The organism is Haloarcula sp. H-hyl6, assembly GCF_056934455.1.
The window spans coordinates 1,861,386-1,976,728 of the sequence record NZ_JBRIIK010000001.1; the positions used below are offsets into that span (position 1 = coordinate 1,861,386).

The window sequence follows — 115,343 nt, forward strand, 5'->3', positions numbered from 1 at the left end:
ACAATTGCCGCAGTCTGTGAGCGGCCAGGAGAGCGAAGTCGTCGGGAGGGGGTCGCTCGACGGTCCGGATTCGGCGCTGTAAATGACGGCCCACTCGTACTTCGGCTCGAAGCGGTTCGCTTGCGGACACACGGCGCGTTCGGCTTCGTTATCGTAAACTCTCGCGCGCAGGGTCTCACGTCACCTCGCCGACGGCTACGTCTTGCCCTGTATCGCCGTTCCCGAGGTGGAGACGCGACTGGAGGTGGGGGCGACGGTGCAGGCCGACCTCGTCCCGAACCCCTGGAAGTAGCTCACTCGTCGCGGTCCGGCGTCGTCGTCCCGACGTCGCTGTACCGCATCGACTCGGTGACGTGGAGCGTCGTCCCGTTCCGGACGACGGTGTACTGCGTCCCGTAGCCGTAGACGAGGCCGCTGGGGCCGACGAGGGAGGTGAAGCGCACGTCGCCGACTCGCTCGACGGGGACCACCGGGAACTGCGAGCGGTCGGCCGCTCCGTCGGTGACGACGCGGTACACCGGCGCGCGGTAGGTCTGCACGACCTCCTCGCTGGTCCGCGTGACGGCGGTGACGTTCACGCCGGAAAACAGCGCGGCGACCCGACCGTTGTACGTCGGGTCGAAGAACAGCGCCGCCCGCGGTGGGAGCGGCGGTGCGCCGATGCCGCGGCCGTCGGCGACGACTTCCCGACGGGTCGTCCCGTTCACCGTCGTCCACTGGACCGCTCGCCCGTCCGCCCAGCGCGTGCGAACCTCCGTCGGCGGGACGCTCGCACCGGTGAGCGTGCGCGTGGCGACGTACTCGCGGTAGTTCCGACCGAACTCGCCGGTTGTGACCTGCCGTAGGCGGACGGTGCCGTTCGCCGTTTCGACGGTGCGGGTGTGCCGGAGGGTGTAGGAGACGTTCGCGAGCGTCGTCACGTGGGCCTGTGCGAGCGCCCGCGTGTCGGTAACGCCCGCCTCGGTGAGGCCGGGGGCGACGGGTGCGGGCGGTTCCGCGGGGACCGGTGCGGGCGTCACCGCTCCGCCGACTGACTGGTCCCCCGAACCGACGAGGCCGGCACACCCTGTGGTGAGGAGACACAGCGCCAGTACCGCCACGGCGGCCCCCCGGTGCATGCGACGACGCACGCACTGTGGACGGATAACGACTCGGGCTAACCGAAGTTCCTTCGTAGGAAGACACTCGGACAGTATAAGTGCCGCGACGTGCCACGTTTTCGCATGCAGACCCTGCTGCTCGGTCCCGACGACGTGGCGGAGCACGCCGACCTGCCCGCGGTCATCGACGCCGTCTCGGCGGCGTTCGCGGCCGACGCCCGCGGCGACACCATCATGCCCGCGAAGTCCTACATCGACCTCCCGGAGTACAACGGCGACTTCCGCTCGATGCCGGCGTACGTCCACGCCGGCGAGTGGGACGCGGCCGCCGTCAAGTGGGTCAACGTCCACCCGGACAACCCCGCCGACCACGGCCTCCCGACGGTTCTGGGGACGCTCATCTACTCGGACCCCGAGACGGCCTTCCCGCTGGCGGTGATGGACGGCACCGTGCTGACGCGCCTGCGGACCGGCGCGGCGGCGGCCGTCGCCACCGACCACCTCGCCGTTCCCGACGCCGACTCGCTCGGTCTGGTCGGGGCCGGCGTCCAGTCGTACACCCAGTTGGAGGCCATCGCCACCGTCCGGGACGTCGAGACGGTGGTCATCGCCGACCGGGACCCGGAGAAACAGCAGGCGTTCGTCGACCACTTCGCCGACCGCTTCGCGGTCCGAGCGGGGTCTATCGAGGAGGCCGCCGGTTGCGACGTGCTCTCGACGATAACGCCGGTCGAGTCACCAATCGTCGACCGGTCGTGGCTGGGCGAGCGCACGCACGTCAACGCCATCGGGGCCGACGCCGCCGGCAAGCACGAACACGCCGACCAGACCCTGCTCGACGCGAAACTCGTCATCGACGACTTCGAGCAGTGTACCCACTCCGGAGAGATCAACGTCCCGTGGAGCGAGGGTGTCCTCTCGGACGAGGACGTCTACGGCGAACTCGGTCCCATCGTCGCCGGCGAGGTTCCCGGCCGCGAACCCGGGGACGGCCTCACCGTCTTCGACTCGACCGGACTCGCTATTCAGGACGTGGCGGCCGCTCACGTCGCCTATCGGGGCGCACACGCCGCGGGCGACGGCCTGGCGTTCGGACTGGTCGGCACCGAGACGACCTAACTGGGCGTCAGCGCCTCGGTCACCTTCGAGATGAGCCAGACGATGAGGATGAAGGGCAACAGCGGCATCAACAGGACCAACAGGCCGAGGAACATCCCCCACCCGATTGCGTCCATGCTCTCGTCGCGGTGGGTGCCGGTGAGGGGCGTGACGGTCCGAAGCGGTTCGGGCAGGATGGAGTCCGTGGACTCGTCGGCGTCGGCTGCCATACTTTAGGGTACGTCGGGCGCGAACATAAGGCTACGCCCGGGGGACAGGTAGGCGTCCCGATGGCTCCAGCGCCGTCTCGAGGGTCCCGTGAAGGGAAAGGTATAGCACCGTCCGTGTCCGAAATCACGGTATCATGACCACGACTGGCGAGGAACGCGAGCGTGGGTTCGACCACACCGCTATCGAACCCCGCTGGCAGGCGGCGTGGGACGACGCCGACGTGTTCCGCATCGACGACGACGCCGAGGACCCCGAGTACGTGCTGGCGATGTTTCCCTACACCTCGGGTAGTCTCCACATGGGACACGTCCGGAACTACACCATCACCGACGCCTTCGCCCGCTTCGAGCGGATGCGCGGCGAGGACGTCCTGCACCCGATGGGGTGGGACTCCTTCGGCCTGCCCGCCGAGAACGCCGCCGAGGAACGGGACACCAACCCCCGCGACTGGACGATGAAGTGCATCGACTCGATGAAAGAGCAGTTGACCGAGATGGGCTTCGGCTACGACTGGGAGCGGGAGGTCACCACCTGCGAACCGGAGTACTACCGGTGGAACCAGTGGCTGTTCAAGCGGTTCCGCGAGGCAGGCCTCGTCGAGCGACAGGGTGCGGAACTGAACTGGTGTCCGTCCTGTGAGACGGTGCTGGCCGACGAACAGGTCGAGGGCGAGGACGAACTCTGCTGGCGCTGTGACACCCCCATCGAGCACCGCGAGATGGACCAGTGGTTCTTCACCATCACCGACTACGCCGAGGAACTGCTGGAGGCGCTCGACGACCTCGACGGGTGGCCCAACAACGTCCGGGAGATGCAGCGCAACTGGATAGGCAAACAGGAGGGTGCGAGCGTCGCCTTCGAGATTCCCGGCTACGGCGAGGTGGACATCTTCACGACCCGACTGGACACCATCCACGGGGCGACCTACTTCTCGCTGGCCCCCGGCCACCCTGTCGCACAGGAAATCGCCGAGGACGACGAGGACGTGGCGGAGTACATCGAGATGGCCGAACAGGCCGACGAGGACGACCTCGACGTGACCTCCGGCGTGTTCACCGGCGAGTACGCCGTCAACCCCGCCACCGGCGAGGAGATTCCGGTCTACGTCGCCGACTACGTCCTGACCGACGTGGGGACCGGTGCCCTCTACGCGGTGCCGGCCCACGACGACCGGGACCACGAGTTCGCCGAGGCCCACGACGTCCCCATCAAACAGGTCGTCGAACCCGGTCCCGAGGCCGAGGTGGACGCCGACGACATCGACGTTCAGGAGGAGGCCTACACCGAGGACGGTCTGCTGGTCAACAGCGGCAAGTACGACGGCCTCCACAGCGAGGACGCCCGCGACGAGTTCGTCGACGTGTTCGACGGCGAGCATCGGACCGAGTACAACCTCCGGGACTGGGGCATCTCCCGCCAGCGCTACTGGGGCACGCCCATCCCGATGATTCACTGCGACGACTGTGGCTACGTCGAAGTCCCCGACGGGGACCTGCCGGTGGAACTGCCGGAGTTCGTCCACACCACCGGCAATCCGCTGGACGCCGCCGAAGAGTGGAAGCACGTCGAGTGCCCCTCCTGTGGCGGCGAGGCGACCCGCGAGACGGACACGATGGACACGTTCGTCGACTCCTCGTGGTACTTCCTGCGCTACACCTCGCCGGACCTCGCGGACGCCCCCTTCGACACCGAGCGTGCGTCCGACTGGATGCCGGTCGACCAGTACGTCGGCGGCATCGAACACGCCGTGATGCACCTGCTGTACGCCCGGTTCTTCACGAAGGTCGTGAACGACCTCGACATGCTCGACGGCGTCCGCGAGCCGTTCTCGAACCTGACGAATCAGGGGATGGTGCTGGGCGAGGACGGCCACAAGATGTCCAAGAGCCGCGGCAACGGCGTCTCGCCACAGCGCATCATCGAGGAGTACGGGGCCGACACCGCCCGCCTGTTCATCATGGAGGCCGCCCAACCGGAGAAGGAACTGGCCTGGAGTGCCGAGGAGGTCCAGTCGGCCCACTCCTTCCTCCAGAACGTCTACACGCTGGCCGAGGAGTACGCGGACGGTGCGGTCGAAACCGGTGAGGGGAGCGAGGCGCAGAGCGCCTCGAACGCGAGCGGTGGAACCGCGAGCACGGACATCGCCGACTACGTCGCTCGGGAAATCGACGCCACGGCGGCCCGCGCCACCGAGGAGTACGAGCAGTTCCGCTTCAACCACGCCCTGCAGGCGGTGCGCGAGATGGTATCGCTCCTCCGTCGCTACGAGGACGCGACCACGCCGGACGCCGACGTCCTCGAACGGGGCATCACCACCGCCGCGAAACTGCTCGCGCCCGTCGCGCCCCACGTCGGCGAGGAGATTTGGGAGCGCCTCGACCGGGACGGCCTGATGGCCGAGGCCGACTGGCCCAGCGCCGAGGCGCCCGAGGACTACGCCGTCGCCCGCCGTCTGGTCGAGAACACCCGCGAGGACGTCCGGGACATCGTCGACACCGTCGGCATCGAGGACCCCCAGACCATCACGCTCGCCGTCGCGCCCGAGTGGAAGCACCGGGTCGTGGACGTCGCCCGGGAGGCCGACCGGGTCGTCCCCGCGGTGATGCAGAACGAGGAGTTACAGCAGTACGGCGAGGCCGCCGCCGACTTCGCGAAGGACCTCGCGGGCCGCGCCCAGTACGACGAGACGCTCTCGCCCGCGGACGAACTGGCGGCCCTCGAACGGGCGGCGTGGCTCATCGAACGCGAGTTCGACGCCGAGGTGGTCGTCCGCTCGGCCGAGGACGCCGACGACAGTCTGGCGAGGAAGGCCGAACCCGGTCGCCCCGCCATCGACATCGAGGCGTAATCCGGGCGCTCGCGGCGTTACTGTTCTGCGGTATCGAGGAGGCCCGCCTCGCCGAGGTCGCGCAACACGTCGGTCGCGTGGCCGTCCGGGCGGACGCCCTCGTAGACGCCGACGACCCGATTCTGCGCGACGACGAACGTCGTCCGGCGGGTTCGACCGTCGACGAGGTCGACGTCGAACGCCGCCGCTATCTTCCCTCGCGGGTCGGCCAAGAGGTCGAACCCGAGGTCGTGGGCCTCGGCGAACTCGCAGTGACTGTCCACGTCGTCGGTGGAGACGCCGTAGACGTCGACGCCCGCGCCGGCGTACTGTTCGTGGCGGTCGTCGAACTGTTTGGCTTCGGTGGTACACCCCGGCGTGTCGTCTTTCGGGTAGAAGTAGACGACCGTCGGCGCCGCGAAGTCCGGGCGCACACGGTCGCCGTGTTGGTTCTCGGCCACGACGTCCGGCACGGCGGTTCCCGGTTCGAGGACCATCTCAGTTCACCGGGATGTCCGTGCCCTCGTCGTCCTCGTCGACGGCGACCTTCGGGAGTGTGACCGTGAGGACGCCGTCGTCGTAGGTGGCGCTGGTCCCGTCTTCGTCGACGGCCTCCGGGAGTCGAATCGTCCGACTGGCGGACTGGCGGCGGCGCTCCCGCTGGACGTAGTGGCCCTCGGTGGTCTCTGTGGACTCGCTGTGGTCGGCGCTGATAGTGAGTTTCCGCTCCTCGACCAACTGGACGTCTATCTCCTCGCTGTCGAATCCGGGGAGGTCGGCGCGGACGACGAACGAGTCGCCGGCGTCGACGACGTCCGTCGGGACGGTGTCGAGGTCCACCCCGAACTGCTCGCTCAGCGTGTCGAACGCGCGCTCTAACTCCGCGAGTGGGTCACGGTCGCTCATGGGTGGGGGTACGACCCTGACGGACTTAACTCTAAAACGGAATGTCCGTGCAGGTGGGACGATGCGAGCGGTGGCCGGTGGGTGCCACCCCATCGCCGTCGCCTGCCGTTCCGTCTCGCTCGCGCTCGAACCGCCGCGTCAGTACGGGCGAGGGTTCATGTGGTCGGGCAGGACCACCCGCCGAGCGAGGACGCCGGCGACGCCGCCGAGCAGTCCCGTGAACGCGTACATCGGGACGAAGACGACGACCCCGACGACGCCGTAGAACGACGCCCAGTAGAGGAACAGGTGTCCCGATGCGGCCTGCCAGAGCAGCAGAAACGTGGCGACTGACAGCACCGCGAGCGTCACGACGGCGAAGGCCCCGGCTCTCAGGCCGGCGACCATGCCGTCGTACACGTTCGTCCCGAGGGCGAATCCGGCGACGAATCCGCCGACGACCCCGCCGACGTGGAAGGAGGGACGCCCCACGTGTTCGTACCCGCCGAGATAGAACGCCACGAGGACGTAGACGACGGTGGCGGCCGCTCCGAGCGCCGGGACCCACCACGGGCGCCCGACGTACTGGTCGACTGTGTGACGGAGGCGCATAGGTGGGCCGTACGTCGGAGAAGCATATACTTTTTGACCGGATGCGCCGCGAGCGGGGAGGGTCGCGGGACGCGCGGCCCAAAGCGCGCCGAGAAAGCGAACCGCCGTCAGTTCAGGACGGTCACGCTGTCGTAGGAGCCGAGGTGGCGGACCCACCCGTTCTCGGCCAGAGCTTCGATGTCTTCGAGAGCGTCCTGCGTGCGCTCCTCGTAGAGGCCGGCGGCCGCGTCGATGTGGAAGACGTAGTCGCCCAGGCGCTCGCCGCTGGGGCGGGACTCGATGCGGGTGAGGTTGATGTCGCGGTCGGCGAAGGCCTCCAGCAGCTCCAGCAGCAGACCGGGGTAGTCGGCGTTCGGGTAGACGATGAACGACGTCTTGCTTCCCGCTTCGCTCCGCTCGCTCTCGGGCGCGACGGCGACGAACCGGGTGGCGTTCGAGGACTGGTCCTGGATGTCCTCGGCCAGCAACTCCAGTTCGGTGCCGTTGGTGGCGTTCTCCGGGTGGCCGATGGCGGCGACGCTCGGGTCCTCGCGGGCGCGTTCGACGCCGCGAGCGGTCGAGGCGACGGCCTCCACCTCGACGTCGGGGTAGTGTTCGTCGAGCCAGCCCCGGCACTGGGCCAGCGCCTGTGCGTGGCTGGCGACGAGGTCGAACTCCTCGCCCTGCGCCAGCAGGGCGTGACGGATGGGCGTGATTATCTCCTTGACGACGGCCACGTCGTACTCCGAGAAGGCGTCCAGCGACTCCGTCACCGACCCCTCGATGCTGTTCTCGACGGGGACGACGCCCCGGTCGGCCGCGCCCTCGGCGACGGCCTCGACGATGGCGGTCATCGACTCGGCGAACTCGATGTCGCCGTCCTCGACCGCTTTCGCGGCCCGGTGGGAGTAGGTCCCGGCGGGCCCCAGCGTGATGGTCGTCATACCGTCGGGTAGTTCGCTCGTCATGAAAAGGACCCCGGTCGTCGCTCGTCGGGACGAGCGCCGTCGCGGTGGCGGTAGAGTTCGGCCAGCGTCCGGAGCAGACCGGCCAGCAGGACGAGCATACCGAGGCCGACCAGCAGCAGGAATAGCCCGACGGCACCCGGCCCAGCCATGGGTCCGGGGGGGATACTGGCGAGGACGACGGCCACCGCGGCGACTGCGAGGACGGCCGTGCCGAGTTCGACGGCGCGGACGAACGCGTAGGCCGGTTGTGCGGTGAGCGCCTCGACCACGTGACCGTCGGTCCGCGCGACCCGATAGGCCGCGTACAGCGCTTCGCCGGTGACGGTCAGGGCGAGCGCGAGCGCCAGCATCGGGACGAGAAAGAGGGTCGTGATACGCTCGCTGGGGACAATACGGAGGTAAACCCCGACCGAGTACAGAAGCGTCAGAACGATAGCCGAGAGCTTGGCGGCTTGGAGGGGCTTCGCGCGGTGGAACTGGCGGAGCATGGGCTCACGCTAGCCTCCACAGCATCCGAGCAAACCTCTTGTGGTGGTCCAGCGTGGCTCAGGAGAGCCGTGCCAGTTCGTCCTCGGAGAGGTCGATGGCGCTGGCGGCGACGTTCTGCTCCAGGTGGTCGACGCTGGAGGTACCCGGAATCGGGAGGGTCACGTCCGAGTGCTGGAGCAACCACGCGAGCGCAATCTGGTGGGCGGTGGCGTCGTGGCGCTCGGCTACCTCGTCGATGCCGTCGACGTCGTCCAGTTCGCCCGCGGCCAGCGGGAACCAGGGGATGAAGCCGATGCCGTAGTCCTCGCAGGCTTCGAGGACGTTCTCGTCGTCGCGGTTGGCGACGTTGTACTGGTTCTGGACCGTCGCTATCTCGACGACGTCGCGGGCGGCGTCCAGTTGCTCGACGCTGACGTTCGAGAGGCCGACGTGGCGGAGGAGTCCCTCGTCTTTCATCTCGGCGAGCGCGTGGACCGCGTCCTCGAAGGGCGTGTCGGGGTCAGGACGGTGGTACTGGTAGAGGTCGATGGGGTCCATCCGCAGTCGGTCACGCGAGCACAGCAGGGCGTTCCGGAGGTAGTCCGGGTCGCCGTGTGGTAGCCAGTCCGCGTCGGTGTTCCGGAGGAGGCCGCCCTTCGTCCCGATAATCAGGTCCTCGCGCTCGGTGTCGAGCGTCTCGCCGACGAGGCGCTCGGAGACGCCGGGGCCGTACGAGTCGGCGGTGTCGATGAAGTCGACGCCGAGTTCGACCGCGCGTTTCAGGACGGCGCGGGCGTTCTCCACGTCGTCGGGTTCTCCGATGATGCCCTCGCCGGTGATGCGCATCGCGCCGAAGCCGAGTCGATGTACTGTGAGGTCGCCGCCGACGTCGAACGTGTCGCTCTGGTTCTCGACCATCGACCGGTCGTTGGCGGGCCACCCTGAAAGGGGGTCGGGTGGTCTCAGTCGCCGCGCTGTCGGAGTCGCTCCAGCGCGATGCGGACGGCGAAGTAGCTCCCGGCGTAGAAGACGAGGACGCTGGCGGCGAACCCGGCGAGCGAGACGGTGCCGACCGAGAGGCCGAACCCGGAGGCCGCGAAGGGGTTGGCCCCCGCCGTCGCGACGTACGACTCGACGGCGCTCTCGCCGCCCAACCCCACCGCGAACAGGGAGACGGTGAGGAGGATAGCGAGGCCGCCGGTACCCAGACCCACGTACCGAGCGAAGTCCTCCACGTCGAGGGCGGCGTGGGCTTGGGCCTCCGAGAGGGGTGCCCGACGAACGCGGTAGGCCGCCGCGCCGACGAGCAAGACGGCGCCCAGCACCTCCAGCGCACCGCCGAACACGCCGAGCAGTAGCACCTTCGGCGAGGCGACTTCGGGGTCGGCCGCCGGGAGGAAGGGGCCGACGCTGTCGGGGAAGAGGCCGTACATCGGGAGCAGTATCGCGAGCAGTCCCAGAAAGGCGCTCTGGAGCGCGAGCGTCCGCGGGACGGTCTGTCGGAAGTAGGAGTGGCGCTCGTACCGGACGCGCTCGTACGTACTGCCGGAGAGAATCGCGTCGGCGATGTGGTCGTCGGACTCGGTGTCGGTAGCCATTGTATCTTGCCGGTTCTGCGTCTGTCGGTGATTTCAGAAGCGGCAACATAACCCTTTTGGGACGGCGGCTACCGGTCGCTCGACAGGCCGGTGAGCGCCGTTAGCGGGTGTGAATCGCTTCGCCGCGGGCGGCTTTCGCGGCCTCGTGGACGGCCTCGGAGAGCGTCGGGTGGGTGTGGACGGTGCGGGCGACGTCTTCGAGGCGAGCGCCCATCTCGATGCCCAGGCCGACCTCGGCTATCAGTTCGGAGGCCTCCGGACCGACGATTTGCGCGCCCAACAGGAACTCGGTGTCGGCGTCGGCGACGATGCGGACGAACCCCTCCTTCTCGTCCAGCGAGAGCGCCCGTCCGTTCGCGCGTAGCGGCATCTCGCCGACGACGGGGTCGAACCCGGCGTCGTCGGCCTCGGCCTCGGTCATGCCGACGGTGCCGATTTCGGGGTCGGTGAAGACGGCGGCGGGAATCGCCTGCTGGTCCAGCGCGGCGGGTTCGCCGGCGGCGACTTCGGCGGCCACCTCGCCCTCGGCCATCCCCTTGTGAGCGAGCATCGGTTCGCCGGCCACGTCGCCGACGGCGAAGATGTGCTCGACGTCCGTGCGCGCTTGGTCGTCGGTCGCGAGGAAGCCGTCCTCGTTCGGCGCGAGGTCGATTGCGTCCAGCCCCAGCGTGTCGGTGACGGGTTCCCGGCCGACGGCGACCAGACACTGCTGGGTGTTGTACTCCTCGACGTCGTCGTCGGCATCCGTCGTCCGCACCCGGATGCCGTCGTCGGTCGCCTCCCAGTCGCGGGCGGCCTCGCCGAAGGCGAAGTCGATGCCCAGCGACTCGGCCCGGTCCCGGACGATGTCGGCCACGTCGGACTCGTAGCCGGGGAGGACGTCGTCCAGCATCTCGACCACGGTGACGTCCGCGCCCAGTTTGGCGAACACCGTCGAGAGTTCCATCCCGATGTAGCCCGCGCCGACCACGAGCAAGTCGTCGGGCACCGACTCCAGTGCGAGCGCGTCACGCGAGGAGAGGATGTACTCGCTGTCGAACTCGAAGCCCGGTACCTGGATGGGTCGGCTTCCGGTGGCGACGACGGCGTGTTCGAAGGCGATGGACTCCGACCCCTGTCCCTCGCCGCCGTGGGCGACCCGGACCGTCTCCTCGTCGGCGAACTCGGCGATGCCCGAGACGAGGTTGACGCCCGCGCTCTTACAGAGCGACTCGACGCCCTTCGTCAGGCGGGTGACGACGCCGTCTTTCCACTCGGTCATCCCCGCCATGTCGACGGCGGGGTCGGCGAAGACGCCCATGTCCTCGGCGTGCTTGGCGTCGTGGGCCACGTCCGCCGCCGAGATGAGCGCCTTCGAGGGGATACAGCCGTGGTTCAGACAGGTCCCGCCGTAGGCGTCCTTCTCGACCAGCGTCGTGTCCAGTCCCAGTTGTGCGCCGCGGATGGCGGCGACGTAGCCGCCCGGCCCGCCGCCGATGACCAGCAGTTCCGTGCCCGTGGTGACGTCTCCTACGACCATAGCGGCCAGTCGACCGGCCGGGTGAAAAACTACGTGCCCTCGGCGGCCGCGGGTCCCACGGCGAGCGGCCGTTGTGACCCGTGCTACTCAGGGCCAAGCTATGTTACGACGGCCGTCCAACAGTTCAGTATGGCAGACCAAATCAGCGAGACGGAGGAACTGCCCGCGACGCCCGGTCGGTTCGCCAACGAACACCCCGACGTCTGGGCGGCCTACAGCGACCTCGGCGAGGCCTGCTCGGAGGCGGGGCCGCTCGACGACGAGACGAAGCGCCTCGTGAAACTCGCGCTGGCGGTGGGCGCACAGTCCGAGGGCGCGGTCCACTCGCACGTCCGGCGCGGACTGGACGAGGGCCTGACCGCCGAGCAGCTCCAGCACGTCGCAACGCTCTCGGTCCCGACCATCGGCTTCCCGAAGGCGATGGCGGCCAGAAGCTGGATAGACGACCTGACGGAGTGACTACTCCAGTAGCAGGCGCGTCGGGTCCGCGAGGTACTCCTTCAGGGTGTTGACGAACCGGGCGGCGTCGGCGCCGTCGATGACCCGGTGGTCGATGGCCAGCGAGAGCGTGAGCGTGGGCTTTGCCACCACCTCGCCGTCCTCTGCCACCGGCCGCTCTTTCAGCGCTCCGACGCCCAGAATCGCCGTCTCGGGGACATTGATGACCGGGTCGGCGTACTCGCCGCCGATAGCCCCGAAGTTCGTCACCGTGAACGTCCCGCCCTGCATCTCCTCGCGGTCGATGTCGCGGCTCCGCGCCCGGTCGACGAGGTCGTTGACCTCGGTGGCCAGTTCCAGCAGGCCCTTCCGGTCCACGTCGTCGACCACCGGAACCACGAGGCCGTGGTCGGTGGCGGCCGCCACGCCGACGTTCCGGTCGCTCTTGTAGACGATTTCCTCGTTCTCGGCGTCCAGCTGGCTGGCGAGGATGGGGTGTTCGTCCAGCGCGGCGGCGACACACTTCAGCAGGAACGGCGTGTAGGTGAGGCGGACGCCCCGGTCCTCGGCGAGCGGTTGCAGGCGCTCGCGGGCCTCCACGAGGCCGGGGACGGCCACTTTGTCGTGGTGGGTCGCGTGGGGCACCTCTCGGCGGGAGCGAGTCATCTGCTCGCCGATGGCCCGCCGGACGCCGCGGTACGGTTCCCGGCGGTCACCTTCGGCCGTTTCCACCGGCGTCGGCTCTTCGCCCGCTTCGTCGGCGAGCGACTGCATCTCGGAGACGACTTCCTCGGTCACCTCGCGCACGTCCTCGTCGGTGACCTCGGCCGGTTCCGCCTCGGCGAACGCCCGGACGGCCGCCGCGTCGACGTACGGTTCGCCGTCGCGGGTCTCGTCGGTCGGGACGGCGTCGACGTCCACGTCGAGTTCGCGCGCCAGTCGGCGGGTCGCCGGCGTCGCCAGCGTCCGCTCGCGGCGCTCGGTCATCGGCTCTGCCGCCGACACCTTTCGAACCGCCGACTTGACCGCCGTCGAATCGTCGTCGGCGCTCTCGCCGTCGTCGCTGACCCGCGAGACGACCGACGTCGGGCCGTCGTCGTCCGTGTCGTCGGCCTTCGAGACGACGCTGGTGGGCCCCTCCGACTCGCTCTCTGCGGCGCTCGCCGCGGCCTCGACGTCGGCCTCGGTGACCCGCCCGCCGGGGCCGGACCCCTCGACGGCGGCGACGTCGACGCCCTCCTCGCGGGCGAGTCGGCGGACGCTCGGGGCGGCGAACACCCGTCCGTCAGCGGTCGTCGCCTCGCCGTCGCCGGTGGTGGCGGGCGTCTCCTCGCCTTTCGCGGCCGCCTCGTCGGCCGCGCTCTCTTCGGCCGCCCCGCTCTCGGCCTCGCCGTCCTCCTCGATGGTGACGAGGACCTCGCCGGTCTGGACCACGTCGCCCACCTCGGCGTGCAGTTCGCGGACGACGCCGTCGACGGGCGAGGGGACGTCCACGGCGGCCTTGTCCGTCTCCACCTCGGCCAGCACTTGGTCCTCGGTGACGGCGTCGCCGACGGCGACGTGCCACTCCAGTATCTCGCCCTCGGCGACGCCCTCGCCGAGGTCCGGGAGTTCGAACTCGAACATGCGCTAAAACTCCGCGGCCTCTCTGATACCGTCTTTGATGCGGGCGGGTTCGGGGAGGTAGTAGTCCTCCAGCGCGTACAGCGGGAACGGCACGTCGAACCCCGTGATTCGCGTGACGGGAGCCTCCTGATACAGGAGAAGTTCCTCCTGGATAGTGGCGATAATCTCGCCGGCGAGGCCGCCGGTCTTGGGCGCCTCGTGGACGACGGCGGCCCGTCCGGTCTTCTGGAAGGAGTCGAGTATCGCGTCGGTGTCCATCGGTTTCAGCGTCCGCAGGTCGACCACCTCCACGTCGATGCCCTCCTCGGCGAGGTCCTCGGCCGCCTCCATCGTCGGTCGCACCATGGCGCCCCACGTGAACACGGAGACGTCCTCGCCCTCCCGGCGGACGGTCGCCTCGCCCAACTCGACGGTGTAGGACTCGTCGGGTACCTCCTCGCGGAACGAGCGGTAGATGAGCTTCGGTTCGAGGAAGACGACGGGGTCGGGGTCCCGAATCGAGGCGGCGAGCAGGCCCTTCGTGTCCCGCGGCGTCGAGGGGACGACCACCTTCAGGCCGGGTTCGTGGGTGTAGAACGCCTCCTTGGACTCGGAGTGGTGTTCCGGGGCGCGGATGCCGCCGCCGTAGGGGGCCCGAATCGTCATCGGGCAGGTGTACCGACCCCTGCTTCGGGTGCGCAGGCGTGCGGCGTGACTCACTATCTGGTCGAAGGCGGGGTACATGAACCCCGAGAACTGCATCTCGGGGACCGGCCGCATCCCGTAGGCCGCCATCCCGACGGCGGTGCCGACGATGCCCGACTCCGCGAGTGGCGTGTCGACGACCCGGTCCTCGCCGAACTCCTCGTAGAGGCCCTGCGTCGCCCGGAAGACGCCGCCGTTCTTGCCGACGTCCTCGCCCATGACGACGACGTCCTCGTCCCGTTCCATCTCGCCGTACAGTCCGTCTCGGACCGCCTGTACCAGCGTCAGACTCTGTGCGCTCATTCAAGTAGCACCTCGTCGCCGTGTCGCTCCCGCAACGTCCGCAGGTAGTCGAGTTGCTGTTCGAGTCGCTTCGGCATCTCCGCGTACACGTTCGCGAACATCTCCTCGGGGTCGGGTCGCTCCGTCGACTCGGCGGCGTCGATGGCGTCGGCCACCTCCTCCTTGATGGACTCGTCGATGGCCGCGACCCGTTCGTCGTCAAGCAGTCCCCGGTCGCGGAGGAACGTCTCCATGCGGGGAATGGGGTCTTTCTGCTTCCAGCGTTCGACCTCCTCGTCGTCGCGGTACACCGAGGGGTCGTCGGCGGTGGTGTGGGCGCCGAAGCGGTACTGGACGGACTCTATCATCGTCGGCCGTCGCTCGTCCTCGCCGGGGTTCCGGGCCTTGGCGGCGGCCTCGGCGGTGACCTGATAGACGGCGAGGGGGTCCATCCCGTCGACCTGCACGCCGTCGAACCCGTAGGCGTTCGCCTTCTGGGCCAGCGTCTCGCTGGCCGTCTGGCGCTCTCGGGGCACCGAGATGGCCCACTGGTTGTTGTTGCAGAAGAACACCGCGGGCACGTCGAACACGCCGGCGAAGTTCAGCCCTTCGTGGAAGTCGCCCTCGCTGGTGGCGCCGTCCCCGAAGTACGTGAGGAACACCTTCTGTTCGCCCTTGAGTTTCGAGGCCCACGCCGCCCCCGTCCCGTGGGGTATCTGGGTGGCGATTGGGACTGCCAGCGAGAACACCTGCACGTCCTCGGGCGGTTCGTTCCCGCGTTCGTTGCCCATCCAGTACAGCAAGTCCTCGGCGAGGTCCCAGCCCCGGACGTACAGGGCGAGGTGTTCGCGGTAACTGGGGAACGTCCAGTCGCCGTCGGACAGCGCCATGGCGCTCCCGACCTGTGAGGCCTCCTGTCCGGCCATCGGCGGATACGTCCCCATCCGACCCTGCCGCTGGAGACTCACCGCTCGCTGGTCGAAGTGCCGCCCCAGTTTCACGTTGCGGTACATCTCGACGAGTTCGTCGTCGGACAGGTCGGGTACCGTCGCACCGTCGACCACCTGCCCGTCCTCGTCGAGTACCTGTACTCTGTCCGTGGGGTCGCGCTGGAGGACGCTCAGAGAGACCACCTGCCGTGGCGTGACATGTGGTAATCCTTGTCTGGCAACTGGTTTAGCGTTTGTGTGGCGTTATACTGACGACACAGAGATAACTCGAGTGTATCTCACACGAAGGTACGAAGCGGTCGGCCGCACACCGGTCCCGCCGACGGTCAGGCGCTCCGCGCTCGCTCGCGGGCGTCGGCCACGTCCTCGCCGCGCCGGACCGCCTCGACGAACAGTTCGCCGGCCCGATAGGACGACCGGACCATCGGCCCCGAGGCGCAGTAGAGGAAGCCAAGTTCCTCCTCGGCGACCCGCCGCCACGTCTCGAAGGCGTCGGGGTGGACGTACTCCGAGACCTCCAGATGGGACCGGGAGGGCTGGAGGTACTGACCCAGCGTCACCACGTCGACGCCGACCTGCCGCAAATCCGAGAGCGTCTGGTACACCTCGTGGGCGTACTCGCCGACGCCGAGCATGAGGCTGGTCTTGGTGTAGACGTCGCCCTCGCGGTCGGCCTGCCGCAGGACCGACAGCGACTGCTCGTAGCCCGCCCGCCGGTCGCGGACCGGCCACTGGAGGCGGTCGACCGTCTCGACGTTGTGGGCCAGCACGTCCGGTTCGGCGTCGACAATCTGTCGGACGAGTCGCTCCTCGCCGCGGAAGTCCGGAATCAGGCACTCGACGAGGACGTCCGAGTCGCGCCGCTTTATCTCCCGAATCGTCTCGGCGAAGTGGCCCGCGCCTTGGTCGGGCAGGTCGTCGCGGTCGACGGAGGTGAGGACGACGTAGTCGAGTCCGATGTCGGCGACGGCGTCGGCCACCTGTTCGGGTTCGTCGGGGTCCAACGGGTCCATGCCGCCGGTCTCGACGTCACAGAAGTTACAGCCCCGCGAACAGCGGTCGCCCATGAGCATGAACGTCGCCGTCCCCGGGCCGTCCCGACCGCTCCAGCACTCCCCGAGGTTCGGGCAGTTGGCCTCCTCACAGACCGTGTTGAGGTTCCGGTCGCGCAGGCTCTGTTTGATGTCGGTGAACCGCTCGCCCGACGGTGGCCGCATCTTCAGCCAGTCGGGCTTGCGCGCACGACTCATTGTCCGACTGTTGGGGACTCCGCTCAAAAGAGGTTGCGCTCTGCGGGGGCGTCGTCACTCCAGACTCGTCAGTTCTTCGCCGCCACACTCCGGGCACTGGAACCAGTACGACCCGGGGTCGGCGTCCGACTGGAACTCGTTGCCACACTCTTCGCACTCGTAAGACGGTTTCTCGTCGGCGATTCCCACCTTCTGCTTGACGGTTTGGAGCACGGACATAGTATCCGGTCGACGTATAGCCGAGCGAGGCTGTTATAACCCCATCCGGCGCTTCAGCCCGCGAAAGTCGCGATTTCGGCCGGCCGACGCTCGAAGGTGCTCCGGGGGGAAATCCCGGCTCTGACCCGACCGAGCGCCGCAGTCGCCGGCGGCGGCGGCCGTTTCAGACCACGAAGCCCCGCGAGAGGCCTCACCGACGGCGGCGGCACCCGTCCGACGAATCCCGACGGAGCGCCTGCGCTCACTCGCTCTGGTCGGCGTCGTCCGGGTCGTGTGGCACGTCCTCTAGCTGGTCCACCGTCTCTCGCCGGAGTTGGAGGTCGACCTCGAAGCCGCCGCCGTCCAGTTCGAAGCAGACCCGCTCCAGCGTGGTCTCGTACACCTTGTAGTGGTTCCCGTCGACGTCGACGCGGCTGTCTTCCCGGAGCAGGTCGTACTCCTGACAGACGTTCACCCGACGGTACACCGTCGGTTCGGAGGCGTCCAGCCCCTCGGCGAGGTCCGGCACCGACACGGGGTCGACGTTGGCCACCGCCAGAATCCGCCGCACTTCGTCGCTCCCGAGGACGTCGAAAATCGTCTCGGGGTCCCAGTCCTTGCTCACAGCCACTGTCCACGGAGCCAGATATATAAAGCCGGTGTCGCCGACCGACATCTCGAGGCCCGACGGTCGCGTCGCCGGTAGCGCCACCCTCGCTCGTCGGCGGAGTCGCTTCGGACGCCGCGGCCGCCGCCATGGAAACGCCTTTGCCGTCGCGGACCCGCCTCTGTGACGTGTCACGCCGAGCAGAGAGTGAGCCGACGGTGGCGGTCGAGGAGGTGCTGCCCGACTTCGCGGACGCGTTCCCCTTCGAGCGGTTCAACGAGATGCAGTCGGCGGCCCTGCCCGCCCTGCTGAACCGCGAGGACAACGTCGTCGTCAGCGCGCCGACCGCCAGCGGGAAGACGGCGCTCGCGGAACTGGCCATCTGCAAGACGCTGGCCGAGGGCGGGACCGCCCTCTTTCTGGCCCCGCTCCGCGCGCTCACCAACGAGAAAGAGAGCGAGTGGGAGCGCTTCGAGGAGATGGGCTACTCGGTGTACGTCGTCACCGGCGAACGGGACCTCTCCCCCCGCCGGGCCGAACGCGCCGACATCCTCGTGATGACGCCGGAGAAGGCCGATTCGGCGACTCGAAAGCACGACACGGCCCGTTACTCGTTCATCACGGACGTGGACTGTTGCGTCATCGACGAGGTCCACCTGCTCGACTCGGAGCGACGCGGGGCGGTGCTGGAAGTCACCGTCTCCCGACTCCGGCGGCTCTGTGAACCGCGCGTGGTCGCGCTGTCGGCGACGATGCCCAACATCGACGACGTGGCCGACTGGCTGGACGCTCCCGAGGAGACGACCTTCGCCTTCGGCGACGACTACCGGCCGGTGCCGCTGAACGCCGACGTGAAGACCTACTCCCACGGCGAGAACGCCTTCGCCGACAAGTACCGGCGGCTCTACCGCGCGCTCGATTTGGCCGAACCGTACATCCGCGACGAGGGGCAGTGCCTCGTCTTCGTCTCCTCGCGGCAGGACACCGTGCAGGCCGCGAAGAAGGCCCGCGACGAACTCACCGAGCGAGACATCCCAATGGGCGCGCGCGGGGACTACGACTTCCACACCGACGCCGCCGACCTCCAGAACGACACGCTCCGACAGTCGGTGCTGGACGGCGTCGGCTTCCACCACGCCGGCCTCGCCCGCGAGGACAAGAACCGCGTCGAGCAGTGGTTCAAGGAGGGGAAGATACAGCTCCTGTTCTCGACGTCGACGCTCGCGTGGGGCGTGAACCTCCCCGCCCGGTGTGTCGTCATCCGCGACACCAAACTCCACGACCCGCTGGAGGGCGAGGTGGATATGAGTCCGCTCGACGTCCTCCAGATGCTCGGCCGGGCGGGCCGGCCGGGCTACGACGACATGGGGTACGCGTGGGTGGTCTGTGACCGCTCGGACGCCGACAAGTACCGCCGCCTCCTGCGGGACGGCAAGGAGATAGAGTCCCGTCTGGCCGCGGAACTGGACGCCCACCTCAACGCCGAAATCGCGCTGGGTACCATCCGGGACGTCGACGACGTGATGGACTGGTTAGGGACCACATTCTATTACGCCCGCGCGCAGTCGGCCCCCGACGCCTACGACGCGGGCAGCGACCTCCGGGAACGGGTGAGCACCACGCTCTCGGAACTGGTCGCCGACGGCTTCGTCGAACAGGACGGCCTCCGGGTCGAGTCGACGCGACTCGGCCAACTGGCCTCGAAGTTCTACCTCCGACTGGACACTGCCCGTCGGTTCGCCGACCTCGCGGAGCGCTGTGCGGCCGCGGCCGAGGACGGCGACGCCGACGCCATCGACGTCGAGGACCTCTTGACGACCGTCGCGGGCGCGACCGAGTTCGACAGCGTCAGCGCCCGGTCGGACGAACAGGACGCGGTCCACGCCGTCGTCGGCGACGGCGCGCCCGACCACCTCGACGCCGGCCAGCGAAAGGTGCTTGCCATCCTCCGCTCCGGGATGACGGGGACGACGCCCACCGAACTCAAGAGCGACGCGTGGGTCATCCGCCAGAACGCGCTCCGTCTGCTGGCGGCCCTGCGGGAGTTCCTCGACAACCTCGCGCCCGCCCGGTTCGCCAACCTCGCCTGCCGGGTCGAGGCCCGCGTCGAACACGGCATCAGCGCCGATGCGGTGGGGCTGACCGCCGTCGACGGCGTCGGGTCGGGACGGGCGAAGAAACTCGCCGCGGCGGGGTTCTCGACGCCCGCGGACCTCGTCCGCGAGGGCGCCTCGGGCCTCGTCTCTGCCGGCCTCTCCGAGGGCGTCGCCGAACAGGTCGCCTCGAACGCGCGCGACCTCCCGGTGGTCGTCGTCGACTGGGGCGAGTTCCCCGAAACCGTCGCGCCCGGCGACCACGAGATGTGCGAGGTGACCGTCGCCAACAACGCCGGCGGTGCCCGCGCAGGCCTTCGCGTGACGGTCAACGGCCGCGAGATGACGGCGAAACCGGCCTACCTCGGGCAGACGACGCTTCCGGTGGCCGTCTTCGGGGCCGACGCGGACGAACTGGAGTTCACCGTCGAGGTAGCGTTCCCCGACCGGCCGCTCCCCCTGATTACCTCGTCTCGAACGGTGGACATCCGGTGAGTATCCGGTGTGCTCTCGGGGCGAACGAGACGAGCTGAGAAGCGTTTGTAAAATTTATAACGCTCTCTGGAAGCGTCTCGAAGGTTCGGTAAAAGGACGCTGAAACGTGGTGAAATCGGGCAAGCCGCGTGTAATCTCCCGAATTCACCGGAAGCGTCTGCTGTTTATATTGGGGTATGGGTCGTGTATCGATGTGAGGAGGAATCAAATGTCCAGTGCATCGCCCTTCCAGTCCCCCACCGACGCCCTCTCCGGCAGGAGCCTCGACTTCCAATCGCTCGCTGTCCGCCCAATTCAGTTCATCGGGTTCTGGACCGCAGTTCTGGCACCGCTCGCGTATCCGCCGCTCCTGCTGAGCGGACTCGACGGACAGACCCTCCTCGTCCTCCTCACGGCCGTCTTCGTCGCGAACGCCGTCGGCCTCGTGCTGGGCCGCGGCTACCGCGCCGACGCCTGACTCGACCCCACACGTTCCACCGCATCCCCTGCGGCCTCCGCGTTCTCCCCCTTTCGCCGCGTCACTCCGAGAGCAGCAGCGCCCGCAGGTCGGCGGCGTCGTCGGCCAGATGGTGGACCATCGAGAGGTCCGTCTCGTCGCCGTCGCCGCGGAACCCGACCGTCGTCATGCCGGCAGCCACCGCTGCCCGCGCGCCCGCGGTGGAGTCCTCGACGGCCCAACAGGCGTCTGGCGGCACGTCCAGTTCGGCCGCACCGCGCTCGTAGATGTCCGGGGCGGGCTTGCCCGGGCCGTCGAGGTCCTGTGCACTGACCGCCGCGTCGAAGTGCGGGAGCAGACCGAACCGCTCGTCGATGGCCTCTATCCAGTCCCACGGCGCGGAGGTGGTGAGCGCGAGGGAGACGCCCGCGGACCGGAGGTCGTCGAGCAACTGGTGGGCGCCGTCGAGGAACGTCGCGCGCTCGCGGTATATCCGCTCGCCGGCCTCCTCGAAGAGGCGTTCGTACTCCTCGCGGGAGACGGCGACGTCGTATTCGGCGGCGATTTCGGGGTAGACCTCGCTGTAGTCGCGGCCGGTGATGGCCGACAGCGGGATGTCGTCGTCGGGTGCGACGGTCGGGAGGATGTGGTCGCGCTGGATGCTCACCCAGTGGTCCTCGGACTGGACGAGGACGCCGTCCATGTCGAAACAGATGGCGGTCGGTGCGGCACTCATTGTCCTCCCTCAATCGCCCGAGGGTTTTGCGTGTTGTGGGCGAGAGTTCAAGTACGGGAACGGAACCACCCCGGTCTATGCACGACGGAACGCGCGTGATGGCCGGCGAGTGTACGACTGTCTTCCAGGGGTCCCGCGAGCGCGAACAGCGCGGGGACGTGCTGGTGGTGGTCAAACCGGACAACACGGTACTGGTCCACGACGCGGAGGGGTACCAACCCGTCGCGTGGCTCACTCGCGCGGAGAGCGTCGCCGTCGAGGACGGCGTCGTCACCGCCAGAGACGGAGAGGAACTGCTCCGCGTCGTCGCCCACGAGGAACACGGGAGCGCGCGCTTCCCGGCCTCGAACGCGGGCGTGCCGGTAGCGGACTGTCCGGACTGCACCGGGACGCTCGTTCGGACCCGGGGCGACGTCGCCTGTACCGACTGTGAGGCGGCCTACGGCCTCCCCTCGGACGCCACCGTCACCGGCGGCCGCTGTGGGGACTGTGGGCTCCCGACGATGCGCGTCGAGCGCGGCGAGGCCTTCGAACTCTGTCTGGACCGCGGGTGTGAGTCGCTGGACGACCGGGTGAGCGCCGCCTTCGACCGCGCGTGGTCCTGTCCCGACTGCGACGGCGACCTGCGAATCCTCCGCCGGGGAGGGTTGCTCGCCGGATGCGCGAACTATCCCGACTGCGACACCGGATTCTCGTTCCCGTCGGGCCTCGTCGTCGACGACTGCGCCTGCGGCCTGCCGGTGTTCGAGACGGCCGGCGGCCGGCGGTGTCTGGACGGCACCTGCGCCGCCGACCCGTAGGGGCTTTGTCCACGGGGACGCCACTCCGACCATGGACTTGACGCTCGACGGCGACGTCGTCCGGGCGGGGACCCGCGCCCGGGAGCGGTTCTACGACTCCCGCGGGTACGGCCGCGTTCGGAACGGCGACCTTGACCTCGCGCCGGTGGAGGCGGCCCACCTGCTGTATCGGGGCGACATCGAGGGCGTCGACGGGATGGGCTTCCGCGAACTGCTCGGCACCTCGGCCGTCTCCATGGTCGAGTTCCTCGTCTACAAGGACCTGCGGGACCGAGGGTTCTACCTCACGCCCGCACGCGAGGGGTGGGTCGACGACCCCCACGGCGCTGACTTCGTGGTGTACCCCCGCGGGAAGGGGCCGTGGGACGACGCTGTCGCCTATCGCGTTCGCGTCGTCGGCGAACGCGACGACGTGCCGGCGAGGTCACTGGGGGAGTGCGTGTTGGCCGTCGTCGACGAGGAGAGCGAGATAACGTATCTCGAGACGAGCGAACGCGATGTCGACGGGACCAGCGATGCGGCCGTTCCGGCGGTCGAGGGGGAGTTGTTGGCCGAACGCGTGCTGTGCTGGGGCCCGCCGAGTGGGGTGTACGAACGCGCCTTCTACGGCCAGCGCCTCGACGAGGACGCCGTGCAGTTGTCGCTGGTCGAGGCGGCCTACCTCGCTCGCGAGGGCGACCTACACGTCGGAGCGGGGCCAGACGCCGTCGTCGAACGCGGCCGCGAGGTCGAGGGCGAACGCTTCGACCGCCGACTGACCGTCTACGCCGCCCTGCGGGACGCGGGCGTCGTCCCGAAGACCGGGTTCAAGTTCGGCGCTGACTTCCGGACCTACGCCGACGTCGAGAGCGTCGACGACCTCGGGCACTCCGAACTGCTGGTGCGGGCGTTGCCGGCCGACCACGCCTTCGAACCGCGGGACCTCGCGCTGGACGTGCGATTGGCCCACGGCGTGCGCAAGACGATGGTGTTCGCGCTGGTCGGCGAGGCGGGCGTCGAGTGGGTCGAAGTACAGCGGTTGACGCCCTGAGCGGCGGGCGACCGCCCGACGGACGGCGACCCGAAGCGAACCCTTTTTGCGCCGACCGGAGCCAACGATGACGTACGCAGTCATCCGACCATGACCGACAGCGACTCCCACCACGACGACGCACCGCCCGACGAGGACCGCCGCCAGTCGGGAGACTCGTGGCGGGAGTCGACCGAAACCCGCGCTGACGGCGGTGAGCCGAGCGACGCGAGGCGAGCCTCGTCAGAACTTCGCTCCGACGGCGGGACGGACGCCGCCGGGGCCGACGAGGTCAAACTCGACCCGTGGGGCTCCTCGACCATCGCCGACTACCGCAAACTGTTCGAGCAGTTCGGCATCGAGGAGTTCGACGACGTGCTTCCCGAGGTGCCGAACCCCCACTACCTGATGCGCCGGGGCGTCATCTTCGGCCACCGTGACTACGGCCCGGTCGCCGAAGCCATGCGCGAGGGCGAGGAGTTCGCCGCTCTCTCGGGGTTCATGCCGACCGGCGACCCCCACATCGGCCACAAGATGGTGTTCGACGAGATAATCTGGCACCAACAGCAGGGTGCCGACGCCTACGGCCTCATCGCCGACCTCGAAGCCCACGCCGCCCGCGGTCTGACGTGGGAGGAGATAGACGAACACGCCCGGAGCTACGTCCTCTCCTTGCTCGCGCTCGGTTTCGACCCCGAGGAGGGCGAACTGTACCGCCAGTCCGAGAACCGACAACTGCAGGACCTCGCCTTCGAACTCGGCGCGGAGGCCAACGCCTCGGAGTTGCAGGCCATCTACGACTTCGACGGCGAGACGAACATCTCCTACATGCAGTCGGTCGTCACGCAGATGGCCGACATCCTCTACCCGCAACTCGACGGGCCGAAACCGACGGTCATCCCCGTCGGCCCTGACCAGGACCCGCACATGCGACTGGCCCGGGATTTGGCGGCGCGGATGCGCTACTTCGGGGTGACCGAGGCGTTCGCCAGTTTCGAGGCCCGGGCCGAGGAACGGCCCCTGCTTCGGCAGGCCTACGACGCCCGCGAGGCGTACGCCGAGGACGCCGAGATGCCCCGGTGTGGCGAGGCGGCCGAGTGGCTTCGGGACCACCAGCCAGCGCCGGCCGACGCCCGCGAGTCGGCCGTCGAGAAGCTCGAAAACGCCGGGAAGGAACCGCTCCGCCCGCGGACGCGAATCTTCGACCGGCGGGCGACCGAGGAGGCGTTCGAGGCGCTCATCGAAGCCGTCGACGGCGAGAAGCGGGTGTACGACGAGCACGTCGACGCCTTCGACCTCTCGCAATCCGAGGCCGAGGAACTCGCCCGGCAGGTGGAACTGGACAACGGCGGCTACGGCTTCCTCCCGCCCTCCTCTATCTACCACCGGTTCATGACCGGCCTCACCGGCGGGAAGATGTCCTCGTCGGTGCCGGCCTCGCACATCTCCCTGCTCGACGACCCCGAGGACGGCTACGACAAGGTGAAGTCGGCGACGACCGGCGGCCGGGCGACGGCCGAGGAACAGCGAGAGAAGGGCGGGAAGGCCGACGAGTGTCCCGTCTACGAACTGTACGCCTACCTCCTCTCGGGCGACGACGACGAGTTCGCGACCGAGGTGTACGAGGAGTGCGTCGGCGGCGAGCGACTCTGTGGTGGCTGTAAGGAACAGGCCGCCGAACTGATGGCGGAGTTCCTCGAGGAGCACCAAGAGAAGCGCGCCGAGTGGGCGGAGAAACTCGACGAGTTGGACATCGAACTCGACTCGGACCGAAAACGCTCGTGAACGGTCGGTAGGTCGACACAAACCGGGCGAGCGACGGAGTAGCCCGCTCGGCGGCGGCTTTCGGTCGGCTTACAAGCGCGGTAAGACTCGATTCCGCGACCGTGCGAGCGTGAACGATACTCCGCCGTTTTACTGTCGACGTTCTAACTATTGGGTGCCATGCAGCGACGGGACTACCTCCAGTACACCGGTGCAACGCTCGGCGGAACCGCCCTCGCCGGCGGCGGGGCGTCCGAGGTGACGGCCATCCCGATTCCCCTCGACGACCTCCCGGACGGGCCGACGGCCCTCGCGTGGGGGGACGTTGACGACGACGGGCGTGACGAGGTCGCCGTCGCCCTCCGGACAGACGACGGGCCGCGGTTCTGGGTCCTCGACGACGAGGACGCGGAGTTCGAGGTGTTGTTCACTGGCGGCGACGAGTGGGGCGACAGCGCCTTCGCGACGGCGCTCGTGTTCGGAGATTTCGACGACGACGGGGCCGACGAACTCGCCGTGGGCCGACGGGCGAGCGGCAACGCCCGCTTCTTCGTCTACGACGACGCCGACGAGGACTTCGACCGCCTCCTCGCGGCGGGGCAGGAGTGGGGGTCGGACGCCGACACGACGGCGCTCGCGGCGGGCGACTTCGACGCCGACGGGGTAGACGAACTCGCGGTGGGACGGTCGGCCAGACGCAACGCCCGTTTCTTCGTCGTCGACTACGAGGACGAGGACGTACTGCTCCGCGGCGGGCGCAACTGGGGTCGGGGAATCGCCACCTCGGCGCTGGCGGCCGGCGACGTGGACGACGACGGGGTGGACGAACTCGCGGTCGGTCGACGGGCCAGCGGGAACGCACGCTTCTTCGTCCACGACGACGCCGACGAGGACTTCGACGTGCTGTTCCGCGGCGGCCGGGAGTGGGGGTCGGACAGCTACCCGACCGACCTCGCCTTTGGCGACGTGGACGACGACGGCTACGAGGAACTCGGCGTCACCCGGCGAGCGAGGTCGAACGCCCGGTTTTTCGTCTTCGAGGACGCCGACGCCGACTTCGAACGGACGCTGGCTGCCGGCCGAAACTGGGGGCGGAACGCCTACGCCACCGCCATCGACTTCGGCGACGTTGACGACGACGGCTACGACGAACTCGTGGTCACCCGCCGGGCCGAGTCGAACGTCCGCTACTTCGTCCACGAGGACGAGGACGCGGACTTCGAGTTGCTGTTCACGAACGGGGCCGACTGGGACGAGGACGGCTACGCAATCGACGCCGCCCTCGGCGACATGGACGGCGACGACCACGACGAACTGGCCGTGGCCCGCACCGGACAGGGCGCACGCGCCATCCTCCGCGAGGACGAGGACGCGGACTTCGAGTTCCGCGGGTTCGTCCTGTTCCCGGTGTAACGTCGGCTCACATCGCCGTGGGGGGCGGGCGACACAACGTTTTTAGCGCCGTATCACGACCGCTCACACATGGCACCCGAATCCCACCGTGCCGGCGTCGCTCGCCAGCCAGTTCGCGCTCCGGGGTTCGGCTTCTTCTTCGCCGTCGCCTGACGAGTGGCGGATTCGGGACCAACCGGGGAGTTGGTCCCGACGAAACCACTCGGCGGAAAGTGAGAACCGTTAACTGAGCGACCCGCGCTATTTCCCGACAACGACCGAGACACCCGTATGAAACGACCACAGGCACAGGTGGCCGTCCTACAGGCCGCCGACGCACAGGAGGACAGACGAATCGACGAGGTGGCCGAGGAAGCGGGTCTCAAACCCGAGGCGGCCACGCGAGCGGCTTTCGAACTGGAAGCCGACGGCCTCGTGGCCGTCACCGAGGCGACCCTCGAACACTACGACCTGACCGAGGAGGGCGAGCGCTACGTCCGCGAGAGCCTCCCCGAACAGGACCTCTACGAGGCCGCACTCGACGCCGGGGCCGACGAGGACCCGGTCGGGATGGGACAGGTCATCGGCGCGTCCGGCCTCGAAGGGGGTGCCGTCGACATCGCCCTCTCGAACTACGCTCGCAAGGGGTACGGCCGCATCGACAGCGGCGAGATAACGGCCGACGCCGACGCCGACGTCGGCCGCGACCGAGAGATGCACGCGCTCGAAGCCGTCGCCGACGGTCGGCCCGAGGACGCCGACGCCGACGCCGTCGACCAACTGGAACGGCGCGGTCTGCTGGAAATCAGCGAGGAGACTGTCCGCTCGGTGCGCCTCACCGACGACGGCGTCACCGCGCTGATGGAGGGCGTCGAGGCCGCCGAGACGGTCGACCAACTCACCCCCGAACTGCTCACCAGCGGCGAGTGGGAAGACGTCGAATTCACCGAGTACAACGTCGAAGCGGACGCCGAGGACGCCCCTCACGGCAAGGAACACATCCTCCGGCAGACGGCCAACCGCGTGAAGGACACGCTCGTCGGCATGGGCTTCCAGGAGATGGAGGGCCCGCACGTCGACGCCCAGTTCTGGATAAACGACTGCCTGTTCATGCCGCAGGACCACCCGGCCAGAACCCACTGGGACCAGTTCGCGCTCTCCCAACCGGACGAAATCAAGGACCTTCCCGAGGACCTCGTCGAGCGGGTGCGCTCGGCGCACCTGAACGGCGTCGGTCCCGACGGCGAGGGCTACCACTCGCCGTGGGAAGAGTCGGTCGCCCGCGGACTGGACCTCCGCGGACACACCACCTCCCTGTCCATGCGCTACCTCTCGGGACACGAAATCGGCGAGTTGGAGCCCCCGAAACGGTTCTTCAGCGTCGAGAAGGTGTACCGAAACGACACGCTGGACCCGACCCACCTGCTGGAGTTCTTCCAGATAGAGGGCTGGGTGATGGCCGAGGACCTCTCCGTGCGGGACCTGATGGGGACGTTCACGGAGTTCTACGAGCAGTTCGGCATCACCGACCTGGAGTTCAAACCGCACTACAACCCCTACACCGAGCCGAGTTTCGAACTGTTCGGGACCCACCCCGAGACCGGCGAGGTCGTCGAGGTCGGGAACTCCGGCATCTTCCGCGACGAGGTGCTGGACCCGCTGGGGGTCGACTGCGACGTGATGGCGTGGGGGCTCTCGCTCGAACGACTACTCATGCTCATGTACGGCTTCGAGGACATCCGCGACGTGCACGGGACGCTCTGTGACTTGGACCTGTTGCGGGAGACGGAGGTGATGCACTGATGCCCGTCGTCGACGTCGACCCCGACGAACTGCGCCATCTCACCGGCCACGACGAGAAGGACGACGAGGAACTCAAGTCGGACCTGTTCGACCTCGGACTGGAGTTCGAGGGCTGGACCGAGGACGACGAGTTCCAACTGGAGTTCGCCCCCGACCGCCTCGACCGCCTCTCGGTCGAGGGCGTCGCCCGGTCGCTGCGCTATCACTACGGCGACGACCGCGGCGTCTACGTCCCCACCACGAACAGCGCCGAGTGGACCATCGAAGTCGAGGACCAACCCGAGGAACGCCCGTACGTCACCGGGGCCGTCGTCCGGGGCCTCGACATGGGCGAGGACGCCCTGGAGTCCCTGATTCAACTCCAGGAGAAACTCCACGCGACGATGGGCCGCAAGCGCGCGAAGGGTGCCATCGGCGTCCACGACCTCACGATGCTCAAAGGCGAGGCCGCCACCGAGGGCACCGGCAAGTCCATCACGTACACGAGCGCCGACCCCGACGAGGCGACGTTCGTGCCGCTGGACGCCGACCGGGAGATGACCCCCAACGAAGTGATTGCCGACCACGAGACCGGCCAGACCTACGGCGACCTCGTGGCCGACTTCGACCGCGTACCGGCCATCTACGACGCCATCGGTCTGTTCTCGTTCCCGCCTGTCATCAACGGCCGGCGGACCGAGGTCTCCGAGGACTCGCGGGACCTGTTCGTCGAGATGACCGGGACCGACCAGTGGACCATCGACCGGATGTGTAACATCGTCTGCTACGCGCTGGAAGCCCGCGGCGGCAAGGTCGAACGCGTCGAGGTCGAGTACGCCGACGACGCGCCCGGCGAGTACGCCGGCCGCACGCTGGAGCGCCCGGACTTCGAGGTGCGGACGAAGACGGTCACGCTCGACCGCGTCGAGAGCATCCTCGGCGTCGACCTCGACCCCCGAGAGGTCGTCGACTACGCCGAACGTGCCGGACTGGACGCCACCGAGGCGCGGAGCGAGGACGGCATCGCCTTCGAGGTGGAGATTCCGCCCTACCGCGTCGACGTCATCCACCCGCTGGACGTCATCGACGACATCGGGCGGGCGCTCGGGTTCAACAGCCTCGAACCGACCTACCCCGACGTCTCGACGGTCGGCGGCCGCCACGAGCGGTCCCGACTGGAGGACGCCGCCCGCGACACCCTCGTCGGCCTCGGGTTCGAGGACCTGCTGAACTTCCACATGACCAACGAGACGGAGAACTTCGACCGCATGAACGTCGCTCCCGACGACGACTGCGTCGGTGCGGCCGACCCGGTCACCATCCAAGAACCGTACAGCGAGGACTACACCATCCTTCGCACGTGGGCGCTCCCGTCGCTCATGATGGTGCTGGAGAACAACACGCACCGGCGCTACCCGCAGGACCTCGCGGAAATCGGTCTCGCGGCTGGACTCGACGACTCGCAGAACACCGGCGTCGCCGAACACCGGACCGTCGCGGGCGCTCTCGCGCGCACCGACGCCTCCTACGAGGACGCGAAGGCACGTCTGCAGGCCATCGCCGAGGCGTTCGGCAAGGACCTCCGGACGCCGCCGACGACCCACCCCTCGTTCATCGACGGCCGAGCGGCCGAAGTCGTCCTCGACGGCGAGTCGGTCGGCGTCGTCGGCGAGGTACACCCGAAGGTACTCGTCGACCACGACCTCGAACTGCCGGTGGCGGCGTTCGAGTTCCGGCTAGACGCGCTCGAGTAACTCGCGAACGGCAGGGCGTGCCGTCAGCGGTTCCCCTATCGTTCGCTCGGGTAGACGTACTCCACGTCGCTCGGCCGGTCGTCCGCGTCACCCGTCTCGACGACGATGGTCGAGGAGAGCCTGTTGAACAGCCGCAGCCCCTCTTTCTCGTAGGCGAGCCAGCCGATGAGGAGGTCCAACGGAAGCAGGAACGCCTTCCCGAAGCTCTCGATGGCCGCCGTCCCGTAGTCTATCGGGTCGCCGCGCTCGTCGGTGACGGCGATGCCCAGCACCATCTTGCCGGCCGACTGCCCGCTCCGGCCTTCGAGGACCGTCCAGTAGAGGAAGAGTGCGAGTCCGTTCACGCCGGCGACGGGCGTGGTCACCGAGAGGCTGCCGGTAAGCAGTGCGAAGACGCCCGCGACTTCGCCGAGAGCGGCGAGGACGGCGCCGACGAGTAGCACGTCGACGAGCCACGCCAGAAATCGGTCGTCCCAGGAGGCGATGTGGAGCGTACGGGGGTCGTCGGCCATGCTCCGGTTTCTCCGACCCGTCACTTCAACGTTCGCTACAGGTCGGCACCGACGGCTTCCTCGACGCTGTCGAAGCCGTCTCGCTCCAGCAGTTCCAGCAGTCCACGGTTGATGTCTCGGGCGGTCGAGGGCCCGTTGTAGACGAGGCCGGTGTACAACTGGACGAGCGAGGCCCCGGCACGAATCTTCCGGTAGGCACCCTCAGCGCTGGAGACGCCGCCGACGCCCACGACCGGCACGTCCACCCGCTCGGCGACGAAGCGGACCATTCGGGTCGCCTGTCCCTCGATGGGTTTCCCCGAGAGGCCCCCCTGCTCGCTGGCGTTGGGCGAGCGGAGACTGGCCGGTCGCTCCGTGGAGGTGTTCGTGGCGACGACGCCGTCCAGTCCCAACTCGGTCACGAGGTCCAGCGTGTCCTCGACGGCCGGTTCGGGGAGGTCCGGCGAGAGTTTCACGAGCAACGGCGACGCGCCGGCCTCTTGCAGTTCCGTGAAGATGGCTTCCATCGCGTCCCGGTTCTGTAGTTCCTCGAAACCCTGTGAGTTCGGGCAGGAGACGTTCACGACGAAGAAGTCCCCGCCCTCGGCGACTCGCTCGTAGGTATACCGGTAGTCCGCCGGTGCGTCGGCCGTCCCGACGTGTTCGCTCTTGGCGATGTTGACTCCGAGCGGAATCGGTGCATCAGTCTCGGCCAGTCGCTCGCCGACGACGTCCGCGCCGTCGTTGTTCAGCCCCATGCGGTTGATGATGCCCTCGTCCTCGCGGAGTCGAAACATCCGCGGCCGAGCGTTCCCGGTCTGTGGTTCGGCGGTGACGCCGCCGACTTCGGCGAATCCGAACCCCAGTGCCGCGAGTACCGACGGGATGGTCGCGTTCTTGTCGAACCCCGCGGCGACGCCGACGGGGTTGTCGAAGGACTGTCCGAAGGCCTCGACCGCTAGCCGGTCGTCGGAGACGGTGTACCGTCGGGCCATCGCGTCGGCGAGTGGCGTCCCCTGCACCGCTTCGAGTAGCGTGTGGACGCCGTTGTTAGCTGTCTCTGCTGGCAGCGAGAACAGGGCCGGTTTCGCTATATCGTAGAGTCTCATGAGCGTCCTCGAACACCGTCTCGGTGGCGTCGCGACACCGGTGACGGGCAGTTAGAAGTCGTGTTCGACCTCTTCGGGGTCGGCTTTCTGGATGATAATCTTGTTGTCGCGCACCCGGACGAACACCTCGTCGCCTATCTCCATTCCGGCGACGGCGAGTTCGTCTTCGTGGATGTTGATGTGGACGTTGTGGTACTCGCCGTCTTCGTCTTTGGCGCCACTCGGGCTGAGCTTCTTTTTTCGCACCATCGCGCTATCCTATTCCGTGCATCGCCGTAGGATACACTTAAGTCTACCGTGCGCGGTGTCGCCCGACGGCGGGCGGTGGCGGGTGCGCGCGCGCCGTCTCGCGCAGATTCACCCCCGGTTTCGGGCCGTATCTCGGCCGATATCCATCGGAGCATCTTCTAGTATATAAACGTACCGCGGGACGGAGGCCGGATTGGGGGGTATATTTATAATGGGCCATGTGCTGAATTGACATGGAGCGGTGAAAACCATGGCACGTGACAGTGACAAGCGCAACTTTGCGCTCCGTGAGGATGGTGACGAATCGAGCGTCTTCTCAGGCGGGACTCCCCGACAGGCTGCACTGAAGGCAGCCCGACGGCTCGACCCGGCCGACAGCGAAGACGAAGCCGACCGACAAGAGATACGACTCCGGGAGAAAGGCACCCACAAGGTCCACATCTACGAGGCGTGGGCGTGGGTCGAGGAGGCTCCCGACGACAAACCCGACTGGATGCCGGGCGACATCACCAAAGGGAACGTCTCGAAACAGGGCGTCGAGCACCTCGACGACATCTGAGGCGTCGGCCAGAACGGGATTTTTCGCCGATGGACTGAGTAGTCACTACTCAAGCGCGTGCGCGTACCGCCGAACGTCGTCACTGGATGGCGACCGGATGGGCGTCTCGCTGTCGATGCTCACTTCACCGCAGCACTCTCCCGGAATTCGACCTGTGTCGTGGGTCGCACTCGCGCGCTACGTCTGTGGCTCTCTCACTCGTGTAATCGCCTGACGTAGTCGTCGCGGTCCGACGAGTTTAAATGTGGGACACCCATCGGACTCTTTTGTGAACGCGGCGCGGGACGACGCTCCTCGACCGAGGCGACGCGCTTCGGTCGCGGCCGACGACACCCGCCCGAACTGGACTGCGGCGAGGCAACTCGCAATCGGAACTCGAAGCCTTTAAGATGGCCTCGGGACAACATACAGGTCCGGAGAAATGAGGATTCCACCCCTGCGGTCCGCCGTCAAGATGGGATCTGATGTTAGCCCTGATAGTTCGGTGACACCCGGTCGACGGGTGTCCTCGAACACCCTTCGATAGCGACCACACCCTTACGGGTGTGATCCCGCCTAACCCTCCCGGCCTTGTGCCGGGATACATTCCGGTTGATCCTGCCGGAGGCCATTGCTATCGGAGTCCGACTTAGCCATGCTAGTCGCGCGAGTTTAGACTCGCGGCGTATAGCTCAGTAACACGTGGCCAAACTACCCTATGGACAGGGACAACCTCGGGAAACTGAGGCTAATCCCTGATACAGCTCTCACGCTGGAGTGCCGAGAGCTGGAAACGCCCCGGCGCCATAGGATGTGGCTGCGGCCGATTAGGTAGATGGTGGGGTAACGGCCCACCATGCCAATAATCGGTACGGGTTGTGAGAGCAAGAGCCCGGAGACGGAATCTGAGACAAGATTCCGGGCCCTACGGGGCGCAGCAGGCGCGAAACCTTTACACTGCACGACAGTGCGATAAGGGGACTCCGAGTGCGAGGGCATATAGTCCTCGCTTTTCTGTACCGTAGGGAGGTACAGGAACAAGTGCTGGGCAAGACCGGTGCCAGCCGCCGCGGTAATACCGGCAGCACGAGTGATGGCCGATATTATTGGGCCTAAAGCGTCCGTAGCCGGCCGGACAAGTCCGTTGGGAAATCGACGCGCTCAACGCGTCGGCGTCCAGCGGAAACTGTCTGGCTTGGGGCCGGAAGACCTGAGGGGTACGTCCGGGGTAGGAGTGAAATCCTGTAATCCTGGACGGACCACCAATGGCGAAAGCACCTCAGGAAGACGGACCCGACGGTGAGGGACGAAAGCTAGGGTCTCGAACCGGATTAGATACCCGGGTAGTCCTAGCTGTAAACGATGCTCGCTCGGTGTGCCGCAGGCTACGAGCCTGCGCTGCGCCCTAGGGAAGCCGAGAAGCGAGCCGCCTGGGAAGTACGTCTGCAAGGATGAAACTTAAAGGAATTGGCGGGGGAGCACCACAACCGGAGGAGCCTGCGGTTTAATTGGACTCAACGCCGGACATCTCACCGGTCCCGACAACAGTCACGACAGTCAGGTTGACGACCTTACTCGAGCTGTTGAGAGGAGGTGCATGGCCGCCGTCAGCTCGTACCGTGAGGCGTCCTGTTAAGTCAGGCAACGAGCGAGACCCGCATCCGTAGTTGCCAGCGATACCCTCGAGGTAGTCGGGTACACTACGGAGACTGCCGCTGCTAAAGCGGAGGAAGGAACGGGCAACGGTAGGTCAGTATGCCCCGAATGGACCGGGCAACACGCGGGCTACAATGGCTATGACAGTGGGATGCGACACCGAGAGGTGGAGCTAATCTCCAAACGTAGTCGTAGTTCGGATTGCGGGCTGAAACTCGCCCGCATGAAGCTGGATTCGGTAGTAATCGCGTGTCAGAAGCGCGCGGTGAATACGTCCCTGCTCCTTGCACACACCGCCCGTCAAAGCACCCGAGTGGGGTCCGGATGAGGCCAGCAAGCGCTGGTCGAATCTGGGCTCCGCAAGGGGGCTTAAGTCGTAACAAGGTAGCCGTAGAGGAATCTGTGGCTGGATCACCTCCTACTGATCGGGACTGGGGCTCTGCCCCAGCCCACCTATGGTGTTCGAGGACACTCGCCGTCCGGGCACCTATGAACTATCAGGGCTAACACTTGCGGATCTGCCGGGCCCATAGCTCAGCGGCAGAGCGCCGCCTTTGCAAGGCGGAAGCCCTGGGTTCAAATCCCAGTGGGTCCATGACACGTGCCAGCCCCGAACCGTGCCCCTTAAGTGTGGGACGGCGATGGGATATGGTACGACGACTGATGCACCAATCCGGGTGAAACCGCGATTGGGAAGGGTCGATTCGCCTACCATCTACCACCTTGGGGGCGAGGATGAAACCGTGTGTACGTGCGATCCAGGCGTCCACTGGACTCGTTCAGTTTAGCGAGTCACAACGACGTTGGCTACTATGCCAGCTGGTGGATAGCTCGGCTCGAGAGCTGAAGAAGGACGTGCCAAGCTGCGAAAAGCCTGAGGGAGCCGCACGGAGGCAAAGAACTCAGGATGTCCGAATGAGAATCTCCTCAGCAATTGCTTCGCGCAATGAGGAACCCCGAGAACTGAAACATCTCAGTATCGGGAGGAAAAGAAAACGCAACGTGATGTCGTCAGTAACCGCGAGTGAACGCGATACAGCCCAAACCGAAGGTCTCACGACCAATGTGGTGTTTGGACTGACTCTCATCAGCAGACCATCTTCATGAAGTCCCTTGGAACAGGGCGTGATACAGGGTGACAACCCCGTAATGAAGGTCAGTACGCTGTGCGTCAGTTCCGGAGTAGCGGGGGTTGGATATCCCTCGCGAACGTCGCAGGCATCGACTGCGAAGGCTAAACACTCCTCGAGACCGATAGTGCACAAGTAGTGTGAACGAACGCTGCAAAGTACCCTCAGAAGGGAGGTGAAATAGAGCTTGAACTCAGTTGGCGATGGAGCGACGGGGCATACAAGGTCCCGTGACGAATGACCTGTCCGCGAGGACACAGTAAGACTCACGGGAAGCCGATGTTCTGTCGTACGTTTTGAAAAACGAGCCAGGGAGTGTGTCTGATTGGCAAGTCTAACCGGAGCATCCGGGGAGGCACAGGGAAACCGACATGGCCGCAGCCTCACGGCGAGGGCCGCCGTCTTCAAGGGCGGGGAGCCACTCGGACACGACCCGAATCCGGACGATCTACGCATGGACAAGGTGAAGCGTGCCGAAAGGCACGTGGAGGCCTGTTAGAGTTGGTGTCCTACAATACCCTCTCGTGATCTATGTGTAGGGGTGAAAGGCCCATCGAGTCCGGCAACAGCTGGTTCCAATCGAAACATGTCGAAGCATGACCTCCGCCGAGGTAGTTCGTGGGGTAGAGCGACCGATTGGTGTGACCGCCTCCGAGAGGAGTCGGCACACCTGTCAAACTCCAAACCTACGAACGCCGTCGACGCGGGGATTCCGGTGTGCGGGGTAAGCCTGTGCACCAGGAGGGGAACAACCCAGAGGTAGGTTAAGGTCCCCAAGTGTGGATTAAGTGTAATCCTCTGAAGGTGGTCTCGAGCCCTAGACAGCCGGGAGGTGAGCTTAGAAGCAGCTACCCTCTAAGAAAAGCGTAACAGCTTACCGGCCGAGGTTTGAGGCGCCCAAAATGATCGGGACTCAAATCCACCACCGAGACCTGCCCGCACCCGTCACAGGGTGACCGAGTAGATTGGCGCTCTCATTGGATGGAAGCAGGGGTGAGAACTCCTGTGGACCGATGAGTGACGAAAATCCTGGCCATAGTAGCAGCGATAGTCGGGTGAGAACCCCGACGGCCTTATGGATAAGGGTTCCTCAGCACTGCTGATCAGCTGAGGGTTAGCCGGTCCTAAGTCTCACCGCAACTCGACTGAGACGAAATGGGAAACGGGTTAATATTCCCGTGCCATCATACAGTGAAAGTCGACGCCCTGGGGTCGATCACACCGGGCTTTCGCCCGGTCGAACCGTCCAACTCCGTGGAAGCCGTAACGGCAGGAAGCGGACGAACGGCGGGATAGGGAAACGTGATTCAACCTGGGGCCCGTGAAAAGACGAGTATGATGTCCGTACCGAGAACCGACACAGGTGTCCATGGCGGCGAAAGCCACGGCCTGTCGGGAGCAACCGACGTTAGGGAATTCGGCAAGTTAGTCCCGTAAGTTCGCGATAAGGGATGCCTGCTCCGGAACGGAGCAGGTCGCAGTGACTCGGATGCTCGGACTGTCTAGTAACAACATAGGTGACCGCAAATCCGCAAGGACTCGTACGGTCACTGAATCCTGCCCAGTGCAGGTATCTGAACACCTCGTACAAGAGGACGAAGGACCTGTCAACGGCGGGGGTAACTATGACCCTCTTAAGGTAGCGTAGTACCTTGCCGCATCAGTAGCGGCTTGCATGAATGGATTAACCAGAGCATCACTGTCCCAACGTTGGGCCCGGTGAACTGTACATTCCAGTGCGGAGTCTGGAGACACCCAAGGGGAAGCGAAGACCCTATGGAGCTTTACTGCAGGCTGTCGCTGAGACGTGGTCGCCGATGTGCAGCATAGGTAGGAGCCATTACACAGGTACCCGCGCTAGCGGGCCACCGAGGCATCAGTGAAATACTACCCGTCGGTGACTGCGACTCTCACTCCGGGAGGAGGACACCGGTAGCCGGGCAGTTTGACTGGGGCGGTACGCGCTCGAAAAGATATCGAGCGCGCCCTAAGGCTATCTCAGCCGGGACAGAGACCCGGCGAAGAGTGCAAGAGCAAAAGATAGCTTGACAGTGTTCTTCCCAACGAGGAACGCTGACGCGAAAGCGTGGTCTAGCGAACCAATTAGCCTGCTTGATGCGGGCAATTGATGACAGAAAAGCTACCCTAGGGATAACAGAGTCGTCACTCGCAAGAGCACATATCGACCGAGTGGCTTGCTACCTCGATGTCGGTTCCCTCCATCCTGCCCGTGCAGAAGCGGGCAAGGGTGAGGTTGTTCGCCTATTAAAGGAGGTCGTGAGCTGGGTTTAGACCGTCGTGAGACAGGTCGGCTGCTATCTATTGGGTGTGTCATGGTGTCTGACGGGAACGATCGTATAGTACGAGAGGAACTACGATTGGCCGCCACTGGTGTACCGGTTGTCCGAGAGGGCAGTCGCCGGGTAGCCACGCGGCACGGGGTAAGAGCTGAACGCATCTAAGCTCGAAACCCACCTGGAAAAGAGACACCGCAGAGAGTCCGCGTAGAAGACGCGGTCGATAGACTCGGGGTGTACGCACTGAGGTAACGAAGTGTTGAGCCCACGAGAACTAACAACTCGAAGCCATCATTCATACGCACTGTGACTCGATTCACCGACGATTGCTCGTCGCGCTGAACGAGTCCAGGCGCAAACTGGATCGCACGTACGCAAGGTTGACCGACCGAGACTGGTGTATCACGGTTCGATTCCGTGACTCGGCGTTAGGCGGCCATAGCGGTGGGGTTGCCTCCCGTACCCATCCCGAACACGGAAGATAAGCCCACCAGCGTTCCGGTGAGTACTGGAGTGCGCGAGCCTCTGGGAAACTCGGTTCGCCGCCACCATTCATATTCATTCACTCATTCACTCGTCCGAGAGAGCCATCAGCAGTTCTCTGGGGTCCCGTCCACGCATAAGTTGTAGGTAACTATGCGACCGGGAAGCCACGCCTCTGTATGTCACGCGAGGTCAAACTCAACGAACTCACGGAGGTACTCAACGAGGCGACGTATCCGCTCGACGCGGACGTCGCCCGGTCCCAGTTCGAGGATGTCACACTCCTCTACGCCGACGGGACTGAGCCCCTGTCGGCGGTCCTCGACCGTATCGAGAGCGACCGTTTCGACTCGGCGGAAGACGCACAGACCTCCATACTCAACGTCGTTCCTGTCGAAGGAGTTGGTGAACCGGGACAGTCGGAGGGAGAGGGCTAGTCGAATTCGCTAGCCTTAAGCGACCGAATTTACTACGACTAACTGCGCCAAGGTGGCAGAGTCCGGCCTAACGCAGCGGCCTGCAGAGCCGCCCATCGCCGGTTCAAATCCGGCCCTTGGCTTGATTTCATCGCCCTCAAGGGTTCTAAAGCCATTTTTCGCCAAAGGTAGTTGTGGTCACAAAACCCCGAAAGGGGCCGCTCACGGTAGGATTGACTACTATGAGCCGCGACAAATCGCAAGACGGCGAGGCGGTGGTTCAGGGAATCCCAACGGCCACCCAGCCGTCCAAGGTTGAATTGAACGAGAAGCAAATTACCGACTACCAGCACCACCGCAAGCGGATGCTCCGCTGGTGCCTCAACCTCGGGAAAGACCCCGATGAGGCGGTCGGGTACTCCGAGGACACCATCCGTGTCCGTGCGGGTCACATCGACCGCTTCTACCGATGGGTCTGGAACAACGCGTCGGACGGATATACCACGCACGTCACCGAAGAGCAGGCAGATCAGTACCTCAAGGAGTTGGCCTACCGAGATGACCTGTCACGGTCGACTGCGAACAAGTACAAGAAGGCCCTCCAGATGCTTTTCAAATGGCGGTCGTACGATCTCGGCGAAGGCCACGACTGGGAACCTGCTCTCACCTTCTCGACGAACGACACTAGCAGCCAGCCGCGTGACTACCTCTCCCGAGACGAACGTAAACAGCTCCGTGAGGGTGTCCTCGAACTTGGCGACGAGATTCCAAGCTACAAATCCGTCACACCCGAAGAACGTCAGCGCATCAAGAAACTCCTCGCAGTTCGCCTCGCCAGGCCACTCGACGAGATCGGAAAGGATGACTGGAAGGAGGAGCGGTCGTGGAAGTATCTCTCGATGATCTTCACTACCCTCGATGCTGGGCTTCGACCGACCGAGGTTGGACGGGCGACAACCGGCTGGGTGGACATCGACAACGCCGTTCTGCGAATTCCAAAGGATGAGTCTTCGAAGAACCGTGAGAACTGGACGGTCGCGCTTGGTGAACAAACTGCTGACATCCTTGACCGCTGGCTCACCGAGCGTCAAACGTACACGCGGTACGATGGACGGGACGAAATCTGGCTGACCCGTCGTGGTAATCCCTATTCGTCAAGCTCGTGCAACGGCCTCTTCCGTCGTGTGCTGGAATATACTGACATCGACAGGGACGTGACGTGGTACTCTATCCGCCACTCCGTCGGGACATACATGTCGGCCGAGGCCGGACTCGGTGCGACGCAGCAACAACTCAGGCACAAGTCGTCGCAGACCACACTCAAATACGATCAAGCTCCTCCAGAGGAGCGGAGGGACGCTCTCGACAGGATGTGAGCATACCTGCTCAGTCCCGCAGGACGAACAGACACCTTCCAGTGGCGTCGGTCCGAGATCTCCCACTCGTGATTCTCGGTTCGAGACGGCTCTTCAATCGATGAAACACCGTCTCAACGGGTGACTACTACAGGACTCACGTACTTGCCTCATATATCATGTCCAACGGGGAATCAAGAGGGTGGTATAGCCCACGACTACGCGCGACGCGAACCCGCCTTCATCAGTTTGGGCGGCATCTGGTGAACGAATACTTCGTCGAATACGGCACGCTCGTCGTGTTCGGAGCGTACAGCTTTGTCTTCCTCTATTATGGATCTCTGAAGATACAAGCCCTCGTCACCGGGCTTTCGACGCCAGTTCGTGGTGAGCTCGGGAATCTCGTTCATCTGATCGGGTTACCAGAGATCGGCATTACCCTCACGATGGTAAAGGCATTCATCGGCCTCTACGAGGTGGCGCTCGGCTTACTGTTTGCCACCCGGAATATGGAATTCGTGCTTCCACTGTTTCTGGTTCACCAAATCACGACGTTGGTCGTACTCGGCCTCGGCCGTGGATTCTACTTCCAAGAGCCGTTCCTCTTTGGACTCCCGTGGCTTTTCGACACGCTCGCGGCATACATCCTCAAGAATACAATCTACATTGGCGGCTTCTTAGTGCTCGCAGCGGTCGAATTCGGAGATGAGACACCGAAGTCCGCAACTCGGTCATAACGGCAAGAGGTCACCTCCCTCCGTGTACGCTGGCTCATCTGGGTTCGCGCTTGAAGTGTTTCACACGTTGAGACAGTATTTCACCCGGTGATTATCTGAGGAATTGGTTCATCGAATGGCGATGTATGACGAAACACCCGCTAGGAACTGTCGCTGAACTCGGTGAGGATGCTATCCCATCCCTTGATAGTGATCTTCGAGGCGATCTCATTCTCCCGGATCACGAGGACTACAACGATACTCGCAACGTCTGGAATGGTCTTGCGAACAAGTATCCCGCTGTAATCGTCCGAGCACAGGGTAGTGCCGACATTGCTCGTGCCATCGACTTCGCACAGGAGAATGGTCTCGAAATCAGTGTCCGTGGTGGGTCACATCACCAGACCGGCGCGGCGATGGTCGACAACGGTCTCGTCGTCGACCTCGAAGATATGGACGACATCGATGTCGATCCCGAGGCGAAGGTCGCACGTGTGGGCCCCGGAGCCCGCGCGGAGGATGTGCTTGCCGAGACGCAGGAGTACGGCCTCGCTACACCCACCGGTAGCGCCGGCGACGTCGGTATCCCCGGATCCACACTCGGCGGTGGCATTGGTTGGATTCGCCGCAAGCACGGCCTCGGTATCGACGCACTCCGCAGCGTCGAGATCGTTACGCCTGATGGCGAAATACGCGAGGCATCGCCCGACAACAACGAGGTGCTCTTCTGGGCCGTCCGCGGTGGCGGTGGAAACTTCGGCGTCATCGCTAGTTTCGAGTTCGAACTGTACGAGGTCGGCCCAATCGTCGGTGGTCTCGGTGTGTTCTACCCCGCCGAACACACCGAGGAGGTGATGGAGACTCACCGCGAGGTCATCGAAGATGCACCCGAAGAACTGACCACGATCCTTCTATCGGGCCATGTCCCGAACCTGCCCCCGATGCCGGACGAGGCCGCCGGGCAGGACGCGGTCGCCATCCTCGGCTGTTACGCCGGCGACCCCGAAGAGGGAATGGAAGTCATCGCCCCACTCCGTGAGATCGCAGAACCGATCGTCGATATGAGCGAACCGATGCCCTACGAGGTACTTCACGACCTCGGCACGCAAATGTATCCGTGGGGGCGCAACTACGTCCACCGCTCTGTCTTCGTCGACGACCTCACCGACGAGATCCACGACATTATCGCCGAGCAGACGAAGGCCGCACCCGGCGATCTCGATGCGATTGGCGTCTGGCCGCTCGGCGGGAACATCGGTCACGGTGAGGATGCTGCCTTCGCGTGGGACGACAAGCAGTACATGATCACCGTCGAGGCGAACTGGGAACACTACGACAACGAGTCCGAGTTCGAGTGGGTGCGCGATGTCGAACGTCAACTCCGCGATTCCGGTGGAGAAGGTTCGTATTCCGGCTTCACCGGTGTCGAGGAGCAAGAGTGGGAGGATTGGGGGACGCAAGTGTACGCCGAGAACTACGACCGACTCGCCAAAGTCAAAGCTCAGTACGACCCGTCGAACGTGTTCCACCATAACGTCAACATCGAACCGACAGACACGACGGAACTGTCGAACCCGACGACGACCGACTGACGTTCGGTGTGTGTCCACAGTTTGGGGACTACGATGGAGATATGAGCAACGCTCCTCGCAGTTACTGGGCCACCGAGCGGGAGCTTGAACGCGAACGTCGAGTCATCGATGGTGTTGGCGTCTCAGCCCCGCTCGCCAGTAACACCGATGTAACGTGGTGCGGTTGATGTCGCATAAGCCATTTTTGAATAGCGATAGAACATCGCCACTGCGTATAGCGGCTGGCGCAGGGACTCTCGATCACCTACTGAGAAAATACACCAACTCAATAACCACTCATGTCTGGTAACAAAACACGTGTCCTCGTAACGGGTGCGACTGGTAATCAAGGCGGCGCAGTCGTCGACCATCTGCTCGCGGCTGAGGCGGAGTTCGACGTCCGCGGACTGACGCGCGATGCCGAGAGTGATGCCGCACAGCAGCTCGAAGACCGCGGTGTCACGATGGTCGAAGGCGACCTCGACGACCCGGACACCCTCCGTCCACACGTCGCTGACGTGGACGCGGTATTCGCAGTGACGAACTTCTGGACGCAGGGATACGAGACGCAGGTACAGCAGGGCAAGAACATCGCGGACGTCGCCGCCGAGGAGGGCATCGACCACGTCGTGTTCAGCGGCGTCGGAAGCCACGAGAAAGATACCGGCATCCCGCACTTCGACTCGGCGTGGGAGATTGAACAGCACGCCCAAGATCTCGACCTCCCGATGACGGTTCTCCAGCCGGTGTTCTTCTTCCAGAACTTCGAAGCCTTTGCGGAAGACATCCTCGACGGGACGCTCGCGTTCCCGCTCGAAGAGGGCGTCGAGCTACAGATGGTCGACGTCGACGACCTCGGGCACGCCGCCGCCGTCGCATTCGAGCATCCTGAGGAGTTCACCGGGGACCGGATCGAACTCGCCGGCGACGAACTGACGCTCACGGAGACAGCGGAGGTTCTCTCGGAGGTTACCGGCGTCGACGTTGAGGCTGTCCACGTGCCGACGGACGAGGCCGTCGAAGACTTCGGCGAGGAGTTTACCGTGATGTGTGAGTGGTTCAACGAGGTCGGCTACGCCGCCGACATCCCAGCGCTCGAAGAGCGGCTCGGATTCGAGTTCACGACGCTGCCGGAGTATCTCACCGAGCACGGCTGGGAGGACAAAGACGGGATGGCCAGCATCCCCGGCTGGGTCAAGGCGATGTGAAATCAGAACACCGATATCGCCGGCAGTGTCAGTATCCTTCGAGACCGCTGACCGACGACATAGCGTCGGTCGATATCTAAACCACTCTCTCGGTAGAACGTTTCCGTGTGGACAGGGCGGGTAGGTGTGATTTACTACACAAGATGGCTGCTATGGCTGAGAACTCCCATCGAGAAGACTACTCGTCGCGTCTCAGCTACTTCCCCGTCCATCCCTCCGGCTGGACGCAACAGTCACCAATGGTGGATACTCTGACAATTCGCCCTCTGACGGGTCGGGAGTTGAGGGTGTATCCCTCTTCCAGATCAATCTCCGACGCTGTCGTAGCCAAGTCCTGACGCCGATTGGCACGTCGTCATCGAGCCACCCATCGATCTAGCACGAGGTCGATTGCGTTCGAGTTCCGCGAGTGGAGACACAACTACGACGACGAGGTTGACGGACGCACCGTTGAGGCAATTAGGGAGGCCGAGGTGCTGTCGAACGAGTCCTTCCCGGGCATCTATACTCGATAGACGAAGCGTCATTTCACGCGTTGAAACGAAGTTTCACACAGTGAGCATAGAATCTGGTAGTCACAGGTACGTAATGATGCCACGTCGGACAGAATTAGCAGCACGGTGTAATCGGAGGAAAGTTCTCGCAGCCACTGCTGGTGGGCTCACATCTGCTCTTGCTGGGTGTACTGGTGGAAGCGGCAGTACGGACTCTGATGCGAGTTCGACGCCTCAACCGACAGCAACTCCAACAGGAACATCGACACAAACGACCAGCTCTCCGCAACAATCGCTGGACGAGCAGCTCGCGACGGTACGAGAGGCGACCTCGAAGTACGCGAGTATCGAGAAGGCCTTAGAAGACGGCTACAAATTCGGTGGCCCCTACGTTCCGGGGATGGGGTGGCACGCCCAGAACCCCGAGTACCTCAAGCAAGCCGCACAGAACGGGTTCGACCTCGAGAAGCCACCAATACTCACGTACGTCGAGACAGAGGACGGATTGAAACTCGGCTCGGCTGAGTTTGGCGGGCCCAAGGAAGCAGTCCCGACCGACCCCGACCTATTCGCAGACGAGACAACTGATGCCTCCGAGGAGTGGCACACTCACGGTGCAGCCACGCACGTATTCGCCAAACCGGACGACCAGCAGAACAGCCCACAAAACCTATCGCTCGATGAACTTGCCACCCGAGACTACTGGTCGGAGTTCCATCCACCCGATTCGGATCTCGCTGCCGGCGATACCGTCTCACTCGACTGGGGGACGGCGAGTGGGAAAGAAGGTGACCGAACCGAGCGTATCGCCGATATCGTGAGTACTCACCCGGGTCTCAGGACGCTACACGCGTGGGTACACGCAGACAATCCAGCGGGTGTTTTCGCCCCGGTGAACCCGAAGTTCACTGACAGTGATGGCGGCCATCACGAGGGAGGCACCGAGAGCGGACACGATCACTGACTGGGGGTACGCGAAACTGATTTCTTAATCTATCCGGGCCTATTAAAACTCTCAACCGACGACTGATCCCGGAAACTGTGCTGAATAACGCGGCTTGCTCATGAAAGATTGTTCTCTCCCGCTGTGCGCCCCGCTGACGGTTAGGTTTCTACGCGGGGTTGTACTCCTCATCTGAGACGTGTTCCAACCAATCGACGGCTTTCCCGTCACGCTGTTCTTGAACGGCTATGTGTGTCATCGATATGTCGGGCATCGCACCATGCCACTGTTTCTCTCCCGGCGGGAACCATACCACGTCGCCCGCACTAATCTGCTCGATTTCGCCGCCATCTCGTTGTACGAGGCCACACCCGCTTGTGACGACGAGTTGCTGACCGAGGGGGTGTGTGCCACGCGGAGCGGGTGCCCGGCTCAAACGTCACGCTCGTCGGCTCCAGTTCCGCCCCTTCGAAGTCAGGGGCGAACACCTGCGAGACGGACTCTTCCAATTCGGCGGTGAGTTTGTAGACCAGGTCGTCGTTGGTCTCCCCGACTAAATCCGCCGCCAAGATTTCGTCGAGGGCCAGTCGGTCTTTTTCAGAGACACCGTCATCGGGGGCAAACGTGTGACGTTACACGGTCTCTTTTAACGCAAGCTGGCCCTTATTCGTAAAGCTTGAACTGTCTCCATTGGTGACGGCTTCATAAGAACCGATGGACGACGAGGCGATTATCAGATTAGCTCTGGACAGAGAACCGTACTTGCAGTGTCTGTCTCAACGGGCGGCAAAACCACGCGATCTGGTCGACGAACTCGGAGATTCGCGAGCTACTGTTCATCGTGCGACCGACGAGCTATCTGAACACGGTCTGGTTGAGCGAGGTGACCGTGGGAACTGGCGACTCACTCCGAAGGGAGATTTTGTCTATAGCACTGTAGACAATACGAGAGAAATTGTCGACGGAATCGAGGAGGGTTCTGAACTACTTGCTGATCTACCTTCTGAACTCGATATTCCACCCGCTGTGTTCAGTGAGGCATATTTGGGCGTTCCCTCGCCTCCTTCACCCACATACCCCTTAGAACGAACTGTGAAGAAGTTCCGTCAAGCAGACCGTATCCGAGGCATCGCTCGAGGCGATACGATTCCCGAGCTCGCAGAGGTCGTCTACGAACGAGGCGCGGTCGATGACGAATTAGAGGTGGAGTACGTCCTCTCGTCCGACCTGTTCGAGTGGTATCGAGAGCGCAAATCCAGCAAACTGTCAGCCGTTCTCTCGTCCGAACATCTCGAGGTATCTGTTCACGACTCAGTTCCAGTGGGTGTTGCCGTGTGGGACATCGACAACGACACCGAGATGCAGATTATTACGTATGGCGACGACGGCACCTTCAGCGGGAACATCGTCTCAAGCCATCCCGTCGCAGTCGAGTGGGCACACCAGATGGTTTCGAAGTATCGACGCGAAGCACGGCCGGTGACTGATGGTATCGAGTGATGCCGGCCCAGCAGCGTCTGCCAGTACGAACGCTATCCGCCAGCGTTTATCAGCGATGACCAGCTACCGCGGGTATCGTGAGGAACCTACGCGTGACTGACTTGACCCGTACCCTTCCGGTACATCGATGACGGTGGAAAGTGGCGACACAAGCGTCAGAGACCAGCAGCTCCAATTCCCCGTGCAATCGAAGCCAAGCGTTGCTGGTCTCACGCGGCCAGAGTCCGAACTCCGCCGTGAGGACTGCAGAGCCACCCATCGCCGTTCAGATCCGCCTCTTGGTTTCTTTACCCGTTTTCGCGTCACGATAACGGCTCCGCCGTCTCCGAATGCAGAGAGCTTCATCGGCGACGAAACGCTGGTTAACACGCCATTGAATCCGTGTTCGTGCCTTACCATCCAGATATACAACTTCCTCCTGACAGTAGGATGATGGTATGCAGTTCCGGAGAACGTTCCTCAAAGCTCTTGGATTGACGACCATCGGGGCGACGGTAGGCGAAGCGACCGTCTCGGAGAGCGCATCGGCGGTGGCGAGCGCACAGCAACCCGCGACCGACTGGCCGATGCGAGCGCACGACCCTCTCGGAACCGGGTACAACTCGGGCGGTGTAGCTCTCACAGACCGACCGTTCGTGGACTGGAGCCGTCGGCTCCCTGCGGACGAGGACGGGTCGGCAGTCGAGTGGGGGGTCGGGATGCCGGCGGTAGTGGACGGCACTTGTTACGCGAGCGGCGCGCGGGACGTCGACGGCGAGACGAGCGAGGCAGTCGCGGTCGCGGTCGACCTCGGGACGGGTGAGTCACGCTGGCAGACGCGACTCGGTGGGCCGGCGCACAACGCCCATCCGACCGTCACTGGCGAGACCGTCTACGTCTACGGCGAGCGGACGGTGTACGCCCTGTCGCGCACAGACGGGGCCGTCGAGTGGGAACACGAACTCGACCGCGGTATCCGGACGGCGCCGACGGTGGTCGACGGGACGCTGTACGTCGCGGACTCGGCGCGGAACGGCGGCGGGTCGGTGTACGCGCTCGACGCGACGACGGGCGAGCGACAGTGGGACACGGCCGTCGGGACGGGAAGCGAGGACCGCCTCGTCGCGGACGGCGAGGCGGTGTTCGTCACGTCCGAGGCGGGCGTGTCGAGTCTCTCGACGGCCGACGGGACGGTAAACTGGCAGCGAGAGGCCGGGGGCGAACTCCCGGCGACGTGGCCGACGGTGAGCGGCGAGACGCTCCTCGTCACGACCGACACCGCAGTCGAGGCGAGGGCCGTCTCCGACGGGTCGGTCCGCTGGCGCACGTCGTTCGCGACGGACGGGATGGCCGGGCCCGAACCGACGCCGACCGGCGCGCCCGTCGTCGACGGAGAGCGGGTCGTCCTCGGGACGGCCGAAGACAGGACGATTACCGCACTGAGCCTCGACGACGGGAGCGTCGCGTGGCGCATCGACGTCGATAGCCGCGAGGTGCCGGAACGACTCACGCTGACCGACGGCGTGCTCTACGCCACCGTGAGTTGGCACGGCGGCCAGGCGTACGATGGACTCGCTCAGGAGGAAGCCCCACAGGCCCGCGTGTGGGCAATCGCTCCTGGCGACGGGTCGATACGGTGGCGGCTTCCGGTGCGAAGCGTCGAATCCGGTGGCCCCTCGATAGCGCCGAAGGGGATACCGGGCCCCTCCGCGGTGGTTCCGACGGCCGACAGCGTGGTCGTCCTCGACGGGTACAACTACCTGTATCGGCTGTCGGCGTCAGACCCGGACGTGCTGTGGCGCTTCGACGCCGGGTCACCGGTGCTAGCAAGCCCTGCAGTGACCGGGCAGACGGCGTTCGTCACAGACAGAGACGGGACGCTGCGCGCCCTCGATGCGGAGACTGCAGACACGCGGTGGCAAACCGACGGGGTGAGCGGCGACCCGGTGCTCGCCGACGGGCGCGTCATCGCGGAGACCGAGACGAACCTCGCCGCGTTCGACGCCGAGACGGGCGCGGTGGCGTGGGAGTTGTCGGCGGACCGCCCCGCTGTGGCCGACCCGACGGCGGCCGACGAGACGGTGTACGGGATACTCGAGGCGGAGTCGGGTGTGCGAGCACTCGACGCGGCGACCGGTGACACTCGGTGGACGTTCACGCTGGAGGACCAGTGTCCCGGGGGCGGGGAACCGGCGGGCGACCTTCTCGTCGACGACGACCACGTTTACGTCCCGACGACCGAGCGAATCCTCGCGCTGAATCGGGCCGACGGGACGCCCGACTGGGTCGAACCGGTGTCGAACCTCCGGGGGGTCGCGCTCGACGGCGACGCCCTCGTCTACTGCCGGCGGCCGGAGGGCGACTACGACCGACAGGAGATTCTCGCGCTGGGGACGGACGAGGGTACGACCCGGTGGACGGTCGAACTCGACTGGGAACGGCCGGTCAGGGCGCTCGCCGCCGCCGATGGGTCGGTGTACGCGGTGCGGACGACCGAGCGGGAGTTCGAAACCCGCCAGCGGTTCGAGGAATCGGTACAAGCCATCGAGCCGGACGGGACCGTCCGCTGGACGCGGACGCTCGACCCGTCGACCGACACCCGGTTCGTCGAACCGACCGTGGTGGACGGGACGGTGTTCGCAGTCGGGAACTTCCGACTGCACGCACTGGCGACCGACGACGGAAGCCTGCGCCGACGGTTCGAGACGACCGGACTGGTCCGGTCCCGTCCGAGCGTCGGCACCGAGAGCGTCTTCGTCGGGAGCGCCGACGGCTACCTGTATCGGTTCGACCGACCCTGAACGGGGGCGGCGTCCCCACGTCACCGGCACGTCGTCGTGCGGTCCGGTAGCCTCGCCCACTCACGACGTGGCCTGCCGGCATCCGTACGAGCGGTGGGGTCGAAAAGTAATCATTAAACCGCGCGCCGACTGACCGTCAGGATATGCAACGACGAGCCGCGGCGGCATACTTCGCGTTCTTCCTCGTCGTCAGTGTCGCAGCCTACGCGTACATTGGCGTCGCGGAGAGCCAGCGGCCGGAGGTGTCACTCGAGGCCAACGCCGAGTTGACCAACGACAGCACGTTCAGTGTCGGCGGGACCACCTACACCGTCTCGAACATCCACATGTCCAGCGGTGGTGGTGGCGGACACGGTGGCGGTGGTGGCGGGTCGATGGCTGCCGACATGTCGTGGACCAACGAATCGTGGCAGTACTCCGGGACGTTAGAGAACGGGTCGACGACCACCATCAACAACCAGACGTGGCTGGTCACGACCGACAACGAGTCCAAGTCGGTGACCTACACCGAGCAGTTGAACGCCTCCCAACTGGCCACGGAGGACCCGGCCGTCGAGAACTCGCTGTCGTCCCAGAACGGCACGCAGTACGTCGTCTACCGCGAGAATGGCTCGCGACAGCCCGTTAGCGAGTGGCTGCCGGAACCCCAGACCCAAACCTTCCAGCAGTCCGAGACCATCCCGTACCAGAGCGACAGCGGCGTCAAACAGGCGACGCTCTCGCAGGTGACCGCCAGCAGTGCGACGGTCACGTGGGTCGCACCCCGGAACCGCACCGTCGAACTCAGCGAGGGCGGGAACGTCACCCTGCAGGGCCAGCAGTACTTCGCGCACTTCCCGGACCACCAGACGGTTCAGATAGTCAGCGTCGACGAGTACCCGACCTATCAGGACCAACTCGACAGTCAGGACTACTTCCACGAGCGCAAGAACGGGCTCTGGGGCGTCTCCATCCTCTCGGGCATCGCGGCGGTGCTGATGCTCGGGATGGCGTACCTCCCGACGCGCGGCTGAGACCGTAGAAGACGTTTTTCGCGCTTATTCGCCGCTGACGGCGAGATACGTCAGTGCGACGCCGACGACGGCCATCAGGACGGCGCCGACGACCTGCAGTATCGCGCTGCCGATGGCCGCGTGCGTCGTCCACGGCGCGCCGGCTATCGTTCCGAGAGCGGCGAGGACGAGGAACGTTCCAGCGGCGGTGCCGAACGGTTTGAGCGGACTCCCGAAGCGGTCGGTGAGGGTGGTCATACACGACCGCTCGGCGGTGAGCGTGGTAAATCAACCGGTCTCCCGTCGTGTCCGGCGGCGACACCGCTCGCTGCGCTCGTCAGTTCGTTGCACGGGCCGGGAGGGAGTTGAACCCCCGACCATCTGGTTAAAAGCCAGACGCTCTGCCTGACTGAGCTACCGGCCCTCGATAGTCGCTGGGGGGAGTGGCGATTAAGACCTTACGGTCCGTCGTCGAGCGTCGTCTCCAACGCCTCGGTGACGACGGCACTCGGGTCCGTGGCGTCGAGTGCGGCGCGGCGGCGGAGCTTACAGTAGGCGTCGACGTCGACGTCGACGGTGAGGCGCCCGAGTTGGTACCCCTCCTCGGAAAGCGCACCCTCGATGCTCGCGCCGTCGTTGACGCTGCTCGCGACCGAGCGAATCTGCCGGACCGTCAGGTCGTGGTCGAGGGCGGCCCACGCCAGTAACAGGCGGGCCTCGCCGGCGACGCGGGCGATGTGCTTGGCGGCGGTGGGGGCGATTTCGCCCTTGGCGACGTGGATGCGGATAGAGCGTGGCAGGTCGTGGACCCGCGACCACTTCCGGATGAAGGAGACGGTGGCCTCGCCCCCGGCCCGTTCGGCGGCGGCCTTGTACGACCCCTCGCCGCGGACGAGCGCCGCACACGCCGCCGCGCCGCGGAGCATGTAGACGTTGTCGTCGGCGCCCGCCGTGTTCTCGGAGAAGCGACGGACCGTCTCGGCGGCGAGTTCGAGACTCTCGGGGTCGTCGGGGTCGAACTCGACGGCCTCGTCGGCGTGTTGGCCGGTGAAGTTCGGGTCGCCCCGGATGACTGGCTTCCCGACCGGCGACTTACGGTCGGTCGACGGTGCGTCCTCTGGCATCGTCACCTCGTTGGTCGCCAGCGCACAAAAGTATCCCGTCCGGGGTCACACACCCGTCTCAGTCGTCCGAAGCGCTCTCGCGCTCCTCGCTCATGTGTTCCCAGATTTCGGTGCAGCCACACCCGTCCTCGACGTTGTCGAGGTGGTCGGTGGTTGGTTCGTCGACTTCGGCGTCGGGTTCGTCGTGCGTTTGGTGTGCGTTCGTCATCGTTTCTGTTGGCGCGGCGACGTGAGTCCCCGCGTGTCGCTATCCCTCTGTAATAGACCCGCCATCATAAGGCCGCACTCTCCTGTAATTGTGACCCGCACTGCGGCTTACCGGCAACGCGTGCAGCTACCTTGTACGCCGGCTGACAGATAGGGCGTCGTGGTACCGAGGCCCACGCACCGCCGGACGAGACCGCCTTCGGTGCGACCCCGGCGAAACTTGCGAACGACGACGCCCTCAGGTAGTCGGGACGTCTAATGAGATGTAATGACGACCGACGTTCACCAACTCGACGACGGGGCGTGGATATCCGTCAACGACTCGCGGGAAGTGAACGTCTCGGACCTCTGGCTGTTGGCCCGGAGCGACTTCTGTGACTGTGAGACGACCGATTTCCTCGCCGAGGGGTTCGTCAAAGTCGGCGTCGACCACCCGGACATCGAGGCGCGCATCGCGGGCCAGTGCATCGCGTGTGGAGAGAGCGGCGTCACCGACTGGCTGACCGTCGGCCGCGTCGTAGACCCGGAGTCGGGCGAGTTCTACGGCGTCGTTCACGAGAGCGTCCATTTCCCGGAGAAGCGAACGAGACTGGCCCGTCCCGACGAATAGGCAATATCGTCCTGTTTCGGGGAGCGGGGGAGACGGTTGACGGCAAAGCGTGGCGTATAAGGCTGGATATCTAGTGGGGAAACACAATCAGCCATGCCGAGCAAAGTAGAGAAATGGAAGGACGAAGTCTACGGTAACGAGATACGGGAGCACCTCTTGGAGTTCGCAGAGCAGGGTTGGGAGTCCATCCCGGAGGACGAACAGGACGCGTGGTTCGAGCGCTTCAAGTGGTGGGGCCTGTACCACCAGCGCTCCGGGCAGGAGTCGTACTTCATGATGCGCATCGGGACGCCGAACGGCGTCATCGAACCCGGCCAACTCGAAGTCATCGGCGAAGTCGCCAAGGAGTACGCCTCCGGCCCGGCCGAGAACCCCGAGTTCGGCGACGCGTACTGTGACTGGACCACCCGCCAGTCCATCCAACTCCACTGGATAAAGCTCGAGGACATCCCGGAGATATTCGAGAAGCTCGAATCCGTCGGTCTCACGACCCAGCAGGCCTGCGGTGACTCGTGGCGGAACATCGTCGGCTGTCCGGTCGCCGGCAAGGACAAACACGAGCACATCGACGCGTGGCCCGTCGCCGAGGAACTCCACGAGACGTTCAAGGGCAACGACGACTACGCGAACCTCCCCCGGAAGTGGAAGGTGGCCGTCACCGGTTGTGACGAGGGCTGTGGGCAGGGTGACATCAACGACCTCGCCTTCGAACCGGCCGAGAAGGACGGCGAACTCGGGTTCAACGTCCGCGTCGGCGGCGGCCTCTCACGGAAGGAGGCCCGCCTCGCCCGCGACATCGACGTCTGGGTGCCCCCGGAGCAGGCCGCCGACGTCGCCGCCGGCATGTCCGGACTGTTCAACGAGTACGGTGACCGCGACGACCGCTTCAACGCCCGCATCAAGTTCCTCATGGACGAGTGGGGCCCCGAGAAGATGCGACAGGTCCTGCAAGACGAGTTCGTCGACTTCGAACTGGAGACGGCGGGCGAGGACATGCGCGACCAGTACACCTACAACTCCGGCGGCAACGAGGGCCACGACGACCACGTCGGCGTCCACGAACAGGACGACGGCAACTACTACGTCGGCCTGAACGTCCTCGTCGGCCGGATGGGTGCCGACGACACGCTGGAGCTCGCCGAACTCGCCGAGGAGTACGGCTCCGGCGAGGTCCGCCTGACCCAGCGCCAGAACGTCATCGTCATGGACGTGCCCGAGGAGAACCTCGAGGACCTCAAGAACGAGCCTCTGCTGGAGGACTACTCGCCCGACCCCTCGCCGTTCATGCGTGGCTCCATCGCCTGTACCGGCACGGAGTTCTGCTCGCTGTCCATCGTCGAGACGAAGAACCGGCAGGTCCGCTACGCCCGCTGGCTCCGCGACAACGTCGAACTCCCCGCCGACCACGAGGACTTCCACATCCACCTCTCGGGCTGTACGGCCTCCTGTGCCCAGCCGCAGATCGCCGACGTCTCCCTGCGCGGCATGAAGACCCGCAAGGACGGCGAACCGGTCGAGGCGCTGGACATCGGTCTGGGCGGCGGCCTCGGTGAGGACCCGCGCTTCGCCGACTGGGTGGAGATGCGCGTCCCCGCCGACGAGGTGCCCGGTGCCATCAAGAACCTCGTCGAGAGCTTCACGGACCTCCGCGAGGACGGTGAGACGTTCCGAGACTTCGTGGAGGCCCGCGACGAGGACGCTCTCGCCGACCTCGTCGACCCCGAGGAGACCGACTACGAGGACCCGTACATGCACAACACGAAGACGACGTGGTACCCCTACGCCGAGGACGACTCCATGGACGCCTCGCCCGCCCCGACGAACGGGGAGGGCGAATCCCTGCCCTCTGACGACTGAGGGCGAACTGCTCGGCATCGCGGTCCGCCTTTTGTCGGGTCGACTTCACCGCAGAGCGGCGTATCGGCCTGCACCGCGTACGTCTGGACCGTCTCGTAGCGCGCGAAGCGAGACATCGACGGACGGGACCAGCGACAGCGTCGGAGATACCGCTCCCGGGCCCGGTGTCCCCCGCATACAGTCGAGAACGGGCTGTAGACGTGCCCGTCCACCGGATTCCGACGCCGCTCGGGAGGCCCGGTTCTCCGGACTGTGCGGGTCCGGAGTCGCAGTCGCGGGCGACCCACGCCGGGTCCCACACTCCTCGAAACCGTCGGTACGTATATGCGGGTTCGTTCGACCAACTCTGTATGGACGTCGCCGACGCGGGAAGGCACGCGCAGTCGATTGTCGACGAGGTGGGGGCCGCCGTCATCAGCGACAGGGCGTTTCTGGAGACCATCATGACCAGCGTCGTCGCCGGGGGACACGTCCTCTTGGAGGACGTCCCGGGGACGGGAAAGACGCTGACTGCGAACAGTTTCGCGAACGCGCTGGGACTCGAGTTCTCGCGCATCCAGTTCACGCCGGACCTCCTGCCGGCCGACATCACGGGGTCGAACATCTACAACGAGTCCGAGGGCACCTTCGAGTTCGTCCCGGGGCCCATCTTCGCCAACGTGGTGCTGGCCGACGAGATAAACCGAGCGCCGCCGAAGACCCAGTCGGCCCTGCTGGAGGCGATGGGTGAGGGGCAGGTCACCGTCGACGGCGAGGAACACGACCTGCCGGACCCCTTCTTGGTCATCGCCACGCAGAACCCAGTCGAACAGGAGGGGACCTTTCCCCTGCCGGAGGCGCAGGTGGACCGCTTCTGGTTCAAAGACTCCATCGGCTACCCGGACCGGGCGGGCGAGAAGGACCTCATCGACCGGCGGGCGGACCGCGAGTCGTCGACGCCGACGGTCGACTCGGTGGTGACCGCCGAGGAGATAACCCGGATACAGCACCTCCCGGAGTCGGTGACCGTCGACGACGACCTGCGGTGGTTCATCACCGACCTCGCACGAGAGACGCGCTCCCATCGGGCCGTCGACACCGGCGTCTCCCCGCGCGGGACGCAGCGACTGTTCGAGGTATCGCGGGCGCGTGCGGTCCTCGACGGGCGGGACTTCGTGACGCCCGACGACGTGACGACGGTGGCGCCGTCGACGCTGGCACACCGCCTCGTGCTCACGGCGCAGGCCCGGATGGACGACCGGAACAAGCGGGCCATCGTCCGGGACCTCCTCGACAGGCTAGACGTGCCGAACGTCGACGCCGCCGAGTAGGTCACTCCGCCCCCACCCGCGGGAGCCACAGCACCGCGAGCAGGATGGCAAGCACCAGCACTCCGATGAGGACGACGCTGGGGAACGCCGACGCGACGGCGCGGTCGGTGACGGCGGTGACGCCGTAGCCGACGCCCGCCCCGACGCCGCCGACCAGCAGACTGCCGACGAAGTGCGCGCCCTCCGGCCGCGTGACCGTCAGGCGGCGACCGACCTGCCGGCCGAGGACGATGGCGTGTTCCTGCAGGTCCCAGACGAGGATGGCCCCGACGCCGCCGCCGAGGGCCAGCGAGGGCCGCCCGTGCCGCAGTGCCAGCAGCACGACCCCCAGATACAGCGTCGCCGCCGCGCCGCGTACCCGGGCGGTGTGTCCCTCGCTCCGGGTGAACTCGTCGACGCTCGCCAGTAGCAGTCGCAGGCCGAGCGACAGCGAGAACAGCGCCACGGCGACAGTCCCGAGCAGGACCATCCGGAACGCGAGTTCGTTGGGTACTGTGTCCACGGTGCGAACGACGTTCTCGGCGAGGGTGGCCACCCGCGGCGGGAACGGCGCGGCGAGCACCGCGACGGTCACGACCGCCGTGCCGCTCTGCTGTGTCGCCAGGTTCGCCAGCGTGCGGCTCTGGGTCCGCCGTATCAGGCCCAGCAGGTACGACGCGACGAGCAACCCGGTTTCGAGCGCCGCCACCCCGGCCAGCGCGTCGTAGACGACGGGCGGGCCGACGAGGAACGGAATCCCGACGCCCGGCGACCCGAGGCGGACGAACATGGCCACGAGGGCGACTATCGCGCCCAGCGCCACCAGCGTCCCGCCGAAACGCCCCCAGTCCCGTCCCTCGCGGGCCGACGGCGGGGTCCGGAGGTCGAGCGCCTCCAGTCTGACGAGGAGCACCCGCCAGAGCACCACGACCAGCAGGACGAGACCGGGGACCAGCGTCGTCGCCAGCGCGGGTTCAGCCCGCGCCGCCACCACCTGCTCCCAGACGCCGAGCGCCGCAGTCGGTCGGAGGGTCGGCGGGAGGTACGCCACCCAGCCGATTGCCGGCACGAGCGCGGCGACGGCCAGCGACTGGACGAACAGCGAGCGGTAGACGGGCGTGAGTCCGGCCCCCTCGCTGTCCTCGACGAACGAGAGTTGCCGGGCCAGCGCCACCGCGACGAGGAACAGGCCGACGCCGGGCAGGGCGAGCAGTTTCACCGCGAGGAGGGGGCGCGGGACGCCGCCGCTCGTGAGTCCGAGGTACCACCAGTACCCCACCAGGCCGACGGCGGCCGACGCGCCGACCGGGGCGGCGACGTTCCCGACGAGCGCCGCCAGTCGCGTCTCGCTCTCGGCGGCCCGCGCGCCGACCGCGAGCACCGCCGCGGCGCCGAGAAAGCCGGCAGAGAGCGTCGTCGTCGTCACCGACCCGACGGCGACGGCCGCGACGAGACACGCGACGGCCGTCGCAATGAGCGTCCCGCCGACCCGCGGGCGCGGGTCGTGGCCGGCCATCAGAGCCACCTCCTGACGAACGCCTCCAGCGTGAGGCGGAGCGGTTCGTCGGGGTCCCAGTCCACGACGGGGGCACCGCTCCCCTCCAGCGACCGGAGGCGACGCGCTCGCTCGGCGGTGCTGACGGCCTTCCCGACGGTGGTCGCGGCCGCCAACCGCGGCGAGACGACACTGACGTCGTGTCGGTGGGCCAGCAGTCGGTCGGCCAGCGCCACCATCTCGTCGTCCAACAGCGGCGAGACGAGGACGACCTGTGCCGAGGCCGGCAGCCACGTCAGCAGGTCGCGCTCGACGCTCCCCGGCGCGCGGTCGGCCTCCGTCTCGGCGGCCGCGAACAGGTCCCGGCCGGTGGCGGCGTGGTCGGCCCCGACCCCCGGTCCGAGCGCGGTCACCCGGTCGGGGTAGAGGCCGACGCCGACGCGGTTGCCGCCGGCCAGCAGTTCGTAGAACGTCCGCTCGGCGGCGTACAGCGACAGTTCCGCGCCGGTCGGCCGGTCGGGTTCGGTCCGGGCCGCGGCGGCCGCCGAGCGGTCGACGAGCAGGACCACCGTGGCGGCGTGCTCCTCCTGATACTCGACCGTCGACAGTTCGTTCGTGCGCGCGTAGCGCCGCCAGTCGATGCGGCGGGCGGGGTCCGAGGAGCGGTACTCGCGGGTGCTGTGGAAACTGATGCCCTCCCCGGCGATGTCGGTCGGTATCTGCCCGGCGCGACGGGCGGTCTGACTCGTCAGCGGCACGTCCTCGACGGGCACCTCGCACCGGAGGGTCGTCTCGACGGGGACGGCGCCGCGACTGTCGTGTTCGCCGCTCAACCCGACGGAGGCGACGGTGAGGTCGCCGAAGTCGTGGGTCCCCCGCTTGGCGACGACGTCGTAGGTGACCGTCGCCGTCTCGCCGGCCCCGAGCGACAGCGACGCCCGGGGACTCCCCCCGGTGACTCCCAGTTCGTCGGGCACACCGTCCACGAGTCGCAGGTCGGTCACGGCGTCGGCCCCGGTGTTCGTCACGGCGACGGTGACGGTCACCGACTCGCCGGGAGCGGGGGCCTCCGGGTCGAGGGTGCGCTCGGCGGAGAGGCGGTCGGTGGCCGGGTCCGGCGTCGTCAGTTCGCCGTAGAGCAGGTAGACGATGGGGACTGCGCCGGTGGCGTACACCACGGGCGACTGGAACGTCACGCCGAGGACGACCGGCACCAGTATCGCCCCGACGAGGTGGCGGTAGCGGTTCGTTCGGGTGGTCGTCGCCCCGCTCATCGGTCCTCCTCCCCGTCTCCCGCCGCGAGGGCCAACAGCGCCCGCTCGACCCGCGCGACGCGGCGGGCGGCGGCCCGGTCGCCGAGGAACCACTCCCAGACCCGGGTCAGTAGCGACGGCCGCAACTCGGGGTCGGGACTCAGCACGGCGGCCGCGTAGTCGTCGTCGGTCCAGTCGCCGGCCTCGACCCGGTCGCTGGCCCGCGACGGGGGTTCCTGATACGCCTCCGCGACGAGCGGTACCGCCGCCTCTCGGAGGTCGGCGAACACAGACGCCGGGTCGACGACGGCCCGTGCCCCGTCGGTCCGGACCTGCTCGATTCGCTCGTCGAGGCTCCGCTGAATCACCTCGCTGTCGCTGGCGCTGGCCGTCTCGGGCGTCGAGACGCCGAAGTCGGGGCGTCGGGTCGGGGTCTGGGCCACGGTGACGGCTCCCGCGAACAGGCCAGCGAGGACGCCCAATCCGAGCCAGAGCGCCGCGGAGTCGCTCGGGAGCAGTTCGAGGGGACGGCGAACCGTCGCCGGGTAGACGGCCGGCCGGAGGAGCGCCGCCGACGCGGCGCTGACGAGGGCGACGACGACGCCGAGTTTGCACGCCCGCAGGACGGCGCGAATCACGACTCGCCCTCCGTGGCGTCCGCCTCGCTCTTACCGTCCGTCTCGTCCGCCCGTCCGAGGTCGGTCGCGGCCTCGGTGACCGACGCGAGGCCGTCGGCGTCGAGCGAGTAGTGGCCGTACCTGACGCGGCGGAAGGCGTCGGTTATGCGCTCGACCCGGTCGGAGGGGTAGCCGTGGGACTTCGCGGCCGCGGCGACCCGCACCGGCGTCTCGGTGAGCGAGGCCCGCGGTGTCCCCTCGGCCAGTTCGACCCACGCCTCGACCACGGTCTCTACGGTCGCCTCGTCCGGGGCGTCGCCGTCGCCGGCCGCCGCGGCGGCCAGTCGCGCCTCCGCGTCCTCGCCGTCTCGTCGCTCTCCGGCGGCGCGAGACGCGGCGATAGCGGCCCGGACGCGGGCGGGAAGCGCCAGCACGGCCGCCGGGAGGGACCGGAGCCACGCGACCAGCGAGGCCAGTAACCGCCGGAGCGCGGCGACCAGCGTCGGGGCCTGCCGGAGGGCGTCCCCGACGCGCGTGGCGACTCGCTGGGCCGTGCCGACCACGACGCGGCCGGCGGCGGCCACCGCCTCGCCGAGACGGAGGACGCTATCGACGACCCAGCGAATCGTCCGGCGGGTCAGCCCCGCCGTCGCCGCGCCGCCGCGGGCGGCCCGACCGACCAGTCCGTACCGGCGGTTCAGGCCGACGGCGAGGCCGACGAGGAGCGCGGTTGCGCCGCCGTAGAACGGCCACAGCGCCGCCGCAGTGCGGCCGCGTGCGGCCCCTCGGTGGACGGTCCGCTGGAACGACGGCCGGGGAGGCAACAGCGCCACCGTCGTCACGAAACTCCCGTTGGCGGCGGTGCGGGCCACCGCGGTTCCGCCCCGCGAGACGGTGGCGTTCGCGACGGGGTAGCCGGCGATGGTCGCCGTGCCGGTCACCTGCCGGCCCGGTATCGGGCGCTCGGCCAGCGAGACCTCGACCGTCGTCGGGAGCGGCGCGTCCGCCGCGGCCGACAGTTCCCCGCGCCGGACGGTCACGGTCAGGCGCTCGCGGTACGGCACCGTCACCGTCGCCGTCCCGTTCGCGTCGGTCCGCCCGCGTCGCTCGCCGTCGACGAGTACCGCCGCGCCGGGGAACGGTTCGCCGCCGAGCGTCGCGGTCACTCGGTGGGGTCGGCCGGGGACGGGGTCCGGCGCAAGCGTCAGCGTCGTGTTCGACCGGACGGCGAAGGCCCGTTCGGCCGTCGCCGCGCCCCGCGTGACGGTCAGCGGCCCGTCCCGGACGTACGGTATCGTGATGTCGGCGACGCCCTCGTCGTCGGTCCGGCCGACGCGACGGCCGCCGATACTGACCGTCGCCCGGCGGACCGGCACTCCGTCCACGGCGGCGGCCACTCGGAGCGTCTCGCCGGGGCGGCGCGCCTCGCCGACGGAGAGCGAGACGTTCAGGTCGGTGCCCCGGAACGCCGCGGCCCCGTCGGCCCCGCCCCGCCGGACGACGACGCGGTAGCGGTCGTAGTAGGGCACGCGGACCGTCGCCTCGCCGTCGGCGTCGGTCTGGGCCACGATGTCGCCCGCGACTCTCACCGTGGCGTTCGGGACGGGCACGCCGTCGATAGCGGCACGGACCGTCGCCTCGGCCCCCGGCGTCTGCGTCGTCGCGTTCGACAGTCCGGTCGCGGTCACGTCGACGTCGGTGTCGATGCCCTCGTACGTGCGGGTACCCGAAGCGTCGCCGCGCGTGACTCGCACCGTGAACGACTCGCGGTAGGGGATGCGGACGGACGCCCGGCCGTCGCCGTCCGTCGTGGTCACCGGCACGCCGTCGACTAACACGGTCGCGTCGGCGACCGGGACCCCCTCTATCTCCGCTCGAACGGTCGCGTTCGTCCCCGGCGTCCGGCGGTCTATCGAGGAGAGGCCGATGGTCGTGTTCAGTTCCCGCCCGCCTTCGGGTGCGGTCTGCCGGGCGAAGTCAGCCGTCGGCCGCCGGTCGGAGAACGACCCGCGCGAGACGGCGGCCGTCCCCGTCCCGTCGCTCTCGCTCCCGTTCGCCCCCTCGACGGCCACGACGTCGACGTGGTACAGCACCGTCGAGTCGGGGATGGTTATCGACCCGCCGAGTCTGACGGTGTCGGGATTGCCGCCGGCCGCCTCGGACGGGGACTGGCCGCCGCCCGCACCGGGGCCACTCTGGGACCCGCTTCCCCCGCCGTTCTGCCCGCTCCCGTCGTCCGTTCCGTCTCTCGAACCGCTCCCGCTTCCGCTGCCGCGCTGCTGGCCGTCCGCGCTGTCGAACGCCTTGTAGACGCTCACGTTCAGCCGCGAGGCGTAGGGCACGACGCCGTTGACCCGGCCGAACCCGTCGGTGCGGCCGACGCTCTCGCCGTTGAACGTCACCAGCGCGTCGCCGAGTCGGCGGCCGTCCAGCGTGACGACGACCTGTATCTCGTTGCCCGGGACGACCCGGCCGTCGAGGCGCACGTCCGCGTCGACTTCCGGCGGCCGGTCGGTCGTCGTCTGGCGGACGCGGCTGTCGTCGACCCGCGCGAAGTCCGGGTCTGCGGGCGGCGCGTCGACGCTCGCTCGAGTGGTCCCCGACTCTCTCAGCGCTTCCCTGTCGGCTGGCGTCGGGTCGAACGTCACCCACCCGGTGCCCGGGAAGTACACCTCGACCCACGCGTGGGCCTTCGAGCGGTCGATACGCAGGCTCCCGTCCTCGGTTCGCCCCGACGACGGCGAGTACCCCTGCACGTATCTGGCCGGGATGCCCTGCGTCCGCAGCATCGCCACCATCGTCGTCGCGAAGTACATGCAGTAGCCCCGCTCCATCTCCGTCGCGAACGCCGTCGCGTAGTGCTCGGACGGTCGGACTATCTGCGTCGAGTACGCCTTCTCGGTCTGGAGCCACTGCTCGACGAGCACCGCGCGCTCGTAGGGGGTCGTCGCGTTTCGGGTCACCTCGCCGGTCAGCGCCCGCAGACGCTCGGGCGTGTCGGCGGGCAGTTGCGTGTAGCGCCGTTGGACGCCGCTCGGGTAGTCCCGTCCTGCGGTCTGCAACTCCCGGGGCGACCAACCCGGAAGCGTCGTCGTCGCGGTGTAGGTCGTCCCGTTCGGGAGCGCGGCCCCGGCCGGTTCGACCCCCGCCCGCGTGACGGCGACGCCGTCGGCGTCGAGGCCGTCGACCGACTCGGGCCGCCACGGCACGGGGACCGCCGCCGTCCGGTTGACGACGGTGTAGCGCAGTCTCACCTGCCGGCCGGCCCGCGGGTAGTCGCTCGCCGGGCGCGACCGCTCCGCGTCGCTGGCGTCCCACCCCGCGCCGGTGTAGCGCGCGTAGGAGACGGTCCGCCAGTAGGGGTCCTCCTGCGGGCCGATGGTGCACGTCCGGCCGACCACGTCGGCGACGACGGCGTCGCTCAGACCCAGTCGGGCGGCGTCGGCGCGCGTGCAGTTGCCGCCGCTCCCGCCCGTCGACGTGCCGGTTCCGCCCGCGCCGCTCGCGCCGGACCCGTTCGCCGTCGGCGTCGCCGTCGCGGACCCCCTTCCACTCTGGCCGGCCTCGCTCCCGAGGCCGCCGTCGGCGGACCCCGACAGCGCTGCTTCGACGCCCGACTCGTCCCACGTCGGGGCGTCGCCGCCGCTGTTCTCGTCCGTTCCCTCGCCGTCGCTGGCCCCACCGTCAGCGTCGCTCGTCGACCCCTCGGGCGGTTGCGTCGCCCCGCTGTCCCCACCCAGTTGGCGGGCGGCGTCGCCGGGCATCCCTGCCCCGGCGGCCGACGGCGTCGCGACCGGCCCGGACCCCAACAAGGGGGCCGACAGACCGAAACTCGCGACACAGAGGAGTGCCAGCGTCACCGATAGCACTCGGTTCGCGTCCACAGTTACTGTCTGGCGCAGGGCTATACCCCTGACATGAAAAGTCTACGGGACGACTCAACTGCCGATACGGCGCACGACCCCGGCGACGCGACGGGGTGGTAAGCCTTATCGGCGGCAGTCGCCTACGCTCGCCCGGCAGCGGGAGGCCGGCCCCCGTGCCGAGAGGCATGAGGAAAGTCCCCCCACCCGCCGGACAGGTGACCGGGCGCAAGTCCGGGGCGGGAGACCGTCGGCTATGGAACAGCAACGACACGTCGTCGTGGGACCGATGAGGTGCGCGAATCCCGAGCGACGGGGCGTGTGCGGCACTCCGTGCCGCGCCCCCCGGAAGCGAGGGAGAGTTAACCCACCGAGGGCTATCGAGGGCCACCATCCGGTGCCCCTCGCCTACGACGGACCGATGGAACGGCGAATCCTCACCGGTGCAAGGCCGCGTCGACAGGTAGTCCGGTACCGCGCGCGAGCGCTGGACGCGGCCGCTGAGCCGAATGCCGGCCAGAACAGAAGGGGGCTTACTCCCCGCAGCCGTCTTGCGGCCACAACCGACTAGTAGCGACGCGTCGATGGGTAGACGATGGACCGACGACTGGCCGCCCTCGTGCTGTGTCTCCTCCTCGGCGGACTCGCGGGGTGTAGCGCCGCCTCCGAGGCGTTGGAGTCGACGTCCGAACTCGTCGAGCGGGGCCACCCGTTCGCCAACGAGACGGTGACCGTCGCCGTCGACGGGACGGCCCGCGAGCGAGCCCTCGCCGCCGACGGACTGGCCTACTGGGAGGCCCACGCGCCCGAGTACGCTGGGTTCGCCGTCGACTTCCGCGTCCTCGAACCGGGCGAGACGCCCGCCGACGGCCCGCCCGACGTCGAGATTACGTTCGTCGAGACGGTCACCGCTTGCGGCGACGCCGACTACTCCGCGGGGTGTGCCCCCCGTCTGACGGCCGACACGCGGGTCGACCGGCCGGCGGCGGTGTCGATAAAGCGCGGCTTCGCCAACGAGTCGACCCGGCGGGTCGTCGAACACGAGGTCGGACACGTGCTGGGCCTGCGCCACGGCGACCCGCCGCGGGAGGTGATGCGCCACCGGAGCACGCTGGCGACGCTCCCGCGGCCGAACGCCAGCGAGCGCCCGGTCCCGTGGAACGACACGACGCTGACGGTGGCGATTCGGAACGAGAGCCTCTCGGCCGAGGAACGCGCGGCCTACCGCGAGGAGGTGGCCTACGCGCTGGCCTACGTGACCGAGGGTGCCGACGGCGCCGCCCCGTCGAACGTCACCGCCGAACTGGTCGCCGACCCCGCCGCGGCCGACGTGGTGGTCGTCCCCGTCGACGCGGCGGACTGTCGAGCGGACTCGGGGTCGTGCGCCCGAGTCGAGGGGACCGACCCGGACCGCGACGGCGCTATCGAGACGTACACGCGCCTCGAAATCCTGCTGGTCGACCTCGACACGGAGGCGGCCAGTTGGCACGTCGCCCGGCAACTGCTCGGGACGCTCGGCCGGGGCGACGACCTGCCCGCGCCCCTCGCCGACGCCGACTACGAGGAACGCCGCGGCGAGTGGCACGGGTAGCCCCGATTCGAGCGGTCCCGCCGGTCCGACGGTTTCAAGCCCGCGCCGGGCGGAGTCGCCCCCATGACCGCCGACGACCTCATCGACGCCGTCCGCGACGACCAGCAGACCGAACTGTCCCGCCTCGGGTCCTCGAAGACGCTGTACGCCGACACCCGCGGCGAGATGGAACCCGACGCCGTGCGCGCGGCCGCCGCGGCCCGCGAACAGGCCGCCCGCGACACGTTCTCGGCGTGGGCGGACGACGCCGACGGCGCGGCCGCAGACCTGTTCGCCGACGCCGCCGAGGACGCCGCCGACCGACTGGACGACGTGGGCGCCGACCCGGCCGACCGCGAGTTCGCCATGCACGACGCGCTGGACGACCTGACCGACACCGTCGAGCGACTGGGCGGCCTCGTCGGGTGGGCGCTCGTCGACGAGAAGGCGAAGGGGCAACTCACCGGCTTCTTCACCGGGCAGGCCGACCCCCAGACCGCGAGCACGTTCCGGAGCGCCCGCAACGACGTCGAGGCCCTGCGCGAGGACGCCGCCGACCTGCTGGACGAGACCTGCGCCGACGAGGACGACTGGGAGACCGCCGAAGGGGCCGCCGTCGCCGTCGTCTCGGCGGCCTACGACGACTACTTCGAGACGCTGGAGGACCTCGGCGTCAACCCCAAGCCAGTCTGTTAAGCCCCGCGTTACTTTCTCGACCCGGCGGGGAGGGCCGGCATGGCGAAACACCACTACCGGTGTCACATCTGCGGCCGTGACTTCGACGGGTTCGAGGGACTCAGAGACCACACCGAGCGCCGGCACGCCGACGGCAACGAGAAGTGGTGGCTGGTCGTCGAGGACCCCGACGACCTGCCGTTCGACGTGCAGGAGCCGTGAGCTAGCGAGAGCCTTCGCTACTGCTCGCGGGTCGCTTCGCTCCCCGCTGCGCTTCGTCGAGGTTCTTCGCTTCGCTCAGAACCTCGCTAGCCTCAAGTCGCTCCAACCCTACCCCCACACAATGAGCGACGCCGGAGGCCCCCTCTCGATAGACCGCCCCGACGCCGACAGCGAGTTCCGCGTCGACGCGCCGTTCGACCCCGCCGGCGACCAACCCGAGGCCATCGAGCAACTGGCCGAGGGGTTCCGGCAGGGGATGGACAAGCAGACCTTGCTCGGCGTGACCGGGTCGGGCAAGACCAACACCGTCTCGTGGGTCGTCGAGGAGATTCAGCAGCCGACGCTCGTCATCGCCCACAACAAGACCCTCGCCGCGCAGTTGTACGAGGAGTTCCGCAACCTGTTCCCGGACAACGCCGTCGAGTACTTCGTCTCCTACTACGACTACTACCAACCGGAGGCGTACGTCGAGCAGACGGACACCTTCATCGACAAGGACGCCTCCATCAACGACGAGATAGACCGCCTGCGCCACTCCGCGACCCGGTCGCTGCTCACCCGGGACGACGTCATCGTCGTCGCCTCGGTGTCGGCCATCTACGGCCTCGGTGACCCGCGCAACTACATCGACATGTCCCTCTCGCTGGAGGTCGGCCAGGAGATAGAGCGCGACGAGTTGCTCTCGCGGCTCGTCGACCTGAACTACGAGCGCAACGACGTGGACTTCACGCAGGGCACCTTCCGCGTGCGCGGGGACACACTGGAAATCTACCCGATGTACGGCCGCTACGCCATCCGCGTGGAGTTCTGGGGCGACGAGATAGACCGGATGCTGAAAGTCGACCCCTTGAAGGGGGAAGTAGTGCGGGAGGAACCCGCCGCGCTCATCCACCCGGCGGAACACTACTCCATCCCCGAGCAACGCCTCGAACGCGCCATCGAGGAGATTCAGGAACTGCTCGACCAGCGCATCCGCTACTTCGAGCGGACGGGCGACGCCGTCGCCGCCCAGCGAATCGAGGAGCGGACCACCTTCGACATCGAGATGATGCAGGAGACGGGCTACTGTTCGGGCATCGAGAACTACTCGGTCCACCTCTCGGACCGCGAGAGCGGCGAGGCGCCCTACACCCTGCTCGATTACTTCCCCGAGGACTTCCTCACGGTCATCGACGAGTCCCACCAGACCATCCCGCAGATTCGCGGCCAGTTCGCCGGCGACAAATCGCGCAAGGAGAGTCTGGTGGAGAACGGATTTCGCCTCCCGACCGCGTTCGACAACCGGCCGCTCACCTTCGAGGAGTTCGAAGAGAAGACCGACCAGACGCTGTACGTGAGCGCGACGCCCGGCGACTACGAACGCGAGGAGAGCGCGCAGGTGGTCGAGCAAATCGTCCGACCCACGCACCTCGTGGACCCCGCCGTCGAGGTGGCCGACGCCACCGGACAGGTCGACGACCTGATGGGCCGCATCGACGGCCGTATCGAACGGGACGAACGCGTCCTCGTCACGACCCTCACCAAGCGGATGGCCGAGGACCTCACGGAGTATCTGGAGGAGGCCGGTGTCGACGTCGCGTACATGCACGACGAGACGGACACGCTGGAACGTCACGAACTCATCCGCTCGCTCCGACTGGGCGAGATAGACGTCCTCGTCGGCATCAACCTCCTGCGTGAGGGACTGGACATCCCCGAAGTGTCGCTCGTGGCGATTCTGGACGCCGACCAGGAGGGGTTCCTCCGCTCGGAGACGACACTGGTCCAGACGATGGGGCGGGCCGCGCGAAACGTCAACGGCGAAGTCGTCCTCTACGCCGACGAGCGCAGCGACGCCATGGCGTCGGCCATCGAGGAGACCCAGCGCCGCCGTCGCATCCAGCAACAGTACAACGAAGAGCACGGCTACGAACCGACGACCATCGAGAAGGACGTCGGCGAGACGAACCTGCCCGGGAGCAAGACCGATACCGGCGACGTGGCCGGCGACGGACCGTCCGACGCGGACGAGGCGGCCCGTCGCGTCGACCAGTTGGAAGAGCGGATGCAGGAGGCGGCGAACAATCTGGAGTTCGAACTCGCCGCGGACATCCGCGACCGCATCCGCGACCTGCGCGAGGAGTTCGACCTCGACGCGCCGGAGAGCGACGACGGCGGGGTCCCCGCCCCCGGACCCGACGAGTTCTGAGACGGCCAGTCTCGATCGGTCGAGGTTCGGCCCAGCCAGAAGCGCCACACGGCTTTTGCCGCTACCGCTCGTGGCCCCTGTATGGACAGACCTATTGCCGACCCCGACGGGACCGGGGGGGTCTAGCGTGGGCTTCTTCGAGCGAGCGGGCCGAGAAGTCGAGAAGTTCAAACAGACGGCCTCCGAGGCCGCCGAGGACCACCGGACGGCGACGTGCCCGGCCTGCGAGGAGTCGGTTCCCGACGACGCCGAGGAGTGCCCGCACTGCGGGGCGGACCTGACCGAAACCGACTGAGGGGGCGGTCGACGGCTACCCGCGCTGGCAGGTCGTTGCCGTCGGCGAGCGGTCGAAACCGCCCGCGGATGGCTGGGATAGCTGACGTTTATCTCGATCGCGGTGGATACGCCGATATGACCGTCTACGAGACAGACGTCCCCGGCGTGGGCAAGAAGTTCGAGGTGGAACTCGACGGCGGCGAGCGACTCGTCATCGTCATCCACCACGACGGGAAACGCGAAGTGTTCCACAAGGACGGGCCGGACGTCGACGCCGACCGCCTCTTCACGCTCTCCGGCCGGCAGGCCCGCGAGGTGGGGGCGATTCTGCAGGGGGCGTACTTCCAGCCAGTCGAGACGGACTCGGTGGACGTGCCGCTTGGCGACGCCATCATCGAGTGGGTCGACGTCGAGGCCGACTCGCCGCTCGCGGGGCAGACGCTGGCCGACGCGAAGGTCCGCCAGCAGACCGGTGCCTCCATCATCGCCATCCAGCGCGACGGGGAGACGCTCCCGAACCCGGACCCGGAAGACACCATCACCGAGGGCGACATCCTCGTCACGCTCGGCACCCGCGACGAGCAGTCGGCGCTCGAAGAGTTAGTCGCGCCGGACAACGATGGCTGAGCTACTCCTCGAAGTCGGCGTCGCCGTCACCGGCGTCGCACTCGCCGGGATGCTGGCGGGGCGAATCGGCCTCTCGGTCATCCCGGCGTACATCCTCGTCGGCGTCCTGCTGGGGCCGAACGAACCGACGGCGCTGTTCGGCGTCCCGGTCGCCCTCGTGAACGAGGGGGAGGTCATCGACGTGCTGGCGGAACTGGGGGTCGTCTTCCTCCTCTTCTTCCTCGGGTTGGAGTTCAGCGTCGACCAGTTGCTCCGGGACCGTCGGAAGATAACCGCCATCGGGACGCTGGACTTCGTCGTCAACTTCGGCATCGGCGCGGCCATCGGCCTCGCCTTCGGGTGGACGCTCGTCGAGACGCTGTTCCTCGCGGGCATCGTCTACATCTCCTCGTCGGCCGTCGTCACGAAGTCGCTCATCGAGACGGGGTGGATTGCCAACGAGGAGTCCAGTCCCATCCTCGGGACGCTGGTGTTCGAGGACATCCTCATCGCCGTCTACCTCGCCCTGCTGGCGGCCATCACCGGCGGCGGGGGGCTGCGGGCGGCGGCCACCTCCGTCGGCGTCGCCTTCCTCTTCCTCGGCGGCCTCTCGGTCGTCGCGTGGTACGGTGCCGGTTGGTTCGAGCGGTTCTTCACGACGGGGTCGGACGAGCAGTTCGTCCTCCGGGTCGTCGGGCTGACAACCGTCGTCGCCGGGGCGGCGCTGGCGCTGGGCGTCAGCGAGGCCGTCGCGGCCTTCTTCCTCGGGACCGGTCTCAGCCAGACGACTCACGTCGAGCGCATCGAGCACATCGTCTCGCCGGCCCGGGACCTCTTCGCCGCCGTCTTCTTCTTCGCTATCGGCCTCTCGACGGACGTGACGCTGCTCGCGGGCGTCGCCGGCCTCCTCGTCGTCGCGGTAGTGGCGACGACGGCCGGGAAACTGCTGAGTGGGACGCTCTCGGGGCGGGTGTACGGTCTCGACCGGCGCCGCTCGCTCCGGGTCGGGCTGGGACTGGTCCCCCGCGGCGAGTTCTCGCTGGTCCTCGTCGCACTCGCGGCCAGCATCGGCACCGGTCGCCTCGGTTCGGTCATCCCCGCCTTCGCCGTCGGCTACGTCCTCGTGATGAGCGTCGTCGGGAGCGTCCTCGTCGACAGGGCCGACGGCATCACCGACGCCGTCCTGTCGATGAGAGGCGGCGACTCACGCGGCTGACCGTCCGCTGTCCGGATATCGACCGTTCGCCGCGCTCCGGGGTCCGATTTTAGGCCAGCCGAAAAATAGCAAGCGGTATGTGTGGGTAGTCTGGTGTACCGCGTATGGACCAGCAACGAGAGAGCGATTCGGCGAGACGAGGTGACCCAGCGTGAGCGACTCCGACCGCGACGTCGTCGTCGTGGGTGGCGGTCCGGCCGGCTGTTCGGCCGGCGTCTTCCTCGCCAGATACGGCCTCGATACGGTCATCTTCGACCGTGGGCGCTCCTCGGTCAAACAGTGTGCCTACCTCGAGAACTACCTCGGGTTTCCCGCCGGTGTCGACGTCGAGACGCTGTACGCGCTGATGCACGACCACGCCGAGGAGGCGGGCGGGACCGTCGTCCCGGACCTCGTCTCGGCCGTCGAGCGCGCCGACGACGGCACCGGGTTCGTCGTCCGGACACAGGACGGCCGCGCGGTCACGACGCGGTACGTCCTCGCTGCGACCCGATACGACGGGGCGTACCTGCGTCCGCTCGACGACGGCGAGATGTTCGAGCGCCACGAGTACGACGGCGAGGAACGCGAGCGCTTCGACCGTTCGTACGCCGACCACGACGGCACCACCCCCGTCGAGGGCCTGTACGTGGCCTCCCCGTCCCACGAGGCGGACCGACAGGCTATCGTCGCCGCCGGTCGCGGGGCGCGAACCGCCCTCGAACTCCTCGCGGACGCCCGCCGTGAGCGGGGCTATCCGGACGCCGTCGCGGACCACTACGACTGGGTCCGCCCCGAGAGCGCGCGAGACGAGGAGTGTGGAGACCGGGACCGGTGGCGCGAGTGGTTCGACCGCCGGCTCCCCGAGGACCACGGCCTCGCCGACGAGCGACGCGTCGAACTCCGGGAGGAGGCCATCGACCGGCGACTGGCGACCTACGTCTCCGAGGCGGAGATAGCGGCACGGACGGACCGTGGCCAGCGGCGACTGTTGGACCACGTCGACGACACCCTCGTCCTCGAACGCGCTCGCGAGATCGAGGCGGCGTCCGGCACGGCCGACGAGTGACCGTTCGAGGCCCCTCCTCGACGCCGCTACCGACGGTATTGCCACGTTCCGGTCCCGGTCCGACACCACGGTCGAAGCGTCGAGTAGCACATTCTGTATAGCGAAATTAGATTTATGGGCTATCTACCCCATGACACAGAATCAGCGACGAGGCCGCCCGTACGTTCCTGAGACCGCCGTCCTCGGGCGGAACGACGAAACCCTTCAGTGCGTGGCCGTCGAGCGTCCGTCATGGTCGCCGACGAGACGTTCACGGTCGACGGCGCGCGCATCCACTACCGAACGGCCGGCGATGGCCCTCCCGTCGTGCTCCTCCACGGCGGCATCATCGACGCCGCCCACGTCTCGTGGCCGCCGGTAGTCGACCGACTCGTGCCCGAACACCGCGTCGTCGCGCCGGACTTGCTGGGCTACGGCGAGAGCGAACTGGCTGAGGACACCTACTCGATTCCGCGCCACGCCGAGATAGTCGCGGCGGTCCTCGACTCGCTGGACTGCGGCCCGGTGACGCTGGTGGGCCTCTCGCTGGGCGGGGGCGTCGCCGTCCAACTCGCGCTGGACCGCCCGGACCTCGTCGAGACGCTGGTGCCCATCGACCCGTACGGTCTCGGGCGCGAGTTACCGAACGGCCTGCTCTCGCTGTTCCTCGCGCGAGTGCAGGTGTTCAATAAACTCGCTATCGCTGCCTTCCGCCGGAGTCGTCGTCTCACGCGCGCGAGCCTCGGGGGTGTCGTCTACGACCTCGACGCGCTCTCGGGGGCCGCCGTCGATGCCGTCTTCGAGGAGGTTCACCGGCCGACCGCCGGAGCGGCCTTCCGCCGGTTCCGCGACGCGGAGGTGACTCGCCACGGCTACCGGACGACGTTCACCGACCGCTACGGCGACCTCACGGTTCCGACCCGGTTGCTCCACGGCGCGCACGACGAACTGTTCCCGGTCGCGTGGGCCGAACGGGCCGCCGCGGAGATTCCCGACGCCGAACTCCACGTCCTCGACGACTGCGCCCACTGGGCACCTCGGGAGAACCCCGAGGCCGTGGCACGACACGTCGAGGCGGCCGCCTCTGGCCGGTGAGGCCGTCTGCGGCCGTTCTCCGACGATTGGCGACACTCGCGGCGCTCCGCGATAAATTCTTTGTCGCTATACAGAATAGGCAGTCGGCGTCAGTGTCGAGGCTCAGTCGGAGCGGTCGAGAACGCGTCGCTACCGTCTCTGTCGGTGAGAATAGAGAGAAACGGACAGCGGGACCGTGTGGAAGGCTTAGGGGAGGACGTCCTGTTTGACGTTGGATTGGACCCACGCCTCCTCGTTCTCGGTGTCCTGTATAATCGTCACGAGACCGTCTTCGCCGCGGTATTCGATGGCTCGGTAGCGCTCCAGCGTCTCTTCTCGGTCGTCTTCGTTCGCTATCATGGTTGTATCTACTCGTTGGATTCTCGCACGGTACTCAGTCTTCGACGGTCTCTACGGGGGCCGGTTCGGCGCCGAACGTCCGGACCGAGACGGTGCCGTCGTGGTCGACCTGTACCTCGGTGTTCTCGATTTGGAAGCGGACGTGCCCGAACGTGGTCCGGTGGGCGCTTCCGGGCGAGTTGAACAGGGACGCGAGCGCGTCGACGTCGATGTAGTCGTTCAGCGGCGGCAGTTCCCGCGGCGACACCCCGCGTTCGGCGGCGAGTTTCTCCGTGATGGTGACGACCAGCGAGTCCGGGCCGTCGGCGACGACGTTTTCGTTCGGTGCGGGGGTTGTTCCAATCATACTACGTTGTACTATCTCTACACCCATAGCCCCTCTCGATAAGGATATACCGGCGAGTGCCGCCCCGGTGCTAGATAGCTAGCCCGGACTATCGGTCGTCGTCGAAAACCAACCCGAACAGCTCTCGCTCGCCGGTTCTGATGTGTCGGCTGACCGTCGGTTGCGAGATGTCGAGCATCTCCGCCAACTCCTGTCCGGTGGTCTCGCGGGGCCACTCGAAGAACCCGCTGAAGTACGCGGTTTCGAGCACCTCGCGCTGTCGTTCGGTGAGTCGGTCCCGGTAGTTGGCCTCGAACTCCGCGAGGGTCTGGACGGGCGCGTCGCGTTCGGTGCGCGCGACCAGTTCGCTCCCCTCGTAGCGGTTCAGGAACATCCGGGCGAACGACTGGACGTCGCCGCTCTGGGGTAACTCGACGCGCACCTCCCCGCCGTCGGCGCCGGCGGTCACCGACGTCGGGTGCGCGCCGTACGCGACGAGGTCCGCGAGGAACCCCGAATCTCCCACCAACGCTTCGTACCGACACGTGTCGTCGTGTTTCGTGAGCAGGTTGACCTCGTGGACCGACGGTATCTCGTCGCTGTACCGATAGACGGCCTCCGGGTCGGACCCGGTGACGGTGAAGAACACCCGGATGCTGCCGTCGCTGTGTTCGACCAGTTCGTCGAACTCGAACTCGCTGTCGGTCTCCTTGCAGAACTGGAGGGCGGGAATCGACGCGTCGTCGACGCTGAACGTGAGTTCGACGGCCCGGTCGCTGACGAGGGCCTTCTTGCGCTCGATGGCGTTGATGGCGTACCCTACCATGTTGCCCAGTTCGCCGAGTACGGCCCGCTCCATCTCGTCGAAGATACCGGCCTCGTCCGCGTAGAGGTTCAGGACGCCGTAGACCGTATCGCGGAACGTCAGCGGCACGGCGATGCTGGCGTGGTAGCCGTACCTGAGCGCCTGTGTCTGCCACGGTTCGAGGGGCGGGTCGGCGTGGAGGTTGTTCTCGACGACGGGTTCGTGGGTTCTGATGGCCCTCTCGGTCGGCGTCTCGCCGCTCGCCGGCGCGTCTGCGTCGGCGAACCAGTCGACGTACCCCTCGTCGCCCGAACTCGTGCGCGGCACCACGTCGTCGCCGCTCGCTCGCTGTTCGGCGATCCACGCGAAGACGTAGGGGTCGGCGTCGGAGAGGTTCTCACAGACCGCCCGCTCGATGTCTTCGCGGCTCGAGGCCTGCGTGAGTTCGCGCGTCAACCCGCGAATGATGTCGTTGAGGCGGTTGATTCGCTGGAGCGACTCGTTGTGTTCGGCCAGTCGGGCCGTCTTCTCCCGGAGTTCGCGTTCACGCGCCACCCGGTCGAGGGCGGCGACGGCGTTCGCCACGAGAATCTTCGCGACCATCACGTCCGTCTCGGTGAACGAATCGGGTTCCGTCGCCCCGGCGATGAAGACGCCGTGGGTCCCAACCGGGAGGATGATGGCGCTCTCCAGCGGCGTCTCGTCGGGGTCGAGGCGGTCCTCGCTGGCGAGGTCACTGACCACGCGGCCGTCGCTCTCCGCGTACACCTGCGACGGGAAGTCCCACTCCGAACTGAACACCGGAGCGTCGCCCACGAGCGTTCTGAGTTCGGCGGTCCGGGCGGCCGAACGGAGTTGTCCGGCCGACTCGTCGTAGTACTCGACGCTCGTCAGGGAGAGGTCGAGTATCTCGCTGGCCCCCTCGACGACGATGTCGGCAACCTCGCTGTCCGTCTCGGCGGCCGTCAGCGCCTGTCCGACCTCGTTGAGGCTGGCGAGTCGCTCTTCCCGGCGCTTGCGCTCGGTGATGTCACGGACGACGCCGGCCCGCCCGTAGCGCCCGTCGTCGAGTTCGAACAGCGAGATGTGGGCCTCGATGGGCACCTGTTCGCCGTCCGCCGTCGTCAACACCGCCTCGAGCGTGGCGCTCTCGTGCCCGTTGTCCTCGATGTCCGTCTGGAGCGTGCGCGCTTCGTCGATGACGCGCGTGTCGACGAACTCGCTGGCGTGGCTCCCGAGGAGTTCCTCGCGGCCGTACCCGGTGAGTTCCGTGTAGGCGTCGTTGACGGCGACGAATCGGCCCTCGTCGTCGAGCGCGTACAGGCCGTCCCGGACCGTCTGCATCACCGCCTGCTGTCGCTGGAGGCGGCGCTCGCGCTCCTTCCGGTCGGTGATGTCCTGCAAGGAGTACACCGCCGAGGTCACCGCGCCGTCCTCGTTGTGTAGCGGCGTCCCGTGGACCGACAGCCAGCGCTTCTCGCCGTCGATTCTGACAGTCGCCTCGCCACTTATGGTCTCGCCGTCCTGTACGACGCGGCGATGGAGCCGCTCCTGCGTGGGCGCGCCTTCGAAGCGCAGCAGTTCGGCGTCCAGCGCTTCCTCCGTGACCGGGCCGTCGTACCCGTCGATACCGAGGATGTCGGCCGCCCGGTCGTTGATGTACCGGAAGGTGTCGTCCTCGTCGATGATGACGATGCCGACCGGACTCGTCTCCAAGATGCGGTCTTTCAGTCCTCGTTCCTCCCGGAGCGCCGTCTCCGCTTGGAGGCGTCGCATCAACCGGCCGAGGTCGGTGGCGACGGTCGTCGTCGCCTCTATCATCGCCGCGTCGGGTTCCCGGGAGCTATCGAGGAAGAACACCATCACGGCGACGACGGTGCCGTCGCTCAGTATCGGGACGCCGAGGGCCGCCCGGAGACCGGTCTCGGCGGCGGCCGACGACCGGACGAACGGCGCGTCGTCGCGGGTGACGTCACGCATCCACTCGGGGGACCCGGTCTGCCAGACCCGGCCGACGAGGCCGGTTCCCGGTTCGAAGGTGACCGGCGACGTGGCGTCCCTGAACGCCTCGCCCGTCTCGCTGGCGACGTACTGCCCGGGGGCGCGTTCGAGGTGGCCCTCCTCGGCCCGAATCCACGCCTCGCCGTACTGCCAGTCCATCGCCGACCCGACGGCGTCGAGACCGATTTGCAGGCCGTCTTCGAAGGCGTCCGCCTGGAGGATTCGCTGGGTGGTCTCGTGGTACAGTTCTCGCTCCGCCTGTATCCGCTTGCGGTCGCTGATGTCCCGCATGATGCCGGTGAAGTAGCGGTCCGACCCGACGTAGAACTCCGAGAACGAGATGCTGAGGGGGATACGGTGACCGTCCTTGTGCTGCCCGACCAGTTCGACGTCGTCCCAGTCGATGGTTCGCTCTCCCGTCGCGAGATAGCGTCGCATCCCCTTCAGGTGGTGTTCGGCGAGTTCGTCGGACATCAGCACCGTCAGCGGTTCGCCGACGAGCGTGTCCGGGTCGTAGCCGAACACATCCTCGACGGCGGGGTTAGCGTAGCGGATGACGCTGTCCTCGTCGACGGAGAGTATCGCGTCGGACATCGTCGCGGCGAGCGACGCCATGTGCTTGCTCAACCGCGGTTGCCACGTGGAGGACTCGCTGCTCCCGAGGTAGTTCTGGAGGTGGTGGCTGAGGAGGCGGTGTTTCTCGGGCCCGGTGTAGTGGACGACTTCGTCGATGCCGGCGTCGTAGGCCCGTTCGAGTCGCGCTTGGGGACACTCCTCGGAGACCAGTATCGTGAGGACGCCGGGTTGGGCCTCGAGACAGCGGGAGAGAAGCGAGAGTCCGTCGCCGTCCGGCAGGTCGTACTGTGCGACGACGGCCGCGACCGACTCGTCTTCGACTGCGTCGAGGGCGTCCGCTGCCGTCCCGACGGTTCGCTCGGTTGGGGACCCGGGAACGTCGTCGACCGCGGACCGCAATCCGTCGGACCAGAGTGACTCGTCGCCGACGTAGAGGTGACGGAGCGAAGATTGCTCTTGGTTGATACGCATATACTGTCCATTCACGTTCCTCGTGGAAGTGGGCCACGCCTATTTTGTGAGGCGGCGAGCCGGCCCTTCGCGCCCGGTTCGACCGCAAACCTGTCGCCGTCCATCGGGTCGAGAGGCTACCTCGTCGTCGGTAGCGCGGTCGTGAGGAACCGGTCGAACACCTTGCGCTCGGCCTTGCGGAGGTGTTGGTGGAAGGTGGATGCGGCGATACCGAGCGAGTCGGCCACGTCCTGTCCCGAGACGTCCCGCGGCCACTCGAAGAACCCGGCGTGGTACGCGGCTTCGAGTGCCGTTAGCTGTCGGTCGGTGAGCGTCTCGGTCAGTTCTCGCTGGAGGCGAGCGCCGCTGTCCCGCGTTCGCTGTCGGCGCTTGAGGAGTTGTGCCTCGGGGTAGGCGTCCGTCACGACGTCGGTTATCTGGCGCGCGTCGACGGTCGGCGAGACGCGAATCGTCATCCGGTAGTCTCCCTCCTCGATGACGGCCGTTTCGACGAAGCCACCGACCGAGGCGACCACCGACAACACCGGTGGTTCCGAGAGGCGGAGTTCGAACTCGTCTCCCTCAGCGCGGAAGGTCACCGACTCCCAGTGTGGCAGGGCGTCGGTGATGGCGCGGACGCTCTCGACGGCGTCCGGCGTCGCCGACCCGTAGACGACGTACTCGTCGTCGGCGACGGGAATCGCGTGGTCGAGACTGATGGTGCCTTCGGTCTCGGTGTCGATGTCGAGGGTCTCGAAGACGTCGGGGATGTGGAACGCCAGTTCGACGACTTCGTCGCTCATCAGTGCCTGCTTGCGCTGGGTGGCGGCGATGGCGTGGCCGACCACCTCTCCGAGTTGCTCGACGACCACGCGTTCCCGCCCCTCGAAGGCGTTCTCCCGCGTGGTGTAGACGTTCAACACGCCGTACACCGTGTCTTCGTGGGCGATTGGCACGGCCGCCGACGCCCGGAAGTCGTACGCTTCGGCCCGGTCACGCCAGCACTCGTAGCGCTCCGCCGTCCTGACGTCGGTGACTATCTGTGTCTCGCCCGTGCGGAACGCCTCGCCCGTCGGTCCCTCGCTCCGTTCGTCGTCCGGGTCGAGCGATATCTCCAGTCCGTCGAGATAGTCCCCGGTCTCGGCCTCCGCCCGCGGCACGACTCGCTGTGAGCCACTGTCCCCCTCGCCTATCCACGCGAACTGGTAGGACGAGGAGTTCGCGAGGTGACGACACACCGTCTCCTCTATCTCCTCGCGGGTCGACTGCTCGATGACGGCCGTGGCAGTCTCGTTGAACACTTCGTTCAGGCCGTTGAGCGCCGAGAGGAGGTCGACGTTCTGCTGGCGCTCGAGTTCGGTGCCCATCCAGTTGCTGATGAGGTCGACCAACGCGATTTCCCAGTCGGAGAACTCCTCCTCACGGGCCTCCATGCCGTAGAAACAGAAGGTCCCGTACACGGTGTCGTCGACGGACACCGGCGCGCCGAGGTAACTGTCGATGCCCCACTCCGCGTTCCCGGCCTTGTCGGCCAGTTCGGGCGCGTCCCGCTCGACGTCTTCAAGGACGAGCGTCTCCTCCGTCCTCACGACCCGTTCACAGTTCGTGTACTCTACGGGGACGACGTCGCCCGCCTGGAGGTCCGCGTCGGGCGGCGCGTCGACCGACTCGAAGACGTAGTCGGTACCCTGTACCTGCGACAGCGACGCGTAGTCGGTCCCGACGGTGTCGCGGACGACGCCGAGGAGCGCGTCGATTTGCGAGCCGAGCGACCGGTCGGAATCGGCGATAATCTCGTGTGCGCGCCGCAGCGTCTGTTCGCGTCGGCGCAACTCTGCTCGCTGGTCGACCAGTTCCCGTTCGTGGTCGCGTCTGGCGATGGCCGAGGCGAGGATGGTGGCGACGGACTGGACGAAGTTGACGTCGTGGTCGGAGAACTCCCGTCGGGCGGTGTCGTGGGTCCCGAGGATGCCCCACGGGTCGTCGCCGGGGCCGATGACGACGCTGATGCCGCTCCGGACGTCGTGGTCGGTCAACAGGTCCGGGCCGCCGAAGCGCCGTTCGCTCCGCAGGTCCTCGACGACGACGGGTTCGGAGGACGCAAGCGTGTACGAGGCCTGCGAGTCGTCGGCGACGGCGGACACCGTCGCCGACCCGACGACGCCCTCGTCCCAGCCAACCCCCTGTCTGAGGGCCAGTTCATCCGCCTCGCTGTCGAGGTCGAGGACCTTGCAGTACTCGGTCTCGAGGGTCTCGGAGACGAACTCGACGGCTTGAGCCATCAGCGCGTCCACGTCGCTGTCTGCGAGTGCTCGCTGCCCGAGGTCGGTGACCACCTCCTGTTGGGTGACCCGACGCCTGAGTTCGGCCTCCCGTTCGAGGCGGTCGGAGACGTCCCGGACGACGCCACAGCGACCGAAGCCGTCGTCTATCGGGAACGGGGAGAACCGGCTCTCGCAGGGGACCGCGTCCCCGTCGCTGGTCTGGATGTCCAGTTCCATGCGCGCCACGTCCCGTTCGTCCGAGACGACCTCCTCGGCCATCGATTCGGCTCTGGCCGAGATGGTCTCGTTGTGGACGGTCGTCGCGTCCGCGCCGAGGAGTTCGTCCTCCTCGTAGCCCGTCAGGTCACAGAACCGCTCGTTGACGAGGACGAAGTTGGCGTCGCCGTCGACGGCGTAGATGCCGTCGTCGACCGTCTCGACGATGGTCTCGTACAGTTCGAGCTCTCGCTCTCGCTCCGTTCGGTCGGTGACGTCCCGGACGACGCCGACGCGTTCGTACCCGTCGTCTGTCTCGAACAGCGCGAACGTCGCCTCGGCCGCCAACGCCTCGCCGTCCCCGGTGGTGAACTCCGCTTCGAGGGAGGCCTGCGTCCGTTCGCCCGCCGCCAGTTCACCTTCGAGGCGCTGGGCCTCCGCGAGGACCTCGTCGTCGTCGACGACCGCAGAGACGTGCTCCCCGACGAGTTCCGACGGGTCGTAGCCGACCATCGAGGCGTAGCTCTCGTTGACGTCGGTGAAGTAGCCGTCGTCGTCCACGACGTAGATGCCGTCCTCGACGGTCTCGACGATGGTCTCGTACCGCTCGAGTTCGCGTTCCCGCTCGACGCGGTCGGTCACGTCTCGGAAGTACACCGAGAGCCCGGTTTCGGACGGGTAGGCGGTGACCTCGAACCACGTGTCCAGCGGCGGGTAGAACGCCTCGAACGACTGGGACTCCTGTGTCTCGAAGGCTCGCTCGTACTCCGTCTGGAACTGCGAGCCGTCCGCCGCCGGGAACGCCTCCCAGACGTTCTCGCCGACCAGTTCCTCGGCTGGACGGTCCAGCAGCGCCGCGGCCCGGTCGTTGACGTGGGTGAACTGCCACGACTCGTCCAGCGCGAAGAAGGCGTCGTCGATGCGGTCGAACATCTCCCGCAGTTCGTCTTCGAACCGCTCGCGCTGGCGTTTCAGTTGGGTCTGCGTCTGCTGCGTGACGTCAGTGCAGGCGAGGACGGCACCACCATCCGACAGTGGCGACGCGGTGACTCTCACCCATCGACGGACTCCGTCCGGCGTCTCGTGTTCGAGTACCCGGTCGACGGCGGCCGCATCGTCGCCGAGGGCGGCCCTAACGGGGTGGTCAGCCTCCGGAACCGAGCCGGCTTCGTCGCGGAACTGCAGGGCAGTCGCCGCCGACTCGGTCGACTCGTCGACGCCGAACGCGTCTCTCGCCCGGGCGTTGGCCCGGTCGACGGTTCCGTCGGCGGTGACGGTCACCAGTTCGACGGGGGCGGCCTCCAGCACTCGGTCGGCGTCCGTCGCTCTGGACGAGTTCTCCGAGGCCGTCCGCCACCATACGCGTGCGCTTGCCCCGACTTTCTTCGTCTCGAGACGCCCGTTGTCGACCAGTCGTTCGAGGCGGTCGTAGGTGCTCCGCCGACCGAGGTCGAGTCGCTCGGCGGCCTCCGTGGTCGTCAACGGTGTCCCCGCGGGGTCGAACAGCGCGAGGGTCTCACGGAGACTGTCGGTCAGCGAGTGGCCTGCCATGGCCACGGGTACCGGTGCCAGCCCATTATACCCTCCGCCGGCGGAGTCCATCTCGGACGCACCGGCCGCCGTCCGGCATCTATCACTCGAACTGAACGTCTGTCGCTACCACGGTGCGGTCACTCCTCGGCACGGCGGCGACTCGTCAGTAACGCCCTAAAATCTTCTAGGCCACTCTTACCCCGACGTGGTGTATTAGTAAAGGTACGCCCCGGACTCCGACTGGATTGGCGCTACGACCCATGACTCAGATACTCAGTGACACTGACGGTGAACTTGCGGGTACGGTCGACCTGACTGACAGCGACCGTCATCGACTTCTGACCGACGAACGTCGCCGTATCGCGCTCGACGTACTGTCGGACCGAGTCGGCCCTGTCCACCTAGACGAACTGGCAACGGAAGTCGCGGCACGGGAATCCGGCATGGAGACAGCCGACCCCGCGGCCATCGAACGCGCGGCCATCGCCCTCCACCACAACCACCTGCCCCGGTTGGCCGCTAACGACGTCGTCGACTACGACGCCGAGACGCGGCAGGTCCACTAGAGCCACTGTTTTCCACCCGTCGCCCCAACGGGTGGGTACATGGCTCCGGTCCCGCAGCACTGTCGCCTCGAAACGACGCTTCCGGCCCCCGTCGCCGACTACTTCGCCGACGAACGCGGAACGCTGGACGCGTACCTCGACTCGGTCCCCGACCGCCTCGGCCCCGGGACCGGCGACCCCACCGTCGGCCCCGTCAACGCCGTCCCGTGGATGTACGTTCCCGACCTGACCGGGTGGCGCGGCATCACTCTCGCCCGACTGCTGGCGGCCGACCGCGACTGTCCCTGTTTTCGCCTCTCGGCGCTCGCTGGCGACGGCGTAGCGTCGCTGTGGCGCATCCTCGACCGGAGCGACACCGGTCCAGTCGTCGTCCACGTCGAACTCCGGAGCGACGCCGGACCGATTCCGAGGACGCTTCGGGAGGCCCTCCGCAGGGGGTACGAACGCCCGTCCTCGGCGGAGGGCGACCCGGTGTCGGGTGACCCGGCGAACGTCCTCGTCGTGTTCACCGACACGTGCCCCTCCAAACGGTTGACTTCGCCGCTTCCGGACGCGACCGAACCGGTCAGCGGTGCCGTCCTCTCCTATGCACCCCGCGACAGCATGACGCCCGAACAGCCAGACGGAACGACGGTTCTCGACGCGCCGCCCGCCCTACAGGACCGGACAGAACGGCTCGAAGCCCTCCTCGCCGCCGCCCTCGACGGCGTCGGCCCGGCCGAGGACCGGGCGGTGTTCGTCGAACGGGCCGTCGAGACGCTGGCCATCACGCACTCGACCATCGGCAAGCAGGACCTCTTGTTCGACGTCTCGCCCCGCGTCGCACTGAAACACGGCCACAGGCTGGACGCTCTCGGGGTGGACGACGCGCTCGACGCCCTCAGGAACGACGTCCTCGCGCAGGTGCCCCAGAGTCCCGGGAGCGCCGACCTCCGGCGGACGCTGGCGGACTTACTCTCGGAGTAACCGGGGCCGTCCTCGCCCGGGTCGCTGTCGTCGGGACCGCTCGACGAGGCGCTCCACCCGGTCGTCCATCGGCGGGTGCGTCGAGAGGAGTCTGGTGAGCGTCCCGTCCTCGTCGCCGTGGACGTACAGCGGCGTCAGCGGGCCCAGACGCGGCGTCGAGGCGCGCTCTATCTTCCGGAGCGCGCGGGCCAGCGCGAGCGGCTTCCCCGTCACGTCCACGGCCCGGTCGTCGGCCGCCCACTCCCGGCGTCTGGAGTACGCGAGCACGCCCAACGTGACCGCGAGACCCAACAGCGCGACCACCTGCAGGGCGGTCCGCTGGGTCCGGGCGAGCCACGACCGGGACCATCCGGCGGGGTCTCCGCGGACCAGCGCCCATCCCCGAGCGACGCCGCCGGTCACGACGACGAGGGGGAACAGGACGACGCCGACCACCCCGACGAGGCTCTGCGTGAGGGTGTACGCCAGCGTCTGGACGAGGGCGTCCCGCCGCTCCAAGTGCGCGAGTTCGTGTGCCAGCAGCGCCTCCATCTCGTCGGCCGAGAGGTAGCCGAACAGTCGGCGGTCCACGACGATAGCGGGGCCGAACCCGCCGACGGCGAAGGCGTTCGGGACCGGCAGGCGCGCGACCAACAGCGTCGGCATCCCCGCGTTCATCCGGTCGGTGAGGCCGGCGAACCGACGATACGTCTCGGGCGCACGCGTGCGGGGGAGGACCACCGCGTCGAGCGAGCGTTTGAGTCGCGTGGTCCCGGCCCAGTAACTGACCGCGCCGAACGCGAGAGCAGTCCCGACCACGGCCGCCGCGGCTACCACGGGCGACGGGCGGGCCGCCCACAGGGCGACGAGGAGGCGATAGCCCAGCACCGCCGCCGCGACGTACACGAGGAGGGACGCGACGCCGACCACCGCGAGCACCAACCGCCGACCGACTCCCATGCCCGACCGTACGGGCGCGACGGCGAAACGCCTTCTGCCGGCACCGACACACAGGTCGCCGAAGGCGGCCCAGAAGAGATTCTATATCGCGGATAGCGATTTATCTTCGGCGGGGTCGCGCACTCTCCGTCCCGCTAACGACAGCCCGATTCGGCCACGAGACGGCACTGAAAGACGGCTCTGTCCGCATTTCGGGCCGTGGATCGCCAGCGACGGCCAGCTCGCTGTGGCGGAACGAACCCGCGGGACCCTTCCCCTGCGAGGCTACTCCGGTTCGATGGACCGTGACCGGGTGCTGGCCGCCGCGCCGCTCTTCGCGGCGGTGCTGTGGGGCGGGATGTACGTCGTCAGCAAGTGGGGGTTTCGAGCGATTCCGCCGCTCACGTTGGCGCTCTTGCGGGTCGCACTCGGCGGTACCGTGCTCTACCCGGTCGTGTGGACGACCCCGCCGACGCGGTCGTTCTCGCGTCGAGAGTGGCGTCGGTTCGGGGCGTTGGCGGTCTGGCTCACCGCCCGCTCACGACCCAGTTCGTGGGGACGGACCTGACGAACGGAGTCAGGGCTCCCTCCTGACGTCCTGACGCCGATATTCGTGATTGCCCTCGGCGTCGCGGCCTGGGTGAGCGCCTCACGCACCGGCAACTGACGGGAACCGTACCCGCTTCGGTCGGGACGCTCGTCGTCCTCACCGGGGTCAGGTTGCTGTTGCGGTCGTCTGTTTCGCCGCGTTCTCGTGTTCGCGAAACCGCTGGTTCGGACCTACTCCGCGCTCGAGACGGCCACCTACGTGACGGTGTTGTCGATTCCGCTGTTCGGTGCGCTGGTGCCGCTCGAACTCTCGCTGTGCTCGGCGTCGCTCGATTCGGCCCGGTGACGCTCCCCGTCGTGGGTACGCTGTTGGGGGCGACCTCCTCGAGGAGCACGTGGGTCTCGGACTCGTCGGCGGCGGCGCACTGTTGAGCGCGGGCGTGTTTCTGGTGAACCGTGACTGACGGCCGCTGGCGTCACAGAGCGGCGTCCTCACGACTCTCGACAGTCGAGCGAGCCGTCAGGTCGGCGAGACAGACGCAGAACCGGCGTCTCTCGGACGAGCGACGCCTTTCTGGGCCGGTTCACACAGACCGCCTCCCGGCGGGCGTAAATCACTATCCGCGATACGAAATCAGCTCAAGCGCGTCCGAACACAAGTTCGGAAGGTACGAATCTACAAAGCGGTGGTTAGTTGACATTAACCGGGCGCAGACGGGATTTTCCCCGCGAATTCTGGCGTTATCATCGAGACTTGTCAGAAAATGAGTAGGGAGTTACCGGGCAGAACAACAGACGAACTGTGGCCTCAAGCGTTCATCCACCACTTAGAGGTGGCAAAGAACAGCCCCACAGAGATCGTAATCGCGTGAGAGACAACCAACTCGAACAGCGTTCCAGCAAGGAGTATCTCGTCCAGTGGCCAGGGGACGAGCCGCATTATGTAGAAGTCGATCACTGCGTTCAATGCACCAGCTACACTCCCGCTCGTTGCCAATCCCAGAACAAAGGTGAGCAGGCTCAACACCGACCCACCGTAAATGTACATATTGGTGAGACCGACACGAGATGTAGCCATTCCCCCTGCGTAATTGATCGCGTCACTATTCCGGCGCATAGTAATCACTACAACTGAGAGAACCAACAAAAATGAATGGAAAAGGTGGACGGGTTATCGGTCGCCAACGACTTCTTCCCACGTGAGTTCGCGCACGCCCTCTTCTTCGGCCCAAGTTACACCGCCCAGCGAAGCACCGTACACCTCGTTGAGTATACGCTTCGTCACTCGGACAGCCCATACTGGACCACGGTCGTTCGGACGGGTCGCAATGACGTCCTCATCGATCATACTCACTTCTATGCCTTCTTCCCGAGTTATCCTCTTCATCGCTTCTGCGTCGTAATCGCCACCGTGGAGTGGGACAGAGAACTGTCCGTACGAAAACTGCATTTGTTCCTTCTCACCATCCACAGTGAAATTGATCTGTATCCAGGAACCGAGGGCATCCTGATCAACACCTTCCAGACGGTTCAGATGGATTCGTACAGTACCTTGAGACGAAGTTCCTTCTCAATGTGCTCCATCGAATCAGGTTCTAACAGGAGCTTCTCAGCGATGTTCCAGAGTGTCTCCTCATCCACGCCGGTCTCGTCCGCCGCTTCTGATACCCATTCGAACATGGCGTCATGCTCGTTCACGTTCAAATTCCGACTAAGCGTCATTACATCGTTGAATGGCCCTGCCCCGTAAATACCTCAGCCGTCGAATCACGGGACCGAGAGTGGTCAGGTTCCCATACCTTGATAAGAGTAAGGCGATTTTCAGGATGTATGACCCTCCAGCAAATCACCGCGAACGATATCGCGGGCTGGGACTCTCTACAGGACATCGCTGCCTCTTTCGAGAAACGCGGGCTAAAAGCACGCCCAAACCTCGGAGAAGACCATCAACTCGTTCTCCAACTCGCTGATGACGAGTTCGTCGTGCTCGTCAATGCAGGCCCCGGTGAATCGGCGACGGACTTCAAACCGGATAATCGCTCTCGGCACACCAACCTCGTCGCCACGAATGACTTCGAGGAATTCACGTTCCTGACGCGGATGCGGAGCTGGGAAGGCCAGCAGCACGGTCGCATCAAACACCAGAAGATCTCGTTCAGCAAGGAGCAGTTCGCGCGTGACAGCGGAGAAAAGAACACCGTTCTTAAGAAGCTCAACTCGATTGAGTACGGTTCTTCCGCTGCGATCTACGACACGCTGTACGACACACAGCAGGTGGTCAAAGAGTTCTATGAAGAGTTCGAGGACCTCCGCACCGATCTCGTTCAGGAGGTCTCTGGAATTCCGGACGACCGTGGTGACGCGAAGCAACGGTATGTGCAGGTCATCCTTGATCGGATGATCTTCCTGTATTTCATCCAAGAGAAGCGTCTGCTGGACCGAAATCCGAACTACCTGCACGAACAGCCCGGCAAGGTCGTGGATGACGGTGATGATCGGTACGAGAACTTCTACCGGCCACTATTCTTTGACTACCTCGCAGAAGACAAGCAGAACCCCGACTTCGGAAGCCTCCCGTACCTGAACGGTGGGCTGTTCGCCAAGAATCCTGTTGAGGAGGACTTCCCGGATGCGAAGCTTGGTGAGTCTGCTGAGGGGACGAACGAACTCTTCAATGACATCTTGGATTTCCTATCGGGATGGAACTGGAACGTGGACGAGCGGCTGGACATCGTTGACCCGAAGAACCTGTCACCCGCGATTCTCGGGCACATCTTCGAGCAGACGGTCAACCAGAAGGAGATGGGTGCATACTACACGCCCGAAGAGATCACCGGCTTCATGGCCCGCCGGACAGTCCACCCGTACCTGCTTGATCAACTCAACGACGCTGTTGATGCCGAGTACGACGAAATTGACGACGTATTCGGATTCCCTAGCGTAGAAGCCAGCAGTGGTGAACAGGCGGTCGCGGATGGCGGAACGATGACCCGCCAGGTCCCCACTGAGAACGTGGAGACGAACCACGTCGAAACGCTGTACCACGATATTCTCAAAGAGGCGCACATCCTCGATCCTGCGGTCGGTAGTGGTGCGTTTCTGCTCGCTGCACAGGACGTGCTGGTGGACATCTACATGCAGTGCATCGAGTACTTCCAGCAACTCGAACAGGAAGGCAAAGGCTGGGAACTGGACTCTCGTACCCGGGACGAGCTGGAGGAGATCAACGGCTGTGTTGAATCGCCATATAGCGGTGGAATTCACTGTTTCACAGCTCGCTTGATGTTATAGACGACACACATCAGCGCGATTTCTCGGAATTCGCGGAACCACGAACGCGCTCGCACGGCGAAGCCGAGCGAGCGCTTCACAGCCGAGTTCACGGTTTCGGTCATCGAGCGCTGATTGTAGCGCTGTTCGTCGATTCTGGCGTTGTGCGCGTGATCATACGGTGCGAAGATGCGATGTTTGATGAGCGGGCGAATCCCGAGGTCACGAAGGGATTCGCGGAGCGACTGCTTGTCATAGCCTTTATCGGCGGCAAGAGACCGCAGATCGCCCGCATTCCGGCGGGCGATCTGCTCGGCGAGGTCTGCGTCGCTCCCTTCACGGTTCGTCGAGCAGTGAACGTCAAGAACGGCTTGAGAGTCTGTATCGACGAGTTTCGTGACCTTCAGCTTCTGCACGCGGTAGCTTATTCGCTGGCAGTAGTGGCGGCTCGCAGCTGAGCGTTCGTAGAATGTCGCGTCGATCGCGCCGTGTTTCGAGGGGTCGTGCAGCTGCGCCGACTGGCGCAGCAGCACTCGGCAGACGCTCATACTGATCCGGTCGAACGCTTTACACAACGTGGATGGAGAGGGGAGATCGGCCGCGCTGAGGCCGATCTCCCCGGTTATTTGTGGCATCTCTTTGAGCAGGTCAATCGTCATTCGGTAGGACGTGTCGAGGTAAATCCGCAGACAGTGGAGGGAAACGAGGGCATAGTCGGCGAATCCGCCGCCACCTTCCGGGGCGGCGGATTCGTCTCCATCGCCAGTAACTCTTTGAGAAATCGGGACGATTTCGCTAGTGAAGCGGGAGATTTGGGTCATAGACAACTGAAGTCTCCCGCTTCAACTCCTTCGATTTAGCGACCTATCCAGACGCCGTCTAGTGATTCAACACAGCCAGATCAACAAAGGACAGGGTGGGGCGTCGCTGTACGCGAAGCGCACAGTAATCCTGAACAACCTGTACGGAGTAGATATCGATGAAGGTGCGGTCGAAATCTGCAAGCTCCGCCTCTGGTTGTCGATGGTTGCAGACATCGAAGATGAACCCAACGAAGTCGAACCCCTCCCGAACATCGACTTCAACATCCGCCAGGGGAACTCACTCATCGGATTCACGGATCTGATGGAAGTGAATTCAGATGGGGACGCGGCGCTCTCCAACTACGGAGGTGGCGTCGGCGGTAGTGTCGAAGAGAAGTACGAGGACATCATCGAAGCGGTCGAAAAACACCGTGCTGCGGAAAGCGGAACTGATGCAACGAATTGGCGAAAGGAAGCAGAACGCCGTCTCTCGAATTACCGCGATGATCTTAACGAGAAGGTCAAGAAGGACTTCGAAGAGGCCGGTGTTGAAGATATTACGCAGGATGACGTAGAGGACCACTCACCGTTCCACTGGGTACTCGAATTTGCGACAGTGTATGCCAGCGGCGGGTTCGACATCATCATCGGCAACCCACCGTGGGACGTTGTCGCACCTAACCGTGAGGACTACTTCACCAAGTTCGATGAGGTATTCCGACAGCGTGGTCCTTCAGACAAGGACAAAACCCAAGAAGAACTTCTGGAGGATGATTCAATCTCAGAGGGCTGGGAAGAGTACCAGACGGAGATGGAGACTCGTGCAAAATACTTCAATAAAAACGCACAATACAAGCTCCAAGACCCGGTGATCGATGGGAATTCCGTCGGGAACGAAAACGACCTCTCCCTACTGTTTCTAGAACGGGTCTTTGAGCTGGCCGGCGATTCGTCGTATGTTGCTCAGATTCTTCCAGGGACGATATTTGTAGGGGCTGCCGGTAAGGATCTGCGCCGAAATCTGCTTGACAACACGACTGTCAACGACTTAGCTGTGTTCCAGAATGAGGGTATTTTCGAAGACTTACACCGACAATACAAGTTCGGGGTTGTCACGTTCAAAAATTCAGGAAAGACAGAGGACCTCAAATCGATTTACCGCAAAGGCGATCTCAACATCCTACGGAACATCGATGAATCTGCCGTCCCTGTCACACGAGAAGTGCTGACCCAGTACTCTCCCAAGGCAGGAATCTTCCCACTCATTGAGTCGCAGGAACAGGCGGAACTCCTAGGGAAGGTTATCCAACATCCACCATTAAGTGATGCCTCTCAAGGTTGGAAAGTGACGCCGTACCGTGAACTTGACCGCAATCAGGATAGAGACCGATTTGTAGAATCAGAGGAGGAAGGTGATTATCCGGTCTACGGTGGGTCGAACATCTACCAATACGACTACACCCCGGACTTCATCGATGACCTGGAACCTCCGACGCTGTGGAGCGTTGATGAAGACAACGACCCCGATAAGAGTGCGAAGCGCCGAATTCGGGAGAAAGCATCCCGTTCCCGAGACCCAGACATGGGTTTGAAGAAGGCCATCTACAACGAGTTCGATGGAACTGGGTCACAGAAGGGTTTCGTAAACGACTTGCTGGAACGTGAACGCGGGAAACCACTTTCCTTAGACGACATCAAATTGGACTGTAGCGAGTACCGGATCGTCTTCCGGAACATCACGAACTCCACGAACGAGCGGACGATGATCTGCTCGGTCATCCCGAAAGGAGTTGTCTGCCACCACGCAATCAATACGATCCGGCCGTACACGTTCGACATCTCCCGTGAAGACCTCTCGAACGACTCGCTCCACTCCGTGTACGAGCGGGTGTTCTCCGATCAGGAACTGTTCGCCGCGCTCGGCCTCCTGAATAGTATCCCGTTCGACTTCCTGATGCGGACGAAAATCGAGGAGAACCTCGTGATGTACAAGCTCACCGAATCACAGGTTCCCCGACTCACAGAAGGTGATGACTGGTTCAACTACATCTCTGACCGTGCGGCACGCCTCAACTGTTACGGAGAACCATTTGCCGAAATGCGTGAGAGACTCGGCGGAATTGACCCAGTAACAGATACGAACAAACGGAACGAACTCCGGGCTGAGATTGATGCAGCTGCGTTCCACGCGTACGGTCTTACCAAGAGTGACGCAGAGTTCGTTCTGAACTCGTTCCACACCGTTCAGTCACCACGGATTATGACGGATGCATACCTTGATATGGTCTTCGAGAAATACGATGCCCTCGCACAGGAAGGACCGAAACCGTAGTCGGACCTAACTACGACCCCACTACGCCCCAGCACATCAACCGGGCTTGTACCTCGCTTTCCCCGACCAACTTCGCTTGATATTCTGTGGACCCCTCCACGTTCTCTTCTAGGAACGTTTCTAACTCTTCTAAGAACTCCACCGGTGGCCACTCTGGGAACGAATCGTACTGGTCATTATGCCGGAAGGTCTCCCGGAGGATACGATCTTCATCAGTATTGGCTAACTTCACGTCCTGTAGGCGCTCTCGGAGGTCTCCGGCCCATTCATCGAGTGTTTCGTGTTCGTCTACAGGAGCGGTCATCTCGCCATGGTTCGGTTGTACGTAGTGTGCGAGGAAGTCCAGAATCGTTTCCTGTTCCTTCGAGAAGGAGTCCCCCTGTTTGAATGCACCCTCCACTTGGCCTTCTCGAATCGCTTCCAGGCGGTTGTCAAGCACCTCTTGGATTGCCTCCCGGTTGGAGAGCACGTTGTCGGCATTCCCCGTGATCGGTTCTCCGCTCACCTCTGGGTCGATTTTGAGGGTGCCGACCGGACGTTCCTTGACTTCGTCGCTGAACGGCTTGTAGTAGAAGGCCCGCCGCACACGGCCTAGTGGTGATTCGTGGTCGTCGTCATCGAACCAGAGGTGTGCAAGGCCGAACACGCCCGGACGCGGGCCGGAATCATGGTCGGTGATATTCGTGTACAGGCGTTCGCGTTCCTCGGGGGATTCCTCAAAGTAGTCTGCAGCATACTCGAAGTCATCTTCTGAAAGCCCGAACTCCTCGTTCAACTCCTTCTTGAGCAGAAACCGCTCGTACGCGGCGTGCTCGTTACTCCCTGCATTTCGAAGGAGTGGGTTCTTACTCGTGTCATCAAGTTCGTTCACGTCTTCGATCTCTCGTGATTGCTGTAGGGAGTCTTCGATCTCGTCCACCTGCAACTCGCCAATCGTTTTCTCTGTCTCCACACCGGTTTTCTCCAGAATCTGATCCTCGTTCGGGTCCAGGATGTTGTTCTCTTTCCCGACGATGAGTGCGATGTCATTGATCTTCGCCTGTAGCCGCTTCAGGAGCTTAATTGCGGCTTCGATATCTCCGTCCGGGTAGAAGTTGTGGACGTACTTCTCCTCGGTACTCCCAATCCGGTCGATCCGGCCCACCCGTTGAACGATACGCATCGGGTTCCATGGCAGGTCAAACGACACTTGAACTGATACGTCCTGGAGATTCACACCCTCAGAAAGCGTATCGGTCGCTACAACATACTGTAACTCCGATTCACCAGACTCAGCCAGCGTTTGCTGATACCCAGATGCTTCCGGTGCGAACCGTTGGATAACGTCTTGCTTGTTCTCATCTCCACCCTTGACGACGGCACTATTCGCGTCCGTTAGAGGCGAGTCTGGGCTGTTCAGAAGCGTCCGGTGGACATAGTCTGCAGTAGCGCGGTACTGCGTGAAGATGAGCACCTTCTCGTCATCGTACCCGTTGAGGACGTTTGCGAGTCGCTCAACCTTCGGGTCACGGAACTCTCGTAGTGAGAACACCGCTTCATAGAATTCTCGCGTTGCTTCATCCACGTTGCTCAGGTCACTTCGCGGGTAAAGAATCGGATTCAGCTCCTCTTCCGGAACGTCCGGAAGGACACCTGCATTATGTTCGTGCAGCCATTGGCGTGTCGAAACAGCGTGGTCACTTACATCACCTGCGTCACGAGCGACGTCGCCAATGAACTGTGAGAGGAAGTACGCAAGCAGCGTCAGGTCTTCTCGAATGTACGTTTTTACCTCACCAATCGTCGCATCGATTAACTCGTCTGTGCTGTCGTTTTCACGGTCATCATCTGCGCGCACAGCGGTCGTGTCGAAGCCGAACTCTTCCAGTGTTTGTTCGAGGTCTTCGGCGGCGTCACTGCCCTCCACGAAGTCATCAAGAGTCCCCGACTCCTCACCGTTCTGTGCCGCACGGAGCATATCGATCTTCTCGTCTTCTGGAAGCCCATCCAGTAGCCCAAGGAGCTGCCGCTCGCTCTGGTGAAGTGTCTTGATGGACTGCACGAACGCGTACGTTGAGGACTCCAGGCGCTTGAGTAGGTTCAGTTTGTACAGGGCTTTGAGTGTCCCACCTGCTTTCGGATTCTTCACTGTGATGTGCGGAAGGTGAAGCGCGTCCATCACGTCCGGCAGCATCCGGTACACGGGTTGGTACGCCGCCGGGAGCGAGTATTGCTCCTTGCTGAGCGTTGGCGGCTTGAAACTCATCTCGAAGTCCTCCTCGTCCTGAATTTGGTCTTTGACGTGCTTCCTGGTTCGAAGCACCATCACTTCGTTCAGAATCTTCGAGATTTCCTCCGAGTGACGCTGGAGTTGTTCGGTGATCTTACGCTGTTCTTCCTCACTGGCTTCTTTTTTCCCGGCAGCGATCTTCTTCCGCGTCTCTGAAAGGTCGATGTACTCTTCGAAGGCGTCGAAGTCCAGCGAGGCCTTGTTTCGAAGCTCTTCCGGACTGGTGAACAGGCTGATGAGGTTCTCTAAGTCGGTCGCGGAATTGTTAATCGGCGTCGCCGTCAGCATAATCATCGTCTTTCCACGGAGCTGACGGAGGTTCGCATGACGACGCGTGCCTTTGTAGTCGTCTTCGTCTTCCGGATTCGGTCGCCACTTTCCGTGATTTCGGAATCGGTGGGCTTCGTCGATCAGTACGACATCGAACGCGTCCTTGAGGCTCTGCGCCTCGTCGTATGTGAGGTTCTGGAACTTGCTAATGCTCATCACGTCGAGATGGGTTCCATCAACTTCTAATCCGAAGTACGGATTCCCGTCTTCGTCGGTGTCGTCTTGGAGAAGGTCTTCCCACTGTTCGGTGAGGTTCGCAGGAACGATGAGAAGGCAGTGGTCACCGCGTTGGCGGTAGTCGTGGAGGAGTTCACCGCCGATGAAGGATTTCCCGAGGCCGACAGAGTCCGAGATGATGCAGCCGTTGTACTGTGAGAGTTTCTCCTTCGCGCTCTCATACCCGAGTGTCTGGAAGTAGTATAACGGGCTGTCACGGATGTTGACGTTTCCACTCAGTTCGTCGTAGGCGAGGAGCTTGTACAACTCGAACGGTTCGATGTACGTTCCCAGATCTTCCGGTGTATCGTCGTCATCCGACTCGTCTTCCTGCTGTTCTTGCCAGTCTTGGTACCTGTCGCTGCTCTCGATAATCTTGATGATCTCTTCGCTGAAGTCCTCTGCATTCGCCCACTGGTTATCGTACCAGTCCTCGAACGCCTCTGCTTCGGGCCGGTCTTGGCTTGTGAGATTCAGTTCGATGTTGTTCCGGTGTCCGCTGGCAGTGAAGTTTGAGGACCCGACGATTGTCGCACAGGGGCGTGTGTCGGTGTCGTCGTCAGTTGCCCAGTCGTCATCGTCGTGTGGTGCTCGGAATGATGCTCCCTTGGCGTGGAAGTAGCCGTTTTCTGGATTTCGCACACGGACGCTAACCTTGTCTTCGGCTATGAAGTCTCGCAGCCGATCAAGTCGTCCTAACTGCGCGTTGTTCAAGTCCTCAATACTCTCCTCAACTTCATCTTTGAGTTCGTCGCGTAGGCTTTGCCCTTCCCCAATTTCATCTGCAGTGCTGCGGTTCGTTTGTCGGCCCATCAGGATTCGAAGAGGGGCATGACCGAGTTCGTCCGGGTCAGCAAGTTGTTCGAGGTCTTCGCGGTACAGGTCGAAGCCAGAGAGGTAGAAGTATCCAGTAGCGATTCGGGCCTCTCCGATCTGTGGAATGATTTTCTTGTAGACGTCCTCGACCGTCCGGTCGGCGTTATCGACGAGGGGAGGGAGAGAAATCATCGTGTTACCGAATGTAACCATCACGGTGACTTAGTGTTTAGTGACCCACAACCTGTGCTGTCCACCGGTTTCGATTTGCCTCTCGATAGCGACAGCGGGTCTAATGGCTGTGTGACCGGGTTTCGGAAGATTTGGAAAGGCTGTGTTGAATCACTAGACGGCGTCGGGATAGGTCGCTAAATCAAAGGAGTTGAAGCGGGACGATTCGGTTGTCCATGACACAAATCTCCCGCTTCACTGGTGAGATTGTGCCGATTGCTCAAGTTGTTACCGGTGATGGAGACGAATCCGCCGCCCCGGAAGGTGGCGGCGGATTCGCCGACTATGCTCTCGTTTCCCTGCATTGTCTGCGGATTTACCTGGATGCGTCCTACCGAATGACGATCGACCTGCTCAAAGAGATGCCACAAATAACCGGGGAGATCGGCCTTGAAGCGGCCGATCTCCCCTCTCCATCCACGTTGTGTAAGGCGTTCGACCGGATCAGTATGAGCGTTTGTCGAGTGTTGCTGCGCCAGTCGGCGCAGCTACACGACCCATCGAAACACGCCGCTATCGACGCTACATTCTACGAACGCTCAGCTGCGAGCCGCCACTACTGCCAGCGAATCAGCTACCGCGTACAGAAGCTGAAGGTCACGAAACTCGTCGACACAGACTCTCAAGCCATTCTTGACGTACACTGTTCAACAACTCGGGAAGGAAGCGACGCAGATCTCGCTGAGCAGATCGCCCGCCGGAACGCGGGCGATCTGCGGTCTCTAGCGGCCGACAAAGGCTATGACAAGCAAGCGCTCCGCGAAGCACTGCGTGAACTCGGCATCAGACCGCTCATCAAGCACCGTATCTTCGCTCCCTACGACCACGCTCACAACGCTAGAATCGACAAACGACGCTACAATCAGCGCTCTATGACAGAAACTGTGAACTCGGCTGTGAAGCGCTCGCTCGGCTTCGCCGTGCGAGCGCGTTCCTGGTTCCGTGAGTTCAGAGAAATCGCTCTGATGTGTGTCGTCTATAACATCAAGCGTGCCGTGAAACAGTGAATCCCACTGCCTTATGGCGATTCAACACAGCCTTTGGAAATGACACGCTTCCATTTATTACCCTCCCGGGATGTGTCGACGCAACCATGATAACCGACGCGCGGGTGCTTCAACAAGAATTCATTCCGAAAGAAGTCCAGCACCGTGACTCAGAGGTGAACTACCTCTCCAGTATCCTCGACCCAATCACGCAAGGAGAGTCCGTTGAACCGACTCTCCTCTATGGCCCTTCAGGTGTCGGGAAGACCTGTATTGCTCAATTCTTGTTAGAGGAACTCCGGCGGTCGGTTGTTGACCTGAATACACAGTACGTGAACTGCTGGGAAGACTACACTCGCTTCAAAACGCTCTACCAGCTCCTTGACGGGGTTGAGAAAACAGTTGACATCCACCGACAGTCTACCCCACGCGACGTCTTACTTGACCGTCTACGAGGCTATACTGGCGGCCCATACGTCGTTATCCTTGACGAAGTCGATCAACTCCAAGACAAGGAGTTACTGTACGACCTTCACCGCATCCAGCCGTTGACGCTCATCCTTATCGCTAACCGGGAAGAGGACGTATTCAGTCCGCTTGATGAGCGGCTTCATAGTCGGCTCAGGAACACGAACCGTATCCACTTCACACCGTACTCGAACGAGGAGATCGTCTCAATCCTTCAAGATCGTGCTCGGTGGGGATTAGATGAGAACGTGATTACTGAGGATGAACTGCACGAGATTGCTGACTACTCCACCGGTGATGCTCGCGTGGCAATCGGGATTCTGCGGAAGGCCGCTCGAACAGCGCAACACGAAAGTGCTGACCGTATCACGTCGGAAATCATCGCAGGCGTGGTTTCGGAAGCGAAATTGGAAATTGAACAACAGACCATCAGTCAACTCACACCGCACCAGAGAATACTGTACGACATCATCCACGAGGAAGGACAAGTCGATCCACCTGTTCTGTACCAGAAGTACCAGAACCGCGTTGATGACCCGAAAACGCAGCGTACCGTCCGGAACTACTTGGCGAAGTTAGCCCACTACAACTTGATCGAAGCGGATGGGAATACGAAGTCTCGGACGTATCGAGCGATTGCTTAACCGACTGTGCCGGCGTTTCGGAAGCACCACGCCCCTGCCTATTGTGCCCAGTGTCGTCCGTTTCAAGCGTAATGTCCGACCGCGAGCCTTCAGGCACTTCCTCTCCGACTCGGAGTGGGGACACCGAGCGTTTTCCAGAGACAACGAGACGGAAACGAATCGTGGACGCGATCTCGAATGCGTCATTCAATGAATGGTATCAGAAAGAGCAATTTACTGAGAATATTCTTGAGGGGCGTCCGTATTTCAACGGTGCGTCACCACCACCTGAAGCTGCGAAGCACTCTCCGAGTAAGTTGTTGCAGTGCCATCGGAGAGTTCAGTATTACGCGGAGAACGCACCGCAGGAAGGAGACTCTCCACAGGGGCTGTTCTGGGTTGGGTCGAAGTTCGAGGAAGAGATCGTTGTTCCGTACTTCTTGGATAAAGTCACCACTGAGAATACGTACGTTCGGAACTCGATGTGGATCGACACCACCCTCGGTGAAGCGCCGGAAGTTCGCGTGAAGGGCGTTACTGACCCGGCGATTGTGGACGCTGACGGTGATCCGATTCTGGTGACAGAAATAAAGACGACGTCATCACTGGAGTATCTGGATGGGCCGAAGACCCATCACAAAGCTCAGCTCCACGCATACCTGTACGCACTGGATGAAGCTTATGACCGGAGCATTACTGACGGGGTTCTTCTGTACGGCGGGCGCGATACACTGGACATCAGAGCCTTCCATATTCCCTTTGACAACCAGTTCTGGCACGACACGGTCGTGCCCTGGATGCAGACGCAAACGCAGCACCGGCAGCGTGACGAGCTCCCACCAGCAGACCCTGTATTCGACTGGGAGTGCGATATGTGCCCGTTCAAGAACCGGTGTGGGCAGACAGACGCTCCGTATAGTGACTCCGGATTCTCAGGATTACTCCCTGGGTTCGACGAATACCGGAAGCAACAGTTAGTGGAGTACTTTGATGCGTACCCAGACGCGAAGCTGACTCCGACTCTTGCTGGAGGCTTCCCAGAACTTGCAGAAGAACAGGGTGTCTACGAGTGGATGTGTCGCTCCTGTGGTGCCACGTATTCGTGGTGTGAGGTGGACGCAGAGTCCGCTTCACCGTTGTGTGATGAGTGTGCAGCGGAGGGAGAATTGTGTACGCTGGTAGTACCGGGCCCAGATGAACAAATTCGGCTGAGTGATTAGTTGGAGCGGTCGGTGTCTTTTGGACGTTCCATGTGCTCGGAGTAGTCCGTCTCCCCATCGTAACCTGTTACGTCATCCGTCTTTAGCTAATCCGAGAACCACGTGACAGCAGCGGCTTATCGAGACTTCTTTTCGAGAGGAGTGAGGAGGCGACGGCTGTGCACACCAAAGCCTCCTCATCGAGAATCATGCGTCGGCTCACTACACTGTTTCCCTCCGAGTTCCTCGAAGAGCACGCCGAGGAACTCGGCGTGGTCGAGCGAGAGGGCAAGCTTCAGGTTCCTGTCCTCGTGTGGACGCTCGTGTTCGGCTTCGCCGCAGGCGAGAGCCGAACACTCGCTGGCTTCAGACGCAGCTACAACTCGACAGCCGACGAGACGATCTCTCCCGGTGGCTTCTATCACCGGTTGACGCCGACGCTCGCGGAGTACCTCCGCGACCTCGTCGAGCACGGTCTCGACGAGGTCGCTGTACCCGACGCTGTTGACGCTGATATCGACCGATTTAGGGACGTGATGATCGCTGATGGAACCGTGTTGCGGTTGCACGAGTTCCTCTCTGATGAGTTCCAGGCACGTCACGAGGAGCAGGCTGGAGCGAAGCTCCACCTGCTCCACAATGCTACCGACAAGACGATTGAACGACTCGACGTGACTGACGAGAAAACACACGACAGCACGCTGTTCAAGACGGGTTCGTGGCTGCACGGACGGCTAGTTTTGCTCGATCTGGCGTACTTCAAGTACCGCCGGTTCGCGTTGATCGATGAGAACGACGGCCACTTCGTGAGTCGGCTGAAGAAGAGCGCGAATCCAGTGGTAACGGAGGAGTTACGGGAATGGCGCGGGCGCGCCATTCCCTTGGAGGGCAAGCAGATTCAGGATGTAATCGATGATATCTCGCGGAAGTACATCGACGTGGAGGTCGAAGCGGAGTTCAAACGAGGTCAGTACGAAGGGACGCGTTCGCTGGACACGAAGCGGTTCCGCGTCGTCGGCGTCCGTGACGAGGACGCCGACAACTACCATCTGTACATCACGAACTTGCCACGAGACGAGTTCTTCCCGGCGGATCTAGCAACGCTGTATCGGTGTCGATGGGAGGTAGAAACATTGTTTCGTGAACTGAAGACGCAGTACGAGTTGGACGAGTTCGACACAAGCGACCCGGATGTGGTGAAAATTCTGCTGTATGCGGCGTTGCTGTCACTGCTGGTGAGTCGTGAGCTGTTGGATCTAGTCACCGAGCAGGCCGACGATGAGATCGTGTTTCCGCCGGAACGCTGGGCGGCGACCTTCCGGTCGCACGCCCAGCTCATCCTCCACGAACTCGGTGAGTTCCTCGGTTACTCGCCACCGCCGTTGCTGGAGCGATTGATCGAGGACGCTCAGAAGATTCACCAGCAACGACCGATCCTTCAAGAGACGCTCGCTACCGCTACACAACCGAGGTGTGTGTCTTAGCTAAAGACGAATGTTCTCTGTAGTTAGGTCGGCAAGGTCTTGGTATGAGAGATACAACGTCTCGTCCAACGAAGCATTCTGAAGAGTCTCTAAATCCTTTACTGCGGGCCAAATGTGAGCACCTTGATCGTCTTCAGAGTGCGACCTAGTCAGCAAGACGACCATATATCGAGGTTCAACGTCCTCGAAAATCCAGCCACCCTGATTGCGTGCCTGAAGAACCGATAGCTTCCCGTCATCGAGTAGGGCTTGCCGCAGTTGCTTCCAACCCGAGAGAACCAAACACTGCCGGGGCAGTACGTACCCTAATTCTCCAGATGGTTTCTGAAGCGATAGGGCGCGCTCCACGAACAACTTGGAGTAGTCATAGTGCCCACGACCTTGCTTGTCGTAGGCCTCGCCGACATAGTCCTGATACTGCTCGCGCTGCTGCTGTTCCCGCTCCTCAACTTCAGCCTCCTGTGGATACTGCTCTCGTAGCTCTTCGATTCGATCGTCCCGCTTTGTTTTGGGAAGTGAGTTGAGACCTGGGTGTCGCGTCACCCAGAACTGCTGCTCTTCGAACAGCACTTTGTCCCATGGTGGGTTCCCGACAATCACGTCGAATCCGCCCTCGTCTCCAGCGAACACTTCAGGGAACGTTACCGGGAAGTGGACTGGGTCCATCGACCCGAGTGTTTCTTGAGCCGCTTCGTAACTGCTCAGTTGGGTCAGGTTATCGATGCTACGATCACTGACGACGTTGACGTTGATGTCGTCGTTAATGCGCGAAGCTGTGAGAATATCACAGGCTGCTTTCGCTCCCCGAAGTTCAGACTCGATCTCGTCACGAGTCTGCCTTGCTTCTTGCACTTGCTCAGCACTCAGGTCGGCAAACTGCCCGATATTTTTGACTTCGTTCTGAATCTCTTCTAACGTTCCCTGCTCGTCACTAATGAAGGAGTTCAGGAGTGACTGCCCGTCTTCACGGCCCAGTATCTCGTTCGCCTCACTCAAGCGTCCAATCCCCACGAGGCTGTCACCCGACCGAAGGTTGTAGTCAAGGAAGGTGAGCGGGAGCCCAGGGACGAAGGTGTGGACCCAAAGCGACAGCCGTGCCAGCTCGGCTGCCTCTGAGTTAAGGTCGACACCGTATACGCACCGACGAGCGACCTGACGTCGTAGCAGTTGCCCACGTTCGATGTCAGGAGCGGCCTGCTCACTCTCGAAGGCATCCTGTGCCGCTTCCTCCAAGCGATCTAACTCATCCTCGACTTCAGGGAGCGTTCGCTCAGCCAGATACGAGTAGAGTCGGTTCTCAATACGGTCTACAGCACTAACCAAGAAATGTCCCGACCCCATCGCGACGTCAGCGACTCGAATGTCGAAGAAATTCTCGGCAGCTTCGTGGTCGCTCATTTCGTCAAGACGCTCAATATGCTCGTCGAGAGCGGGTTCGAGTGAGTAGTCCAGAAGGTGTTCGACGAATTCGGTCTTTGTGTAGTATGTACCAGTAGATTTCCGTTCCCCAGACTGACCGTGGAGATAGACTTCCCCTTCTTGAACGACTACGTCTTCTTCCGAATCGACGGGGAGGTAGTGACCGTCGTCGTCGATTCCGAGTGAATCTTCGGCTAAGGATAGTTCTGACTCCAGTAGCCCCTCGTAGATAACACCGAACTCCCGAACGCCTATGTTCCGGAAGTCAACAGGACCCCGAGACTCACCACCAGGTATCTCGTCAATCAAAAGGTTGGCCAGAACGGGGCCAAACTGATCGTCAGTTAGTTCAATTTCAGCAAGTTTGCCTCCTGCTTCGGACACGTTCGAGTCCGACGAGAGTAAGCTCCCATCGTACTCGGGTAGCCCCCACTCTGCGTGACCATCGTGAATGGCTTCGATGAGTTCCATGACATCGTCCCAGTGGGTCGTTGAATTATCGTCGAAATCGACCCCTTCCTCCACCAGCTCGTGCAGTTCATGTGCCTTCGACTTCAGCGACCGCCGTTCATAGCGAGGATTATGCCGGGGTAGGAACCCTTCGTCCTCTGCATACGCCACGAAGAGCAGGCGATATAGTTGCACGAGAGCCATCTGATAGGTCTCGTCAAGCTCCTCTTTCGTGGGTTCGTCAAGGTCTCTTGCGTCTGCGATCGCTTCCGCCAAGTCCGGAACGACATCGTTGTAAATGCGCTTTCGAAGGCGGTCACCCAGTGAGGTGGCGTAGTCCTTCGAATCCGCGATGATCTCGTGCAGCGAACCTTCGTCTTGGAGTGCACTTGACGAGAACAGCAACGGCAGGTAGCCGGCTTTGTCGTCAGTAAGGAGGTCGGTATTGACCTCAACAAAGGTGTCTGTCCGGCCACGAGAGCCGAACCCCGCATCTGGGTTCGTGGTGTACAGTCGGAGACGGCTCTCTGAACTGGCGATGACGTAGTCCAGGTTCTTTTTGTCTGCTTCGCTGAGCGCATACGAAACCGGCGTCTGACCAGTGAAGCGATCCTGGGCGTGGTCAAAGGACTCGTCTTCGTTCAGGAAGACGGCAACCGCCTGTTCTCGCCCGTCGCTCGTGTCTTTGAGGATATAACTGTGGTCTTGGAGACGCTCAATCTCGTACCCAAGACCCTCAACCAAGTCACGACCTTCCTCATCCAGCAGTCCTTCAGCCTGGCCGACTGCGTCACCCCAGTCGTCTCGCTCAGGAACGCCGTTTTTTAGCTCATGGGTCGAGAGAAGCCCCTGGTTCCGAAGGCCGACCAGCTCTTCGTCAATCTGGACGAAGACGTCACTGAGGAAGCGTTGTGCAGCGTGATGGTCGGGCCGATCGAGTGCTGACTCACAGATTCTCTCGACCTGCGAGGGCTCGAGATCACGCTTGACGTCAGGATCCTCTCCCGCAGGGCCGATGATGTCGACTGTCTGGCTGCCATCTCGAAGCACGACAACCAGGATCGGGTTGATGCGCTGGTTCCGGCGGTCCGTGTAGAGTCGCTGAAGCCAGCTCTTCTGGGGCCGTTCGTCACGTTCTGTGACGACGATTTCGAGGCCGTTGGATCCTTCTCCAAGATAAAGGTCACAGTCGGTACCCACGCGGTCCGATGTCCACGGGCGTGGTGTTTCCGACTCAAGGAAATCGACAGGCATTGACACGACCTTTTCCCCGTCGCCGTATTATTCTTTTCCAGTAACTTGTGGTAGAGCACTTGACCTGAGTTTGAAAATCAACATACGGCTCGGCGGCCACCACTCGGTCAGAGAATCCGATCTCGAGGGGGGCGTGGTTGCTGCTGCGCGATTGCGCGTTCCCGCTCTGCTTTGAGTTCTTCCAGCTCGTGGTCGGTCATTCGCGCGTGATTGTATTCGATATGCCAATCAAGCGGGTTGTGAGTGCTGTTATCGCACGAATGGCATCGCACAATCTGCCGATACTGGTCGGGGTCGACCAGCTCTGTGTCTTCGGCGCCGCACTCGGGACAGCGTAGTTCTCGGCTCATTGCATCTTGAAATCGGCCAATCGCTTGTATAAACGACCGGGGCAGATTAGCTAGTCTTCCTCGGGGAGTAACGACCACCTTGTGACGTGGCGAATAGTGTGGGTTAGATGAGGTAGTAAGGGGAGGATTTCCGCGAACACTTCGACGGTGGTGGCAGCTATATCGCCCACCGGTGTCTATGTGAATAGACTGACATCCAAGCCGTTATTTGCTAGCAACAACCAATCCTCCTCGCTGCATGACTGACGAAACACCCCTCGGTCCGAACGGGTTCGACGAGGACGCCGCGAGCAATGATGACGACGAGACAATCACTACCAACGAAAACGACAGAGATGCCTCACCACCAGCGGGGAAAGAAGAGCTGGAAGATGCACTGGAGGCAAAACGCAATCGAGATATGAGCGACCGTATCGGGCCAACCAATCCCGGGCACCGAACACAGCATGGCGTGTCTGTGAGTGGACGCATGAATCCAGATCAGCTGGGACTCAGAGTGGCACCCGATCACGACCAAATCGTCGCAACCATCGACATCGGGACAGTGTCCATCCGCTACCCAATAGCCAGTGACGAGGCCCAACGGCTACACCACAGTCTCGAGAGAGCGATAGACGAGATCGGTGACTAATCTCGTTAGACATACGTTGAGGCTAATGAGCAATCAGGCGCGCTGCCGGGCGCGCCTAAGCCCCGGCTGGCCAATGTATCAAAATGGCCGAGAAATCCCAACGATAGCCTCAACGGCGAATAAGTAGGGGATCTTGTGGACGCACCCTTTTACGCACATTGCACCACGCCCCCACTATTACGGCCTCAAGAGTTTCTATATCTTCTCTAAGCACCAGAAAAACTGCCCCGTAAAATCGGCTTTGTGGTGCATGCACCACACTACAATCTGACAATATCGTATTAAAACCCGCCAGTAGTGACGGTAAATCCACTATCCACCCCGCAGAGATGCACCAAATAAGAGCCTCTTGCACCACGTGCACCAGTCGCTTAAATGAGCTAAACCGAACCACCGAACATGACGAACCAGCCTCTCAAGCCCTCACAGACCGAACCTGAAGAATACCACGTTGAGCTTGGAGACATATCGCTAGCAGACATCGCCGACGAGTTTGCCGACCTCGAACGCGTCATGTACGACGGTCGACTCACGGCCGACGAAGTGGCGCGCCTACGAGAGGCCGCAACCGCTGCACTCGCCGTTCTAGCCGACTATGACGCAGGGGTATGCGTCCGAAACGACGGGACGCGATCGCAAGGACGTGTGTCATTCGGCCGTGCTCTTGAGCATGAGGAGGGTATCGCGCTTTTCGTGCTCGCCGAGGACCTGCCTGGTATCGCCGATGACTATCGCGAGTGGAAGCAAGCCACGGGAGAGGATAACGAATGAGCCTGTTCAGCAGCAACCGTGCCGATTCTCCCACCGGTGACGATAGCGAAGAGGAGGAAGACACCGAGGCAAGCGACGAAGAGCGAGACGTGGAACTGACCGAGCCCGCGAAACCAACGAGTAGTAGCGATACCAAGACCGACGCAACGCCCCCGAACGACAACGAGGTGCACAACACCACCAAAGAAGAGGAAGAGAAACGTCTCTCGGACGCTGTGAAGCGGGAAAGGGATTCCCCCGATGTGGACGCCGTCGTTAAGGCCATCGAACAGACTCGAAAAAGAGATCGCCTCAACGACATCGACCGCGAAAATGAAACCATGCAAGGGGTGGATGATCCGGCAGACAGCGCACTCGAACCGGATCATAACGACGTCCCACGCCGCGGCCATCTCAGCCCGGAACTGCGCGCTGGCATCGACGCGGTCGCCGACAGCTCTATGACCGACCTCGAACGCAACGAAATCGAAGACGCCGCGCGCCGACTCGCAGCCGCCGACATCAAAACTATCGCCGACAGGAGTGATTATGCTCGGCTTCTGGGTTGCCGTGACCATGCCGGTCTACGACTATGGGCTATTCCCACCCGCGAGCTTCAGATGCTGGCCGACGACCGTATGTTCTCGAATGAACGACGTGCTGTTCGGCTCGCGCATGAATATGGTGCAGAGCGCGCACTGGAAAAGCGCGACACACCAAACTGGCGCGATGTCGCCGGGTGCGATGCTGACGCACTCGCGACGATCCTATCCACAGAAGGGTGGACTGTCCTCTTCAATCACTAATCTCCTACTTTTCGGCACGTAAAGTGCGTCGTCGACACCATACCACGGGAGTAGTTGTAGGAGCGGGGCCGCCGCGCCACCACCAGAGAATCGAGATGACCGTGCTTTCGCCGTAACGAAGTGTCTCATTTCCGAGGTAGACACAGCCAGCTCGTGTGTCCACCTGTGTGCCGGGTGTGTCCACCGGGTACACACAGGCGTTCGGTACTCTCACCCCGGTAACGGGACTGCTCTTAGGGGGTGTGTGTACTGTGTGTACCTTACGCCGGGAAAATTTGTTAGGGAGGCGGATTGTGTGAGTATGTCCCTAAGCAGTAGTAGAGAAAGAGAAACAGCCACAAGTACACTAGGTACACACGCCCCTCGAATCTGTAAGGGAGATGCGCGATACCCCTCGAAAAGGTGTGTGTACCCAGTGGACACACCCGATACACAGCAGGTACACACGCCACGGCCGGCACGCACGATCCGACCGCGAATGCTCCCGTCGACTCTCTCGGGTGATGGCGATCTGGGGCCGCGGCCGCGCCGCTGGTGGTGTGAAAGGGCTGAGTCTTAAGTCAGTGTACTCGGCTACAATCTTGCGCCGACAAGAGAACGGGTGCGATCCACTTTTCGCCCGGACCGTCCCAGCGGTCCGGTTGGATGTTCTCGGTATGCTTACTTAATCGACCGGGTAGTTGTGGGCATAATTGGTGTGAATAAATCTCACGAGATCACCCTGCGCGAGATTTGACCTAACCCCTTTATTAGCCGCGGTACAACGTAGAGGTAAGCACTCACCTTCTCTGTCCGAAAATCCGCGCGGGCGTCCCAGCGCCCCGCGGATGGTGGGTGCGATCCACGCTCGCACCATGAATAAGAACGAGGTGTCGGGTGATAAAAACCCCGACAACGACAGTGACGCAGCGCCCGCCAGCGACGCCGCTGGCGAAGCAAGCCCCGAAGAAGAGGTCGGGCCAGCCGGCGAGGACGAAGCGATCGTCAATTCCACTGACACCAGTAGCAGCGACGAAGAAGATGACGTCGATCGGTACTCTGCCGAGGAAGTCGACGACCCCGCGCTCGTCGGCGAACCTAAGAACACGGTTGGATTCGACCTGAGGGATCTGTCGGACGCTCCCGAAGATGAAATCAACGCGTGCGAAACGATCCTCGAAATTGCTGACGACCTCAGCGACGAAGACGATGAAATCGCCGCGTTCGATCTTGAGGAAGCGGTCGAGGAACTCGACCAGGGGCTCGCCATCGACGTCGAGGAATGGATGGACCGCGCCGAGCGCGCCGACGCAATCGAAGTGAGTGACGCCAACGTCGTCACCGTCATCGCCCCGTCGACGCCCGCGAGCACGATCGCCGAGTCGTGGGACATGACCGAGCCCCCGCGGCGGGAGATGTCCGACGAGGAAGCGGCCGAAGCACTCGCTGAGCGCAAGGACTGGCACGACGTCGCGGCGGAATACGAGCGCGACGAGTCGACTGTGAAGGAAGCCCGCCAGGTTGCCTACAGGTATCTGCGCGGGGAGCACGACTGGATGCTGTCCAATATCGGCGAGGACAGAGACACGCCGAGTCTCTGGTGGTACGACCCCAGCACGGGCAAGTGGGAGTCGAACGGCACGCACCACGCCAAGCGGCTGCTTGGCGACGGTCTCGGCGAACACTACGGGCAGAAAGAAGGCAAGGAAATTGTGGAGAAACTGCGGCTGTCCGCGCCGGTCGTCGACGAAACCGAACTGAACGGCGCCGCCAAGGACGACCCCTATGTGCTCGTCGACAACGGCGTCGTGAACATGCGTACGCTGGACCTCGAACCGTTCGACCCTGAATACCGGTTCACGTGGGGTCTGACAGACATCGAATTCGACAAGGACGCGACGCCTGAGGCGATCCTGCGGTTCATGCGCGACGTGGTCGACCGCGACGACGACCTGTGGGCGCTCCTTCAGGGAGTCGCCGAGGGGCTGATGCCGTGGCGAGTCGACTCAGCGTTCTTCATGCTGTTCGGGAACGGCCGGAACGGGAAGAGCAAACTGAGCAAACTGTTCCGCGAGAAGCTGCTGAGCCCGGACATCACGTCCGGCGTTGGTCTCGATCAAATCGCGGGCGAAGACAGCTTCTCCAGCGGCCAACTCCAAGACAGCCGGCTGAACATCGGCCCGGAAGCCGGCCACGCCACGATCCAGCACACCAGCGAGCTCAAGGAATACACTGGTGGTGACCTCGGCCTGGCCAACAGCAAGTACGAGAAGCTTGAGGACTTCCGGTTCCAGGGCGGCATGATTTTCACCGGGAACTCGGCGCCGCCGTTCGGCGAGCAGAAGCACGCCATCGAGGACCGGCTGTACCCGGTGCCCGCGACATCGCGGTTCACAAGCGACCCGGACGACGGCAACCCCGACAAGGTGGCGAACATCGTGGAGAAAATCGCCACCGAAGAAGAGATCGAGGGGCTGCTGGCGTTGGTGCTGCACGCCGGCCAAGACCTCATCGAGAACGGCGAGATTGTCCATCCGGAGAGTGCGAGCGAGCGCATGGAGCGCTACGACAGCTACGCAGACACGTTCAAGCGCTTCAAGCATGAGCTGGTCGAGGACGTCGAGATGGACCCGGAGAACGAGGTCAAGCCGGACGACGCGCTCGCAGTGTACCAGCGGATGGTCGACGCCATGGATGAGCGCATGACGATGCAACCGCAGACGTTCAAGCGGAAGATGCGGAACTCGACTGACATCCGGCTGCAAAAGGTTCAGAGCCGGCCGTTCGCGCGCCGGCACGGCACCGACGCGAAGCAGCCGACGGTGTGGCGCGGCCTGCGGTTCGCCGAGAGCGCGGTCGGGCACATGCCGGCAGACATCGCCGCGCGCTACGAAGTCGGCGAGTACGAAATCCCGGACGCCGAGGACGACGAGGAAGCAGGAAGCACCACCAGCGACGTCGAGGAAGAAGGAAGCGACCTGGTGGAACTCGACGCGGTCGAAGTCGGCATGAAGGACGTCGACATCGCCGCGCCAATCATGGGGACGACGGACGCGCCGGACTGGGGGCCGGCCGAGAAGGAAGGTCGCATCGACGACGGCGGTAGCGGAGTGCAGATGGAGACGCACTACTGCTCGCCCGACCTCGAAGCCGGGGAGACGTACATCCTGCGTAACGTGGAAGTGCAGGAGCGGAACGGCATGGACACGGTCGTCATAACGCCCGGAACGACAGTCGAGCACATCGACGTCGACGGCGAGCAGGACAATCTCGACATGGACGACGGCGACGAGGACGACGACCCGGACGGTGGCGACGACAACGAGGAAGAGGGAAGCGAAACCACCAGCAGCGACGAGGAGGAAGCGCCGAGCGACGACGAGAAGGCAAAGGTAGCTGTCATTGAACTCCTCGAAGAGTACCGCGGAAAGGCTGCCCCGAGCTACGTGAACCGGACCATCGCAGGAAAGGACGGTCTGACGGTCGACCACGTTGAGGGTGCGGTCGACGAGCTCGAAGCGGTCGGGCGTGTCACTGTTGATGGTGGTTACGTCAAACTCACCGACAGCGACGGCGACGACGACGAAATCCCGCAGAAGGACGTCGTCGACGCGATCATGAAGAACGTCGAAAGCGCGTCGACGGAGGAAGCGACGGTCAAAGGTCGTGTGAGCGCGCAACTCGACGCGGACCCGGCGACAGTCGAGGCCGTGATGGACAGACTGGTGACGCGCGGTGACATCATCCGCGAGGGACAGGAGGTGCGTCTGGCATGAGCAGTAGCAGCCAGCAGCCCGCTGGTGGTGGCGCGGGCGCGCCGACGACGCCGGAAAGCCGCGGCCAGCAGCTGACGCACTCTAACGCCTGCTGGATGAGCTCGCACGCGAAGGTCCTCGAGGACCACCTGCCGGCGCCGGGCGCGTCGTGGAGGTGGAGCGATTCCGGCCTGTCGCGCGGCATCCTGTGTGACCTGCGCAACCGTGGGCTGATCGAGCAACACGAGGACGGGTGGCGGACGACCCGACGAGCGTGGGATGCGCTCGACCGGTACTGTTCGATCAGCGAGGACGACTGCGGTGAGATCGTCGGCCAGCAAGAACTCGAAGCGTATGTCCAGGAAGCTTCGAAGAAGCGATGATGCGGTACTGCCCAGACTGTGGCGGCCGCATCGAAACGACAACTTCACGCGGCGGGCTCCCGCGGCGAGAATGTCGCGTGTGCGACTGGGGTGGGTGAGACGCGCGCCCGCGCCACTGATGGTGGCGACACTTTCGCCCTGGTAGCTCTAGGCCGAATCGTGCGACGGCGTGAACGCCCATATGCGCTGCAATTGAACTCTCACCGCGGAAGTGGTGACTAGACCCCCCGAACCCGGGGTTATATGGCGATTTGGGTCGACTCCAGAAGTGGTGTGAGGTAAAGTGGGCCGGCGCGAATTCGAATCGCGGTTACGGCCACCCGAAGGCCGAAGGATACCAGGCTACCCCACCGGCCCGTGCGATAGCACGTGAACGAACGCGAGGGCGATTTTTAACCCTTCCGGAACGCCGAGGCGTCTGCGAATCACCGACAGGCCCCGACCGAGTTCGACAGAAGATATTTAACTGAGGCAAGTTACTCACGAGTTGAGTAACTATGACCATCCTCGTCACCGGGGCAGACGGCTACATCGGCTGGCCCACCGCGCTGCGCATCGCGAACCGAACCGACGACCGCGTCCTCCTCGTGGACAACTTCGCCCGCCGTGAGTGGGTCGAGGAGGTCGGCGCGACCAGCGCCACACCGGTCGCGTCCATCGACCAGCGCATCGCCGCCGCCGAGGAGACGCTGGGTATCAACAACATGTCCTTCGTCGAGGGTGACCTAACCGACCGCGCCGTCGTGGACGAACTCCTGCAGGTCCACGAACCGGACACCGTCGTCCACGCGGCCGCCCAGCCCTCCGCGCCGTACTCCCAGATAAACGGCGAGCGGGCCAACTACACCCAGCACAACAACATGCAGGCCACGCGCAACCTGCTGTGGGGCCTCGAAGAGCACGACATGACCGACACCCACTTCGTCGAGACGACGACGACCGGCGTCTACGGCGCGCCGGAGTTCCCCATCCCCGAGGGCGGCGCGACGATGGAGAATCAGGGCGAGGCCGACGACGTGCCGTTCCCGGCGATGGCCGGGAGCTGGTACCACCTGACGAAGGCCCACGACGCCGCGAACCTGCGGCTGGCTCACAAGCAGTTCGACATCCCCATCTCGGACGTGCGGACGGCCATCACGTACGGCACCGAGACCGAGGAGACCCGGGAGGACGACCGGCTCAAGACCCGCTTCGACTTCGACTACTACTTCGGGACCGTCGGCCATCGCTTCTGCGCGCAGGCCGTCGCCGGCTACCCCGTCACCGTCTACGGCAAGGGCGAACAGCGCAAGCCGTTCGTCTCGCTGGAGGACGCCGTCGAAGGCCTCGCGCAGTTGGCGCTCGAAGACGCCGACGAGCGACCCGACGGGCTGACCGTCTACAATCAGGTCACGCGCGCCATCTCCATCGTCGAAATCGCCGAGACCATCGCCGAAGTGGGGAGCGAGTTCGAGTTGGACGTCGACGTCGAGCACTTCGAGAACCCGCGCGACGAGGACGAGACCCACAAGATGGAGATAGAGAACGCGCGCTACGACGACCTCATCGGCGGGCAGGCCCAGACCTTCGAGGAAGGGGTCGAGGACATCTTCGAGACGCTGACCCGCTACACCGAGACCATCGAGGCCCACGAGGACCGCTTCCTGCCGGGCGTGCTCGAAGACGACGAATGACATCCGACGTCCTCGTCACGGGCGGGTGTGGCTACATCGGGAGCGACCTGATTCCGCGCCTGCAGGCCGACGACCGGGTGGGAGAGGTCGTCGTCCTCGATAGCCTCGCCTCCGGGTCGCCCCGGGCGCTGATGGGGGCCGTCGACGGCAGTCTGGAGTTCCGCCGCGGCGACGTCCGCGAGTACGGCGACGTCGAGAGCGCCATGCGCGGCGTCGACACCGTCGTCCATCTGGCCGCCATCACCGGCGCGTCCAGCACCCACGACCGCCGCGAGGAGACGGTCGCGGTCAACTACGACGGCACCGAGAACGTGCTGAAGGCCGCCGGGAAGTTGGGCGTCGAGAACGTCGTCTTCGCCTCCTCGTGTAACGTCTACGGGCGGGCGACGAGTACGGACATCGACGAGACGGTCACGCCCGACCCCATCAACCCCTACGCCGAGACGAAACTCGACTCGGAGACCCTGCTACGGGAGTACTGCGAGGAGTTCGGCATGGACGGCACCGCCCTGCGAATGGCGACGAACTTCGGTTACTCGCCGGGCGTCCGGTTCAACCTCGTCGTGAACTACTTCGTGTTCCGGGCGCTCACCGGGCGTACGCTCACCGTCTACGGCGACGGGTCGAACTGGCGGCCGTTCATCCACGTCTCCGACGCCGCTCGCGCCTACAAGCACGCCGCGCTCGAACCGGGCGAATGGGACGAACACGTGTACAACGTCGGGAGTTCCGACGCCAACTACCAGATTTCGGAGATAGCGGGTATCGTGGACGAGGAAGTGGGCGCCGTAGACATCACCTACCTGGAAGACGAACACCCCGGCCCCTCCTACCACGTCGACTTCGGCCGTCTTCGCAGTACTGGATTCGAACCGCAGACCACCCTGCGCGAGGGGATTCGCGACATCGCACGGAGATTCACCGATGCCTGAACGAGCAATAGAGACACCGCACATCGCCATCACGGGCGGGGCCGGCTACATCGGGAGCCGCGTCCTCGTCGAACTGCAGGAACAGCACCCAGACTGGGAACTCACCGCCGTCGACAACTTCTACCGGGGCGACCTCCGGACCGTCGGCGACGTCGACGTCGACCACGTCGACATCCGGAACCGTGACCGACTAGAAAGCGCGCTGGAGGGTGCCGACGTCGTCCTCCATCTGGCCGCGGTGTCGGGCGTCGACGACTGCGACGAGAACCAGGATTTGGCCTACGAGGTCAACGTCCAGGGGACCGACAACGTCGCGTGGTTCTGCCGGAAGACCGGCGCGGCGATGGCGTTCCCGTTCTCGATGGCCGTCATCGGCGACCCACAGGAGTTTCCCATCACCGTCGACCACCGGCGGGGCCCCATCAACTGGTACGGCCGAACGAAACTGCTCTCGGAGCGGTCCATCGACACGTTCGCCGACGGTGCGTTCCCCGCCCACCAGTTCATGATTTCGAACCTCTACGGTGGTCACGAGGTCAACGGAGAGCGCATCTCGAAAGGGACCGTCATCAACTTCTTCCTCGGCCGGGCGCTGGCCGGCGAGACGCTGACCGTGTACGAACCGGGCACGCAGTCCCGGAACTTCGTCCACGTGAAAGACGTCGCCCGGGCCTACGTCCGGAGTGCGGAGCGGCTCGTGGAGCAGCTAGAGGCTGACGAGACCGGCGTCGAGAAGTTCGAGATAGCGAGCGACGAAGACCCGAGCGTCCACGAGGTGGCGAGACTCGTCCGTGACACAGCGGTCGAGTTCGGGTACGACCCCGTGGTGGAACTCGTCGAGAACCCCCGGGCCGGCGAGGAGACGCTCGTCGACGACTTCCCGGTCGACACCACCGCTGCGCGCGAGCACCTCGGCTGGAGCGCCGAACACGACGTGGCCTCGGTCGTCCGGGACGCACTTGCCGACGCAGAATAGGACAGCTATCGCCCGCGAGAAACCGCAACGACCATCTACCTGACTGCGCACACCGGATGACGTGAAGTTCCGGTACCGCGCCGTCGTCGCACTCCTGTTGCTGTCGGTCCTCGGGGCGAGTTTCGTCCACTACGAAGCCACCGAGGACCAGCGCTGGCCGTATCCCGACGCCGAGGAACTAGCAGCCGATTACGACGCCCACGTTGGTGAGCAAGCGTTCCTGTTCGGGGAGGTGACCGCCGTCGACGCCGAGGGAGGCACGTTCACTATCGAAGCCGAAGATGCCGGCAAAACGGTCTTGCTCGGCGTAACAGGCAGCGACGCTAACGTTCAGCGCGGCGGGACCGTTCAGGTCTACGGAACGCTCGAACCCGACAGAACCGTCGACGCGCAGGCCGTCAGAGTGGTTAACGCGAGTCCCGGTGCCCTGCTGTACAAGTACGGAGCCTCCCTCGTCGGTGTTCTCCTGTTCGTCGTCCTGTTCGCTCGGCACTGGCGCGTCGACACCGACCGCTGGGTGCTGGAGGCGAGACGCGATGGCTGACCTGCTGACGCACGTGCTGGTCCCGTTCGTCTTGCTGACCGTCGCTGGATGGCGCGTCGACTGGCTGGACCGCCGCTGGGTCGTCGTCGGGATGGGCGGCGGCGCTATCCCAGACCTCGTGAAGGTCGACATCGTCCTCGAGGCCGACAGGGTCGGCGCGATGCTCGGCTTACCCTTATCTTACGGCTCGTTCTCGACGCTCGGCGGCGTCCTCCTCGTCGCGGCACTCATCACGCTGGGATTCCGGCGCGACCACTGGGGTCGGGTGTACGGCCTGCTCGTCGCCGGCGGCCTGAGCGCGCTCGTCCTCGACGGCCTCCGGGTGTTCGCCGACGGCCACGCCTCGGCGTGGCTCTATCCGGTCACGAGCTGGCGGCCGCCGACGCCGAGCCTCTACGTCTCCTCGGACCCCACAGTACTCGTCGTGACGCTGGCGCTCGCGATTGTCGTCCTCGTCGCCGACCGACATCGAGACGCCTCGTAGCCCGACCTACCACGTCAGCCCTTCGTACGTAATCCCCTCGCGCCGCTCGACAATCCGCCGGCCGTCCACCACCACGGAGTCGGCCATCGCGTCGAACTCCGCATCGAGCGCCGCGAACTCGTCCCAGTCGGTGACGACCACCGCGCCGTGGGCGCCTTCGAGCGCCTCGCCAGCGGACCCGGCGTACTCGACGTCGGGATACCGCTCGCGCATGTTCTCGACGGCGACGGGGTCGTAGGCCACCACCTCTGCCCCGCGCTCGCGCAGGCCCTCGATGACCGGTACGGCCCGCGTGTTCCGGATGTCGTCCGTGCCGGGCTTGAACGCCAGTCCCAGCACCGCGACGCGCTTGCCAGAGACGTCGACGTGGTCGTCCAGCAAGGCGAGGAGGCGTTCGGGTTGGACGTCGTTCACCTCGACGGCGGCCGACAGTACCTTGGGGTCGTACCCTTCATCGCGGGCAGCAGATATAATTGCATCAGTATCTTTCGGAAAACAACTGCCCCCCCAACCCACCCCACTCCGCAGGAACTTCTCGCCGATGCGGTCGTCGAGGCCGATGGCCTCGGCCACCTCGTAGGCGTCGACGCCGAACTCCTTGCAGACGTTCCCGATGTCGTTGACGAGCGAGACCTTCGCGGCGAGGAACGTGTTGTTGGCGTACTTTATCATCTCGGCCTCGGCGATGCCCGTCTCCACCACGGGCACGTCGCCGTCGGCGGCCTCCCGGAGCGGTGCGTACAGGTCGTGGAGCGAGTCGAACGCGCGCTGGTCGTCGGCGCCGAAGACGAGTTTGTCGGGGTTCAGGAAGTCCTCGACGGCAGTACCCTCCCGTTGGAACTCCGGATTCGAGGCGACGAGAAAGTCCTCGCCGCGGGTGAGTCCGGCCTCGGCGATGCGCGGGGCGAGTCGCTCGTCGGTGGTCCGCGGGATGACCGTCGACTTCGTGACGACGAGGTGCGGGTCGTCAGCGTCGTCGCCGTCGGCGAGGGCCTCCCCGACCGCCGTCGCGCCGGCCTCCATGTACTGCAGGTCGATACTGCCGTCCTCGTTCGAGGGGGTCGGCAGGGCCAGCATCGTCAGGTCCGTCTCGCGGACGACGCCGTAGTCCGTGGTCGCGCGCAGTCGCTCGCCGCCGTGGTCGGCGACCAGTTCGTCCAGTCCCGGTTCGTGGATGGGCGACTCGCCTGCGTTGACGGCGTCGACGATGGCCTCGTCGATGTCGATTGTCGTCACCTCGTGGCCTAAGTCCGCGAGACAGGCCGCGACGGTCGTCCCGACGTAGCCGCTCCCGACGATGCTGACGTTCATCGGCGGTGGGTTGGCCACCACCGGCCTTGAGAATTCGGGTCCTTCGGCGACGGCCGTCGGCACCGGTTTAGCGCGGCGCCCGGCCGATAATGGCCCTATAACAACGCCGGCCCCTGACGCAGGCGAGACCAGTCAGGCGACATCGGTCGCCGTTCGGACACCAATGGACACTGAACGACTCGTGTCGGTCGGCGTCGCCTGCGTCGTCGTCGTCGCCATCGGCCTCTCGGCCGCGACGCTCGGCTCGTCGATGTCGACCGACCCATCGGACGCGATAGACCCGGACTACGACCTGCTCCCCGTCGGCGAGGACCGCGCCGGCGAGATAGAGGAGGCGGCACAGGGCCTGCACGACCGCTACACCGGCGAGACGTCCCGGGAGGGCCAGCAGCGCGAGAGCGCACGCCAGAGCGACGCGGGCGAGAGCGCGGAGGCAACCCAACCGGACGACTCGCGGTCGGAGTCCAACAGCGGCGGGTCAGATGCGAGCCAATCGGACGCCGCCAGTAGCGGCCAGCAGAACGCGCCGAGCGAGGGACAGGGAAGCGGCGTCGTCCCCGCCGAGTCGAACCTGAAGGCGGTCCTGATGCTCCTCGCCTTGCTGGCGCTACTGGCCGTGGCCCTAGGAGTCGCTTACCGCTACCGCGAGCGGCTTATCACGTTGGTAGGAATGGTGGTGGGGGCCGACGACCCGGTAGACGAGGGGAACGTGACGTTGCGACCGGCACCAGAGAACGAGGTTCAGCGGGCGTGGATAGCCCTGCTTCGACGAGCGGGCATCGCCAGAGAGCGGACGCGAACGCCGCGTGACTGTGCCCGCGCCGCCGTCGAGACGGGGTTCGACCCCGACGCCGTCCACCGCCTCCGACGCACCTTCGAAGACGTTCAGTACGGCGGCGCGTCGCCGTCGGGCGAGCAGGAGCGGGTCGCTCGCGAGACGCTCCAAGCACTCGGGGAGGACGACAGATGAGCGGGCGAGCGGTCACCGACGTCCGGCGTCTCGGGTGGTACCTGTTCGTGGCCCTCGGCGTCCTCGCGTTCGCGCTGGCGCTCGTCCCGGGCGGCGCAGGTGTCCTGCCGGTGGAGACGCTGGTGGAGCGAGCAGGCAACGAGTACTTCCTGCTCGGGATGCTCGGCGGCGTCGCCATGGGAATCCTCGGGTGGATGGTCGTCCAGCGGGCGAGAGAGCACGTCACGCAGGCCGACCCGCCGGAACCGGAGACGGTCCGCGACGCACCACCGCCCGGCGAGGAGTTCGACCGTCTCGTCGAGGGGATACCGGCCATCTCGGCCCGAGACGGGGGCGAAGACGCCGAACAGCTCCGAAGCAGGTTGCGGGACGCGGTTGTCGCCACGCTGATGCGCAAAGAGGGGGTGAGCCGGGAGGAGGCCCAGCGACGCCTCGCCGAAGGGACGTGGACGGACGACCCCGTCGCCGCGACGTTCTTGGACGAGTCCACCTCGGGACCCTCTGTGCGTGAACGTGCTCGGCTGGCGATTCGCGGGGACTCGTGGGTCCAGCACGGGGCCAAAGCCGTCGCTCGGACGCTCACGGAGCGGCACGACGCGGCCGGTGACCGCGACGCCATCGGGAGCGACGGCGGATGACGACGGTGCGGACCACCGGCCGCTGGCGCGGCATCGTGGCCGTCGGCCTGTTCGCCGTCGCCGTCGGCGTCCTCCTCGACCGACCCGCGATACTGCTGGTCGGCGTCGTCGGCGCTGGCTACGCGGCGTACCCCCGACTGCTCGGCCCGCCCTCGGTCGAGTTGGACCTCGAACGCCGCCTCGACGACGGCCACCCGGCCAGCGGCGACCCGGTGACGGTGACTACGCGACTGACGAACACCGGCGACCGGACGCTGACCGACGTGCGCGTCGTCGACGGCGTCCCGCCGATGCTCACCGTCGCCTCGGGCAGTCCCCGACACGCGGCCGTCCTCCGACCCGGCGAGACGACGGAGTACACCTACTCGGTCGCGGCCGAACACGGCCGCCACCAGTTCGACCCCGCCACCGTCGTCGTCCGCGACGTGACCGGTGCCCACGAGGTGGAGACGACCGTGGCTACCGGCACCGAGATAGACTGCGCCGAGTCCGTACCCACCGTCCCGGTGCGGCCGCGAACCAACGGCCACGCCGGCCGCCTCGTCACCGACGACGGCGGGAGCGGCATCGAGTTCCACGCCGTCCGCGAGTACCGCCGCGGCGACCCGCTGGGTCGCATCGACTCGAAGCGGTGGGCGCGCACCGGCGAACTCACCACCGTCGAGTTCCGGCAGGAGCGACGCACGTCCGTCCTCCTCCTCGTGGACGCCCGCGAACCCGCCTACCGCGCCGAGCGCGAGGGGACGCCCAACGCCGTCGCCCACAGCCTCGCCGCCGTCGAGCGCCTCCTGACGACCTTAGACG

The 115,343-nt window shown here is 64.8% G+C and carries 95 protein-coding genes, 4 tRNA genes, 3 rRNA genes and 1 other RNA gene (1 of these 103 only partly in view); 62 read left to right on the forward strand and 41 right to left on the reverse strand.

The features are described 5' to 3' along the window. Positions 1 to 293: 293 nt before the first annotated feature. Positions 294 to 1,118, reverse strand: coding sequence for a hypothetical protein (locus tag Hhyl6_RS09800; protein WP_483739015.1), 825 nt, complete (start codon positions 1,116 to 1,118; stop codon positions 294 to 296). A gap of 105 nt (positions 1,119 to 1,223) precedes the next feature. Here Hhyl6_RS09800 and Hhyl6_RS09805 point away from each other — a divergent pair, with 105 nt between their 5' ends. Beyond that, positions 1,224 to 2,219: an ornithine cyclodeaminase family protein gene (locus Hhyl6_RS09805; RefSeq protein WP_483739016.1), complete on the forward strand. Its 996-nt coding sequence runs from the start codon at positions 1,224 to 1,226 to the stop codon at positions 2,217 to 2,219. On the opposite strand, the gene Hhyl6_RS09810 is transcribed toward Hhyl6_RS09805, so the two are convergent. Further along, complete coding sequence (locus tag Hhyl6_RS09810; RefSeq protein WP_483739017.1) at positions 2,216 to 2,428, reverse strand: DUF7535 family protein; 213 nt, start codon at positions 2,426 to 2,428, stop codon at positions 2,216 to 2,218. The genes Hhyl6_RS09805 and Hhyl6_RS09810 overlap by 4 nt on opposite strands. 134 nt (positions 2,429 to 2,562) lie before the next feature. On the opposite strand from Hhyl6_RS09810, the gene leuS reads away from it, so the two are divergent. After that, the gene (gene leuS / locus Hhyl6_RS09815) at positions 2,563 to 5,277 is read left to right on the forward strand and encodes a leucine--tRNA ligase (protein WP_483739018.1); all 2,715 of its coding nucleotides are present in this window, start codon (positions 2,563 to 2,565) and stop codon (positions 5,275 to 5,277) included. 17 nt (positions 5,278 to 5,294) lie between these two features. Here leuS and Hhyl6_RS09820 read toward each other — a convergent pair whose 3' ends face one another. The 8 genes from Hhyl6_RS09820 to lpdA form a co-directional block, all read right to left on the reverse strand. Continuing rightward, positions 5,295 to 5,753, reverse strand: a complete 459-nt coding sequence (locus Hhyl6_RS09820; protein WP_483739019.1) for a peroxiredoxin — start codon at positions 5,751 to 5,753, stop codon at positions 5,295 to 5,297. Between the two features lies 1 nt (position 5,754). Next, positions 5,755 to 6,162 (reverse strand): Hsp20/alpha crystallin family protein, encoded by a 408-nt coding sequence (locus Hhyl6_RS09825; protein WP_483739020.1) that lies wholly within the window; start codon positions 6,160 to 6,162, stop codon positions 5,755 to 5,757. Positions 6,163 to 6,300: 138 nt separating this feature from the next. Further along, positions 6,301 to 6,753, reverse strand: a complete 453-nt coding sequence (locus tag Hhyl6_RS09830; protein WP_483739021.1) for a DUF5518 domain-containing protein — start codon at positions 6,751 to 6,753, stop codon at positions 6,301 to 6,303. Between the two features lie 107 nt (positions 6,754 to 6,860). Continuing rightward, positions 6,861 to 7,676, reverse strand: a complete 816-nt coding sequence (pheA, locus tag Hhyl6_RS09835; protein ID WP_483739697.1) for a prephenate dehydratase — start codon at positions 7,674 to 7,676, stop codon at positions 6,861 to 6,863. A 20-nt stretch (positions 7,677 to 7,696) separates the two neighbouring features. After that, positions 7,697 to 8,188: a hypothetical protein gene (locus Hhyl6_RS09840; RefSeq protein ID WP_483739022.1), complete on the reverse strand. Its 492-nt coding sequence runs from the start codon at positions 8,186 to 8,188 to the stop codon at positions 7,697 to 7,699. Between the two features lie 58 nt (positions 8,189 to 8,246). After that, positions 8,247 to 9,086 (reverse strand): aldo/keto reductase, encoded by an 840-nt coding sequence (locus tag Hhyl6_RS09845; protein ID WP_483739023.1) that lies wholly within the window; start codon positions 9,084 to 9,086, stop codon positions 8,247 to 8,249. A 44-nt stretch (positions 9,087 to 9,130) separates the two neighbouring features. Then, positions 9,131 to 9,766: a hypothetical protein gene (locus tag Hhyl6_RS09850; protein WP_483739024.1), complete on the reverse strand. Its 636-nt coding sequence runs from the start codon at positions 9,764 to 9,766 to the stop codon at positions 9,131 to 9,133. Between the two features lie 100 nt (positions 9,767 to 9,866). Further along, positions 9,867 to 11,285 (reverse strand): dihydrolipoyl dehydrogenase, encoded by a 1,419-nt coding sequence (gene lpdA, locus Hhyl6_RS09855; RefSeq protein WP_483739025.1) that lies wholly within the window; start codon positions 11,283 to 11,285, stop codon positions 9,867 to 9,869. Positions 11,286 to 11,414: 129 nt separating this feature from the next. Between lpdA and Hhyl6_RS09860 the strand changes: the two genes are divergently transcribed. Further along, the gene (locus Hhyl6_RS09860) at positions 11,415 to 11,744 is read left to right on the forward strand and encodes a carboxymuconolactone decarboxylase family protein (RefSeq protein WP_483739026.1); all 330 of its coding nucleotides are present in this window, start codon (positions 11,415 to 11,417) and stop codon (positions 11,742 to 11,744) included. Here the strand turns inward: Hhyl6_RS09860 and Hhyl6_RS09865 are convergent, their stop codons facing one another. The 6 genes from Hhyl6_RS09865 to Hhyl6_RS09890 all read right to left on the reverse strand — a co-directional run bounded on the left by Hhyl6_RS09865 (position 11,745) and on the right by Hhyl6_RS09890 (position 17,338). Further along, the gene (locus Hhyl6_RS09865; protein WP_483739027.1) at positions 11,745 to 13,349 is read right to left on the reverse strand and encodes a dihydrolipoamide acetyltransferase family protein; all 1,605 of its coding nucleotides are present in this window, start codon (positions 13,347 to 13,349) and stop codon (positions 11,745 to 11,747) included. It abuts the gene before it with no gap. 3 nt (positions 13,350 to 13,352) lie between these two features. Next, positions 13,353 to 14,336, reverse strand: a complete 984-nt coding sequence (locus tag Hhyl6_RS09870) for an alpha-ketoacid dehydrogenase subunit beta (protein WP_483739028.1) — start codon at positions 14,334 to 14,336, stop codon at positions 13,353 to 13,355. Then, positions 14,333 to 15,439: a pyruvate dehydrogenase (acetyl-transferring) E1 component subunit alpha gene (gene pdhA, locus Hhyl6_RS09875; RefSeq protein WP_483739698.1), complete on the reverse strand. Its 1,107-nt coding sequence runs from the start codon at positions 15,437 to 15,439 to the stop codon at positions 14,333 to 14,335. Before pdhA ends, Hhyl6_RS09870 begins: the two co-directional genes overlap by 4 nt. A gap of 152 nt (positions 15,440 to 15,591) precedes the next feature. Beyond that, complete coding sequence (lipA, locus tag Hhyl6_RS09880) at positions 15,592 to 16,515, reverse strand: lipoyl synthase (RefSeq protein ID WP_483739029.1); 924 nt, start codon at positions 16,513 to 16,515, stop codon at positions 15,592 to 15,594. 54 nt (positions 16,516 to 16,569) lie between these two features. Beyond that, entirely contained in the window at positions 16,570 to 16,734 is a 165-nt protein-coding gene (locus Hhyl6_RS09885; RefSeq protein WP_483739030.1) for an FmdB family zinc ribbon protein, read from the reverse strand. 241 nt (positions 16,735 to 16,975) lie between these two features. Continuing rightward, positions 16,976 to 17,338, reverse strand: a complete 363-nt coding sequence (locus tag Hhyl6_RS09890) for an ArsR/SmtB family transcription factor (protein ID WP_483739031.1) — start codon at positions 17,336 to 17,338, stop codon at positions 16,976 to 16,978. Positions 17,339 to 17,538: 200 nt separating this feature from the next. On the opposite strand from Hhyl6_RS09890, the gene Hhyl6_RS09895 reads away from it, so the two are divergent. Continuing rightward, on the forward strand, positions 17,539 to 19,908 hold the full coding sequence (locus Hhyl6_RS09895) for a DEAD/DEAH box helicase (RefSeq protein ID WP_483739699.1): 2,370 nt from the start codon (positions 17,539 to 17,541) through the stop codon (positions 19,906 to 19,908). Between the two features lie 208 nt (positions 19,909 to 20,116). After that, positions 20,117 to 20,365: a DUF8028 family protein gene (locus Hhyl6_RS09900; RefSeq protein ID WP_483739032.1), complete on the forward strand. Its 249-nt coding sequence runs from the start codon at positions 20,117 to 20,119 to the stop codon at positions 20,363 to 20,365. 61 nt (positions 20,366 to 20,426) lie between these two features. Here Hhyl6_RS09900 and Hhyl6_RS09905 read toward each other — a convergent pair whose 3' ends face one another. After that, positions 20,427 to 21,080 (reverse strand): HAD family hydrolase, encoded by a 654-nt coding sequence (locus tag Hhyl6_RS09905; RefSeq protein ID WP_483739033.1) that lies wholly within the window; start codon positions 21,078 to 21,080, stop codon positions 20,427 to 20,429. 77 nt (positions 21,081 to 21,157) lie between these two features. Between Hhyl6_RS09905 and Hhyl6_RS09910 the strand changes: the two genes are divergently transcribed. The 6 genes from Hhyl6_RS09910 to pheT all read left to right on the forward strand — a co-directional run bounded on the left by Hhyl6_RS09910 (position 21,158) and on the right by pheT (position 29,581). Further along, a complete protein-coding gene (locus Hhyl6_RS09910; protein WP_483739034.1) occupies positions 21,158 to 21,880 on the forward strand; it encodes a PDDEXK family nuclease in 723 nt (240 codons plus the stop codon). Between the two features lie 31 nt (positions 21,881 to 21,911). Continuing rightward, positions 21,912 to 22,910: a tRNA-intron lyase gene (endA, locus tag Hhyl6_RS09915; RefSeq protein ID WP_483739035.1), complete on the forward strand. Its 999-nt coding sequence runs from the start codon at positions 21,912 to 21,914 to the stop codon at positions 22,908 to 22,910. Between the two features lie 90 nt (positions 22,911 to 23,000). Then, positions 23,001 to 24,674: a tryptophan--tRNA ligase gene (locus tag Hhyl6_RS09920; RefSeq protein ID WP_483739036.1), complete on the forward strand. Its 1,674-nt coding sequence runs from the start codon at positions 23,001 to 23,003 to the stop codon at positions 24,672 to 24,674. 159 nt (positions 24,675 to 24,833) lie between these two features. Continuing rightward, positions 24,834 to 26,066, forward strand: a complete 1,233-nt coding sequence (locus Hhyl6_RS09925; RefSeq protein ID WP_483739037.1) for a hypothetical protein — start codon at positions 24,834 to 24,836, stop codon at positions 26,064 to 26,066. A gap of 270 nt (positions 26,067 to 26,336) precedes the next feature. Next, the gene (gene pheS / locus Hhyl6_RS09930) at positions 26,337 to 27,848 is read left to right on the forward strand and encodes a phenylalanine--tRNA ligase subunit alpha (RefSeq protein ID WP_483739038.1); all 1,512 of its coding nucleotides are present in this window, start codon (positions 26,337 to 26,339) and stop codon (positions 27,846 to 27,848) included. After that, positions 27,848 to 29,581: a phenylalanine--tRNA ligase subunit beta gene (gene pheT / locus Hhyl6_RS09935; protein ID WP_483739039.1), complete on the forward strand. Its 1,734-nt coding sequence runs from the start codon at positions 27,848 to 27,850 to the stop codon at positions 29,579 to 29,581. The genes pheS and pheT overlap by 1 nt, the downstream gene beginning before the upstream one ends. A gap of 35 nt (positions 29,582 to 29,616) precedes the next feature. On the opposite strand, the gene Hhyl6_RS09940 is transcribed toward pheT, so the two are convergent. Genes Hhyl6_RS09940 through Hhyl6_RS09950 form a run of 3 tightly spaced genes read right to left on the reverse strand, consistent with a single transcriptional unit; the run spans position 29,617 to position 31,430 of the window. Next, entirely contained in the window at positions 29,617 to 30,093 is a 477-nt protein-coding gene (locus Hhyl6_RS09940; RefSeq protein WP_483739040.1) for an RDD family protein, read from the reverse strand. A 35-nt stretch (positions 30,094 to 30,128) separates the two neighbouring features. Next, positions 30,129 to 31,181 (reverse strand): quinone-dependent dihydroorotate dehydrogenase, encoded by a 1,053-nt coding sequence (locus Hhyl6_RS09945; protein ID WP_483739041.1) that lies wholly within the window; start codon positions 31,179 to 31,181, stop codon positions 30,129 to 30,131. 51 nt (positions 31,182 to 31,232) lie between these two features. Beyond that, positions 31,233 to 31,430, reverse strand: coding sequence for a hypothetical protein (locus tag Hhyl6_RS09950; protein WP_004516407.1), 198 nt, complete (start codon positions 31,428 to 31,430; stop codon positions 31,233 to 31,235). 250 nt (positions 31,431 to 31,680) lie between these two features. Here Hhyl6_RS09950 and Hhyl6_RS09955 point away from each other — a divergent pair, with 250 nt between their 5' ends. The 15 genes from Hhyl6_RS09955 (at position 31,681) to Hhyl6_RS10025 (ending at position 49,530) form a co-directional block, all read left to right on the forward strand. Continuing rightward, positions 31,681 to 31,989 carry a non-histone chromosomal MC1 family protein gene (locus Hhyl6_RS09955; RefSeq protein ID WP_483739042.1) on the forward strand — a complete coding sequence of 103 codons (309 nt, stop codon included), beginning with the start codon at positions 31,681 to 31,683 and terminating at the stop codon, positions 31,987 to 31,989. 584 nt (positions 31,990 to 32,573) lie between these two features. Continuing rightward, positions 32,574 to 34,044, forward strand: a 16S ribosomal RNA gene (locus tag Hhyl6_RS09960). Between the two features lie 103 nt (positions 34,045 to 34,147). Beyond that, positions 34,148 to 34,219, forward strand: a tRNA-Ala gene (locus Hhyl6_RS09965). Between the two features lie 202 nt (positions 34,220 to 34,421). Then, a 23S ribosomal RNA gene (locus Hhyl6_RS09970) occupies positions 34,422 to 37,349 on the forward strand. A 130-nt stretch (positions 37,350 to 37,479) separates the two neighbouring features. Continuing rightward, positions 37,480 to 37,602: ribosomal RNA gene (gene rrf / locus Hhyl6_RS09975) — 5S ribosomal RNA — on the forward strand. Together the 16S, 23S and 5S rRNA genes with 1 tRNA gene alongside form the textbook arrangement of a ribosomal RNA operon. 111 nt (positions 37,603 to 37,713) lie before the next feature. After that, a complete protein-coding gene (locus Hhyl6_RS09980; RefSeq protein WP_483739043.1) occupies positions 37,714 to 37,971 on the forward strand; it encodes a DUF5789 family protein in 258 nt (85 codons plus the stop codon). 46 nt (positions 37,972 to 38,017) lie between these two features. Beyond that, positions 38,018 to 38,093, forward strand: a tRNA-Cys gene (locus Hhyl6_RS09985). 99 nt (positions 38,094 to 38,192) lie between these two features. Then, on the forward strand, positions 38,193 to 39,326 hold the full coding sequence (locus Hhyl6_RS09990) for a tyrosine-type recombinase/integrase (RefSeq protein WP_483739044.1): 1,134 nt from the start codon (positions 38,193 to 38,195) through the stop codon (positions 39,324 to 39,326). Positions 39,327 to 39,568: 242 nt separating this feature from the next. Then, the gene (locus Hhyl6_RS09995; RefSeq protein WP_483739045.1) at positions 39,569 to 40,042 is read left to right on the forward strand and encodes a hypothetical protein; all 474 of its coding nucleotides are present in this window, start codon (positions 39,569 to 39,571) and stop codon (positions 40,040 to 40,042) included. 125 nt (positions 40,043 to 40,167) lie between these two features. Continuing rightward, the gene (locus Hhyl6_RS10000) at positions 40,168 to 41,613 is read left to right on the forward strand and encodes an FAD-binding oxidoreductase (protein ID WP_483739046.1); all 1,446 of its coding nucleotides are present in this window, start codon (positions 40,168 to 40,170) and stop codon (positions 41,611 to 41,613) included. 278 nt (positions 41,614 to 41,891) lie between these two features. Next, on the forward strand, positions 41,892 to 42,800 hold the full coding sequence (locus Hhyl6_RS10005) for an NmrA/HSCARG family protein (RefSeq protein ID WP_483739047.1): 909 nt from the start codon (positions 41,892 to 41,894) through the stop codon (positions 42,798 to 42,800). Between the two features lie 894 nt (positions 42,801 to 43,694). Beyond that, positions 43,695 to 44,258, forward strand: a complete 564-nt coding sequence (locus tag Hhyl6_RS10010; RefSeq protein ID WP_483739048.1) for a hypothetical protein — start codon at positions 43,695 to 43,697, stop codon at positions 44,256 to 44,258. 693 nt (positions 44,259 to 44,951) lie between these two features. Further along, on the forward strand, positions 44,952 to 45,737 hold the full coding sequence (locus Hhyl6_RS10015; protein ID WP_483739049.1) for a helix-turn-helix transcriptional regulator: 786 nt from the start codon (positions 44,952 to 44,954) through the stop codon (positions 45,735 to 45,737). 437 nt (positions 45,738 to 46,174) lie between these two features. After that, the gene (locus tag Hhyl6_RS10020; RefSeq protein ID WP_483739050.1) at positions 46,175 to 48,517 is read left to right on the forward strand and encodes an outer membrane protein assembly factor BamB family protein; all 2,343 of its coding nucleotides are present in this window, start codon (positions 46,175 to 46,177) and stop codon (positions 48,515 to 48,517) included. A 143-nt stretch (positions 48,518 to 48,660) separates the two neighbouring features. Continuing rightward, a complete protein-coding gene (locus Hhyl6_RS10025) occupies positions 48,661 to 49,530 on the forward strand; it encodes a hypothetical protein (RefSeq protein ID WP_483739051.1) in 870 nt (289 codons plus the stop codon). Positions 49,531 to 49,554: 24 nt separating this feature from the next. Here Hhyl6_RS10025 and Hhyl6_RS10030 read toward each other — a convergent pair whose 3' ends face one another. The 4 genes from Hhyl6_RS10030 to Hhyl6_RS10045 all read right to left on the reverse strand — a co-directional run bounded on the left by Hhyl6_RS10030 (position 49,555) and on the right by Hhyl6_RS10045 (position 50,841). Further along, positions 49,555 to 49,767: a DUF8123 family protein gene (locus tag Hhyl6_RS10030; RefSeq protein ID WP_483739052.1), complete on the reverse strand. Its 213-nt coding sequence runs from the start codon at positions 49,765 to 49,767 to the stop codon at positions 49,555 to 49,557. Between the two features lie 92 nt (positions 49,768 to 49,859). Then, positions 49,860 to 49,933: transfer RNA gene (locus tag Hhyl6_RS10035), tRNA-Lys, on the reverse strand. Between the two features lie 34 nt (positions 49,934 to 49,967). After that, a complete protein-coding gene (locus tag Hhyl6_RS10040) occupies positions 49,968 to 50,633 on the reverse strand; it encodes a DUF7119 family protein (protein ID WP_483739053.1) in 666 nt (221 codons plus the stop codon). 58 nt (positions 50,634 to 50,691) lie between these two features. Then, a complete protein-coding gene (locus tag Hhyl6_RS10045; protein ID WP_483739054.1) occupies positions 50,692 to 50,841 on the reverse strand; it encodes a hypothetical protein in 150 nt (49 codons plus the stop codon). Positions 50,842 to 51,108: 267 nt separating this feature from the next. Here Hhyl6_RS10045 and Hhyl6_RS10050 point away from each other — a divergent pair, with 267 nt between their 5' ends. The 3 genes from Hhyl6_RS10050 (at position 51,109) to Hhyl6_RS10060 (ending at position 54,617) form a co-directional block, all read left to right on the forward strand. Continuing rightward, complete coding sequence (locus Hhyl6_RS10050; RefSeq protein ID WP_483739055.1) at positions 51,109 to 51,450, forward strand: DUF8134 family protein; 342 nt, start codon at positions 51,109 to 51,111, stop codon at positions 51,448 to 51,450. Between the two features lie 93 nt (positions 51,451 to 51,543). Further along, entirely contained in the window at positions 51,544 to 53,307 is a 1,764-nt protein-coding gene (locus Hhyl6_RS10055; RefSeq protein WP_483739056.1) for a nitrite/sulfite reductase, read from the forward strand. A gap of 350 nt (positions 53,308 to 53,657) precedes the next feature. After that, a complete protein-coding gene (locus Hhyl6_RS10060) occupies positions 53,658 to 54,617 on the forward strand; it encodes an AAA family ATPase (RefSeq protein ID WP_483739057.1) in 960 nt (319 codons plus the stop codon). Between the two features lies 1 nt (position 54,618). On the opposite strand, the gene Hhyl6_RS10065 is transcribed toward Hhyl6_RS10060, so the two are convergent. The 4 genes from Hhyl6_RS10065 to Hhyl6_RS10080 are packed head-to-tail and all read right to left on the reverse strand — an operon-like array spanning position 54,619 to position 61,821. Further along, positions 54,619 to 56,112, reverse strand: coding sequence for a DUF7519 family protein (locus Hhyl6_RS10065; protein WP_483739058.1), 1,494 nt, complete (start codon positions 56,110 to 56,112; stop codon positions 54,619 to 54,621). After that, positions 56,112 to 57,365 carry a DUF58 domain-containing protein gene (locus tag Hhyl6_RS10070; RefSeq protein ID WP_483739059.1) on the reverse strand — a complete coding sequence of 418 codons (1,254 nt, stop codon included), beginning with the start codon at positions 57,363 to 57,365 and terminating at the stop codon, positions 56,112 to 56,114. The genes Hhyl6_RS10065 and Hhyl6_RS10070 overlap by 1 nt, the downstream gene beginning before the upstream one ends. Further along, positions 57,362 to 57,982 (reverse strand): DUF7269 family protein, encoded by a 621-nt coding sequence (locus Hhyl6_RS10075; protein WP_483739060.1) that lies wholly within the window; start codon positions 57,980 to 57,982, stop codon positions 57,362 to 57,364. The genes Hhyl6_RS10070 and Hhyl6_RS10075 overlap by 4 nt, the downstream gene beginning before the upstream one ends. Continuing rightward, positions 57,979 to 61,821 carry a transglutaminase TgpA family protein gene (locus tag Hhyl6_RS10080; RefSeq protein WP_483739061.1) on the reverse strand — a complete coding sequence of 1,281 codons (3,843 nt, stop codon included), beginning with the start codon at positions 61,819 to 61,821 and terminating at the stop codon, positions 57,979 to 57,981. Before Hhyl6_RS10080 ends, Hhyl6_RS10075 begins: the two co-directional genes overlap by 4 nt. Positions 61,822 to 61,979: 158 nt before the next feature. Between Hhyl6_RS10080 and rnpB the strand changes: the two genes are divergently transcribed. The 10 genes from rnpB to Hhyl6_RS10130 all read left to right on the forward strand — a co-directional run bounded on the left by rnpB (position 61,980) and on the right by Hhyl6_RS10130 (position 70,699). Next, positions 61,980 to 62,372: RNase P RNA component (gene rnpB, locus Hhyl6_RS10085), an RNA gene on the forward strand. A gap of 47 nt (positions 62,373 to 62,419) precedes the next feature. Further along, on the forward strand, positions 62,420 to 63,415 hold the full coding sequence (locus Hhyl6_RS10090; protein ID WP_483739062.1) for a zinc metalloprotease: 996 nt from the start codon (positions 62,420 to 62,422) through the stop codon (positions 63,413 to 63,415). Positions 63,416 to 63,478: 63 nt separating this feature from the next. After that, the gene (locus Hhyl6_RS10095; RefSeq protein WP_483739063.1) at positions 63,479 to 64,090 is read left to right on the forward strand and encodes a rubrerythrin family protein; all 612 of its coding nucleotides are present in this window, start codon (positions 63,479 to 63,481) and stop codon (positions 64,088 to 64,090) included. A 39-nt stretch (positions 64,091 to 64,129) separates the two neighbouring features. Continuing rightward, complete coding sequence (locus Hhyl6_RS10100) at positions 64,130 to 64,291, forward strand: hypothetical protein (RefSeq protein WP_483739064.1); 162 nt, start codon at positions 64,130 to 64,132, stop codon at positions 64,289 to 64,291. Positions 64,292 to 64,412: 121 nt separating this feature from the next. Then, entirely contained in the window at positions 64,413 to 66,479 is a 2,067-nt protein-coding gene (uvrB, locus tag Hhyl6_RS10105; RefSeq protein ID WP_483739065.1) for an excinuclease ABC subunit UvrB, read from the forward strand. A gap of 127 nt (positions 66,480 to 66,606) precedes the next feature. Continuing rightward, on the forward strand, positions 66,607 to 66,774 hold the full coding sequence (locus tag Hhyl6_RS10110; RefSeq protein ID WP_483739066.1) for a zinc-ribbon domain-containing protein: 168 nt from the start codon (positions 66,607 to 66,609) through the stop codon (positions 66,772 to 66,774). A gap of 116 nt (positions 66,775 to 66,890) precedes the next feature. Next, entirely contained in the window at positions 66,891 to 67,382 is a 492-nt protein-coding gene (locus Hhyl6_RS10115) for a cation:proton antiporter regulatory subunit (protein ID WP_483739067.1), read from the forward strand. Further along, a complete protein-coding gene (locus Hhyl6_RS10120; protein WP_483739068.1) occupies positions 67,375 to 68,577 on the forward strand; it encodes a cation:proton antiporter in 1,203 nt (400 codons plus the stop codon). The genes Hhyl6_RS10115 and Hhyl6_RS10120 overlap by 8 nt, the downstream gene beginning before the upstream one ends. 151 nt (positions 68,578 to 68,728) lie before the next feature. Next, the gene (locus tag Hhyl6_RS10125; protein WP_483739069.1) at positions 68,729 to 69,625 is read left to right on the forward strand and encodes an FAD-dependent monooxygenase; all 897 of its coding nucleotides are present in this window, start codon (positions 68,729 to 68,731) and stop codon (positions 69,623 to 69,625) included. 231 nt (positions 69,626 to 69,856) lie between these two features. Next, on the forward strand, positions 69,857 to 70,699 hold the full coding sequence (locus tag Hhyl6_RS10130) for an alpha/beta fold hydrolase (RefSeq protein ID WP_483739070.1): 843 nt from the start codon (positions 69,857 to 69,859) through the stop codon (positions 70,697 to 70,699). A 186-nt stretch (positions 70,700 to 70,885) separates the two neighbouring features. On the opposite strand, the gene Hhyl6_RS10135 is transcribed toward Hhyl6_RS10130, so the two are convergent. The 4 genes from Hhyl6_RS10135 to Hhyl6_RS10150 all read right to left on the reverse strand — a co-directional run bounded on the left by Hhyl6_RS10135 (position 70,886) and on the right by Hhyl6_RS10150 (position 79,226). Then, positions 70,886 to 71,038 (reverse strand): hypothetical protein, encoded by a 153-nt coding sequence (locus tag Hhyl6_RS10135; protein ID WP_483739071.1) that lies wholly within the window; start codon positions 71,036 to 71,038, stop codon positions 70,886 to 70,888. 34 nt (positions 71,039 to 71,072) lie between these two features. Further along, positions 71,073 to 71,384 carry a HalOD1 output domain-containing protein gene (locus Hhyl6_RS10140; protein WP_483739072.1) on the reverse strand — a complete coding sequence of 104 codons (312 nt, stop codon included), beginning with the start codon at positions 71,382 to 71,384 and terminating at the stop codon, positions 71,073 to 71,075. 88 nt (positions 71,385 to 71,472) lie between these two features. Continuing rightward, the gene (locus tag Hhyl6_RS10145; RefSeq protein WP_483739073.1) at positions 71,473 to 75,216 is read right to left on the reverse strand and encodes a PAS domain S-box protein; all 3,744 of its coding nucleotides are present in this window, start codon (positions 75,214 to 75,216) and stop codon (positions 71,473 to 71,475) included. A 116-nt stretch (positions 75,217 to 75,332) separates the two neighbouring features. After that, the gene (locus Hhyl6_RS10150) at positions 75,333 to 79,226 is read right to left on the reverse strand and encodes a PAS domain S-box protein (protein WP_483739074.1); all 3,894 of its coding nucleotides are present in this window, start codon (positions 79,224 to 79,226) and stop codon (positions 75,333 to 75,335) included. Positions 79,227 to 79,468: 242 nt separating this feature from the next. Here Hhyl6_RS10150 and Hhyl6_RS10155 point away from each other — a divergent pair, with 242 nt between their 5' ends. Next, positions 79,469 to 79,774, forward strand: a complete 306-nt coding sequence (locus Hhyl6_RS10155) for a DUF7344 domain-containing protein (RefSeq protein WP_483739075.1) — start codon at positions 79,469 to 79,471, stop codon at positions 79,772 to 79,774. A 39-nt stretch (positions 79,775 to 79,813) separates the two neighbouring features. After that, the gene (locus Hhyl6_RS10160) at positions 79,814 to 80,740 is read left to right on the forward strand and encodes a hypothetical protein (protein WP_483739076.1); all 927 of its coding nucleotides are present in this window, start codon (positions 79,814 to 79,816) and stop codon (positions 80,738 to 80,740) included. Here the strand turns inward: Hhyl6_RS10160 and Hhyl6_RS10165 are convergent. Next, on the reverse strand, positions 80,726 to 81,679 hold the full coding sequence (locus Hhyl6_RS10165) for a M48 family metallopeptidase (RefSeq protein ID WP_483739077.1): 954 nt from the start codon (positions 81,677 to 81,679) through the stop codon (positions 80,726 to 80,728). The genes Hhyl6_RS10160 and Hhyl6_RS10165 overlap by 15 nt on opposite strands. A gap of 277 nt (positions 81,680 to 81,956) precedes the next feature. Between Hhyl6_RS10165 and Hhyl6_RS10170 the strand changes: the two genes are divergently transcribed. Next, positions 81,957 to 82,226 carry an EamA family transporter gene (locus tag Hhyl6_RS10170; protein ID WP_483739078.1) on the forward strand — a complete coding sequence of 90 codons (270 nt, stop codon included), beginning with the start codon at positions 81,957 to 81,959 and terminating at the stop codon, positions 82,224 to 82,226. Between the two features lie 186 nt (positions 82,227 to 82,412). Continuing rightward, complete coding sequence (locus Hhyl6_RS10175; RefSeq protein WP_483739079.1) at positions 82,413 to 82,553, forward strand: hypothetical protein; 141 nt, start codon at positions 82,413 to 82,415, stop codon at positions 82,551 to 82,553. 462 nt (positions 82,554 to 83,015) lie between these two features. On the opposite strand, the gene Hhyl6_RS10180 is transcribed toward Hhyl6_RS10175, so the two are convergent. The 3 genes from Hhyl6_RS10180 to Hhyl6_RS10190 all read right to left on the reverse strand — a co-directional run bounded on the left by Hhyl6_RS10180 (position 83,016) and on the right by Hhyl6_RS10190 (position 83,905). Beyond that, positions 83,016 to 83,231 carry a hypothetical protein gene (locus tag Hhyl6_RS10180; protein WP_483739080.1) on the reverse strand — a complete coding sequence of 72 codons (216 nt, stop codon included), beginning with the start codon at positions 83,229 to 83,231 and terminating at the stop codon, positions 83,016 to 83,018. A 147-nt stretch (positions 83,232 to 83,378) separates the two neighbouring features. Further along, positions 83,379 to 83,657, reverse strand: coding sequence for a hypothetical protein (locus Hhyl6_RS10185; RefSeq protein WP_483739081.1), 279 nt, complete (start codon positions 83,655 to 83,657; stop codon positions 83,379 to 83,381). An 80-nt stretch (positions 83,658 to 83,737) separates the two neighbouring features. Then, positions 83,738 to 83,905 (reverse strand): hypothetical protein, encoded by a 168-nt coding sequence (locus tag Hhyl6_RS10190; RefSeq protein ID WP_483739082.1) that lies wholly within the window; start codon positions 83,903 to 83,905, stop codon positions 83,738 to 83,740. Positions 83,906 to 84,037: 132 nt separating this feature from the next. On the opposite strand from Hhyl6_RS10190, the gene Hhyl6_RS10195 reads away from it, so the two are divergent. Next, positions 84,038 to 85,498, forward strand: a complete 1,461-nt coding sequence (locus Hhyl6_RS10195; RefSeq protein ID WP_483739083.1) for a hypothetical protein — start codon at positions 84,038 to 84,040, stop codon at positions 85,496 to 85,498. Here the strand turns inward: Hhyl6_RS10195 and Hhyl6_RS10200 are convergent. Continuing rightward, complete coding sequence (locus Hhyl6_RS10200; RefSeq protein ID WP_483739084.1) at positions 85,468 to 86,298, reverse strand: IS5-like element ISHwa3 family transposase; 831 nt, start codon at positions 86,296 to 86,298, stop codon at positions 85,468 to 85,470. The two genes, Hhyl6_RS10195 and Hhyl6_RS10200, sit on opposite strands and share 31 nt — an antisense overlap. Before the next feature lie 61 nt (positions 86,299 to 86,359). On the opposite strand from Hhyl6_RS10200, the gene Hhyl6_RS10205 reads away from it, so the two are divergent. Continuing rightward, a complete protein-coding gene (locus Hhyl6_RS10205; protein ID WP_483739085.1) occupies positions 86,360 to 88,612 on the forward strand; it encodes an Eco57I restriction-modification methylase domain-containing protein in 2,253 nt (750 codons plus the stop codon). A 10-nt stretch (positions 88,613 to 88,622) separates the two neighbouring features. Here Hhyl6_RS10205 and Hhyl6_RS10210 read toward each other — a convergent pair whose 3' ends face one another. Then, positions 88,623 to 92,435: a helicase-related protein gene (locus tag Hhyl6_RS10210; RefSeq protein WP_483739086.1), complete on the reverse strand. Its 3,813-nt coding sequence runs from the start codon at positions 92,433 to 92,435 to the stop codon at positions 88,623 to 88,625. A gap of 215 nt (positions 92,436 to 92,650) precedes the next feature. Between Hhyl6_RS10210 and Hhyl6_RS10215 the strand changes: the two genes are divergently transcribed. The 4 genes from Hhyl6_RS10215 (at position 92,651) to Hhyl6_RS10230 (ending at position 97,234) form a co-directional block, all read left to right on the forward strand. Next, positions 92,651 to 93,481: an IS5 family transposase gene (locus tag Hhyl6_RS10215; protein ID WP_483739087.1), complete on the forward strand. Its 831-nt coding sequence runs from the start codon at positions 92,651 to 92,653 to the stop codon at positions 93,479 to 93,481. Positions 93,482 to 93,567: 86 nt separating this feature from the next. Then, positions 93,568 to 94,572, forward strand: coding sequence for a Cdc6/Cdc18 family protein (locus Hhyl6_RS10220; RefSeq protein ID WP_483739088.1), 1,005 nt, complete (start codon positions 93,568 to 93,570; stop codon positions 94,570 to 94,572). A gap of 161 nt (positions 94,573 to 94,733) precedes the next feature. Further along, positions 94,734 to 95,771 (forward strand): CRISPR-associated protein Cas4, encoded by a 1,038-nt coding sequence (locus Hhyl6_RS10225; RefSeq protein WP_483739089.1) that lies wholly within the window; start codon positions 94,734 to 94,736, stop codon positions 95,769 to 95,771. A 188-nt stretch (positions 95,772 to 95,959) separates the two neighbouring features. Further along, the gene (locus Hhyl6_RS10230; RefSeq protein WP_483739090.1) at positions 95,960 to 97,234 is read left to right on the forward strand and encodes an IS4 family transposase; all 1,275 of its coding nucleotides are present in this window, start codon (positions 95,960 to 95,962) and stop codon (positions 97,232 to 97,234) included. On the opposite strand, the gene Hhyl6_RS10235 is transcribed toward Hhyl6_RS10230, so the two are convergent. Next, positions 97,235 to 100,357 carry an Eco57I restriction-modification methylase domain-containing protein gene (locus Hhyl6_RS10235; protein ID WP_483739091.1) on the reverse strand — a complete coding sequence of 1,041 codons (3,123 nt, stop codon included), beginning with the start codon at positions 100,355 to 100,357 and terminating at the stop codon, positions 97,235 to 97,237. 588 nt (positions 100,358 to 100,945) lie between these two features. Here Hhyl6_RS10235 and Hhyl6_RS10240 point away from each other — a divergent pair. The 5 genes from Hhyl6_RS10240 (at position 100,946) to Hhyl6_RS10260 (ending at position 107,011) form a co-directional block, all read left to right on the forward strand. Further along, on the forward strand, positions 100,946 to 101,338 hold the full coding sequence (locus Hhyl6_RS10240; RefSeq protein ID WP_483739092.1) for a hypothetical protein: 393 nt from the start codon (positions 100,946 to 100,948) through the stop codon (positions 101,336 to 101,338). Between the two features lie 399 nt (positions 101,339 to 101,737). Beyond that, positions 101,738 to 102,109: a hypothetical protein gene (locus tag Hhyl6_RS10245; protein ID WP_483739093.1), complete on the forward strand. Its 372-nt coding sequence runs from the start codon at positions 101,738 to 101,740 to the stop codon at positions 102,107 to 102,109. Next, positions 102,106 to 102,894, forward strand: a complete 789-nt coding sequence (locus Hhyl6_RS10250; RefSeq protein WP_483739094.1) for a hypothetical protein — start codon at positions 102,106 to 102,108, stop codon at positions 102,892 to 102,894. The genes Hhyl6_RS10245 and Hhyl6_RS10250 overlap by 4 nt, the downstream gene beginning before the upstream one ends. A gap of 854 nt (positions 102,895 to 103,748) precedes the next feature. Then, complete coding sequence (locus tag Hhyl6_RS10255) at positions 103,749 to 106,649, forward strand: phage/plasmid primase, P4 family (RefSeq protein ID WP_483739095.1); 2,901 nt, start codon at positions 103,749 to 103,751, stop codon at positions 106,647 to 106,649. Further along, the gene (locus Hhyl6_RS10260) at positions 106,646 to 107,011 is read left to right on the forward strand and encodes a hypothetical protein (RefSeq protein ID WP_483739096.1); all 366 of its coding nucleotides are present in this window, start codon (positions 106,646 to 106,648) and stop codon (positions 107,009 to 107,011) included. The genes Hhyl6_RS10255 and Hhyl6_RS10260 overlap by 4 nt, the downstream gene beginning before the upstream one ends. A gap of 284 nt (positions 107,012 to 107,295) precedes the next feature. Here the strand turns inward: Hhyl6_RS10260 and Hhyl6_RS10265 are convergent. After that, a tRNA-Pro gene (locus Hhyl6_RS10265) sits at positions 107,296 to 107,368 on the reverse strand. 140 nt (positions 107,369 to 107,508) lie between these two features. Between Hhyl6_RS10265 and Hhyl6_RS10270 the strand changes: the two genes are divergently transcribed. From Hhyl6_RS10270 to Hhyl6_RS10290, 5 genes are all read left to right on the forward strand, one after another. Beyond that, on the forward strand, positions 107,509 to 108,684 hold the full coding sequence (locus Hhyl6_RS10270) for an NAD-dependent epimerase/dehydratase family protein (RefSeq protein ID WP_483739097.1): 1,176 nt from the start codon (positions 107,509 to 107,511) through the stop codon (positions 108,682 to 108,684). Further along, complete coding sequence (locus Hhyl6_RS10275) at positions 108,681 to 109,616, forward strand: NAD-dependent epimerase/dehydratase family protein (protein WP_483739098.1); 936 nt, start codon at positions 108,681 to 108,683, stop codon at positions 109,614 to 109,616. Before Hhyl6_RS10270 ends, Hhyl6_RS10275 begins: the two co-directional genes overlap by 4 nt. Then, positions 109,609 to 110,592: an NAD-dependent epimerase/dehydratase family protein gene (locus Hhyl6_RS10280; RefSeq protein ID WP_483739099.1), complete on the forward strand. Its 984-nt coding sequence runs from the start codon at positions 109,609 to 109,611 to the stop codon at positions 110,590 to 110,592. The genes Hhyl6_RS10275 and Hhyl6_RS10280 overlap by 8 nt, the downstream gene beginning before the upstream one ends. A 61-nt stretch (positions 110,593 to 110,653) precedes the next feature. Further along, positions 110,654 to 111,136, forward strand: a complete 483-nt coding sequence (locus tag Hhyl6_RS10285; protein ID WP_483739100.1) for an OB-like fold-containing membrane protein — start codon at positions 110,654 to 110,656, stop codon at positions 111,134 to 111,136. Next, positions 111,129 to 111,620 (forward strand): hypothetical protein, encoded by a 492-nt coding sequence (locus tag Hhyl6_RS10290; protein ID WP_483739101.1) that lies wholly within the window; start codon positions 111,129 to 111,131, stop codon positions 111,618 to 111,620. The genes Hhyl6_RS10285 and Hhyl6_RS10290 overlap by 8 nt, the downstream gene beginning before the upstream one ends. 6 nt (positions 111,621 to 111,626) lie before the next feature. Here Hhyl6_RS10290 and aglM read toward each other — a convergent pair whose 3' ends face one another. Continuing rightward, positions 111,627 to 112,931 carry a UDP-glucose 6-dehydrogenase AglM gene (gene aglM, locus Hhyl6_RS10295; protein ID WP_483739102.1) on the reverse strand — a complete coding sequence of 435 codons (1,305 nt, stop codon included), beginning with the start codon at positions 112,929 to 112,931 and terminating at the stop codon, positions 111,627 to 111,629. A gap of 163 nt (positions 112,932 to 113,094) precedes the next feature. On the opposite strand from aglM, the gene Hhyl6_RS10300 reads away from it, so the two are divergent. The 3 genes in view from Hhyl6_RS10300 to Hhyl6_RS10310 are tightly spaced (each overlapping or abutting the next) and all read left to right on the forward strand, a layout consistent with a single transcriptional unit that may run on beyond the window. After that, positions 113,095 to 113,901, forward strand: coding sequence for a DUF4129 domain-containing protein (locus Hhyl6_RS10300; protein WP_483739103.1), 807 nt, complete (start codon positions 113,095 to 113,097; stop codon positions 113,899 to 113,901). Then, positions 113,898 to 114,539: a DUF7269 family protein gene (locus Hhyl6_RS10305; RefSeq protein ID WP_483739104.1), complete on the forward strand. Its 642-nt coding sequence runs from the start codon at positions 113,898 to 113,900 to the stop codon at positions 114,537 to 114,539. The genes Hhyl6_RS10300 and Hhyl6_RS10305 overlap by 4 nt, the downstream gene beginning before the upstream one ends. Further along, positions 114,536 to 115,343 carry the 5' portion of a DUF58 domain-containing protein gene (locus Hhyl6_RS10310; RefSeq protein WP_483739105.1) on the forward strand. The gene runs 464 nt beyond the window's last position, so 808 of the gene's 1,272 nt are visible here — the first part of the coding sequence; the start codon lies at positions 114,536 to 114,538; its stop codon lies beyond the right edge, outside the window. The genes Hhyl6_RS10305 and Hhyl6_RS10310 overlap by 4 nt, the downstream gene beginning before the upstream one ends.

Excerpts from the sequence above, each read along its gene's own strand:
- Hhyl6_RS09810 (WP_483739017.1), bottom strand. The coding sequence starts at position 2,428 with ATGGCAGCCGACGCCGACGAGTCCACGGACTCCATCCTGCCCGAACCG.
- Hhyl6_RS09940 (WP_483739040.1), bottom strand. The coding sequence starts at position 30,093 with ATGGCCGACGACCCCCGTACGCTCCACATCGCCTCCTGGGACGACCGA.
- Hhyl6_RS10195 (WP_483739083.1), top strand. The coding sequence starts at position 84,038 with ATGACCCTCCAGCAAATCACCGCGAACGATATCGCGGGCTGGGACTCT.
- Hhyl6_RS09980 (WP_483739043.1), top strand. The coding sequence starts at position 37,714 with ATGTCACGCGAGGTCAAACTCAACGAACTCACGGAGGTACTCAACGAG.
- Hhyl6_RS09845 (WP_483739023.1), bottom strand. The coding sequence starts at position 9,086 with ATGGTCGAGAACCAGAGCGACACGTTCGACGTCGGCGGCGACCTCACA.
- Hhyl6_RS10140 (WP_483739072.1), bottom strand. The coding sequence starts at position 71,384 with ATGATTGGAACAACCCCCGCACCGAACGAAAACGTCGTCGCCGACGGC.
- Hhyl6_RS09905 (WP_483739033.1), bottom strand. The coding sequence starts at position 21,080 with ATGAGTGCCGCACCGACCGCCATCTGTTTCGACATGGACGGCGTCCTC.
- Hhyl6_RS09870 (WP_483739028.1), bottom strand. The coding sequence starts at position 14,336 with ATGAGCGCACAGAGTCTGACGCTGGTACAGGCGGTCCGAGACGGACTG.
- Hhyl6_RS10160 (WP_483739076.1), top strand. The coding sequence starts at position 79,814 with ATGGCTCCGGTCCCGCAGCACTGTCGCCTCGAAACGACGCTTCCGGCC.
- Hhyl6_RS10150 (WP_483739074.1), bottom strand. The coding sequence starts at position 79,226 with ATGGCAGGCCACTCGCTGACCGACAGTCTCCGTGAGACCCTCGCGCTG.
- Hhyl6_RS10060 (WP_483739057.1), top strand. The coding sequence starts at position 53,658 with ATGGACGTCGCCGACGCGGGAAGGCACGCGCAGTCGATTGTCGACGAG.
- Hhyl6_RS10280 (WP_483739099.1), top strand. The coding sequence starts at position 109,609 with ATGCCTGAACGAGCAATAGAGACACCGCACATCGCCATCACGGGCGGG.
- Hhyl6_RS09990 (WP_483739044.1), top strand. The coding sequence starts at position 38,193 with ATGAGCCGCGACAAATCGCAAGACGGCGAGGCGGTGGTTCAGGGAATC.
- Hhyl6_RS10045 (WP_483739054.1), bottom strand. The coding sequence starts at position 50,841 with ATGACGAACGCACACCAAACGCACGACGAACCCGACGCCGAAGTCGAC.
- Hhyl6_RS10030 (WP_483739052.1), bottom strand. The coding sequence starts at position 49,767 with ATGACCACCCTCACCGACCGCTTCGGGAGTCCGCTCAAACCGTTCGGC.
- Hhyl6_RS10250 (WP_483739094.1), top strand. The coding sequence starts at position 102,106 with ATGAGCCTGTTCAGCAGCAACCGTGCCGATTCTCCCACCGGTGACGAT.
- Hhyl6_RS10015 (WP_483739049.1), top strand. The coding sequence starts at position 44,952 with ATGGACGACGAGGCGATTATCAGATTAGCTCTGGACAGAGAACCGTAC.
- Hhyl6_RS10300 (WP_483739103.1), top strand. The coding sequence starts at position 113,095 with ATGGACACTGAACGACTCGTGTCGGTCGGCGTCGCCTGCGTCGTCGTC.
- Hhyl6_RS10095 (WP_483739063.1), top strand. The coding sequence starts at position 63,479 with ATGACCGCCGACGACCTCATCGACGCCGTCCGCGACGACCAGCAGACC.
- Hhyl6_RS09955 (WP_483739042.1), top strand. The coding sequence starts at position 31,681 with ATGGCACGTGACAGTGACAAGCGCAACTTTGCGCTCCGTGAGGATGGT.
- Hhyl6_RS10055 (WP_483739056.1), top strand. The coding sequence starts at position 51,544 with ATGCCGAGCAAAGTAGAGAAATGGAAGGACGAAGTCTACGGTAACGAG.
- Hhyl6_RS10290 (WP_483739101.1), top strand. The coding sequence starts at position 111,129 with ATGGCTGACCTGCTGACGCACGTGCTGGTCCCGTTCGTCTTGCTGACC.
- Hhyl6_RS10010 (WP_483739048.1), top strand. The coding sequence starts at position 43,695 with ATGGGGTGGCACGCCCAGAACCCCGAGTACCTCAAGCAAGCCGCACAG.
- Hhyl6_RS10100 (WP_483739064.1), top strand. The coding sequence starts at position 64,130 with ATGGCGAAACACCACTACCGGTGTCACATCTGCGGCCGTGACTTCGAC.
- Hhyl6_RS10270 (WP_483739097.1), top strand. The coding sequence starts at position 107,509 with ATGACCATCCTCGTCACCGGGGCAGACGGCTACATCGGCTGGCCCACC.
- Hhyl6_RS10050 (WP_483739055.1), top strand. The coding sequence starts at position 51,109 with ATGACGACCGACGTTCACCAACTCGACGACGGGGCGTGGATATCCGTC.
- Hhyl6_RS10130 (WP_483739070.1), top strand. The coding sequence starts at position 69,857 with ATGGTCGCCGACGAGACGTTCACGGTCGACGGCGCGCGCATCCACTAC.
- Hhyl6_RS10090 (WP_483739062.1), top strand. The coding sequence starts at position 62,420 with ATGGACCGACGACTGGCCGCCCTCGTGCTGTGTCTCCTCCTCGGCGGA.
- Hhyl6_RS10230 (WP_483739090.1), top strand. The coding sequence starts at position 95,960 with ATGCGTCGGCTCACTACACTGTTTCCCTCCGAGTTCCTCGAAGAGCAC.
- Hhyl6_RS10120 (WP_483739068.1), top strand. The coding sequence starts at position 67,375 with ATGGCTGAGCTACTCCTCGAAGTCGGCGTCGCCGTCACCGGCGTCGCA.
- pheA (WP_483739697.1), bottom strand. The coding sequence starts at position 7,676 with ATGACGACCATCACGCTGGGGCCCGCCGGGACCTACTCCCACCGGGCC.
- Hhyl6_RS10240 (WP_483739092.1), top strand. The coding sequence starts at position 100,946 with ATGACTGACGAAACACCCCTCGGTCCGAACGGGTTCGACGAGGACGCC.
- Hhyl6_RS10245 (WP_483739093.1), top strand. The coding sequence starts at position 101,738 with ATGACGAACCAGCCTCTCAAGCCCTCACAGACCGAACCTGAAGAATAC.
- Hhyl6_RS09860 (WP_483739026.1), top strand. The coding sequence starts at position 11,415 with ATGGCAGACCAAATCAGCGAGACGGAGGAACTGCCCGCGACGCCCGGT.
- Hhyl6_RS09945 (WP_483739041.1), bottom strand. The coding sequence starts at position 31,181 with ATGAGACTCTACGATATAGCGAAACCGGCCCTGTTCTCGCTGCCAGCA.
- Hhyl6_RS09800 (WP_483739015.1), bottom strand. The coding sequence starts at position 1,118 with ATGCACCGGGGGGCCGCCGTGGCGGTACTGGCGCTGTGTCTCCTCACC.
- pheS (WP_483739038.1), top strand. The coding sequence starts at position 26,337 with ATGAAACGACCACAGGCACAGGTGGCCGTCCTACAGGCCGCCGACGCA.
- uvrB (WP_483739065.1), top strand. The coding sequence starts at position 64,413 with ATGAGCGACGCCGGAGGCCCCCTCTCGATAGACCGCCCCGACGCCGAC.
- endA (WP_483739035.1), top strand. The coding sequence starts at position 21,912 with ATGGACTTGACGCTCGACGGCGACGTCGTCCGGGCGGGGACCCGCGCC.
- Hhyl6_RS09830 (WP_483739021.1), bottom strand. The coding sequence starts at position 6,753 with ATGCGCCTCCGTCACACAGTCGACCAGTACGTCGGGCGCCCGTGGTGG.
- Hhyl6_RS09805 (WP_483739016.1), top strand. The coding sequence starts at position 1,224 with ATGCAGACCCTGCTGCTCGGTCCCGACGACGTGGCGGAGCACGCCGAC.
- Hhyl6_RS09950 (WP_004516407.1), bottom strand. The coding sequence starts at position 31,430 with ATGGTGCGAAAAAAGAAGCTCAGCCCGAGTGGCGCCAAAGACGAAGAC.
- Hhyl6_RS10005 (WP_483739047.1), top strand. The coding sequence starts at position 41,892 with ATGTCTGGTAACAAAACACGTGTCCTCGTAACGGGTGCGACTGGTAAT.
- Hhyl6_RS10200 (WP_483739084.1), bottom strand. The coding sequence starts at position 86,298 with ATGACCCAAATCTCCCGCTTCACTAGCGAAATCGTCCCGATTTCTCAA.
- leuS (WP_483739018.1), top strand. The coding sequence starts at position 2,563 with ATGACCACGACTGGCGAGGAACGCGAGCGTGGGTTCGACCACACCGCT.
- Hhyl6_RS10135 (WP_483739071.1), bottom strand. The coding sequence starts at position 71,038 with ATGATAGCGAACGAAGACGACCGAGAAGAGACGCTGGAGCGCTACCGA.
- Hhyl6_RS10065 (WP_483739058.1), bottom strand. The coding sequence starts at position 56,112 with ATGGCCGGCCACGACCCGCGCCCGCGGGTCGGCGGGACGCTCATTGCG.
- Hhyl6_RS09840 (WP_483739022.1), bottom strand. The coding sequence starts at position 8,188 with ATGCTCCGCCAGTTCCACCGCGCGAAGCCCCTCCAAGCCGCCAAGCTC.
- Hhyl6_RS10165 (WP_483739077.1), bottom strand. The coding sequence starts at position 81,679 with ATGGGAGTCGGTCGGCGGTTGGTGCTCGCGGTGGTCGGCGTCGCGTCC.
- Hhyl6_RS10255 (WP_483739095.1), top strand. The coding sequence starts at position 103,749 with ATGAATAAGAACGAGGTGTCGGGTGATAAAAACCCCGACAACGACAGT.
- Hhyl6_RS10040 (WP_483739053.1), bottom strand. The coding sequence starts at position 50,633 with ATGCCAGAGGACGCACCGTCGACCGACCGTAAGTCGCCGGTCGGGAAG.
- Hhyl6_RS09885 (WP_483739030.1), bottom strand. The coding sequence starts at position 16,734 with ATGTCCGTGCTCCAAACCGTCAAGCAGAAGGTGGGAATCGCCGACGAG.
- Hhyl6_RS10155 (WP_483739075.1), top strand. The coding sequence starts at position 79,469 with ATGACTCAGATACTCAGTGACACTGACGGTGAACTTGCGGGTACGGTC.
- Hhyl6_RS09920 (WP_483739036.1), top strand. The coding sequence starts at position 23,001 with ATGACCGACAGCGACTCCCACCACGACGACGCACCGCCCGACGAGGAC.
- Hhyl6_RS10000 (WP_483739046.1), top strand. The coding sequence starts at position 40,168 with ATGACGAAACACCCGCTAGGAACTGTCGCTGAACTCGGTGAGGATGCT.
- Hhyl6_RS09850 (WP_483739024.1), bottom strand. The coding sequence starts at position 9,766 with ATGGCTACCGACACCGAGTCCGACGACCACATCGCCGACGCGATTCTC.
- Hhyl6_RS10070 (WP_483739059.1), bottom strand. The coding sequence starts at position 57,365 with ATGAGCGGGGCGACGACCACCCGAACGAACCGCTACCGCCACCTCGTC.
- Hhyl6_RS10215 (WP_483739087.1), top strand. The coding sequence starts at position 92,651 with ATGACACAAATCTCCCGCTTCACTGGTGAGATTGTGCCGATTGCTCAA.
- Hhyl6_RS09910 (WP_483739034.1), top strand. The coding sequence starts at position 21,158 with ATGCACGACGGAACGCGCGTGATGGCCGGCGAGTGTACGACTGTCTTC.
- Hhyl6_RS10020 (WP_483739050.1), top strand. The coding sequence starts at position 46,175 with ATGCAGTTCCGGAGAACGTTCCTCAAAGCTCTTGGATTGACGACCATC.
- Hhyl6_RS10305 (WP_483739104.1), top strand. The coding sequence starts at position 113,898 with ATGAGCGGGCGAGCGGTCACCGACGTCCGGCGTCTCGGGTGGTACCTG.
- Hhyl6_RS10025 (WP_483739051.1), top strand. The coding sequence starts at position 48,661 with ATGCAACGACGAGCCGCGGCGGCATACTTCGCGTTCTTCCTCGTCGTC.
- Hhyl6_RS09900 (WP_483739032.1), top strand. The coding sequence starts at position 20,117 with ATGTCCAGTGCATCGCCCTTCCAGTCCCCCACCGACGCCCTCTCCGGC.
- Hhyl6_RS10145 (WP_483739073.1), bottom strand. The coding sequence starts at position 75,216 with ATGCGTATCAACCAAGAGCAATCTTCGCTCCGTCACCTCTACGTCGGC.
- lipA (WP_483739029.1), bottom strand. The coding sequence starts at position 16,515 with ATGAGTCGTGCGCGCAAGCCCGACTGGCTGAAGATGCGGCCACCGTCG.
- pheT (WP_483739039.1), top strand. The coding sequence starts at position 27,848 with ATGCCCGTCGTCGACGTCGACCCCGACGAACTGCGCCATCTCACCGGC.
- Hhyl6_RS09820 (WP_483739019.1), bottom strand. The coding sequence starts at position 5,753 with ATGGTCCTCGAACCGGGAACCGCCGTGCCGGACGTCGTGGCCGAGAAC.
- Hhyl6_RS10235 (WP_483739091.1), bottom strand. The coding sequence starts at position 100,357 with ATGCCTGTCGATTTCCTTGAGTCGGAAACACCACGCCCGTGGACATCG.
- Hhyl6_RS10275 (WP_483739098.1), top strand. The coding sequence starts at position 108,681 with ATGACATCCGACGTCCTCGTCACGGGCGGGTGTGGCTACATCGGGAGC.
- Hhyl6_RS10185 (WP_483739081.1), bottom strand. The coding sequence starts at position 83,657 with ATGCAGTTTTCGTACGGACAGTTCTCTGTCCCACTCCACGGTGGCGAT.
- aglM (WP_483739102.1), bottom strand. The coding sequence starts at position 112,931 with ATGAACGTCAGCATCGTCGGGAGCGGCTACGTCGGGACGACCGTCGCG.
- lpdA (WP_483739025.1), bottom strand. The coding sequence starts at position 11,285 with ATGGTCGTAGGAGACGTCACCACGGGCACGGAACTGCTGGTCATCGGC.
- Hhyl6_RS10260 (WP_483739096.1), top strand. The coding sequence starts at position 106,646 with ATGAGCAGTAGCAGCCAGCAGCCCGCTGGTGGTGGCGCGGGCGCGCCG.
- Hhyl6_RS09825 (WP_483739020.1), bottom strand. The coding sequence starts at position 6,162 with ATGAGCGACCGTGACCCACTCGCGGAGTTAGAGCGCGCGTTCGACACG.
- Hhyl6_RS09865 (WP_483739027.1), bottom strand. The coding sequence starts at position 13,349 with ATGTTCGAGTTCGAACTCCCGGACCTCGGCGAGGGCGTCGCCGAGGGC.
- Hhyl6_RS10170 (WP_483739078.1), top strand. The coding sequence starts at position 81,957 with ATGGACCGTGACCGGGTGCTGGCCGCCGCGCCGCTCTTCGCGGCGGTG.
- Hhyl6_RS10210 (WP_483739086.1), bottom strand. The coding sequence starts at position 92,435 with ATGATTTCTCTCCCTCCCCTCGTCGATAACGCCGACCGGACGGTCGAG.
- Hhyl6_RS10115 (WP_483739067.1), top strand. The coding sequence starts at position 66,891 with ATGACCGTCTACGAGACAGACGTCCCCGGCGTGGGCAAGAAGTTCGAG.
- Hhyl6_RS09925 (WP_483739037.1), top strand. The coding sequence starts at position 24,834 with ATGCAGCGACGGGACTACCTCCAGTACACCGGTGCAACGCTCGGCGGA.
- Hhyl6_RS10220 (WP_483739088.1), top strand. The coding sequence starts at position 93,568 with ATGATAACCGACGCGCGGGTGCTTCAACAAGAATTCATTCCGAAAGAA.